This window comes from Coprococcus sp. AM14-16 (genome assembly GCF_003434675.1).
In the GTDB taxonomy this organism is placed as follows: Bacteria; Bacillota; Clostridia; order Lachnospirales; family Lachnospiraceae; genus Coprococcus; species Coprococcus aceti.
This window is the reverse complement of record NZ_QTLL01000002.1, coordinates 115,344-230,686: the sequence shown is the minus strand read 5'-3', so window position 1 is coordinate 230,686 and position 115,343 is coordinate 115,344. Positions and strand designations below refer to the sequence as shown.

Below are 115,343 nucleotides of genomic sequence, written 5' to 3'. Positions count from 1 at the left end.
GGTGTCACCATAGACGTGTGCGCCGGCCTTCTGAAGAAAGCCGGCGCACGCCATGTATATTATTCATCTGTATGTGTTGGCAATGGGTGTTAGTCCTCGTCTGTATCGTCAGCTATATGGAAGTCCTCGTCGCTCTTCTCTTCCTCCTCCGGCATGTACTCGTTGAAGATGTGTACAAATACCAGTGAGCACAGATAAGCATGAAGTCCTGCGACACATATGAGCATAAGACCGAGCACGGTGGAGCTGAAATAGCATCCCGCTGCGATCGCTGCCGTTATCGCAACCATGAGAAGTGTCCATGGAAGATTCTTGATGGACATGAGGAATGCGTTCTTGATGGTCGCTTTGACTGTGTTCTCAAACTGCGCCTGAAGAGGGAATACATACAGGACAGTGAACAGGTAGATAAGTGACATGATGGTGAATATGACCAGCATACTCTTGATGTTCCTGCTCACGGCGAACCACATGTCAAATGCACACAGGACACCGGCAAGCAGAGCCAGAACGCCTATCCCTGTAGCCTGTTTGAAATTCTCCCTGAAGCTCTTGAAGAACAGCTTGACCACGCCGCCCTGACCGTTTCTGATGCATTTCATGGTGGTGTAGTAGAGTGCTGTGGTCGATGCACCTATCGTGAGGATTGGCAAGGAAGTCAGCAGCCACAGAAAATGCAATATTACTATATCGCACACTATGGTTAGAAAATACATGATAGGATTATCTGTCGATAATGATCTGTTCAAAATAAAATACCTCTCTTTCTTTATCCAAAAAATATTACAAGCCTAAGCCATCAGATCTTCCTTTGTAAGGGTCTCAAGTGTGGCTACGTCAATGTTGTTCATGGAAACTATTCTGGTGGCCTGCCTGGATATGGCGGATTCCATAAAGTTACGGACTTCACGGGCGTTGGCAAATGTATCGTCGTGATGTGCGGCTTTGTCGTGCCAGTATTCTGAGGCGTATGCGCGGGCATCATCGTCCAGCTTGTATTCCTGCTTGGAACACATGCTCTCGAAGATGGACATAAGCTCGTCCCCGGTGTAATCCTCAAATGTGATGAATTTGTTGAATCTGGAACGAAGTCCCGGGTTGGAGCTCAGGAACCGTTCCATGAGATCCGGGTAGCCGGCAACTATGACTATGAGATCATCTCTGTGATCCTCCATAGCTTTGAGCAGCGTGTCCACTGCCTCCTGGCCGAAATCATTCTCACCTTTGCCTGCGGTGAGAGTATAAGCCTCATCTATAAATAAGATCCCGCCGAGGGCTGATTCTATGACCTCGGTTGTCTTGACGGCTGTCTGACCAATATATCCCACAACAAGTCCGCCTCTGTCGACCTCGACAAGCTGTCCTCTTGACAGTATGCCCAGACCCTTATATATATTTGCAAGAAGTCTTGCCACCGTGGTCTTTCCTGTTCCCGGATTGCCGGAGAATACAAGGTGGAGAGATACGGACGGTTGTTTCATGCCGTTTTCCTCGCGGAGCTTCTTGATCTTCAGAAGGTTTACGAGGTTGGTGATGTCCTTCTTCACGCTCTCGAGACCGGTCATGGAATTCAGTTCCTCGAGAAGAGTGTCCACATCCTTGACGGGTTCAGCCCTTTCGGAAGCTGTCGACTTAGCCGGAGTCTGTGAGACTGGGGAAGCACTCTTTGGGAGTGCGTTGTACTTGTCGAGCAGTGGGCTTGGATCTATGGCGTACAGGTTCATGGACTTGAGATATTTGTCGAGCATGAGGCAGTAGCCTGTGAGCCTTGCTATCTCGTTGTCGTCAGTCATGTTGTTGCAGGCGATGAATTCCTGACCCATGAGCTTGAACATTCTGACGTAATCTCTGGAACGGTATACTGATTTGGGATTTACCTTTGCCCGGGCCAGATCGCCCTGTACAAAATATGTAAGGGATCTAGGTGGTGTCACGGCAAAATCCCTGGTTGTTCTCTCATATTTGAATGTGCGGAATTTGTCTGTTGTAAAGTGCTGGTTCAGGTATTCGCGGACAAATTTTATCTCCAGGGTAAGTTCTGCCTGGTCGGAGCTGGACAGATATGCAAGAAACTGAAGCAGGTCAAACTGAAGCATCTCTCTTGTCTTGAGTCCTGTCTTCTGGCGCGCACCGTAGCCGTCGTTGTCCAGCGAATCGGCATAGGAATAGCAGTTGTCCAGTTCGGCTTTTAGTGAGTAATTCATAAGTTGTTCCCCATCCTTTCCATAAAGCACATAATTGTATCTATTGTAAAGCCTTTGGCCCATGTAATCAAATAAAGTTTTGCCTGGTTAATCCATTTATTGTGTCATATTTGTATTTTGTATGATAAAATAGCAGTTATATGAGCAAAATTTACACCAAAAGGTGACAAACGCGACAGGAGACAGACGATATGAAATTCAGACCATGCATAGACATACACAATGGACAGGTAAAGCAGATAGTTGGAGGCAGTCTCTGTGATGAGGGTGACAGAGCAGATGAAAACTTTGTATCACAGAAGGACGGAGACTTCTTTGCTGAACTGTACAAAAGCTATGGACTTAAGGGTGGTCATATCATACTTCTCAATCCTGCGTCCAGCGAATACTATGACGCCGATGTAAGACAGGCACAGCTCGCTCTGGCTGCATATCCGGGAGGACTGCAGATAGGCGGGGGAATAAATGCTGACAATGCACAGCGGTTCATAGATATGGGTGCGTCACATGTCATAGCCACATCATTTGTGTTCAGGGATGGAGAGATCAACTACGACAACCTGAAGGCACTTGAGAAGGCTGTGGGCAGAGAACATCTGGTGCTGGATCTGTCCTGCCGGAAGAGGGACGGAGAGTATTATATTGTCACTGACAGATGGCAGAAATTTACAAATGTAAAGGTGGAGGAGGCAACGCTTGACCGGCTCTCAGAATACTGCGACGAGTATCTCGTTCATGCGGTGGATGTGGAGGGCAAGGCGTCAGGCATAGAGACCCATGTTGCGGACATGCTTGGAAGATGGGGAAAGCTGCCGATGACATATGCCGGAGGTGTGGCATCATTTGACGATCTGGAACAGCTCAGAAGTCTCGGAAGGAACAGGATAGACGTGACCATAGGGAGTGCACTGGATATCTTTGGGGGACATATGGCGTTTCAGGAGATTATAAGGTTTATGGAGGGTTAACATGGCAAAGATGAAGAAGGTACTGGCCATTGCGATGGCTGCGGCTATGGGTATGTCCATGCTGGCTGGCTGCGGAGGTCAGGGCAAGGACGATGTGACAGAGGCGACAAGCCAGGCGGAGACCAGCGAGGCTGCGACCTCGGAGGAGAAGACAGAGGAGGCTGCTTCGGAGGAGGCTGAACAGGAGAAGACAGAGGTCAAGGCAGGGGATGTCCTGATAGACCTGAACTTTGATGACAATGACACGGACGAGTGCCATACATATTCAAATGGCGGACAGGCCGTACTCGGAGCAGAGAACGGAGAACTGTGTCTGGATATAACCGGAACAGGAAGCCTGGATTATGCGAACCAGATATACTATGACGGATTTGAGCTCAACCAGGATTGTGTGTATGAGCTGTCATTTGACGTGCACAGCACCATTGAGAGAGGAATTCAGTACAGACTTCAGATAAATGGCGGTGATTACCACGCTTATGTGATGGATGACATAACGATAGGCACTGAGACACAGCACATATCCAACCAGTTCACCATGAGCGAGGCATCGGATCCGGCACCTAGAATGTGTATGAATCTGGGACATTTCGAGGGCGTTGGTGATGACAGCGTGCCTCACAAGGTATACTTTGACAATATCAAGCTCACTGTAGTTGACGCCTCAAGCGCACAGAGCGTTGAGGGTATTCCTGATCCAAAGCTGGTTGGCATCAACCAGATGGGTTACGGCAAGGATGCGAAGAAGCTTGCCACAGTGACTGACAGAGACGCCAAGAGCTACGAGGTAAAGAGCGTCGCTGATGACAAGGTAGTCAGCAAGGGTGACGTATCTGGCTGGGATTACGATCCTGCTGTGGGCGACAAATGTGCGGTTATAGATTTCTCTGATGTCAAGGATCAGGGTACATACAAGATAGTTCTCGACACCGGAGCAGAATCATACGAGTTCCCTGTTGGGGATGGCGTGTATGACGATATATACAAGGCGTCAGTGCTCATGTTCTATGACCAGAGATGTGGAACAGAGCTTGATTCAGCCATAGCCGGTGATTTTGCACACGCTGCATGTCACACGGGAACTGCCATAGTGTACGGCTCAGATGTTGCAAAGGATGTGACCGGCGGATGGCATGATGCCGGAGACTACGGAAGATATGTTGTTCCGGGCGCAAAGGCGGTACAGGATCTGCTCCTTACATATGAGGATTCAGAGTATGCGGCAAAGGACGACGCTATCGGAATACCTGAGAGCGGCAACGGTGTTCCTGACGTTCTGGATGAGGTCAGATACGAGCTTGACTGGATGCTCAAGATGCAGGATGAGACCAGCGGCGGAGTTTATCACAAGGTTACCGGAGAGGTGTTCCCTGAGATGGTGGCTGCTGTTGAGGAGACTGCTCAGATGATACTCTCACCTATATCCAACACAGCAACAGGCGATTTTGCGGCTGTTATGGCAAAGGCTTCAGTTGTATACAGAAAGTACGATGCAGCATTTGCAGATTCATGTCTTGCTGCAGCTCAGAAGGCATGGAAGTATCTTGAGCAGCATCAGGGAGATGCAGGCTTTAAGAACGTTGGAAGCATAGTTACAGGTGAGTATCCTGACAGCAATGACAGCGATGAGTACCTGTGGGCAGCAGCGGAGCTGTATATCGCAACAGGTGATGAGAGCTACAATGATTATGTGAAGACAGCCATCGAGGGAAGCGTTAAGTACGGCCTTGGATGGGCGGATGTCGGATATTATGGAATATATGACTACTGTGTAAATGTAAAGGACTGCGCAGCAGAGAAGGAGATACTTAAGAAGGGTGCTGACAAGCTTGTAGATAACTATGCCGGCAGCGGCTTCGGTTCAACAACAGGCGGCTCTTATGTATGGGGAAGCAACATGGTCGTTGCGGATAACGGAATCCTTCTGCTCATGGCATCAAAGGTTCTGGGCGACGATTCATATGTGGACTATGCGGCAGACCAGCTCAACTATATACTTGGAAGAAATGCAGTCAGCTACTGTTATGTGACAGGATATGGTTCACAGACTCCTGAGAATCCACACCACAGACCTTCAGAGGCACTGGGCAAGGCAATGCCTGGAATGCTTGTGGGCGGTGCCGATGGAAACCTTGAGGATCCATATGCGAAGGCTGTTCTTGCAAAGATTCCAAAGGAGAGATGCTATGTCGACAACGCACAGAGTTATTCATGTAATGAGGTAACGATCTACTGGAATTCACCTCTTGTATATCTTCTTGCGAACTTCAAGTAGCAAATATTTAAGAATATGTAACTATAATTAGTACATCATATTTGATATAACTATTGAATATCATGTAAGGAATCGGTATGGAAATATGAATGAATATGTAGACAAAATAAAAAAGCTTATGGAGAAAGAGATGGTCAGATATGTTATAGCCGGAGGAATGACCACGGCTGTGAATCTTGTATCATTCTTTGTGTTGAGACTTGTGACGGATCTGTCGCGAAGTGCGGCGAATATCATAGCGATAATGCTTGCCATATTATTTGCTTACTTTGCAAATGGATTTTACGTGTTCAGGTCGGAGCAGAGGAAGAGCGTAGGCCGGATCATAAGGGAGTTCATATCATTTGTGGGCATGCGTCTGTTTGCCATGGTGGTGGAGGTCGTTGGAACCAACCTGCTGTGCGACTCCTTCAGATACAATGAGTTTATATCAAAGATAATAATTCAGGTAGTTGTACTTGTAATAAACTATATATTCAGCAAATGCTTCGTATTTAAGAAGGATAAAAAGCCTGTAAAGGATATATTTGCTGACAACTATATCATGATAATCGCTTTTATCATCCCGGCGATATTTATGTTCGTGCTGTGGGTGGTGGCGGAGATAGGACCATTTGGCGGACACAGCCTTACCATGGTGGACAGTCTTCACCAGTATCTGCCATTCTTCTCTGATTATCATGACAAACTGGTGAACGAGGGAAGCCTGTTCTATACGTGGGACATAGGCATGGGAAGCAATCTGCTTGACATAATCGCCTACTATATGGCTTGCCCTCTGAACTTTATAATCGTGCTGTTCAGCAGGGAGCATCTGTACATAGCGATGTGCCTGCTCATAAGTATCAAGATAGCTCTGTCCGGTATGACCATGGCGAGCTATCTTGGATACAAGTGCAGGAACAAGAACAACCTGCTCATCATTCCATTTGCTGTGGCATATGCACTCAGCAACTATGTCATAGGATATTCATGGAATCTCATGTGGATGGACTGTATACTGATACTTCCGCTTATCATGCAGGGCTTCGAGCAGATGATGGAGGACGGCAGCAACTACAGACTGTACACACTCAGTCTGTTCTATGGACTTCTGTGTAACTACTATATATGTTTCATGATATGTGTATTCCTGGTTCTCCAGTTTATACTCACCAATCACAAGAACATATACAAGGGCGCAGAGGACACTTTGAGATTTGCGGGAACATCTGTCATGGCTGCGGCTATGTCTGCGTTTCTGCTGATCCCGGCTTATATCGGGATTAACACCACGGCGTCTGCCACCAGACATTTCCCTAAATGGGAGTGGTACGGAAGCATATGGGATATGATAAAGCAGATGTTTGTCTTGACTGAGCCGATAAAGAGCCAGCAGTTTGACGGCGGTGTGAACCTGTACTGCGGTACATTTGCCATACTGCTGATAGGAATATATATTTTCAATACAAAGATCAAATGGTACGAGAAGCTTAAGAATGTGATACTGATCGTATTTCTCATGATGAGCTTCAACAATACGCTGCTCAACTATATATGGCACGGCTTCCATGATCAGTACGGAATCCCGAACAGATTTTCATTCCTGTTCATCTTCATTCTGCTGAGCATGGGATACGAGGCCATTGCAAATACAGACAAGAAGCAGATACCGGGAATAGCCCTGGGAATCATCGTGGCGTTCGGTTTACTGGTTTATGCAGACAAGAATATTGATATGGACAGGACGGTAATTATCCTCACATGGGTGCTGTTTGCTGTGTACTCGGCGGGAATCCTGGTGCTGGGACTTGTCCGCGGCAAAGGCAGATTCGCAGTGGCAGCTATACTTTCAGTGTTGTGTCTGACTGAGATCGTGTTCAGCGCGGCAAAGGGATACGAGAGCAACGGAACGGTGAACATACCGGATTACTATGGCGATGCTGCTAGTGTGCAGGCCGCTATAGATTCTGTTAAGACAGGCCATTTTCCGTATAGAACGGAGCTCAACAACACCAAGGTGGTGGATGAATCTACCTATTACAATATGCAGGGAGTCAGCCTGTTTGGTTCGACGGTTTCAAATGACCTTGTGAATGCCATGCACGGACTTGGTTTCTACACAGGTGCCAATGAGTTCCTGTTTGACGGAGCAAATCCGGTGTCAAGTTCGGTTCTGGGCATAAGATATTTGTTCAGGAGACAGGATGAGCATATGTCCTACGATATGGACTATGTGGATACAGTGGATGGCGTTGATGTATACCAGAACAGCCGGGCGCTCAAGCTGGGCTTCATGGTGAATAACGAGCTGAAAGACTGGACTTCTGACGCATCGAATATGTTTGACAGTATAAATAATTTCGTGGAAAAGTCGACTGGGGTGGCTGGTACGTTCAGCCAGATATATCCGGAGGTAACTGGCTCTTCAAATGACATCACGATAACACATGACAATCCGTACAGTGAATACTTTGGACTTTCCGATATCACACCGGGTATCGTGAGCTTTGGACTCAGCTTTGACATAACAGAGGAACAGAATGATCTGTACATCATAGCGAACTGCAATGGAATCACCAAGATAAGGATATATGTGAACGGTGAGGAGCAGAATTACGAGAGACTTCAGTACCAGACATACCATGTGGGACATCTGATAAAGGGAACCAACGTGGAGGTCGAGTATTATTTCTCTGCGGGTGTACCTGACAATACATCTGCAAGACTTACGATAGCCACTCTCAACGGTGCTGCATTTGACCAGGCGTATGAGGGATGGGCTGACAATCAGTTAAATATCAACAAATTTGAGGATGGATATGTGAAGGGACATATATCAGTCGATGAGGCTGGCCTGATGTTCACATCCATACCATATGATTCGGGCTGGACTGCCTATGTTGATGGCAGAAAGACCGATATACAGACTGTTGCGGGAGCATTTATCGCACTGGATCTTGAGAAGGGAGACCATGTGATAGAGTTCAAGTATTTCCCTAGAGGACTCAAGAGCGGCCTGATATTCACATTTGCCGGCTGGCTTGTGTTTGCACTGCTTATGAATGCGAAGACCATCAAGGAGAAGCGCGGTAGCAAAAAGGGGAAGCCAGAGGATGAGGATCGGACAGATGATGAAGCAGCGATAGAGTAATGCAGATCTGTTGATAGATAAAATATGCATAATAACGAGGTAGAATGGCTGGGAGACCATAAAAAGTAGTCCAATATGTACAAAATAACAGAGAAAATTTGTACATTATTCAGCATAAAAAACTATATGAGCGTTGACCTTAATAATTATTTATAATATAATGTATCCATGTGGATATGCATAGGAGTGTCTATGTGGCAAACGCAATATTTATAGAAACAGAGGTGCATTAATGGACAAAATTAAGGAAATTGGGATTAAGCCGCTTGCACTGGCCATGGCTGTTCTGGCTTTGCTGGCGGGAGTGCTGGGAGTCGCCGGTATAGGTGTGGGAGCTATTATATGTGGCGTCCTGGCAGCGGTCGTTGCTGTTCTGGTATTACTGGTATTCGGAGATGGCAACATGGGATCAGCAGGAAAGTCTGATAAGTATAAGAAGCTTTTCATGAACCTTCCTATAGGATTTGCACAGGCGAGGATCGTTAATGATCCTGTCAACGGAACAAACTACGAGATAGTAGACGCCAATGAGATATTTGGGGAGTATTTCAAGCTCGATGTGTCTGACTACAAGGACAAGATACTGAAGGAGAGCAAGATAGAGGTACTTCAGGATATCAATGCATGGTTCACAGCTTATAACAACTCCGGCACCAAAGAGGGAGATCTGATGGATGTTGAGATCACCATGGAGTCACTTCAGAAGGTGTTCAACACGGTTATGTATAAGTCTGAGGCTGATTACATCAACATGGTAGTCATAGATGTGACCAAGCAGAAGGAGACTGAGGAGAAGCTCAGCAAGGCCATCGTGGATGCGAATGCAGCATACAAGACACAGGCCGAGTTCCTTGCAAACATGAGCCACGAGATAAGAACGCCTATAAACGGTATTCTCGGTATGCTCCAGCTCACACTTATGGCTGAGGATCTTCAGGCTGATTACAGAGATAACCTTATCACAGCTAAGAACTGTGCAGACACACTGCTCAGACTTATCAATGATATTCTTGATATAAGCAAGCTTGAGGCTGGTAAGTACAAGATCAAGGAAGAGACATTTGACATCAGGACTGCCATTGAGGACACAGTTGCTGCACAGGTTCCGATCGCAACCAACAAGGGACTGCAGCTCGACTGTTCATTTGGAAGCAATATTCCAAAGCTTGTCCGCGGTGATGGACAGAGAATCCAGCAGGTTCTCAACTGCCTGCTTTCAAATGCTATCAAGTTTACATCCGAGGGAAGCGTAAGAGTCAAGATAGCATCCATGGATGATGGAGACAACAAGATTAAGATCAGAATGGCAGTTGCAGATACCGGTATAGGTATCTCAGAGGCTAACATGAGCAAGCTGTTCATAAGATTCAGCCAGGTAGATGCATCAGATACAAGAAAGTACGGTGGTTCAGGTCTGGGACTTGTCATCACCAAGCAGATCGTTGAGCTGATGGGTGGTAACATCACAGTTCAGAGTAAGGAAGATATAGGTTCAACATTTATTGTTGAGATACCTCTCAAGGTCATCAAGGCTGCGGATGCGGCAGATGAGTTTCTCAAGGAGAAGGAGGAGCCAGCGGTATTCTCCATCAATGCACACAGCAAGGCAAGGATACTTGTTGCAGAGGATGAGCCGGTCAACCAGCAGGTTATCGGTAAGCTTCTCGGTATGGCAGGATTCTCATACGATATAGCTGAGAATGGCCAGAAGGCTGTTGAACTGTTCAAGACCAAGATATATGATGCGGCACTGTTTGACGTACAGATGCCAGTTATGGACGGTATAGCAGCTACACAGGAGATCAGGGAGATAGAGCGCAAGGAGAAGAGAAAGAGACTTCCGATCATTGCGGTTACGGCGAGAGCCATGTTCGGTGACAAGGAGAGGATCCTTGAGAACCAGCTTGATGATTATATCGCAAAGCCTTATAATCTCAATGATGTGGTTGATACACTGAATAAGTACATAGACGACTGATGTGAAAGGCCATAAGTATACATGACATAGTGAGAAACAAAGTCAAATAAAAAATCGGGGATTATGGAATCAACACCCATATTCCCGGTTTTTTTAGTTTTACATGGATATATTAAGGCAGATAAAGAAAGATCTATATTACATGGAGGTATATGATATGTCAGATTTTTTCCAGGATGTGTTCAACAAGACCAAGAAGTTTGCAAATAATGCGGTGGATGAGACGAAGGACGCAGCGCAGAAGGCAAAGCTCAACAACAAGATATCAAATGAGGTGCAGATGATCGACAGGAACATGGTCGAGATCGGCAAGTATTTCTACGAGCAGAACAAGGAGAATCCACCTCAGGAGCTGCTCCAGTATTTCAACAATGTAAAGGTTCTTCAGGACAGTATAGCCATAAGCAGGAGCGAGATACAGAACATTGATAATGCCATGGCGGCAAGGAAGCAGGCTGATATGAATCCTAATCAGAGTCCTAACCAGAACTATAACCGGAACCCAAATAACAATCAGAACATGGGAAATGGACAATTTTAGTAAAAAAAATTATATATACATGCTGTAAAATCAGAAGCCCGTTCGTAACAGGACGGGCTTTTTGTATATTGAAATTGGGCAATATACAGCCTGTATATAGCCGCAATTTATAAAATTTTCTTTATGAAATCCCCCCTTTACAAAGGCTGAGAGAGGGTGTAAGGTGTGCTTACAACTCAGAGAGAAGGGAGGACAGAGATCATATATTATGTAATACCATTGATCGCAACTGTGAGCATGGCGGTGGTATCGGACTTCAGAGACTGGAGGATTCCGAACAGGCTTATCGCAGTTGGCATGATACAGGGATTCCTGATGTCGGCAGTTGTCAGAGGACCGTGTGATGGACTTCTGAGCAGTGTGGCAGGCTGTGTTATTCCTGTGGTGATCTTGTTTGTATTATTTCATAAAAAAGCCTTGGGGGCAGGTGATATCAAGCTGCTGGCGACGGCTGGCACATTTGTAGGAACCGATGTGATCCGGGTGATTGTTTACTCCTTTTTGGCCGGAGGAGTTATATCTTTATTTTTTCTTTTAAAAGAAGTTTTAATGTCAGTTACGAATCGTAAAGAAATTTCAACAAAACAATTTTATAGGAATCTGATGAAGTCTAGGGTACATTTCTCTGCTGCCATAATGGGCGGAGTCATGTATTACGTGTGCACTATAGAGTGGAGGTGACAAAATTCAGCAGTACAAGATTGGAATACTGGATGGTGACAGGGCTTACATGATAAGTCTTATGAACCATATCAATTCGGACAGGGACAATCCGCTGTTTGCGCTTGCATTTTCATCGGAGGGAGAACTGTATGGGTATCTTGAGACTAAGACTCTGGATGTTCTGCTGATGGATGAGAATATTCCTCTGGATGAGAGCAAAGTGCCGGTGGCCTGCCGGATGATATTTATGACGAGGGATAGAGTCGATGGATCAGAAGAGATCAGCCATAACAGGATATTCAAATATTCCAGGGTACGGAACATTTCTTCAGAGATCCTCAGATATATGAATATAGACGATACGGACCGCAGAAGAAAGCTGTTCAGGTCGTATGCAGTTATATCACCCATAGGGAGGTGTGGTAAGACAAACCTTGCGGTCAGCCTGTGCATGAATGATGAGGTGCGGGGCGGCCTGTATGTGGGCATGGAGGAGTACAGTGCATTTCACGACCATGAGGATGTTCTGGCGAATGTGATATATCTGGTGAAACAGAGGTCACCGGATCTGACCGGATATATGGAGCAAAATATCGTGGAGCTTGAGGAATACAGCGTGCTTGGATATCTGGGATCGTACATAGATGCACTGGAGCTGGACACGGAGGATATGGTGTGGCTCATCGATGAGTTCCGCAGATGGGGCAGATATACAACGGTTGTGTTTGATATGGGACAGGCGGTTCTCAAGGATCTGGCGATACTTGGGGCATTTGACGAGATAATGGTTCCGGAGCTTAAGGATGAATTGTCCCAGGACAAGCTTGGGATGTTCGAGAGGGTTCTGGAGAGAAGGGAGCTCGGCAAGATTGCTCGGAGGCTGCACAGGTTGAACGTGCCGCTGGCGGTTCCGGGAAGTGCGGAGATGCTGAGATTTATAGAAAGTGAAATAGGAAGCAGAAGATGAAACAGGATGACAGACAGTTGATACGAAGTAAGGTCATGCAGAGTATAGATATGTCGGGTGACATAGGAGATGAGCAGGTCAGCGATATGATCGACAGGTGTATTCTCGAATCTGAGTCCGGGAATGTGCTGAGTGTGAGGGATAAGCTTGCGCTGAAGAAGGAACTGTTCAACAGTCTGAGGAGGCTTGATATATTGTCAGAGCTTCTCGACGATGAAGAGGTGACTGAGATAATGATAAATGGCTACAGCAATATATTTGTCGAGCGGGCAGGAAGGATGTACAGGTATGACAAGGCATTTGAGAGCGAGGAACGGCTCAAGACCATAATCCAGGGCATCGTAGCGGAGTGCAACAGGATAGTAAATGAGGCATCGCCGATAGTGGATGCAAGGCTTAAGGATGGTTCGAGAGTGAATGTGGTGCTGCCGCCGGTGAGCCTGAGCGGCAGCGTGATGACCATAAGAAAGTTTCCGAAGGACAAGATGACCATGGACAAGCTGGTGGAGATCGGATCAGTCACCATGGAGGTTGCCGATTTCCTGAAGAATCTGGTCGTGGCGGGCTACAACATAATCATCTCGGGAGGAACCGGCGCGGGCAAGACGACATTTCTGAATGCCCTGTCAGGGTATATACCGGCGGATGAGAGAATTGTCACGATAGAGGATTCGGCGGAGCTTCAGCTTGCGGGCATCGACAATCTGGTGAGCCTTGAGGCGAGAAGTGCAAATGTCGAGGGCGAAAATGCGGTGAGCATAAGGGATCTTATCAAGACGAGCCTCAGAATGAGACCTTCACGGATAATAGTGGGTGAGGTCAGGGATGCGGCGGCGATAGATATGCTTACTGCCATGAACACAGGACACGATGGAAGCCTGTCAACAGGACATGCAAACTCTGCCCGGGACATGCTGACGAGGCTTGAGACCATGGTTCTGATGGGTGCGGATATGCCTGTTCTGGCGATAAGGCAGCAGATAGCGTCGGCGGTGGACATAGTTGTCCAGCTTGGAAGACTGAGGGACAGATCCCGAAGATGTATAGAGATAAGCGAGGTCACAGGACTGGAAGGAGGTGAATTTGTCATGAATAAATTGTATGAATTTCATGAGAGCAATATGGGAAAGGACAGGGGGCGAGTGGAAGGAATGCTTAGAAAGATAAATGATCTTCACAACACATCAAAGCTCGTGGCGGCTGGATTTATAAGCGTTAATGAGAGCAGTGATTCAAGGAGGGATGTGTGCTGAGACAGGGTATAGATTATGATTCTTATAAACTAAGTGTCAGGGAAATCGTAACCGGTATCGCTGTGTATTCAGTCATAGCGGTGATGGTGTCGGTGCTCTTCTTTGACAGTCTTATACCGTGCCTGGTGTTCACGCCGGGGATTCTGGTATTTCTCAGGAAAATTGCCGATGGTAAATGCCGGCAGAGAAAGAATAAACTTAATAATGAATTTAAGGAAATGCTGCTGTCCCTGTCCGCAAATATGGCGGCGGGATATTCATTGGAAAAAGCGTTTGTTCCAGCTTGTCACGAGCTGGACGGAATGTATCAGGGGAAATCTTATATCAGACAGGAAATGCTGCTCATAATAAACGGCCTTGAGATGAGCTCTGATGTTGAAAGTCTTTTGAGGGATATGGCGGACAGGTCAGGACTTCAGGATGTGAAGGAATTTGCTCATGTGGTCGCAGTTGCAAAGGGCTCCGGGGGAAATCTCATCAGGATGATGAAGAAGATGGTTGAAAATATTGACAGGCGTCTGGAAGTGGAGGAAGAGATAGACACGATGATAACGTCAAAACGGCTGGAGCAGAATATCATGTCTGCCATGCCATTTGTCATCATTCTGTATCTGAGGGTGTGTAATCCTGGATATATGGATGCGCTGTATGGCAATGCTCTGGGGATAGCTGCCATGAGTGCGTGTCTGGTGATCACGGCGGCGACGGTGATATGGGGCAGAAAGATCACAGATATACATATGTGAAAGGATGATGGATATGCTGAAAAGGGCTGCGGGAAAAATATACGGCTGGATAGAACCGCATATGGACAATGACAAGATGCTCACGAAGATAAAGAGGGTATACATATGTACGGATGCCGCGGCGAGGGATAAATGTGCGGAGATGTACACAGACATTATTGCGAAGATCCTGCTGACGCTTTTGGTGACATGTATTCTTGCGGTGATCCTTGTGGCAAAGGAAGCATTTGCGCCTCATCAGGTGGTGCTCACCAGAGATGGGTACGGAGGGGATGTGTCCACCGTCACTCTGGAGACTGACATAGATGGAGAAAAGACTGATTTTGATGTGGATGTCATGCCGCTGGAATATGATCCTGACGATATGGAAGCAGTGTTTGAGCAGGGATTTGGTGAGATTGAAGACCTGTATCTTGGGGAAAATGAATCCCCCGACGAAGTGATATATGATCTGGAGCTTGTGGATCACCTGGATGCGCTCGGACTCGATGTGCAGTGGATAAGCGAGGACAACGAGCTGGTGTCGTCCGATGGACGTATCGGCGATATAGCGGAGGGAGAAGACAGAATAGTGTCCATCACGGCTGTTCTTACATACAGGGAGCTGAGCGCGGAGAGAACATATCAGATACGCGTGTGCGGAAGGGAAGAGACAGGCAGGGAAAAGGCTCTGAAGGATATAAGGGAAGGCATCAGGGAGATACAGGCGGGAAGTGGAGATTCGAGCGAGGTGGCGCTGCCGGAGCAGATAAACGGATATGCGGTCAGGCCCACCTCGGGAGGCGGAAGCGGTCTTATGATACTGTTTCTCGGTGGTTTCGCAGCCATTTGTATATGGGGTGGAAACAGGTCGAAGATCCAGGGAATGGAAAAAAAGAGATCCGACGAGCTCATGTCGGAGTACCCGGAGCTTGTGGATAAGCTGACGCTCTATCTTGGAGCAGGAGTCACGGTCAGAGGTGCATTTGCAAGGATAGTGAAGAGTGGCAGGGAAGATTGTGCCGGTACGGATCAGGGCGGGAGTGTTCTGACCAGGGAACTGATTTATACGCTAAATGAGATCCAGGCAGGAGTATCCGAGAGTGAGGCTTACTACAACATGGGGCACAGGATAAATCTGCCGATGTATATAAAGCTCATGTCGCTTTTGTCACAGAATGTGAAGAAAGGCACGAGAGATATATTGATCATGATGGCGGGCGAGGAGCAGAACGCAATGCAGACCAGAAAGGAGATGGCGAAGAGAAAGGGGGAGGAAGCCGGGACAAAGCTGCTTCTTCCGATGGTGGTTCTGCTGGGAGTGGTCATGGTAATAGTCATGCTGCCCGCAATAATAAATTTTTAAGATAATAAGTTTTAAGGAGGAAAAATGTATGAAGAGATGGGAAGATTTTATGGAAGATGAGTCAGGTATGGGAGTGGTCGAAATAATCCTTATAATGGTGGTCTTGATCGCGATGTGCGTCATATTCAAGCAGCAGATAACTTCTCTGGTGAACAACATATGGAACTCGATCAACAAGAGTGCAAAGAAGATATATTAAGGGGGAGCTGTATGAGAAATCAGGGACATGTAACGGTTTTTCTGAGTATAATCCTGATCTCCATGCTGCTTCTGGGGCTCTCCGTGCTTGAGATGGCGCGGATAAGAATGGGCAGTGCCAAGGCCGCAATGGCGGCCGAGGGCGCAGCCTGTGATGTGAAGGCGGCGTACGACAAGGAGTTGTTTGAGGAGTATCATCTGCTGGCGGTCGACAGCACATTTGGCGGACACGGTGAGGGAAAGCTTGAGCAGATGGCGCAGGATTATCTGGAATATACTCTGGAAAATGGTCAGGGCGACAATATGAGCGTTGAAGATGTGGCGCTGGCAGAGTGCAGGGGACTTCTGGAGAATGACTGCGAGAATATGAAGCTGCAGATAACCGACCATATGAAGGTGTACATGGAGGAGAAGGGAATAGAAGACATTCTTGAGATGATAACATCCGGGGATAAGGCCATGGAGGATGCTTCTGGAGCTGTGGAAAATGGTAAGAATGAGTCGAATCAGGATGAGAGCAGTTGGAGCGGTACGGATCCTAGAAAAGCGCTGAAAAGCATCCTGACAGGTGGACTTCTGAATGTTGTCACGCCATCCGGGCGGGTGGTGTCAGATCAGGCATACGATCTGGATGGCTTTCCGTCAGACGGACAGGCGGAGGATACGAGACAGTGGGAGGACATAGAATTTGACGATCTGGATAAATTCCAGAGGCAGCTCATGTTGGATGGAGAGAGATCACAGACCGGAATAGTGGATGACATATATGGTGTCGGGTATGCACTGGCGAATTTCAATACATTTACTGACAGGAAACAGGACAGACCATTTGAGTGTGAGGTGGAATACATTATCGCCGGAAAGGATAATGACCATGACAATCTGCAGGGGGTCGTGAACAGGATAGTGCTTCACAGACTGCCGCTCAATCTGGCATATCTGCTCTCAGACAGCGCAAAGATGGCCGAAGTGTCATCCATAGCTGCGGTGCTGGCTCTTGTGCCGGGGGTCACCTATGGGGCGGCGAAATATCTGCTGCTCGGATGCTGGGCTTATGCTGAGACAATTGTTGATATAAGGCTGCTGCTTGACGGCAAAAGCGTTCAGTTTATGAAGACAGACGAATACTGGGTGACGGACATCAACAATCTTGACAAGCTGATGAATCTGGATTCCGTGGACTATGAAGGCGTGGATGCTGTGAGCTACAGGGATTATCTGGCGATACTTCTGATAGAGAATAAAGGAGGCATGTATTACAGGATGGCGGATCTTATACAGCTTAATTTCAGACAGACGGATGAGTCGTTTGAGATGAAGAATATGATGTATTCTCTGACATTTGATGTTGAGGTCAGTCAGGACAGGAAATTTGCATCGTTTATAGAAGATCACGAGGGCGTATCGAAGATAGATGACGGACTGTACAGGTACAGCTTCAGGCAGTGTGTGAGTTATTGAGATATGAAAATATCCTGAAGGGGGGTGTTATATGTTCTCTTGTTGTATGTTGAAAAGTAAATATATGAAAGATAAATCGCCTCTCCAAGCGCATATTACTATAGATTTTGTTCGGATCAGGTATGGCAGGAGAATATATAAGACAGCTCCTTTGGGATGTGACCATGGTAGTGCCAGTGTGGAGGCATCGCTGGTGCTGCCAGTGTTTATATTTGCCATGCTGACTGTGTTTGCCATGGCCGGATGTATACGGACACGGACTGTGATATATGAGGGCTTACATGAGACGGCTGCGTATCTTGCGGAATACAGCTATGCGTATGAGCTAGCCGAAAAGGGCGCGGACATGGGGCCGTATGCTGAAGGTATGGCAGATGGTGTGTCGCTCGTGCTGGCGAACAGGAAGATCAGGGAGTACATAGATGACAAAGGCACGGTGAACACATATGTCGACGGCGGAATGTCCGGGGTTAAGGTGATAAATGCAGAGCTGTCGGATGACGGATTTGTGTGCCTCAAGGTCAGATATATGCTGAAGATCAATCTGCCATTTGCCGGAGGATCCACCGTGGGGTGCGTGGACAGGATAAGACAGAGGGCGTACCTGGGATATGACAGGTCGCAGGATGATGACGATGATGATGAGTATGTGTATGTGGCTGAGAATGGTTCGGTGTACCACAACTCGCGGAGCTGTTACCATATCAGGATATCTGTGAGAAGCGTGAGTGGGGAGGTTCTGGATGACAGATATTCCGGGCTTTCGGCGTGCAGGATCTGTGGAAGATATAAAAGCAATGGTGTGATTTATGTCACTGAACAGGGAGACAAATATCACTATTCGCTGGGCTGCTCCGGCTTGAAGCGGACGATATACAGAAAGAAAAAGTCAGAGTGCGGGGGACTTCCTCAGTGCTCAGAGTGCGGGAAAAGATAGGAGAAGAGAAGAAAAGACAGGAGGAGTCAGATATATGGATGACAATGGATCTATAGTTCTGGAGATGTGCCTGATAACACCGATACTTGTGTGTGCCGTGTTTGTGGTGATGAACATGTTGTTTATAGCGTTTAACCATGCGGCGGCATCGGGGGAGGCATATCTGGTACTGTACAACCGAGAGGAATACAGGATCAATGAGAGTGGTGAGGGGGATACGGACAGTGCAGAGAAAGCGATGTCCACAAATGTATCCGAGACCGTGATATGTGCCGATGGTGTGAATGCGGAAATGGCCATGAATGGGAAGAATCTGGTTGCGGAGATAACTTACAGAGAGTCATTTCCGGGGATACAGATATTGATAGATGACGGCAGATGTGACAGAAAGACTGCGGCCAGACAGGAGATAAGGGATGTAGGAAATGAACTTAGGAGGTGGCAGGAATATGGTAAGTTATTGCCAGGTAGAGGGAATTAACACTTTTTTTGTGGTGGAGGTCAGTGCAGCAGCCATAAATTCCTATGAGACGGACATGCTGTACAATAATTTTGTCGAGGGAATAATACAGCCGGAATTCAGGGCCATCAACGGAGATATGTTCATATACTGCAAAATAAATGGCATGAAGAGCCTGGACGATATATCTGACAGGGGGATAATGTCCATGGAGCAGGCTGTTGCTCTCATAAGATCGTTGTGCAGTGTGGTCATGGAGACGGGAGAATACATGCTTGAGCCGGACAATCTTCTGATAGAATCCGACAAGATATTTTACTCGGATGCAGAGAAGAGTTTCAGATACGTGTATGTGCCGGGACAGGGAACGGATGTCAGAATGGGAATAAAGAATCTTGTGGAGAAGATCATAAAGAGGGTAGATCACAGGGACACTGAGCTTGTGGATTTTATGTATGAGATATATGACATGGTGGTGTCGGCAAATTATGACATGGAGCGGATGCAGAAATATGTGGATGAGGTCTCTGCCCGTGAGCAGGAAAAATGCTGCTCCGGCAATAGAAAAAGAAATGTGGAATCTTTGGCTGCGGCCCGTGAGCAGGAGCTTTTGATGGATGAGGTGTTCGGAACGGATCAAAGCAGTGCGGCGGCGTTGACGATACCGACAACGGAGAAAAACAAATATGATAGGATATTTTTCATACTCATAGGATTTACTGTGGCGGCATTTACGGGAATAGCGGCTGTTCAATTTTATATACAGGGGCATGCGGCGGATGTGAGATTTATAATGCTGGCACTCATCGTGCTGTCCGTGGAGTTATTTGTCTATGTGGAGATGAAGAGGAAGCTGTCTGCTGCTGAGGATGAACGGCGGGGGCAGGAGGGCGTGGAGTGCTCAGAGCTGCGATATGCGGAGGAAGATGAAAACAGAAGACCTAAAAAACAGAATGTTGATGCATTGGAACATGTAAGTCTGGCTGACGAAATACCTGGCGATACCACGGTGCTTGGCTCGGAGGATGACTGTACAACCCTGCTTACACAGCATAATCTCGATGGCAGAGAGTCCGCACAGGAGCAGAGACTGTCTGTGAGACTGATCGAAGACGGAGGCATTGTGGCTACTGAATTTCCGGTGACGCCGGAGGGAGTTGTATTGGGGCGGGACAGACGACAGGCGGATCAGGTTATAGAGGATATCAGCGTCAGTAGAAGGCACATAAGGATATACGAGGATGCAGAGAAGATCTATGTCGAAGATCTTGATTCCACAAATGGAACTGTCATAAATGGGATCAGGCTTCCGGCGGGCAGGAGCTGGCAGCTTGCGGACAGAGATGTTCTGTGTATAGGCACCAGGCAATACCATATTCAAATATTGCTTATCTGATTGATATAAAATGTAAATTCAGATATAATAGTCTGTGTGAGTTTTATGATACAAAGGTAGGTATTGGTGATGTCGTATGTAGCTTTATATAGAAAATGGAGACCTGATACTTTTGACGAGGTAAAGGGGCAGGATCATATAGTTACCACTCTTAGAAACCAGATTAAGAATGATAGACTTGGTCATGCCTTTTTATTTTGCGGTACGAGAGGAACAGGTAAGACTTCGATCGCCAAGATATTTGCCAAGGCATGTAACTGTGAGCATCCGGTGGACGGAAGCCCATGTAATGAATGTGCAAGCTGCAGAGCCATATCGGATGGATCATCGCTTAATGTCATTGAGATAGATGCGGCCTCCAACAATGGTGTTGACAATATAAGGCAGATAAGGGAGGAGGTAGCATATCCTCCTACTGAGGGCAAGTATAAGGTATACATCATAGATGAGGTTCATATGTTGTCTCCGGGAGCGTTCAACGCTCTGTTAAAGACTCTCGAGGAGCCGCCATCATATGTAATATTCATACTGGCTACCACGGAGTCCCACAAGATACCTATAACCATATCGTCAAGGTGTCAGAAGTACGACTTCAGACGTATCCCGGTGGATGTCATCTCGGATCGACTGGAGGAGCTTATGAACAGGGAGGGACTTGATGCGGATAAGAAGGCGATAGATTATATCGCAAAATCCGGCGATGGTTCCATGAGAGATGCCTTATCTATTCTGGATCAGTGCGTTGCATTCAATCTCGGACAGAAGCTTACATATGATAATGTGCTTGAGACCATAGGAGCTGTGGACATAGATACATTTGCAAGACTTCTGGAGTGCGTGCTGGAATCTGATGTTGAACATGCCATAGATGTGGTTGACGAAGTTGTGTGGCAGGGACGTGAGCTTGGCCGTTTCGTAAATGAATTTACATGGTTTCTCAGGAATATACTCGTTGTCAAGCTGTCCTCGGCGGAGGGCGACAGATTGGATATGACCAAGGAGAATCTGGAACGCATAAGAGAGATATCCGGTCATATGGAGGAGAGCACAATAGTAAGATATATAAACGTGTTCTCGGATACAGCCGCCAGCATCAAGTATTCCTCACAGAAGAGGATAGTGCTTGAGATGGCTGTCATAAAGCTGTGCAGACCACAGATGGAGGTTGATACCACAAGTCTGATCGAGAGGGTAAGGATGCTTGAGAAGAAGCTTGATGACCTTGAGGCAAATGGCATACAGGCTGCGCCGGTTCAAAGTGCTGCCCCCGTAAGCCCGGCTGACGATGTGATAGATCAGAAGGGCATGAAGGAATATCAGGACAAGCTGGCAAATGAGCTTCCAAAGGCAGAGTTCGAGGATCTGCAGAGAGCTGCGGAGAACTGGAATGATATACTGGAGAAGCTGTCGGTTCCTGCGAGAAGATATCTCAAGAGAAATGATGCTGATCCGGCCATAAGGACGAAGCTCATACTGTCTGATGATCACAGAAGACTTCTGCTCATGATCCCGCTGACGGATGACGATATGCCGAAGTTATACTTTGACAAGCCTGAGAATGTGGAGCATGTGAAGAGTGTGATCGAGGAATATCTTGGAAGAGAGATTGAATTTGAGATACTTTGTACAAGGAATTCCCACAGTGATAATGGAAGGCTTGAGACGGAGAATATACTGAACCTGAACAAGATCAACTTTCCAATAGATAAGAAATGATGATATCATATTATAAATTATTTAATCAGAATAAGGAGGACTATTGTAATGGCTAAGAGAGGCGGTTTCCCAGGAGGTATGATGCCTGGTAATATGAACAATCTTATGAAGCAGGCACAGAAGATGCAGAAGCAGATGGAGGAGACAACTAAGACACTTGAGGATAAGGTGTATGAGTCATCTGTAGGTGGAGGAGTTGTCACTGCAAAGGTGTCAGGTAAGAAGGAACTCATGGAGATCAAGCTTGATCCTGAGGTTGTTGATCCTGATGATATAGAGACACTTGAGGATCTTATCATATCGGCTGTGAACGAGGCACTGAGAGCACAGGAGGATGACTACAATAGCAGTATGGGCAAGATCTCAGGTGGAATGGGACTTGGAGGATTGCCGTTCTAATGGAAGTTTATGGAGGAGAAGTAAACAGACTTATAGAAGAGCTGGGAAGACTCCCGGGAATAGGCTCCAAGACGGCTCAGAGACTGGCGTTTCACATAATCAGTATGCCTGAGGAGAGGGCGCTGGCGTTATCCGATGCCATTGTGAATGCAAAGAAGAACATAAAATACTGCAGTTGTTGCTACACGATAACTGACAGGGAGGTATGTCCTATATGCAGTTCACCAAACAGGAATCACAAGGTGATAATGGTGGTGGAGACCCCGAGGGATCTGGCGGCATATGAGAGAACAGGACAGTTTGATGGTGTTTACCATGTGCTCCACGGAGTTATAAATCCTGCCCTGGGTATTGGCCCGGCGGATATCAGGATATCCGAGCTCATGAGAAGGCTTCAGAATGAAGATGTGGATGAGCTCATAATCGCTACAGGTTCAGGCCCGGAGGGTGAGGCGACTGCGATGTATATATCAAAGCTTGTGAAGCCGGCCGGTATCAAGGTCAGCCGTATAGCAAGCGGTGTGCCTGTAGGCGGAGATCTGGAGTGTATAGATGAGGTTACGCTTCTGAGGGCTCTTGAGGGAAGAGTATACTTATAATGTATACAGACAGTCTGTGTACATAAGAAAAATAAAAGAAAGAGGTGCAGAGTATGTTAAGAGTAGGTTTTTTGACTAGTGGTGGTGACTGTCAGGCATTAAATGCAACTATGCGCGGAATCGCAAAGGGTTTGTATGAATTGTTTGACGAGGTTGAGATCTATGGATTCCTTGAGGGTTACAAGGGACTCATAAGAGGCAACTATATCAAGATGAAGCCGGCTGATTTCTCAGGTATTATCAACAAGGGTGGAACGATCCTCGGCAGTTCAAGACAGCCATTCAAGCTCATGGGAGAGCCAACTGAGGATGGTCTGGACAAGGTAAAGTCCATGAAGGATACCTATAAGAAGCTGAAGCTGGACTGCCTGTGCGTTTTAGGTGGAAATGGTTCACAGAAGACCGCAAATCTCCTCAGTGAGGAGGGACTCAATGTCATCGGTCTGCCAAAGACCATAGACAATGATCTGTGGGGAACTGACATGACATTTGGTTTCCAGAGTGCTGTTGATATAGCGACCCAGACAATAGACTGTATCCACACAACCGCTGCATCGCATAACAGAATCTTTATCGTTGAGATTATGGGCCACAAGGTTGGCTGGATAACTCTCCACGCCGGAATCGCCGGTGGCGCAGATGTGATCCTGCTCCCGGAGATCCCATACGATATCGATAAGGTATATAAGGCTATAGACAAGAGAACAAAGGACAACAAGGGCTTCACGATAGTTGCAGTTGCCGAAGGTGCTATTCCGAAGGAGATCGCAGAGCTTCCAAAGAAGAAGAGAAAAGAAGCGATAGCCAACAATCCATATCCATCAGTTGCGTATGAGCTGGCTGATAAGCTCAAGGCGTACACAACACAGGATATAAGAATAGCAATACCTGGACATACCCAGAGAGGTGGAAGTCCGGATGCATATGACAGAGTCATATCATCAAGATTTGGAGCAAAGGCAGCAGAGCTCATAAAGGCAAAGGATTTTGGAAAGCTTGTTGTATTCCTTGACAACAAGGTTACAGCTATCCCACTCTCAGAGAGTGCAGGAAAGCTCAAATACGTATCTCCTGATGACGACATCATCAGCGAGGCAAGAACACTTGGAATCTCATTCGGAGACAGATAAAGTAAGCTCTGAAAAAAGTAACAGAGATATTCACACATTCTCCCCATCTGCATATCTATGTAATAGACACACAACAATGCAGATAGGGAGATTTGTATGAGTGAAGAATTTAAGTATATTCCTTACAGCCCGGACGATGAAAACCTCAGGGGGCTTATAAGGGATGGAAATGTCTATAATATCAAGACACCTGTGATACCCGGTATGGGTGAGACTGGTGGATACAGTATGAGTTCGACAGGAATCATGCTTCCTGACTGTGATGATGGGACAGATGAAATGATGAGGGATATTGAGTACATGAAGGAGATGTACCCGGAAGAACTCCGAAAGGTCAGCATGGCCGTGGAGGAGGAGTGTGACAAGCTCGAGTATGAGGGCAGTCCGATGCTTGTTCAATATCCTGACAGAGAAGAGATGCGCCGTGTTGCGCGAAGGGTGTACGATGATCTGAGCGAAAGTGGGCAGATATCGGAGGATTGTTATGCAGGAATGGCTTCGGCAGGTGAAGCTTCGTACGAGGAACCGCCATATGTTCCAGAGGGACCCGGATGCGCCAATTGTGTTATGAGAAATATAATCGAACTGCTTGTGTGCAATGAATTCTGTATGAGACGCGACAGGCATAGAAGACGTAGAAGAAGGTTTTATTAAGTGAAGAAGAAAATAAATGTACTTGTAAGAATACTTGTGATGACAGCAATATTTGTGGTCACAATATATTTGGTCAATATATTTCAGAATAGAAGTTACAAGAATCTGGCTGCGGAGATGAAGGATGCAGAGCTGCCATTAGCTTATGTGTGCTATGGCGATTCGCTTCTCAATTGTATGCATGGTTATACAGGGGAGGTCGACCTCACACTTCTCAGGGACTCTGTGACGCCGATAGATGAGAATAAGAATCTTGAGATAATGGTGGAGAATGATGCATTTAAGGATGCGTCGTATTCGTATGAGATCAGGTCGATATCCGGAGATTCCCTTATAGAGAAGGGTGATCTGGAGGCGGCCTCGGGAACTGATGGCTACGATGTGCTTGATATAAGTGCGAGAATGGATCTCAAGCAGGATATGGAGTATATGCTGGTTGTCAAGCTTAAGAGCGGTGATGGCAGGAGTGCTTCATACTATACCAGAGTGGTCGTAAATGACAATTATCATGAGTCCCAACTGCTGAATGCCGCAAAGGATTTCCACGATGCGACATTTGCATTTGACAAGCTGGAGTCGGAATCGGTCATAGGAACCTACAAGCAGGAATACACGGGCGGCGGAACGGGAGATTCCTACGGACTGGGACATGTGAATCTTGCAAATGCATACTCGGATCTCCTCTGGGATGGACTTAAGCCTACGGTTATAAGCGATGTAAACACATATATAAAGGAGATAGATGTCAACTATGCGGTGATCGAGATGGAATATAAAGCCATGTCCATCACATCGCAGGATGTCATGAGCTATTACACAGTTAAGGAGTTCTATAAGATCAGCTACAAGGATGTGCCTGTTGCCAGCCAGACTGATGAGGCGGACGGAGCCGGCACTGATGGAATATATTTTGACGAAACAGCTTCGTATGATGAGGCCTATTCGGATGAACAGGATGCAGATACTGTTACGGAGACTGAGCCGAAGATCACCATGCTCAGCTATGACAGATATGTGGACGAGTATTTTGACAAAGACGGCATAGATGCCATAAACAATGTGTATGAGATAGGTATCGTGTCATCGGATGATCTGGAATACCGCTATACAGAGGATAACAAGAAGATCGCATTTGTGAGAAATGGACAGCTCTGGATGTATGACTACGGCGATGGACAGATAACTCTGGTGTACGGATCAGGAATGGATGACCATGCAAATGACTCAAACACTTACGCCGACCATGACATGAACATCATAAGCTTTGACAAAGATGGAAATATGACATTTGCGGTGTATGGATATATGAACAGCGGAGATCATGAGGGAAAGCTCGGAGTTGCGCTGTATACATTTGATTATACGACTCTGGAGGTGGACGAGCTTCTGTTCGTCGAGTGCAATGTGCCTTATGAGGCTATGAAGAGCGAGACCTCCAGACTGACATATTACGACGGAGATAAGTTTTATTACATGCTCGGCGGAAAGGTGAACGCCGTGGACATGAAGACGAGACAGCAGTCTTATATTGCGGAGGGACTGTCAGCCAGCGATGTCAAGGTGTCGGTGAACATGGAAGTTATGGCGTATGGAGAGAGCGAGGACCAGAGCAGCAATACAAAGCTGACTCTGATGAATATGCATACCGGAAAGAGTTATGAGATAACCGCCGGAGCAGGGGAATGTCTGATATGTTATGGCTTTAAGGACTCAGATATGGTATACGGAGTGTCGAGCATATCTGATGCGCAGGTTGATGTGGATGCCGAGTCATTTGTTGGTACGAGGTACAGCGAGGAGTCCAGAGATAATATACCTGCATCCAGATTGTATATAGTAAACAGCGATGGCGAGCAGATAAAGGAATACGCAAAGAGCGGGTATTATCTGATGCAGGTTGATGTGGATACGAATCTGCTGTATCTGACAAGAGGAGAGAAATCCGACAGTGGATTCAAGTCTGTGGACGATGATTTCATAACCTTCAAGGAGGACGATACAAAGGAGACGATAGGAACTACCCATCTGTCATCCATAACCGGATATGACAGGCTGTATTTTACGGTTCCGTCAAATATGTATCTGAGCTATATACCGGCGCTGAACATAACAAAGGAAAAGATAGATCCTGATGCTGCAAGTATGATAATGACAGTAGTGCGTGATAAGGTGACCTATCATGTGTACGACAATCTTGGACTTTCAAAGATATATGACGTGGCGGGTGATGCGATAAATTATGCAGTGTCTGTATCAGGTATAGTGGTGTCAAGCGAAGGCGAGGTAATATACAGGCAGGCTGAGAGCCAGGAATACAACACCATTGCCTCTGGAATATTCCATCGCAGTACGGGAAGTGTGGATGCGTCACTCGGCGACTGCCTGTACATGGTTCTGACGTATCAGGGAGTACAGGTGACAGAGGATGATATAGCACAGTATACAGATCCTGTCGAGGCTCTTAACTCTCTTGGAAAGAGACAGGGCATAGATGTTACAGGTCTTTCGCTGGATATGCTCCTCGGTTATGTGAGTTCGGGAATACCGGTAATATCGAGGATAAGCGATGGCAGATATGTTCTCATAGTGAGCTATAATGAGGCAGACATAAGATATTATGATCCTGTCGAGGACAAGGAGATAGTTGTGTCAAGAGATGAGTATACGGATATGATGCTCCAGTGGCACAATGAATCCTACACTTATGTTGAGGAATAAAGATAAAAAGAAAACGGAGCGTGTTACCGCTCCGTTTTCTTTATAATAGTTGTAGTATAAGTTACTTAGCATGGATCCGAATGTTACGGATCATGTAGATTACTCCTCTGAGATTGTTCCTACTGGACAAGAACCAGCACAAGCACCACATGAGATACACTGTGAACCATCGATAACAAATACGCCGCCATTATCGCTGATAGCACCTACTGGACAAGAGCCAGCACATGAACCACAACCGATACATGAATCGCCAATAACGAATGCCATAATTGTTTCCTCCTTATAAAGTAAAAATAATCACACGCTTATTGTAAAACAAAACTCATTAATTAGCAAGTGATAATAATATTTATCAACAACGGGTTTTATCAATAAGTAACAATAAAAGGGATAGACATTTAAAATTGGGTATAATATAATGTGAATGCTGAGTAAGAGTGCAATCTAAGGAGGATATAAATAATGGTAAAGATAAGTAAAGACATGCTTATAAATGACATTCTTGCAGTTGATGCAGGAAATGCAGCAATACTGATGGCAGCAGGTATGCATTGCATAGGATGCCTTGCAGCAGCAGGAGAGAGTCTTGAGGAGGCAGCAGCCGTTCACGGACTTGATGCAGAGGAGCTTGAGCAGGAGATCAATGATTATCTTGCAAAAAAGGAGGCTGAGTAGTATACTTGCCAAAGTAACCAGGTGTACTATAAAGGATGGAGAGATATATGAAGACAGACGGAACAAATCCTCCCGGGCAGGGAATATTTGGACTGATAGATATTAATTGTCATATTTTACCGGGAACAGAGGATGGACCGGATAATTTCCGGGAAGCGGCAGAGATGCTCAGAATAGCGTATGATGAGGGAATAAGGACGATAGTTGCCACCCCGCCATACAACAAGAAGAATCCGATAATGGATGGAGACAAACTGGACAGACTTGTGGAACAGCTCAACGTTGAAGCTGGAAAGATAGATCCAGATTACAGAGTCTATCTTGGAAGAGAGATAGAGTATAACGATGAGAACCACCAGAAGATCATATCTGGTCAGTTGGATTCCATGGCAGACAGCAAGTATGTTATGATCAGATTCCCTTATGATGTGGATTTTGAGACGATATCTGAAGCTATAAGAGACATCAATATGGACGGATATATACCGATAGTTGCCAATGTAGAACAGTATGAATGTCTTGAGGAAGACGAGGACAAGGTCGAGGAGCTCATTCAGTTTGGTGCATATGTACAGATAAGTGCATCGGCTGTGGTTGGAGATCTTGGACATGACATCAAGAATTTTTCGAGAAAGCTTCTCAAGGGAGAGCTTGTTCACTTTGTGGCAAGTGATGCATTGGATTCAGAGGATAAAGCACCATACCTCAGGGAGTGTGCTGAGTACATAGAGCGAAAGTATGGAGAGGATTACATGACGGAGCTCTTCTACACCAATCCAAAAGCAGTTATCGAGAATGATGATATTGACATATAAAACAAAAAGACGTATCGCTTGTGCGGTACGTCTTTTTTGCTGCGCCGGAATCTCTGGCTATTACTTATAATGCTGACAGTGTCTGAAGTGCTTCCTCCGGCATAATAGCGGTGAAGTGCTCCTTGAAATGTGCCGGCATGGCATATGTGAGCTTCTGTGCTGTTCCGTATTCTGCAAGGATATTGCAGACTCTCACAAATTCCTGGCTCGTGTTATTGCTGTTCGTGAGAACCAGATAATATCTTCCGTTGGAAGGATTCTTGTACAGGCAGTTCTCGCTGAAATAGAAAGAAGCAACCTGTTTTGCTGCACTTATGATGGTTGCAAGTGAGTCAAAGATGTACAGTGAGCACATGCTCTCCCTTGCTGAACCTGATTCCTTTGTGCTGCCTGTTGTACTGGCGGCAGTGCCTGTGGTGCTGTCATCAGATGATGTATTGCTGCCATTTGCCGCAGCGGCAAAATCTCCTGCGGTTCCGGCAAGTCCGGATATGGTGTTGAAAATGCCCTCAAGTGCCTCTCTTACGCCCTGTGGAACGGAACCGGATCCACTGATCTCAAGTCTTGCGATGGTTCCGTTGTTATCCCTGGACTCATCGTTGTCGTCAAGATCGTCATCTATGTCATCATCATCCATGTATTCGTCATCGTCATCAATATCATATTCGCTGGTCTTTGAGAATCTGGAAAAGCGGGTATCCAGTTCTTCCGGATCTTCAACCTTTGTCACAATGAGTATGAGACAATCTGGTGATACCGGTATGGCTTCGATCATAAGTGGAGTGTCGTCAGCCTCAAAGCCTAATTCTACAGATGCCTGTTGCATCATATCCTTGAAGAGCTCTTTTGCCTTCGGTGTGCCATAGGCAAGCTCGGAGATCTTGAGCTGCTTTTCGGTGAGATCGGCTTTGTTGAGTGTGCATCTTATCTGATTTTCACTTAGACGTTCAATCTTCATAGAATCGACCCCCTTCAATAATTTAATGGTATTAAAATGTGTATTATAGTTTACCACATTTGTCAAGCAAGTAAATAGGATATATGGAGAAAATATTGGAATTTTCCGTGAAAAAATATCCCTAATTCTACGTTATGTATACTTTTATGAAAATTTCATAAAATATGCTCAAATGGGGTTGGAAAATGGCTTTTTATGCGTTATTGTGGAGTTGTGAGCGGGACGTGCTCAGGATATTTAGATGAGCTCATTTCTTTATTTTTCTACAAATTCTGTCTGATTCTTATCGTCTCAGATACAATTCCCAGAGATAGTGATATGACAGTGCTCACACATTTCCATAACTGACACATGGCACATAAAAGGAGAATAATACATCACAACACATCTGTCTTTACATTGCATGGCAGGGATGGAAAAATAAACTATTTGGGGGTGATGCCTATAGGGGGTTAAAAGGCAGCAGTAGCATATAGAACATAATTATATGCACAGAATTACACTTAACATCTATTTGGGGGGCTCTGCCGCTGTCACAGCAGAGCTCCTGGTTTTATTTGGCGTGCTGTTCATGCCATGTACAGACTGCATTGCAGATGGCGTTTGCTAGGGCGGTCTGGTATTCATCATTGCACAGATCGGAACATTCCTTTGTGTTGCTCAAAAAGCCGCACTCAACGATGACGGCGGTGCATGGACTTTCCCGCAAAACAAGGTATTCGGAATTGCCCTTTGCCGTCCGTGTGTTGGATGGATCGGCTTCGGAGATGAGATGCTCCTGGATGCACTCCGCCAAGGCTTTACCACCGGAGGAAGTGGAGTAATAAAATACCTGCGCTCCGTGGACATACTCGGCTGAATAGCTGTTCTGGTGGATGCTGATGTAGAGATCAGCGTTTACATTTGTGGCGAGGTTGGTGCGGGCTTTCAGATCTGAAGTCTTCTTGCTGGATGCATTTTCACTGTTCAGGGACTTGTCGGAGTCTCTGGTCAGATACACGGAAAATCCCTGATCCGTAAGTGCCGATGCCAGCTTTGAGGCGATGGCCAGATTTATATCCTTTTCCATGATCCCATCCGGGCTGACCTTACCCGGGTCAAATCCGCCGTGTCCCGGATCGATGAGGATCGTAAATGATTTTGCCGCATCTGTGGTGTCCAAACCTTCGGTGGATGTGCGCTCATTTCCTGTATTGGTGGAAGTATCCTGCCCGGCTGTATGGTCTGCGGGACGGACTATAAATATGTAGCAGAGGATAGGAGGAAGTATTACTGCAAATATTATGGCAAATACAAGTATGTATAATTTGGTGGAAGTACGCATCGGTGATACCCGGGAAGTGTAATTACTATTTTATATGACGGCGGCGGACGTTATATGATATATGTTACCCAAATATAGCCTAAACATTTGACACACATGCGGTGCTGGGCTAAAATATGGGCGTATATGCAATAATATAGAAGCGATAACAATTTATTATAGAAGAAGGTAAAGTGATGAACACTATAATTGCAAAAGCAGGAGTGGATGACGACCGCATGTATGAGCAGGCGGCGGAGATACTTAAGAGAGGTGGTCTTGTAGCATTCCCGACAGAGACAGTGTATGGCCTTGGAGGAGACGCGCTGAATCCGGATGCGTCACATCGGATATATGCGGCAAAGGGCCGGCCATCGGACAATCCGCTCATAGTCCATATAGCAGAGACATCAAGCGTGTATGAACTGGCGGAGACAGTGAGTGACGACACGAAGAAGCTCATGGAAGCATTCTGGCCGGGACCACTCACCATCATACTCAACAAGAAAGAGGTCGTTCCGCACACGACCACTGGCGGACTTGATACGGTTGCCATCAGGATGCCATCACATCCGGTTGCCATGAGGCTCATAAAGGATTCGGGAGTGTATATCGCAGCTCCAAGTGCCAATCTGTCCGGACGACCATCCCCGACCACTGCGCAGCATGTGCAGCAGGATATGGACGGCAGGATAGATATGATCATCGACGGCGGGGCAGTCGGAATCGGTATAGAGTCGACGATAGTGGACATGACCGGAGACAGACCGACTATATTGCGGCCTGGATATATCACTCCGGAGATGATAAGGGATATCGTTGGCGATGTGACTATAGATCCGGCGATAACAGGTATGAACAATGCTCTGAGACCTAAGGCTCCAGGGATGAAGTACACACACTATGCTCCAAAGGGAGAACTCAGCATAGTAGAGGGCGATAGACTGGCTGCGGCTGAGAAGATAAGAAGTCTTGTTGCGGAGAAAAAGGCGCAGGGATACAAGACTGCGATACTGTGTGACACTGACAATGTCAGTCTTTATGATGACGGAGTATGCGAGAACGTATACGATGCCGGAAGCAAGAAGAACGAGATAACTGTGTCTGCCGGACTGTACAGTCTGCTCAGAACCTGTGATGACATAGGTGCACAGTATATATACAGCGAGTCATTTGAGGAGGGGGACATGGGCTACGCCATCATGAACCGTCTCATCAAGGCTGCAGGACACAGGATAATAAGCTGTTAGTTATTTTCGAAAAAAATATTATATAAAAAGGAGAATCAGAACATGATAGCACTTGGATGTGACCACGGCGGATATGAGCTTATGCAGGAGGTTATAAAGCATCTTGAGGAGAGAGGCCTTGAGTACAAGAACTTTGGCTGTTACAGCACAGAGTCAGTTGACTACCCGGTATATGGACAGGCAGCAGCAAAGGCAGTAGCCTCAGGTGAGTGTGATAAGGGAATCATCATCTGCGGAACAGGAATAGGAATATCGATCTCAGCGAATAAGATAAAGGGAATCAGAGCTGCACTCTGCCACGACTGCTTCTCGGCACAGGCGACAAGAGAGCACAACGATGCAAATATGCTGGCTATGGGTGCCAGAGTCATAGGACCTGGACTTGCACTTAAGATAGTCGACATATTCCTCGACACACCATTCTCAAATGATGAGCGTCACGTAAGAAGAATCGGAATGATTGAGTAGTATCATAAGTTATGCCGTAAGGAGGACCCGCCTTTAAGGCGGGAGATTCCTTGCGAAGCACGCATGCTCCTAAAAAAAGAATCCCATGACAGTATGGTCAAGACTGTCATGGGATCTTTTTTATGCGGTTTTCGTCAAACTGCATCATTTGTTCGACATATAACCGCGTTAAAAGGAAGAAAAATGATTAATGGATAAACATAAGTATTATCAACATAGTCACATTGTACATTAACAATAAAAAAATATCAAGGGGGTTGTACAAACTTTACAAAATGTTTATTTACAATATAGCCAACTCATTATAAAATAATATTACTTGAGTTTTGACATAATAATCTAAAGTGATGCTTTGATAAAGTGTTTATGGAATTGAGTCTGCTCATAAATTTTTATAAGGGAGGAATGTTATGCTGCAGGAGACTATGAAGAAGATAACCGATGCAGAGTCTGAAGCTGACGAGATCATTCGCAAGGCCAAGGAAGAAGCCGACTATACAGTAGCTGCTGCAAAGAAGGAGGCTGCGGATATGATCGCGGCCGCAGGATCAGCTTCGAGAGAAAGCATGAAGAGTGCCGAGGGAGCCGGCAGATCTGAGGAGGAGAAGCTCACGGTGAAGGCGATGGATATTGCCACCGCTGAGATCGCACATCTCAGGGAACGTGCAGCGTCCATGGAAGGCGAGGTTACTTCCATGATCATCGCAGAGCTGGTGGGATGAAAAGTCCTGCAGGCATTTTAAGAAAGGGGGTAAATGTATGGCGGTACTTCCTATGAAGAAGATTGAGATCTGTGCCATGAAGAGGGACAGAAAAGCAATTCTTGAGAAGCTCCAGTCGCTGGGAATGGTTGAGATACAGACTGATAACGAAGAGACTGATGACTTCAGGAAGATGAGTACCACAAGCCAGAGAGCAAAGTACGAGAAGAGAGTACAGAATACAGATGAAGCCTTACAGATAATTGATAAATATGCTCCGGAGGAGAAATCCATATTTGCCAGCCTGGAAGGACGGCAGGAGGCGTCAGAGGCTGACATTCAGGAGATCATAGCTGGAAGATGGGATTATAACCGTGAGGTTAAAAAGATCCAGGAGATCAGCAAGGACATAGCCGGCTGCGAGGCGGAAATAGTCAAATGTCAGGTGGCTATAGACGGATTGGCGCCGTGGCTGAATATGGACATACCGATCAATACCACAGGGACCGAGAAGACGGATGTGATGATCGGAACTATGCCACCGGGGCTCACGGAGACTGATATTCAGGGGTATATAAGCTCTGCGGAACCGGAGATAGCGGGATACACAGTCACTGTTGTAGGATCTGATAAGGATCAGACTTGTATGGTGGCAATAGCCCTTAAACCTGTATCACAGAGGGTGGAGGAGATATTGAGATCTCATGGATTTACAAGAATTTCGTATTTCTCCAAAAGAACACCTGAACAGAAGACAGATAAGTACAGGGAGAATATAAGGGAGTTCGAACAGTGGATAGAGGACAAGAAGAATGAACTAGTATCCATGGCTGATGACAGAGACAAGCTGAGACTTCTGGCTGACTATTACCGCATAAGGGCGGATAAATATAAGGTCCTTGGAAATATTCTCCAATCAAAGAGCACATTTGTCATATCGGGATATGTGCTGGAGAGAGACGTAGACAGGGTAGTGGCTGTACTCAATGAGAAATTTAGCCTTATGGCTGATGTATATGATGTTCCTGAGGATGAAGCGGCACCTATACAGCTTCAGAATCCGAAGATGTTCGCATCGGCGGAGGGCGTACTGGAGTCATTTGGACTTCCGGGAAAAGGTGAGATGGATCCAACCACACCGATGGCGATATTCTATATATTCCTGTTCGGACTCATGTTGTCCGATGCGGCGTATGGACTCATCATATTCCTGGCATGTTTTATTTTGATCAGGAAATTCCCGAAGATGGAGAACGGACTTCAAAAGTCCCTGCGTCTGTTCATGTACTGTGGTATATCCACACTGATATGGGGAATATTATTTGGTGGTTTTTTCGGAGACCTGATAACGGTGGTATCGAGGACGTTTTTCCACCACGAGGTGACGTTCAAGCCGGTATGGTTTGCACCGCTGGATGACCCGATGAAGCTTTTGTTATTCTCTTTGCTGTTCGGACTTATACATTTGTTCGGCGGACTGGCACTCAAGGGATATATGTGCCTGAAGAAGGGAGATGCGAAATCATTCATATGCGACGTGCTGTCGTGGTTCATGCTCATCACAGGACTTGTGCTGATGCTCATGCCGACGGAGCTGTTCGCATCCATAGCACAGATGCAGTTCAATTTCCCTGGCTGGCTTAAGAATACAAGCTACGGACTGGCGATTGTGGGAGCTGCGATCATCGTGCTCATGTCGGGAAGAGACCACAAGAATCCGGTGCTCAGACTTGCACTTGGACTGTATGACATATACAACCTGACAGGCTGGCTGTCAGATCTGCTGTCGTACTCAAGGCTTCTTGCTCTGGGACTTGCGACGGGAGTTATAGCACAGGTAATAAACCAGATGGGAAGCATGGCTGGCGATGGAATATTCGGAGCCATAGTGTTCGTCATCGTATTTATAGTAGGACATCTGTTCAACCTTGCGATCAACATGCTGGGAGCATACGTGCACACATGCCGTCTCCAGTATGTAGAGTTCTTCGGCAAATTCTACGAGGGCGGCGGCAATCCATTCAGGCCGTTCAGGGAGAATACGAAGTACGTTGATATAGTAAGTGGTACAGAAACACAGAAATAAGAAACCAATTTTAGGAGGAGAAAATATTATGACAATGGGAACGGTTTTGGCATTAGTGGGAGCTGCGCTTGCAGTAATTCTTGCAGGCATGGGATCTGCATATGGAGTAGGAGTTGCTGGTCAGGCGGCAGCAGGTGTAGTAAGTGAGGATCCAAGCAAATTCGCAAAAGTTCTTATCATCCAGCTTCTTCCGGGTACACAGGGTATCTACGGACTTCTTGTTGGATTCATAGCATTGTCCAACATAGGAATCCTTTCAGGAACACCGAAGGAGCTCACAGTAGCACAGGGACTTATGATGCTTGCAGCATGTCTTCCAATAGCGGTAGTTGGTCTTGTATCAGCAATGCACCAGGGCAAGACAGCAGTTGCAGCAGTTGGAATAGTTGTAAAGAAGCCTGATCAGTTTGGTAAGGCGATGCTTTTCCCAGCCATGGTTGAGACATATGCGATCCTTGCACTTCTGGTATCAATTCTTGCAGTAAATGGAATCAAATTATAACTTTTTGTAAGGAGGATGTACTTTATGACGGGATTGGAAACAATCGTAGAACAGATCCTTCAGGAAGCGCAGAAGGAAGCTGAAGAGATCAAAGCTCAGGCTGCCAGAAACGCGGATTCCATCATTGCAAATGCCAAAAAGACTGTGGATAAGATGAATGAGGAGACCAGAGAGAAGGTTGCCCAGGCAGAAAAGTCCGGATCATTCAGGGCAAAGTCCTCATCAGAGCTTAAGAAGAGACAGGCGATACTTGCGGCAAAGCAGTCCATAATTGGGAATATGCTGGATAAGGCATATGACGCAATGGTGGCGCTCCCGGATGAGGAGTATTTCCAGGTGATCGTCAAATGTCTGGAGAAGTCGGTACAGCCGAAAAGCGGAGAGATATGTTTCTCCGGGAAAGACAGAAAACGACTTACACCACAGACTGAGAAGCAGATAGAGCAGATAGCTGCAGCTCATGGAGGAAGCCTTAAGGTGTCCAATGGGAACTGTGATATAGATGGAGGATTTATCCTGATCTACGGAGGAATCGAGGAAAACTGTTCATTCAGGGCAATGCTGGACGCGAACAGAGAACATTTGGCAGACAAGGTAAATGAATTATTATTTGTTGATAACAGATAGCTGGAGGTAGGCAGATGGCAGACAAATATATATATGCAGTTGCCAGGATCAGGGCACTTGAGATGACGCTTATGAGTCAGGCAGTCATAGAACAGCTCGTGGCCACGGATTCCTACAAGAAGGCGGTTCAGTTCATCATAGAGAAGGGCTGGGGCGATAGTGATAAAGCCAGTATGGATGAGAATGACATACTTAGGGCGGAGACTGACAAGACGTGGGCTACTGTGGCTGAGATGGTGGATGATATGTCCGTGTTCGATGTCATAAGACTTCCAGATCTGTATCACAACCTCAAGGCGGCGATCAAGACTGTGGTTGCTGGGGAGACTCCTGCCCATGTGTTCTTCGACAATGCCGAGATAGACGGTCAGAAGATGCTGTCCATCGTAAGTGACAAGGCGTGGGACAGACTTCCAGAACACATGAGAGACTGCGCGAGGGAGGCTTGGGACTGTATGGCACAGGCTGGAGATGGACAGATGTGCGATGCTGTGATAGATCGAGGAACACTGCTGGCGATCATGCAGGCTGCAAAGAAGGCAGATGACAGCCTGCTCAGGGATTATGCAGAGACGACGGTGGCTGTTGCAGATATCAAGATAGCGGTGAGATCCATGAAGACAGGCAAAAACAAGGATTTCATGAAGAGAGCCATGGCGGAGTGCAACACTCTGGATATTGACAGGCTGGCGACGGCTGCGGTGGCTGGCATGGAGGAGATAGAGAGATACCTTGCAGATACAGCATACGCTGGTGGGGCAGAGGCACTTTCTGAGTCGGCATCGGCATTTGAGAGATGGTGTGACAACCGTATCATAGAAACGATAAAGCCTCAGAAGTACAACCCATTTACGGTGGGACCGATAGTGGCGTACATTCTGGCGAGGCTCAACGAGATAAAGACAGTCAGGATCATATTGACATGCAAGCTGAACCAGCTTCCGGAGGAGGCTATCAGGGAAAGGGTAAGGGAGATGTATGTATAAGATAGCTGTTATGGGCGATTATGACAGTATATACGGATTTGCAACTCTGGGCCTGGATACATTCCCTGTAGAAAATCTGGATTATGGGGTCACGTTGCTGAAAAGGCTGGCAGAGGACAATTATGCAGTCATATATATGACCGAGGCACTGGCTTCGGATCTCAATAAAGAGATAGACAGATACAGAGAGGTTATGAAGCCTGCGATCATTCTCATACCGGGGATATCTGGCAATACAGGGGCCGGAATAGCGGGAGTAAAGAAATCCGTTGAGCAGGCTGTAGGCTCGGATATTTTATTTAATGAAGAGTAGTGGAGCATACAAATAGAAGGGAGCGTGAGCTGTTAAGTGGCTACAGGAAAGATTAAGAAGGTCGCCGGACCACTGGTCATCGCTGAGGGCATGCGTGATGCAAATATGTACGACGTGGTGCGTGTAAGTGAGAGCAGACTTATCGGCGAGATCATAGAGATGCACGGAGATCAGGCATCAGTTCAGGTATATGAGGAGACATCAGGACTTGCACCGGGAGCACCGGTCGAGTCAACGGGAATGCCTCTGTCAGTTGAGCTGGGACCGGGACTTATAAGCAGTATATACGATGGAATCCAGAGACCGCTGGATGATATCATGAAGATATGTGGTAACAACCTGAAGCGAGGAGTTGAAGTTCCATCGCTGAAGAGAGATATCAAGTGGACATTTGTGCCGATGGCAAAGGTGGGCGATAAGGTGTCGGCTGGCGATGTGATAGGAACAGTTCAGGAGACGGTGGTTGTCACACAGAAGATCATGGTGCCTTATGGTGTGACAGGAATCATCAAGGAGATAAAGGCAGGAGACTTCACGGTCGAGGAGACTGTGTGTGTGGTTGAGACAGACAAGGGTGACAGGGAGCTGACACTCATGCAGAAGTGGCCGGTTCGTAAGGGTCGTCCATATCAGGAGAAGATACCACCGATCATGCCACTTATCACAGGACAGAGAGTTGTAGATACATTCTTCCCTATAGCAAAGGGAGGAGTGGCTGCGGTTCCCGGACCTTTCGGAAGCGGTAAGACAGTCATCCAGCATCAGCTTGCAAAGTGGGCTGAGGCGGATATCGTTGTCTACATCGGATGCGGAGAGCGTGGAAATGAGATGACAGATGTTCTGAACGAGTTCCCAGAGCTGAAGGATCCGAAGACCGGACATTCACTCATGCAGAGAACAGTCCTCATAGCCAACACATCGGATATGCCGGTTGCGGCCAGAGAGGCATCTATATATACGGGTATAACTATAGCTGAGTATTTCCGTGATATGGGTTACTCGGTGGCACTCATGGCGGATTCCACATCGCGTTGGGCTGAGGCACTCAGAGAGATGTCAGGACGTCTGCAGGAGATGCCTGGTGAGGAGGGTTACCCTGCTTACCTCGGTTCAAGACTTGCACAGTTCTACGAGAGAGCCGGAATGGTCAAGACTCTCGGCAGCGAGGGCAGAACCGGTGCACTGTCGGTTATCGGTGCGGTTTCTCCTCCGGGTGGTGATATTTCCGAGCCGGTTTCACAGGCAACACTTCGAATCGTCAAGGTATTCTGGGGACTGGATTCATCGCTTGCGTACAAGAGACATTTCCCTGCCATCAACTGGCTGACCTCATACTCTCTGTATGTGGACAATATGGGCAAATGGTTCGAGGAAAATGTAAATGAAAAGTTCATGGTCGACAGACAGAAGATGATGACCCTGCTTCAGGAGGAGGCAGAGCTCGATGAGATCGTTAAGATGGTAGGTATGGATGCCCTTTCAGCGGGAGACCGGCTGAAGATGGAGGCGGCGAGATCCATCAGAGAGGATTTCCTCCACCAGAACTCATTCCATGATGTGGACACATACACACCGCTTCACAAGCAGTTTCTGATGATGGAGCTCATCATGGCGTTCTACGAGGAGTCAGCGCAGGCACTGGCCGGTGGAGCAAGCATAAGAAATATTCTGAACATGCCGATCAGAGAAAAGATCGGACGATTCAAATATGTGCTTCCTGAGAATGTGGATGAAGAGTACGAGAAGATATCCAGGGAGCTTGACAAAGAGCTTCAGGAAGCTATAGAGAAGGAGGACTAAGACTATGCCAAAGGAATACAGAACTATACAGGAAGTTGCGGGTCCTCTGATGCTGGTGCACGGAGTTGAGAATGTAGCTTATGATGAGCTGGGTGAGATCGAGCTGGCGGACGGCGAGATCAGACGATGCAAGGTCCTTGAGATAAATGGTGAGGATGCCCTGGTACAGCTCTTTGAGAACTCGACGGGTATAAATCTTTCAAACAGCAAAGTAAGATTCCTTGGAAGGAGTATGGAGCTCGGCGTATCAGAAGATATGCTTGGCCGTGTATTTGACGGACTTGGAAGACCTATAGATGGCGGCCCTGAGATACTTCCTGATGAGAGAAGAGATATCAATGGTCTGCCGATGAATCCGGCTGCCAGGAACTATCCGTCTGAGTTCATTCAGACAGGTATATCAGCCATAGACGGACTGAACACACTGGTAAGAGGACAGAAGCTGCCGATATTCTCGGCTTCAGGACTTCCGCACAGCCAGCTTGCAGCACAGATAGCAAGACAGGCGAAGGTGCGCGGAACAGATGAGCCATTTGCCGTTGTATTTGCGGCTATGGGTATCACATTTGAGGAGGCAAACTTCTTCACAGAGAGCTTCAAGGAGACTGGTGCCATAGACAGAACAGTCCTCTTCATCAACCTGGCAAATGATCCTGCGGTTGAGCGTATCGCCACACCTAGAATGGCACTTACCGCCGCTGAGTATCTTGCATTTGAGAAGAACATGCACGTTCTGGTAATCCTCACGGATATCACGAACTATGCGGATGCACTTCGTGAGGTATCAGCCGCAAGAAAAGAGGTTCCGGGACGCCGTGGTTATCCTGGATACATGTACACTGACCTGGCAACTCTGTACGAGAGAGCAGGAAGACAGAAGGGCAAGAATGGAAGTATCACCATGATACCGATCCTGACCATGCCTGAGGATGACAAGACTCATCCTATACCTGACCTTACGGGATATATCACGGAGGGGCAGATCATTCTTTCAAGAGAGCTGTACAGAAAGGGAATCACACCGCCTATCGATGTACTTCCATCGCTGTCCAGACTTAAGGATAAGGGAACCGGTGAGGGCAAGACCAGAGGAGATCACGCCAGCACCATGAACCAGTTATTTGCTGCTTATTCAAGAGGAAAGGATGCCAAGGAGCTCATGACTATCCTGGGTGAGTCGGCACTTTCTGATATAGATATCATATATGCAAAGTTTGCAGAGGCATTTGAGAAGGAGTATGTATCCCAGGGGTACGGCACTGACAGAAGTATCGAGGAGACACTTGCCATAGGCTGGAAGCTTCTCTCCATTCTTCCTAGAGGCGAGCTGAAACGTATCGACGACAAGTGGCTTGACATGTATTACGGAAAGTAGAGGGCGTGGGCAATTTCGAAAGATATGGGTTGTGTTCGCCCCCTCTTGCGGCATATATTGCCAACCGGGGGTCGCTTCCGCTTATTTCGGTCTGCAGCGGTACTAAGGTGCCGCCTTCACGGCGTCACCTAAGGACCGGCGACCTCAAATTCCCCCTATTGGCAATATATGCCGCAAAGGGGACACAATTCAGTGTATAACATTCGAAATTGCCATATGCACGTTGATTTTATAATACATGTCAGGCAACTGGAAAATATATTTGGAAGAAAGGAGAAGACGGATGGCTAATGTGGTTGTCAATCCTACACGTATGGAGCTGACAAGGCTAAAGAAGAAGCTGGTTACGGCGTCCAGAGGTCATAAGCTCCTGAAGGATAAGCGAGATGAACTGATGAGGCAGTTCCTTGACATGGCAAGAGAGAATATGGAACTGAGAAAGAAGGTTGAGGCTGGCATCAAAGCTGCCAACACCAACTTCGTAATAGCGAAGGCGGGGATGAATGAGCAGACATTGAGTACGGCGCTCATGGCTCCGAAGCAGGAGGTGCGGGTCGCTCTTGGCGACAGGAATGTAATGAGTGTTGACATTCCGGTGTACGACTATAAGACGAAAAGCGCAAATTCAAATGACATATATTCATATGGATTTGCATTTACATCCGGAGAGCTGGATGATGCAGTGAAGTCCCTCTCGGATATACTTCCTGATATGCTGAGGCTGGCGGAGGTTGAGAAGTCCTGCCAGATGCTTGCAGCGGAGATAGAGAAGACCAGAAGGCGCGTAAATGCTCTTGAGCATGTCATTATCCCGGAGACCCGGGAGGGCATAAAGTATATAAGCATGAAGCTTGATGAGAATGAGCGAAGCACTCAGGTCAGACTTATGAAGGTCAAGGACATGATGCTGGAGGAGGCTCATCACTACAAAGAGCATCAGTTTGAGCATGCGCAGTAAAAAGCAGAAGTTTTGCTAAAAACCGCCCACATCCCGGATAAATAAAGGGGTGTGGGCGGTTTGTGTTATTCAATGCAGTTATGTTATACTTATAGTGTAAACACTGTTGAAAAGTGTGGTAGTGCATCAGTGCGGGGGCCTAAAAACGACCACTATACATATCAGGACTAAAACATCAGTAAGTGTTGGGAAAACAAAGGAGAAATTGCATGAAAGAACATAATTATAAGATGAAAAATAACTTTGAGCAGGCAGAGGGTGCAGCTTGTGAAACGCGCAGAAAAATAACATGGAATGGTATAGGTCTGCTTTCCGGAGCACAGCTTAAGTATATAGCGTTCATTTCAATGCTCATAGATCATACGAATAAGACTTTGCTGTATCCGTATCTGGACGGTGGAATAATATCGGCTGTAAGTGATGTATTTGATGTCCTGGGGCGGATAGCTTTCCCGATATTCATATATATGCTGGTGGAAGGATATTTTCATACGAGAAACAAGTGGAAGTATCTTGGAATGCTGCTTATATTTGGCGTGATATCTGAGATCCCTTATGACATGTTCTCCAGTGGCGTATTCTTTGAATGGAATGCAAATAATATTATGTTTACATTGGCGATGGTGCTGGCAATGATATGGATCATTGATGTGCTGAGGAAAAAAATGGAGAAGCTTCCCAAGGCAGTATGGTTTATAGCAACGATACCGATAGTTGCCATAGTGTGTCTTATATCGATGAATCTTGCGGTTGATTATGACTACCACGCCATACTTATAGGATATTTCCTGTATATATTTCATGAAAAGTCCGCAATTGCAATACCGTTCTGCTACCTGGCGATGTTCAAGGAACCGTGGGCACTGTTGGGGTTTGGACTGACTTTGACATACAATGGCAAGCGCGGCAGGCAGAATAAGCTGGTGAATTACCTGTTCTATCCAGTGCATATGCTGATACTCGGTATTATAAGGATGTGTCTTGGGCTGTGATAGATGAGAAGGAGCACGGAGGCGTTATGGAAATTGACAAAGAGCTTATGACAAAGATATATGACCTCAGGCGCAGGCTTCACAGCATTCCTGAGGCTTCGATGCATGAGATGCGGACTAAGGCGGTGCTCATGTCGTTTCTCAGGGAGAATACTGACCTTGAGATCGTGGATAGAGGTGCTTGGTTTTATGCGGTGCTGAAATCTTCTGATGACAGAATAGGGGATGAAGAAAGAACACCGATCGCGTTCAGGGCAGACATGGATGCAGTGTGTGGGCAGGATGGAAAGCCGGGACATTACTGCGGGCATGATGGACATAGCAGTATATTATGTGGGGCTGCGGCCTGGCTGTCCCGTGCAATGGAAAAATGCGGAAATACACACAGGGACGTCTATTTCATTTTCCAGCCCGGTGAGGAGATTGGTGCCGGGGCAAGGCTGTGCAGAGATCTTATAATTGAGAAGAATATAGGTGAGATTTATGGACTTCATAACATACCGGGATATCCGAGAAATCATGTGCTGACGATAGATGGAACATTTGCATGCGCATCAACGGGGCTTGAGATACATATGATAGGAACAGCCAGCCATGCGGCATATCCTGAGGCGGGAAAGAATCCGGGGCCCGCGCTTGCCAGGCTGCTGCTGGAGATAGAGAAGCTTACGGAGGAGTACAACCGCAGCAGGGGATTTGTCAGGATGACGCTCATCGGAATGGATATTGGAAGTGCCAATTACGGTGTGGCTGCATCAGAAGGAACGCTGCGCATGACGGTGAGGGCTGAGAGAGAAAAGGTATTTGCCGGGTATGTGGATGAGATAAAGCAGATTGCACAAAATACTGCGGACGATGGGGGCTTCACCCTTGATATACAGGAGATAGAGCGGTTCCCGGCAACGGAAAATCATGCTGTGAATGTGGACAAACTTAGAAAATGTGCTGCTGACCAGAATATTGTGGTCACAGAACTTGCTGAGCCTATGAGGTGGTCGGAGGACTTCGGATACTATCTGCAGGAGACAAAGGGAGCATTCTTCGGCGTAGGCGATGGTGAGGATCATGCCCAGCTCCATACGGCGGGATTCGAGTTCCCGGATGAGATCATAGAGACAGCAGTTAAAATGTTTGTGGGGCTGGCATTGATGTAGTGCATGTAAGAGATAGTAAGTTATTTGATGTTCAAAAATGGGGTGAAGTCGTATGAAGATAAAATATGACAGACGCGTAATGCGTATAATTCTGATCACCGCGGTGGTGGTATCTGTTCCTACACTTGCAGGAATGATCTGTGGTGTGTTTTTTGATGATATTGTCAGTACATTTTGCGATGTTATGATGGTGACCAGCGTTATTACATTTTGCCCTATGGCTGGTTTGTGGCTTGCCTACCTGGACGCATGGCTGTACCTGAGAGAACTGATCAAGGCCGGATATGAGATCCCAGACGACAGAAGGAAATATAATTGTGTGCTGGAAAATCTGCCGAGAGAACGAGAAGATTATTGCATCGTTGATGGAAGGGACAGGGATAGCGTGATATCAGCATGTATCACGGCTGCATGTGCACTCTGTTTTGCGGTGGTGGTCATAAAGTATTATGTAGGGTGGTGGCGCTGGCTCCCCGGAGTGTCGATTCCTGGAATATGCCTGTGTATTGTTGTTGTATTCTGGGTGGCTGGGGCAGTTGTATATTATAGACAGTCTGACAATAGAAGATATAGAGGAAGGCTTGAACCAGTCGATGACAGAAAGATAAGAACCTATCTGTTTAAGAAGATAATGACTGTACTTTTGGCTGGCTTTGTATCCGTGATTTTTGATCTGGCTATGTTTTCTGCGGCTGGTTACATGGCTAAAGCGCAGGTGGAGGCGGATGTTGAGAAGGTGAGATACGAGGTCGCTGGTATCAGCGATGTATCTCGTGACGGTCAAGATGGAACATACCAGCCAGGAGAGATAGACACGGACAAGCTGGGCATAGATTTTCGGATGAAAGACGGACATCTTGAATGGCAGTCAGAGCACGGGCAGATGAAGCTTACGTATGTATATACATGGAAATATGGGAAAACGGAAAGAAGGATTATCAGATGATTTTTGCACGATCTTTGCGTAAACTTGTGCCTGCTCAGGCATAAAATCCCCTCTTGTAGAACATAATAATAACAAGTTGTAAAAGGGATGTGTGTGGAGGTTCGACATGACAAAAGCGGCAAAGATATATCTGGTGGTTCTCATATGGCTGTCAGCACTGGTGCAGCTGGCGGTACTTCTGATCTAGAATTTATTAGCTATTATCTGAATAGCGATTCGGATTTGATGGATTCAGTAAAATGTGACTGCCTCTTGAGTCATTCCGGCATTGTTCAGAATGAAATAACAGGTAACGACCTGTTTTGTTAAAGAATTAAATGAAAATATATATCATTACCAATGATTATATGTTAGAATAAATCGACTTTGTTTCAAATTGCAGGGATGCAGCCGCGAATATGCGGAATGTTTGGAGACAGGGTCGATTTTTCTGCATAAAATGCAGAATGATCTTCGTGGATTTTGGGAAAAATAGGAAGTCTGTTAGCTATTTTACCCTGGATACCGTGCCTTAAAATGTATCTCGACATGGAGAGGCAGGTGGATAGGGCTACTAACCGTGATCCATGCCATCACCCGGTATCATAAAGGGGTTTTTTCTTAACATGTTTTTGATTCCCCGACAGTATGAGGGCAAGATAAAGTTGTGCTCATGCGAGGAGAGCTATCAGATAGGCTTTTCGTTATTTGCTCCCCGGGCTGGTGAGATATACAGCAGTGATACATGGAGCGTGGATTTGTTGTCCGCTGACGGCGGGGCGGTCGCTCTTGTCGTCCATTTGGAATGGCAGATGACAAATGCGCTTTGTTGGGGCACTGTAAGTAAGTGACGGAGTATGTCACGATACTTAAGGAGGAAATAAATGGAAAAAAACAACAATAATTCCAACAATATCATTGAATTGAAAAACATTGTCAAGACCTATGACAATGGATTCACAGCAGTTGACGGCTTTAACCTCGAAGTGAAGAGAGGCGAGTTCGTCACGTTCTTAGGCCCTTCAGGCTGCGGAAAAACCACGACACTTAGAATGATAGCAGGATTCGAGATTCCTACTTCAGGAGAGATATTACTGGATGGACAGGATATCAGCAAGCTTCCACCAAATAAGAGACCTATCAACACGGTCTTTCAGAGGTATGCGCTGTTCCCACATCTGAATATCTTTGACAACATAGCATTTGGCCTCAAGCTCAAGAAGCTTCCTAAGGCAGAGATCGTGAAGAAGGTCAAGAAGGTCCTTGAGATGGTTGACCTTGAGGGCTTTGAGGACAGAAAAGTCGCCACGCTTTCTGGTGGACAGCAGCAGAGAATAGCTATAGCGAGAGCTCTTGTCAATGAGCCGGAGATACTTCTTCTGGATGAGCCTCTTGGCGCACTGGATCTCAAGATGAGAAAAGAGATGCAGATAGAGCTCAAGGGAATGCATGACAGGCTGGGAATCACTTTTATCTATGTAACACATGACCAGGAGGAAGCACTCACCATGTCAGACAAGATAGTTGTCATGAGCGAGGGTGAGATACAGCAGATAGGAACTCCTGAAGATATATATAATGAGCCAAAGAACGCATTTGTTGCGGATTTCATAGGCGAGAGTAACATCTTTAACGGAATCATGACGGGCAAGTTAAAGGTAAGATTCTGTGGTGCAGAATTTGTCTGTCTGGATGACGTGGAGATTGGAACAAAGGTGGACGCCGTAGTAAGACCGGAGGATGTGATGATTACTACACCTGAACAGGGCGCTGTAAAGGGAGTTGTGACATCTGTTGTGTTCAAAGGTGTACACTATGAGATCACCGTTGAGTCCGGAAGGAATGAGATAGTTATTCAGACCACAAAGTCCGCCAAGGTTGGAGACAAGGTTGGCCTCAATGTTGAACCTGATGGAATACACATCATGATATCGGAGACTGCAATCAACAAGATTGAGAGCTCAGTCAATAGAAATTATGCCCTCGGCGTATTTGACGGTAAGGTATCATGCGACCTCACGGAGATCGTTCCGGGTTCAGCCATGAAGGATGGCGTGCTGGTGGATGCAAATGGTGAGGCGATAGACCGTGAGAAGATCAAGGTAATAGTATCTATACTTCCAGAGGATATCGACATGAGTGATGACGAGGAAGCTGGTATACTCTGCGGACATATCATCAATCTTATATACAAGGGAGACCACTACAGCTATGTGGTGAGAACTGACAATGAGGAGGACTTTATCGTGGATGACGAGTACCTGTGGAACATGGAGGACAGAGTCAGCCTGATAATTCCAGAGGATAAGATGAAGTTTTCACTTAAGAAATAGATGGAGGGATGAAAATGAACGGCTTACGTTTTTCAAGAAAACAGCTGGGCATCCCATACGCATTATTTCTCATATGCTTTGTAGTTGCACCACTGTTTGTAATTATTTATTATGCCTTCACCAACGGCGAGGGCAGGTTTACATTTGACAATTTGACAGGATTCTTTACCAGCCCGAACACCATAGGTACTCTGGCATACAGCTTTCTGCTTGCCATAGTGACTACTCTGGTGTGTCTGCTGCTGGCATATCCGATCGCATATATACTTGCGAGAAGTGAGATGAAAAGGAAATCGGTAATTGTCATGATGTTCGTGCTCCCGATGTGGATCAACTTCACACTGAGGATCACAGCACTCAAGGAAGTACTCACGGTTATAGAGGGCAATCTGGCATTCCACCCGTTTCTCAATTCGGTTATAGGAATGACATATGATTTCCTGCCATTTATGATACTTCCTATATACACAACCATATTGAAGCTTGACGGCAGCCTTATGGAGGCCGCTGTGGATCTTGGGGCAAATAGCTTCCAGACATTTGTCAAGGTCACACTTCCGCTCACCGTTCCGGGAATCGTCAGCGGAATAGTTATGGTATTTTTGCCATCTATGACTAACTATGTTGTGCTTGATATGCTTTACAACAGCACATATATCATGGGTAGTCTGATAGGAAGCTACTTCTCAGCATACAACTGGAACGGCGGTTCCATGATAGCACTCGTCCTTCTTGTGATAATACTTGTATTCACACTTGTGACAAACAAGTACACGGATGACGACGGCGGAAGCAGAGGAGGTGCGTTGTTATAATGAAGAAATGGTCTAAGATTATATTTATATGCATTATGCTGCTTCTCATATATATGCCTATACTGATACTGGCTGTGTACAGCTTTACGACATCGGCAAATATCGGAAGCATTCACGGATGGTCGCTTCACAATTATGTGACTCTGTTCACCAAAGATGAGCTGAGGTCAATGATCGTTGGAACTGTGCTTCTGGCTGCCGGTTCAGCACTGATAGCAACCATACTAGGAACACTCGGTGCCATAGGTGCTTTTTATTCAAAAAAATGGGCTTCAGCATCAATAAATGCCATGAATGAGGTGCCTGTTGTAAATGCAGATGTTGTGACAGGTTTCTCTATATGTATACTGCTCATAGTTGCATTTGGCATGAGCAAGGACAGCTATGTTCCACTTGTCATCGGCCATGTGGTTTTGTCGGCACCTTTCGTATATCTGTCAGTGGTGCCAAAGCTCAAGCAGATGGACAGCAGTCTGTATGAGGCTGCGTTAGATCTGGGAGCTACACCTTTCCAGGGACTCACAAAGGTAGTGATACCTCAGATACTTCCGGGTATTATTTCGGGATTTGCGCTGGCTGTTACACTGTCACTGGATGATTACTTCATCGCGACATACACCAAGCCTGCGACATTTGACACCATAAGTACTTACGTTGTAAATGCGACAAAAGGTTCACAGACTGAGATCAAGACAGCCCTGTGGGCGCTCTCAACAGTCATTTTTGCATTGGTTGTCATAATCGTTGTGGCTATGAATGTGGCCGGAAGAAAGAAGGAGGTGGAGCGATGATAAGACATAGATGTTTTGGACGTTCGATTTCCAGAAAGCTGGCGGCAGCAGTCATGGCTGTTTCATTGCTTGCCGGACAGATGCTGCCGGTAATGGCAGCGGAGGATATAGGAGATGCTGCTTCTGTCAAGAGTGACGGCGCATCTGCTACTGAAAAAGAGGTCACTCTCAGGGTGTGCAGCTGGGAAGAGTACATTGACGAGGGTGGTTGGGATGAAGACGAAGCCCTGGAACTGGACAATGGAACAACTATATTTGGTGAGAATTCCATGGTGGAGGATTTCGAGAACTGGTATTACGAGAATTATGGTGTGAAGGTGAATGTTCAGTATTCGTGCTTCGGCACCAATGAGGATCTCTATAATATGCTGACTCTCGGCGATGTGTATGATCTTGTATGTCCTTCGGAGTACATGATCATGAAGCTTATGTCTGAGAACAAGCTTGAGCCTTTGTCCGATGACTTTTTCGATGAGAACAACGACAAGAATTATTATATAAATGGTGTGTCGCCATACATCAGAGATACATTTGAGACGCATGAGATAAATGGAGAGACCTGGAGCAAATATGCAGCTGGCTTCATGTTTGGAATTACGGGAATTCTGTACAATCCGGAGAAGATGACTGCTGATGAGGCGGGAACATGGACAGTCCTCAACAACCCTAAGTTTTCAAAACAGATCACCATAAAAGACAATGTCAGAGATTCCTACTTCGCCGCAGTCGGAGCACTGCAGAGGGACAAGCTGATGGACACTGAATTCAGGGCTCAGGATGATTACTCAGAGCAGCTCAAGGATATCATGAACGATGTCAGTCCTGAGACTATAGCAAAGTCACAGGATCTTCTTCAGGACATAAAGGATAATGTGTATTCATTTGAGACTGACAGCGGTAAGGCAGACATGATAACAGGAAAGGTTGTCGCGAATTACCAGTGGTCAGGAGATGCAGTTTATGCCATGGATCAGGCTGAGGAGGATGGTGTGAAGCTTGACTTTGCGGTCCCTGAGGAGTGCACAAATCTGTACTTTGACGGATGGGTCATGCTGAAAAATGGAATAGACGGTGACGCTGACAGAAAGCAGGCGGCCGAGGCGTTTATCAACTTCGTGTCAAGACCTGACAATGCAGTCCGCAACATGTATTACATTGGTTATACCTCAGTCATAGCAGGTGGGGATGACGATACGATATATTCTTATCTGGATTACACTTATGGTGCAGAGGATGACGAGGAGGATGTTGTTGATTATCCACTTGGATATTTCTTCACAGGGGACAACTCAGATCCTGACTACGTTCTCAGAGCTCCTGCGGAACAGGTCAACAGACAGCTTGGGGCTCAGTATCCGTCACAGGACGCCATAGAGAGAAGTGCGGTCATGGAGTATTTCGATGAGGATGCCACCAAGGATATCAACCAGATGTGGATCAATATCAGATGCTACAATATCAAAGATGTGCCGACATGGGCATGGTTTATTGTGGCAGCGGTGATCGGTGCACTGGCCGGAGTGATCGTATATCATAAAAGGTCAAAGAAATTTTATCTTGGGAAATAGAATAATATAAAATAAACGGCTGCCCTGATGGTATGTGGTTTTCGGTAAGAAAGGCCATATGCCATCGAGGCAGCCGTTTTAGTTTATGTGAGCGGCGAGGGAAAGGTTGTGTTGTTTCTGTGGTATTACAGCATCGAATAACCATAGCTGTTGACAATGGCTTCTATCTTCTTGCCGGCCTTACACATAGGGCACTCGTCAACGGAATAAGAAGCATAGTCGTCGATATCCTTCTTGCTGAACAGAGAGTGAACCTCGTGGCCTGCAACCTCGTCTGTAGCTGAGAAGATAGCTGATATTCCTGAGATGCTTCCACCGTAGTATTCAATACATTCGATGCTCTGCTTGATTGTCTTGCCGGTGGTTGCCGATGCAAGGAGAAGGAGAACGTTCTTGTTCTTGATCATTGGCTGAAGGTTATCACGGAATATGAGCTGGCCTGAAGAATGAACCTCAGGTGTCATGATGTATATGGTCTGGTGCTGGTTCATGGACACGATACCGTTCTCTGTGAGGGCATTTGCAAGGTAAGCACCGATAACCTCTGTTCCGTCCATGCAGACGATGGTGTCAACGATCGTTGTTGCAACATACTCTGTAGCCATGGATTTGGCAGCAGCGAGAGCCATCTTTCTTCTGCTTTTGATGGTTGTCATATCGATGTATCTGTTGATGTGGGAATGGTTAGTTGCAAAATGTCCGTCAACTACTTTGATGTCCAGTGCATTGTTATAAGACGATGTGATCTTGGTTGTCATGTTTTCCATAGTTTAAATTCTCCTTTTCTATTATTATGTTGTCTGTAAATAAAACAGTAATTTCCTAGACTATTTCCAGCACGGTGTTGACCAGCAGGTCATCCTGTTTTGGATTCATAAAACAGAATCTTATGTATTTGTTGTCAAGTCCGCCTATATCAGCACAGCTTCGTATATAAAGACCCTTTGGCATGCAGTAATCCACCACATCACCCGCGGAAATAGCATCCCTCAGGATACGGATCAGTATGAAGTTGGCGGCCGGTTTGTACAGCTTGATCGACTTGTGGGTGGACAGTGCCGAGTACACAAGGTTGCGCTCGGTTCTGATGAGCTCTCTTGATTCGGCAATGTATTTTTCGTCGGTGAACATGGCGACTCCGGCGGCCTCCACAAGCTTGCCTATCGCAAATGGCAGTCCGGTGATCTCAAGTGTTTTCTTGAGAACAGAATTCGATGTGATCATATATGCCAGCCTGAGTCCGGGAACTGCAAAAAATTTCGTTGTGTTTCGCAGCACGATAACATTCTCGTATTCCGATGTGAGAGGAATGGCAGAATTACTCTCCAGATCATCAACAAAATCCATGTATTCCTCGTCAACGACCATGGTTATGTTATTGCCATCGCATATCTTGGCTATAAATTCCAAAGACTCTGCATCGATTATCTGTGATGTTGTACCATTAGGATTCGATATAAATATAATATCGATGTCCTCTGACAACTTCGATATAAAATCTGCGATGTCGAGGGTGAAATCCTCCTCCTCAGGTGTGGAGTAGTAGATTATCTCACAGCTGTTCATAGAGAGCAGCTTTTCGTAATTCTGTGCTCCAGGTGTTATCAGGATAGCTTTCTTAGGCGAGGTAAATTCGCACAGTATCTTGACAAATTCATAGGAGCTGCCGCCGACGATTATGTCGTCTGTCTTTGCTCCGGAGTATGCGGATATGGCCTCCTTTAATTTCTTTGTGTTGTGATCAGGGTATACTGATAACTGACTCATGTTGTCCGCAATAGCTTTAGTAACAGATTCGGGAACTCCCAGTGGATTCATGTTAAGATCTGCACGAACAGTTTCGACCTGACTGAGGAGATTCTCTGTTTTTAGATTGATAACCCCATTTTTCATAAAAAAACCCCTTTTTCAGTTGTTTTAAGTTATTTTTCTGTATATATTGTTTAAAAAGAGACAATATTTTGTTATAATCTGAATATATGTCTTTTTGTCAATTATACCGATTGGAAGCTTCAAATACAACCACTATGAGTGATTTTTGACAAAAAGACAATAGAAATAGATACAGGAGACCAGACGATGAAGGGAATAGTTGAACAGTATGCTCGTGGTGAGTTTAAGGTTGACAGACCAGCGGTAGCCATATCAGTCAGCAAGATAGAATTGAATATCGAGGCGGGAACTGTGTATGATGGAGAGTTTACAGTGGATTCTTCAAACAGTTGTGCAGTGAAACTGATGGTATACGACAGCCGCTATATACTGGATTTCAAGAGTCACACATTTGTGGGCAGGAAGAACAGAGTCAGCTATTCATTTGACGCCCGAGGAATCGAGCAAGGCAAATCCTTCAAGGGTCATATAAATATAATCACTGATGGGGGAGAGTTTATCATCCCTTATCATATAGCTATAGTCGCTCCATATATTCAGGTCGAGGGTAAGAAGCTCGAGGATCTGTTCCAGTTTGCAGCATATGCAGAGGAGAACTGGGAGGATGCCATAAGGATATTCGGAAGCGAGGATTTTGTGCGCACTTTTATAGGCAGGGATGAAAAGCTTCAGAGGGTGTATGACACACTGGGAATGTCACTGTCCATAGGACAGGCCATGGAGGAATTCCTTGTGTATACACACAAGAAGAGGGCACTCACACTGTCCGTGGCTCAGAACGATCTGCTGGTTGAGATGCCATCCGAATTGGTCAGGGCATCGGTTACGATCACCAAGAACACCTGGGGCTACACGAATACCAAGATAGCATCGGACTGCGATTTCCTCATACCGGAGACCAGCGTGCTGAAGTGGAACAGCTTCGATGGCAACACATTTGACCTCAGTTTCCTCATAGATCCGCAGAAGATCCACGACGGGGAGTCATCGGGTTACATTTATATATGGAACACTTATCAGAATATGAGAATACAGGTGAGCATCAGAAAGCCTGAGGTCATCAAGATGACTCCAAAGAGCAGGCAGACGAGATTCACCATCAAGAGGGCGGAGGAGGCTCTGATCCGTGCATATATTGACTTCAGAACGGACAAGATCGATCTGAAGAAGTACATAGCGGAGACCAGGGATGCCCTGAACACCCTTATAAAATACAGACCGGAGTATGGCATGTACAGGCTGGGACTGCTCCATATGCAGATCCTGGAGGGACACACGGAATTTGTCGAGCAGGAATTTCTGAGAATAGATGCGGATGCCAATTTCACAAGCATGGAGGACATGGAGAAGTGTTATCTCAGTTACCTGAAGTCGCTTCTGCGCAGGGAGAAGTTCATTATAGACAGAACTGCTGCCATGGTAAGAGAAAGGTTTGAGGCAAATGACAAGAACAGGCTGTTCTATTTCTGGATACTGTTATTTGTGGATGTGAATTATACAGAGGACAAATGGGTTCTCTACGAGGATATACAGAAGCTGTTTAACTCAGGTGTAAACAGTCCGGTAATATACTTTGAGATATGCGACATGTTCAACAAGCAGCCTCTCATGATGAAGAAGATCGCACCGCTTGAGATCGCAGCCCTCAGATGGGGCATGAGAAATGAATTTGTCTCAGAGGATGTCATCGTGGAGTTTGTCAAGACTGCTTCGAGACAGAAGGATTTTGACGAGCAGGCATTTAAGATGCTTGAGCAGATATACGATATGAGGCATGACAGGACGACTCTGGATGCCATTTGTGGAATACTGATCAAGAATAAGATGTACGATCCGTGTTATCACAGATATTACAGTGACGCATCGGACAAGGATCTCAAGTATGTTGGTCTGAATGAATGCTTTATCAGGAGCATGGACAAAAACCACTACGATGAGATACCGGAGGCTATACTCAGATATTTCAGTTACAAGAACGTTTTGACGGACGAGGAGCTGGCGTATATATATGCAAATGTCATCATGAACAAGGAGAACCAGAAGTCGGTGTACAGGGATTTTGTCCCTGCCATTGAGCGTTTCATGGAGAAGATGATACTTCAGGGAAATGTGAGCGATGACCTGACAGTCATATACGATGAATTCCTTGATCCTGATACGGTGAAACCGGAATTTGCCACAAAGCTCATCAACATAATATTCAAGAGAAAGTTCGTGTGTGATAATGAGAATATAACACACATACTGGTATCCCACAGTGAGCTTGGCGGAGAGGTCAAGGTTCCGGTGGTTAATGGTGAGGCATATGTAGAGATAATATCGCCGTCTGCCATAGTCACACTTCTGGATGACAACGGCGGCAGATATGTGAGCACCGTACAGTACAGAATGGAGAGAATCGTAGACGAGAGGAGCTATCTGGACATTTGTCACGAGTACAGTCCAAGGGATTACAGATACCTGTTGTTCCTCTACAACGATATAGATATATTTACACACAGGGATGCAAAGGAGATAAATCTTGCCAGAGATATCGCACTCTGCCCTGAGGTGAGCTACAGGGTGAGACAGGAAGCGCTTACCCATATGGTTGAGTATTATCATGAGAATTTCGATGCGGACATTCTCGGAAAATATTTGTCCAAGATAGATCTGGATTACGTGGATCCTTCATATGCTTCCAGGATAAATACATATTATATAGCTCTGGATATGTATGAGAATGCATTTGAGGGAATGTATAGATTTGGCTATGTGGATGTGGATATAGATGAGCTGATCAAGATAGCCGAGTTTGGAATCGATGACAAGAGATACGATGAGAGCAGGCTGCTCATATCCATATGCGTGTATATATACAGGAGAGGGTACGCCGGACAGAAGATACTGTCATATCTCATCAACAATTACAACGGATCACTCGAGGAGATGGCAAATCTCTTCAAGTCGGTCAATTCAAATTACAGAAATATTGATATGCTGTCTGAGAACATACTCGCACAGATGATGTTCGCGGACGGATATATAGAGTCCATATACGATATATTTGAGGTGTACTATCGCGGCCGCAGCCGAGGCATGGTGGTGAAAGCTTTCCTCAGATATTGCGCGCACCAGTATTTTATAAAGGATCAGAAGATCCCTTCATATATAATGGAGGATCTGTACAAGGAGATCGCCAAGGGCAATATAAAGGACGAGATATCCAGAATGAGCCTGCTGTATTATTTTAGCAACCGAAGTGGACGATACACTGAGGAGCAGCAGGAATGGATCAAGGCAAATGTAAAACAGTTTATAGAATACAGCAAGATACTTCCGTTCTTCAGAAAATTTGAGTCGATCGTAAAGCTGCCAGGGGATATGAGATTCAAGACATATGTCATATTCAAGGGTGAAAGCGGAAAGCAGGTATGGGTCAGCTACAGCTTTGGACAGGAGAGCAGCAGTATGGCAAACTACAAATCCGAGAGGATGAATGAGATAATTCCGGGAGTGTATGTTAAGGAAGTTGTCGTATTCCACGGAGAGTCGCTTGTCTACTCCATCGATGGAGTGGTTGGAACTTCAGTCGTGGTTGAGAGCGACATACTCAAAAATGAGACATTCCATAAGGATGGAAGCAGCAGCTTTGAACTTATCAATAGCATGCTGGTTAGCCAGGAGACAAGAAATGACCATGAGCTCATACAGGCAATGGACACATATCTGTACAACAGCCATTTCTTCGACGCCAATTTGATGTTGCTTTAATTTTTTGATTTTTCACAAGGAGGGGCATAATTTATGTCTGACACACAGTTATATCTGGGTCTGGATCTTGGCCCGGAATATACACAGCTTAGTTATTATAATGTTGACACGCGGGAGCCGGAATCGGTGTACCACAAGGAGGCGAGGGATACATATATGCTCCCTAACATCATGTTCTACAGCGCGTACAACAAAAAGTCGGATGACGGACAGAGTGAAGCTTACAAGTTCATAGATCTGGCTGGCTGGTGTGCAGGGGCGAAGGCTTCAGCCTGCAGGTTCGAGGAAAATGGAACGGTTGTGGATCAGGTGTATGAGCGTACCCTGAGAAATGAGAATATAGAAGTTGCGGGGCGTAATTATAAGGCGGGAGATCTTCTTGTGAAGATGATGATACTGCATATAAGACAGTTTACCGAGCAGTTTGAGAGTTTTGTGATAAAGAAACTGACAGTCACAGTGGCTGACACAGATCCGCGCATCATAGCTGCAGTCAGAGGACTTAAGTCGGCACTCCGTCTGACCCATGACCAGTTTAATATAGTGAGCCATCTGGACAGTGGTCTGTGCTATATATTTGCACAGCCTGAGCCGCTCAGGAATAACAGCGTGGGACTGTTTGATTTCGGCAGGAGCGGGCTGGATTTTTACAGGATAGATATGACAAGGAAATATCCTTTGATAGTGACCGTTGAGCATGTGAACTTCCATGACAGGATGAACATGAAAAGATTTGGAAAATACCATGAGGATATGGATGAGGCATTTGCGGATATAGTTAAGGAATGTATGTCACAGGTGTTTATATCCTCTGTATTCCTCACGGGAATAGGATTTGCTGACAACTGGATGAAGCAGTCGGCTGCGGTTCTGTGTCAGGGCAGAAGGGTATTTGTTGGACAGAATATATATACAAAGGGTGCATGTTACAGATCGCTTGGCGGTGTGTACACGGAGGCGCTCAGCAGATATTTTATAGATACGGAGCAGACGGTCAAGACAAATATCGGAATAAATCTCATGGATGAGAAGAAGACGTTCTGGCCGATAGCATACGGCGGGCTTGAGTGGTTCAACACCCGCGGAAGCATAGAGTTATTCCTCGACAACACAAGAAGGATACAGATCGTATACCAGGATATACTGACTGAGGAAGAATGGCGGGAGACTGTGGAGATATACGGACTTCCGGCGAGACCAAAGAAGACGACAAAGCTGTCGATATCCGTGGAGTATTATGGTGCGGATAAGGGCGCGGTAGTCATCCGTGATCTTGGATTTGGAAGTTTGTATCCTACCACAAATAAGATATACAGAAAAGAATTTGACATAGGAGCCATCAGGAGAAAGCATGCGGAGAAGCTTGAGGCAGCGCGAAGGGAAGAGGAGCTCAGGATACGCATGGGTGACACCGAGGAACTGAGAGGCGAAGATCCGGCGGTGGAGCATGGTAATGCAAAGACGGTGGAAGCCGAGCAGGAGGTACATGAAGAGCCTGTGGTATATTACGGAACAGCGTCACCTGTGGAGCCGGAGACTGTGGAAGAGCCGGACGATTTCGGAACGGAAGCAGAGGATGTTGTGGAAGAGATTGATGACGATGCGGCGGATATGACGGAGGCTGAAGAGTTAGAAGATGATGCGGTCTCTGATCCTGAGAACATTTCAGATGAAATTGATGATGACGAAACGGAATCAGTGGATGCTGCATATGAGGTAGATGATGACGAAACGGAATCAGTGGATGTTGCATATGAGGTAGATGATGACGAATCAGAATCAGATGACATTACAGACGATGCAGATGACAGCGAGACTGAGATCGACGAGTCAGAGCCGGACGATGAAGAAACCATAGATGAAGAGGATCTGGATGACGAAGATTCCGATGAGTATGAGCAGAGTGCGTTCAGCATCCCGTCATACCTCAGAGGACAGCATTTTGATCCGGGAGAGTGATACACATATGAGTGGAATTATTATTTGTAAGACAAAGACAGCGGACAATCCGTACACATTCCTCAATACGAAGATAACCATATATTCATATGAGGAGCTGTGCTACTACATATTCAACAATATGGTGCTCATAGGTAAAGACGACCTTGCGGACAGACTCAGCAACTGGCTGAGAACGGCCATAGACATGGAGGATCTTGCGGACAAGATAGACGCGCTCAATGCCAAGAATGCGTATATCCAGGATATCATGGTGGAGATACTTACATTTGGTGAGTTCTACAGCAAGGATGAAGTGAAGGAATTCATGGACGAGTGCAAGAGGATCAGGACTCTCAAGCCGTATGAGCTGGACAAGAAGAGAGCTGACAGCTACATGATGTACAAGCATTACATCAAGGCTGACGCCATATACGATGACATCATAGAGTACAAGGAGTCACATGGTGAGTACGATGAGTTCCTTGGAAATATATATCACAACAAAGGCGTTGCGCTGGCGGGCAATCTTCAGCTTGAGGAGGCAAAGGATGCTTTCATCAGAGCATTTGCGCTGAATAAGAACAATGAGTCATTGATAGAATACTTCTGTGTAATGGCGGTGACGGTGGACACGGCGACACTCCAGAGGGAGATAAGAAAGCGCGGTATGCCGGCCGGATTCCTGGACGATCTGATGAACGAGATCGCTGATTCAAAGGAGGATGTACATGAGATGTCCATATACAACAAAGTCCAGAAGGCTGTGTACAACAGAATGCACGGCGACATAGAGGACTATGACAGGCGTATGAATTCCATCCTGAGTGCACTCAAGGATCAGTTCAGAAACCAGATAGGATGACTTTGTGCTTGACGTACAGCCAGCCTATGTTGTACTATCACAATGAATAAAGAAGATATATGCAAATGCTGTGACGAAGAGGAGTAGCATGTGGAGTCAGACAGAGAGAATGGTTCGTGGGCTGTGAGACCGTTCCTGACAGAGACTTGTGAAGGTAGCTTCTGAGCTGCATGGCTGAAAGATAATTAACAAGGATAAGCCATGCCGGGGCGTTCCCGTTATAGGATAAGATGAGATACAAAACAAGGTGGTAACGCGAATATTTACTCGCCCTTCTGACAGAATGTCCGGAGAGCGGGTTTTTTTGTGAAAAATTTTGTAAAAGTATATATCAACATGTAAGAGATCAGGAAGAATAGAAAGGAAGAATGAGATGAAAGAGTTAGAGAAGACATATGATCCTTCCCAGATAGAGGACAGACTCTACAGAAAGTGGGAGGAGAAGAAGTATTTCCACGCAGAGGTTGACAGGAGCAAGAAGCCATTTACGATCGTAATGCCACCTCCAAATGTAACAGGACAGCTCCACATGGGACATGCCCTGGACAATACCATGCAGGATATACTTATCAGATTCAAGAGAATGCAGGGCTACTCAGCACTGTGGCAGCCTGGTACAGACCACGCAGCCATCGCAACCGAGGTCAAGGTTACAGAGAAGCTGAAGGAGCAGGGAATAGATAAGAAAGAGATCGGCCGTGAGGAGTTCTTAAAGCATGCATGGGCATGGAAGGAAGAGTACGGCAACCGTATCGTGAGCCAGCTCAAGAAGATGGGTTCATCCGCGGACTGGGACAGAGAGCGATTTACCATGGACGAGGGATGTTCCAAGGCAGTCAAGGAAGTATTTGTAAGACTGTACGAGAAGGGCTACATCTACAAGGGCTCAAGGATCATCAACTGGTGTCCTGTATGTAAGACTTCCATATCAGATGCTGAGGTTATACATGAGGAGCAGGACGGATTCTTCTGGCATATCAACTATCCTGTAGTTGGAGAGCCTGGAAGATTTGTGGAGATAGCAACCACAAGACCGGAGACACTTCTCGGAGATACAGCCGTTGCAGTAAATCCTGACGATGAGAGATACACAGATATAGTAGGAAAGATGTTGGAGCTGCCACTTACAGACAGACAGATCCCAGTTATCGCAGATCCATATGTTGACAAGGAGTTTGGAACAGGATGTGTAAAGATCACACCTGCACATGACCCTAACGACTTCGAGGTTGGAAAGCGTCACAATCTTGAGGAGATAAATATACTGAACGATGATGCAACCATAAATGAGCTCGGAGGCAAGTATGCAGGCATGGATCGCTACGAGGCAAGAAAGCAGATGGTGGCAGACCTTGACGCACTGGGACTTCTCGTAAAGGTAGTTCCGCACAGCCACAACGTAGGAACACATGACAGATGTAAGACAACAGTAGAGCCAATGATCAAGCCTCAGTGGTTTGTCCGCATGAAGGAGATGGGCCAGGCAGCTCTTGACATCATCAAGACAGATGAGCTCTCATTTGTGCCTGAGCAGTTCGACAAGACATACATCCACTGGCTTGAGAATATCCGTGACTGGTGTATATCAAGACAGCTCTGGTGGGGACACAGAATCCCTGCATGGTACTGTGACGAGTGCGGTGAGACCATCGTCAGCCGTGAGACTCCTACAGTATGTCCAAAGTGCGGATGCACACACCTTACACAGGATGAGGATACACTTGATACATGGTTCTCATCAGCACTGTGGCCATTTTCAACACTTGGCTGGCCGGACAAGACTCCGGAGTACGAGTATTTCTATCCTACAAGCGTGCTTGTAACAGGATACGACATCATATTCTTCTGGGTAATCCGTATGGTATTCTCAGCACTTGAGCAGACAGGCAAGAGCCCATTCAAGCATGTGCTGATCCACGGACTTGTAAGAGACGACCAGGGACGTAAGATGAGTAAGTCACTTGGAAATGGTATTGACCCGCTTGAGGTTATAGATAAGTACGGTGCAGATGCCCTTCGTCTGACACTTATAACAGGAAATGCTCCTGGAAACGACATGCGTTTCTACTGGGAGAGAGTTGAGAATTCCAGAAACTTTGCAAATAAGATCTGGAACGCAACACGTTTCATCATGATGAACATGGAGAAGGCAGATTTCACAAATGTGAAGCTGTCAGACCTGACAATAGCTGACCGCTGGATTCTGTCCAAGGTCAACACACTTGCAAAAGAGATGACAGACAACATGGAGAAGTTCGAGCTTGGTATCGCTGTATCCAAGGTATACGACTTCATCTGGGAGGAGTTCTGTGACTGGTATATCGAGATGGTTAAGCCTCGTCTCTACAACGATGAGGATGAGACAAAGGCAGCAGCACTCTGGACACTTAAGACAGTTCTGATCCAGGCACTTAAGCTTCTTCATCCATACATGCCATTCATCACAGAGGAGATCTTCTGCAACATTCAGGACGAGGAGGAGTCGATCATGATCTCCAAGTGGCCTGAGTACACAGACGAGTGGAACTTTGAGGCTGACGAGGCCGCTGTTGACACTATCAAGGCAGCAGTCCGTGCCATCAGAAACCTTCGTACAGGAATGAACGTACCACCTAGCAGAAAGGCAAAGGTATATGTCGTATCTGCAAAGAAGGACGTGAGACATATATTTGAGTCATCAAAGAGCTTCTTTGCCACACTGGGTTATGCCAGCGAGGTACACGTTCAGGAGGACAAGACAGGAATCGATGAGAATGCAGTATCAGCACTGATCCACGATGCCGCTGTATACATTCCTCTTGAGGAGCTTGTGGATATCGACAAGGAGATCGAGCGACTTGAGAAGGAGGCTGCTAAGCTTGCCGGAGAGATCAAGCGTGCATCAGGAATGCTTGCAAATCCAAAGTTCGTTGACAAGGCCCCAGCCGCAAAGGTTGAGGAGGAGAAGGCAAAGCTTGCCAAGTACACTGAGATGTCTGAGCAGGTTGCCGAGCGTCTTGCACAGCTTAAGAAGTAATTATAAGGTCCCGACAGACGGAATTGGCTTTTCGCCTGCCGGGATCTTCGTTTTTATTGTGTCGATGAGACATTTCCTTCATATCATATAACAGAAGAGGTTTTTCTGTCGGTATGAAGGAGGTGGAGAAATGGGATTCACAAGTATTCCCATACGCAACATCATACGTGAAGCTGTTGCAAGGGGCGGCATAATAGTGGATGTCAGGGACCGCGATGAATTTCTGGAGGGACACATCCCCATGGCGGTAAATATTCCATTTGAGTTGATAGAAGCGAGGGAGTATACTCTTCCCAAAAGCAAATATATGCTGGTATACTGTGCTCATGGGGTGAGCAGCATGAAGGCTGCGCTCATCATGAGCGAGGATGGATACAGAGTTATCAACACGGTGGGAGGCTTGGCGCAGTACAGAGGCCCGCTCACAAGACAGAGATAGAACAAATATACAACCCACAGAAAGGGCAGGAAATGAGTAGAGTAGAACTTATAGCTCCATGTCATTTTGGACTGGAGTCGGTACTGAAAAAAGAAATACTTGATCTTGGATACGAGATAGTCCAGGTGGAGGACGGAAGGATCACATTTGCCGGAGACGAGAGTGCGATTGCAAGGGCAAATATTTTTATAAGGACAGCCGAGCGTATCATGCTTAAATGTGGCAGCTTCAAGGCCGCCACATTTGACGAGCTGTTCGAGGGAACAAAGGCCATCGCCTGGGAGAAGTATCTGACAAGGGATGCAAAATTCTGGGTGTCCAAGGCGACATCAAACAAGAGTGCACTCTTCAGTCCATCGGATATACAGTCCATAGTCAAGAAGGCTATGGTTGAGAGATTGAAGCAGACATACAGAGTGTCATGGTTCACGGAGGATGGCGCAAGCTATCCGGTGAGAGTATTTATATTCAAGGATATAGTGACCATAGCACTTGACACGTCAGGTGTGTCACTTCACAAGAGGGGATACAGAAAGCTGGTTGGAAAGGCTCCTATATCGGAGACGCTGGCGTCCGCGCTGATCATGCTCACGCCGTGGCACAGCGACAGAGTCCTTGTAGATCCGTTCTGCGGAAGTGGAACATTTCCGATAGAGGCGGCCATGATAGGCGCACACATCGCACCGGGAATGGACAGGGAGTTCACGGCCCAGGAGTGGTCCAAGATCTGTGACAAGAAGATATGGTACAATGCGGTGGATGAGGCTCATGATCTCATAGACCGCGATGTGAAGATGAACATACAGGGATATGATCTGGATGGCGATATGGTGAAGTGTGCCATGGAGAATGCCAGGGCAGCAGGAGTGGAGCAGCACATCCATTTTCAGCAGAGGGATGTGAAGGATCTGAGAAATCCGAAGAAGTATGGATTTATAATCACAAATCCACCTTACGGAGAGAGACTTGAGGAGAAGGAGGCTCTGCCTGGGCTGTACAGGACCATCGGCGAGAGCTATAGGAGTCTTGATGACTGGTCAATGTTCCTCATCACATCGTATACGGATGCGGAGAAGTATATCGGCAGAAAGGCCGACAGAAACCGCAAGATATACAACGGAATGATAAAATCATATTTCTATCAGTTTATGGGACCGAAGCCGCCTAAACGAAGGAGAGAAGAAGCTTGAAGAAATTTGTATATATAATTCTGATCCTTGCCATAGGTGCTCTGGCGTATTACGGAACAAAGGAGCCGTCGGGACGTCTGGAGAAGAACGAGGAGGATCAGCACGCAGTTTCCGGCATGTCTGAGAAGCTTGCGGGCGATTACAATGAAGCGGGACTCACACTGTATGTAAATGGCAGTGAGGTGGAAGAGGACGAGTACAAGCCGTATGTAAGCAATAATCTTCACCTTATGATGCCGCTGAAGATGCTCAAGGATAAGATGAAGTGCACATACATAGAGTATGTGAATGGCAGTATCGTGATCAAGAGGAATGAAGGAGTCGCCAGACTGGTGCTTGATTCCCAGGATGCAGAGCTGGACGGCAAGGACGTGAAGATCGCGGATGCGCCGATAAAGAAGGATGACGAGACATTTGTCCCTATAGAGTATATAGCGGACACGCTTGACTATACATGTGAGTACAATTATGACACAGGCCGTGTATCCCTGCAGAAGGTCGGTGAGGACAGTAAGCTGCCGGCCGCCTACGACATGAGAAAAGAGGGCAGGGTCACAGAGGTCAGAGACCAGGGAGACTCGGGAACATGCTGGGCATTTGCGTCGCTGGCTGCGCTTGAGACAACTCTTATGCCGGATGAAAAGCTGCAGTTCTCTGTGGATAACATGACCATGAACAACGGATTTGGCGTTGAACAGTTTGAGGGTGGCCAGTACAGGATGAGTATTGCATATCTTGCATCCTGGAAGGGACCGGTTCTCGAGAAGGATGATCCGTACGGGGATGACAAGACGAACTCCAAGCTTAAGGCCGTGAAGCATTTGCAGGAGGCGGAGATAATTGACGACAAGAATCTGAAGGCTGTGAAAGAGGCAGTGTACACCAAGGGCGGTGTGGAGACTGCGATATACAGCGATATGATAGATGCCGACAGTAGCTCGGAGTATTACAACGAGGAGACTCATGCGTACTATTATGATGGTTCAGAGGGAATCAACCACGATGTGGTAATAGTAGGATGGGATGACAATTACAGCAAGAACAACTTTAACAAGGCGCCGAAGAAAGATGGTGCTTTTATCTGTAAGAACAGTTGGGGAACCGAATTTGGCGAGGACGGATATTTCTATATATCCTACTATGATGCACATATTTGCGAGACCAGCGTTGTGTACACCAGACTTGAGGGCGCAGACAACTACGATAAGATATACCAGTCGGACAAGCTGGGCTGGGTAGGAGTTCTTGGATTTGACCAGGAGAATGCCTATTTTGCAAATGTTTACACGGCAGGCAAGAGCGAGGAACTCGAGGCTGTGTCATTCTATGCTACTGATGCAAAGACGACATATGAAGTATATGTGGCTACAAATTTTGAGGACACTGACGATCTGGCAAATAAGAAGCTTGTCGCGTCAGGCGAGATGGAGTACGCAGGATACTACACGGTCAACCTGGATGATGTGGTCAAGCTCCCGGATGAAAAGAAATTTGCGGTCATAGTACATATAACCACGCCGGGCAGCAAATACCCGATAGCCATAGAGTATGATGCGGATTCCATGACCGACAGCTTTGACATCTCCGATGGAGAAGGCTATATAAGTCTGTATGGAAATCAGTGGTACAGTGCGGAAAAAGAGAGAAAATGTAACGTCTGCCTCAAGGCATTTACGGATAAGACAGAATAAACAGGAAGTGTATGTAAGCTGTGGGAAAGGAGAACTATTATGGACAAGCTGATATTTGCAACGGGAAATGAAGGAAAGATGAAGGAGGTCCGCATGATACTTGCTGACCTCGGATTTGAGATACAGTCCATGAAGGAGGCTGGGATCGATATAGACATAGTGGAGGACGGACAGACATTTGAGGAGAATGCTCTGATCAAGGCGAGAGCCATCAGCAAGGCAAGCGGATGCCTGGTGCTTGCGGATGACTCAGGACTTGAGGTCGATTACATGGACAAGGCGCCTGGAATATACAGCGCGAGATTCCTTGGTGAGGACACATCGTACAGGATAAAGAACCAGTACATAATAGACAAGCTGGCCGGGGTTCCAGATCCTGAGAGGACAGCAAGATTCGTGTGCGCTATAGCAGCAGTGTTCCCGGATGGAAGCGAGTACACAGAGCGGGGAACCATAGAGGGAATCATAGGCTACGAGGAGCGCGGCGAGAACGGTTTCGGGTATGACCCTATATTTTACCTTCCAGAGCTGGGCAAGACCACTGCGGAGCTTGATCCTGAGGAGAAGAACAAGATCAGTCACAGGGGAAATGCACTGAGACTGATGAAGAACGTCATCAGAGCGCACAGGGAGAGTAAGTGAGAATCAGGAATAAATCAGTTAATGATCAGTGGGATCGATGGATTCTCGTTAGGAGGAATAGATGAAAGTACTGATAATAAGTGACACTCATGGCAAGAGTAGCTGCTTAAAACAGATACACGATATAGTTGGCGACGTGGAAATGCTGATACATCTCGGAGATGTTGAGGGAGATGAAAAGCTGATACATGATCTGTTTGACTGTGAGATCCACATGGTGAGGGGCAACTGCGATTACAACCCGGAGCTCCCGATATATGACGAATTCAACATCGGAGATAAGAGGGCATTTATAACGCATGGACACAGGTATGGTGTGAACAGCGGTATTTCATATCTGGAGGAGCTTATCGACACGGAAGGATATGACTTCGTAATGTATGGACACACCCACCGCCGTGACCTGACGAGCTACAAGGGTTCATATATAGTGAATCCGGGAAGTCTGGCTCTGCCGAGGGACAACCGGATTGGAACGTATATGCTGCTTGATTTTGACCAGCACGGAACGCCGTTTTTTGCGCAGAATGAGCTGCCGAGGGTAGAGTCGAATGTGTCAAGTTTTCGAAGAAAATTTGACATGTAGCATCAGCCCTGCCGAAGGTAGCTTTAAATGGCTGATGTTCCATACCGGAGGAGAAGAAGAGGAAGAAGTTTTTTGAGGATCTGTGGGGATAGGGCAGATATAAAGGTAGTATAATTGGTGCCGGGCACTTCATTGTGATGTAGGTGTCCGGCATTTTTGAGTATGGGAAGGGGGATACTTGTGGAGTTTGGCTTTTGCAGTTTGTATGGGAAAGGTGATAGGGGAATAAGCAATTTTTTTAAGGAGGCAAATAACAAGGATGTTCTGGGGCTCAGACCGATGAATAACAGGATCTCGGAGATACTGTTTCCAGAGTGTACGACACTTATGCCTAACCTTGTATATATATATTATCTCAATGCCATATATCATGTACTTAAAGAAAAAGGATCAGAGGATGATGTTGATTATTATGAAAGAATGATCAGTCATCATATAGTTGAAAAACATCGTGAGGAGTGCAAAGGAAAGGGATTCTTTGATGATGCAAAGGATCGCGCTTACAAGAAATATAAGAATAAGATGAAGATGCTGCATTATCTGGACGAAAAGTATTCGATAAATGGTGTATGCTTATTGGACATACTGAAAGAAACAGACCGATATAAATTTGTGAAAAATGTGATAGATAATGTTGAAGTTGGCTCAGATGTAGAGGATCTTACAGATTATGAAAAGGACTATATCTATAGCCCGGGGAAACTGGATGAAATAGAGAAACTGGATTATATAAGGCGGGTGTTGATGCCGGATGATGATAGAATATGCAGATATTCATATACATCAAATATTATCGCCAGTTTCCTAGCACCTGTATCAAATAAAAAAGATGTACTAAGGGAAGATTCTGTATCAAAATTATATAAAGAAGGTAAAGAGGGTAAATTCAAATATGAAAAACTTGAAGATTTACTTGAAGAGTTAAAAATAAAACCAAAGAGTAAGTATCTTTATGAATTTGAAAAAATTGACAAGTATGACAAGTATGGCGAGAGTATAGTAGGGAAAGATAATGGATTTTATATGTATGAATATCTTCGCCAGTCCCAGATATATTCTATTATCCAGTATATTGCCAAGCTCAGTTATAAATGGCTGCTGTTCAGCAGAGATGACGATAAACGTAAATCATATGAAGAAAAAATCAGATCTGAGATTGCAGTATATTTCGAGATTAGCACTGAAATAAAAGAAGAAAAAATAGAAAATTACTGGAAAAAGAAATATGAAGATTGTAAAAGTTTTATCAGTCAGGGGGAAGACGGGGATTTAGGTGAATGCTGGGATTTTATTAATAAATTAACCATAGAATTGGAGAAAGACATAAATACAAGTGATATAGAGAAAATTGCCAGTATCGTGGAGGAAAGAGAGAAACACGTGCAGGGGGCTGCGTCAAAATTAGGCACTAATCTAAGAAATATAGAAGACACAGAGGATTATATAGACACATTCAGGTGGGAGTATCGTCCTACAGAAAGTCAAAACAGATATCCGGGAACCATAACCATGTGTGTAAGCTATTATATATCAGAATTGTTTTATAATTATATAAAATGGGAGTAAATATGGAAAATATAGAGGATATATACTTATTGGACAAGCTTCGTCCACCAAAGGGATATGAAACCACGGGCGCATTGCTGTGCACATATAGTATTGATGCAAAAGCATTGTTGTCGGCACTGTTATATATGAGGGATATACCGGCAAAGGGTATGGACAGTGGTACAAGTCTGTCGATCACAGAGCGGTTGAAGATGCTGTTCGATAAAGGTATCGAGGACATGAAATGGATGGAGAAACACATAGGATTTGTATGTAATAATGGCTATGACAAAAGCTCGGCCTCCACGATGTATCAGTATACAAGACGATTTACGGCGTATTACACGATTTCGCTTGGAGAGCGCGATCACAGTTTCCATCCCAAAATGTATCTGGTGAAGTTTGAGAAAAAAGATAAGACGGCCGAGGGGGCAGATACATTGTTCCGATTGATTATAGGCAGTATGAATCTGGTGAATTCACACAACAAGGAATTTGCTGCATGTATGGAGCTTGAAGCGTACAGAGAACAGGACGTGCCTGAAACAGACAGGGACAAATATGTAAAACTGAAAGGCACAAAAGCTGATATATCAGGTGCGATAGATAGATTGCTTGGATATGAAAGAGAAAACGGCAGATCGGATAGTCCATATATCGACAACCGTAATATAGGCGAGGTAATAGAGAATCTTGCTGTGGACTCATATTACTTTAAAAAGGATGAGCTCCCGGAGATCACAGCATTTGGGGAAGCTTTCCCAGGTACAGAATTCAAAGATATGCTAAAAGGGGCAGATCACATTTTTTCACCGTTTTTATCAGAAAGTTTTCTGAGAGAATGCCCAAAGAAAACTAACATATATACTATGGAAAATGAACTGACAAAGCTGGGGTATGAACGTTGTGCTGAAAAGCAGATAGTGGAGGATGATGACAAAACTGACAGCCGCCAGTTCTTTGTGTATGAGATAGAGGAGAATCAGGTAAACAGAAAACCATCAAGTTCACATTTTAAGGCATATCTGTCAGATAAAGATCAATGGGTTTATGTGGGATCACTGAATTTTTCCAACAGAGCATTTGGAAATAACAGAGAACTGGTGGTGAAGCTTCAAGATATAACGGAACAGCGGTATGACTATATAAAGACAGTTTTTCAAGAAGATTATAGACTGTATACATATAGAAAAAGACCCCAAGGCACTGAGTCTGAAGAGTATGAACTCGATATAGATAGTGAGTTTAGAAAATTGGCACTACAGATAAGCCAGATGTATGCTGTGAAATTCAGCCAAAGTGATAATTATACGCTGACCGTTTGCAGGACCGGGATTGCGACGGCGCAAGAGAAGGATAATGTCGGTGAGCTGATCACTTCGATCAATGAGGGCCTGACTACTTTTGAAAAATCTATAGCAAAGCGAAATATCCCAGAAGAAAATAAATTCGTGAGGGATGAAAGTGCTGAATACGATCATATATCCGTAAAGATATGTCCTGTCGATTATCCGGAAAGAAGTGAGAATCTGCTAAAAATCACATTTGCTGATGAGATATCGGAAGATCCCAATTCTGATGTTCTGGAGACTGATATATCCTGGTCAGGACTTAACAGGAGAAAAGCAGGGCAGCAGTTTATCCTGACACTTGAATATAAGAACAAAGAATACGCTCGGGCAAACATACATATATGCTGGTGTGCTCAGACCAATGATAATGATGGAGACGAGACAGACGCGGCAGATAATCTGTTAGATGTGCAGAGAATATTGATATATGAGAAAATAGCAGGTTTGTTAAGCAGCAGAAATTATAAAGACAGCAGTATAGATAAGCCGGAGAATGACTCTGATGATTCTGGGAAACGGCTGGGCGTTAAGGAGTATGAGTGCTATATAAGAAATTGTATTCCTACGTTAGAAGAGCTGATTCAAAGATGTATAAACGAGAAGAGAAGCCTGGATTCAGTTCTAACAGGGTATAAGAATCGTGTGAAGTCCATATACGAAGTGCATGCGCTTCGAAATAAAGGTATGTCACAGGAGGAACAGGCAGAAATTGCATGTATGGATAAAAAGCTGGTCGAAAATATGATGGCGCAATTCGAATGCTTAAAAGGGGAAATTGGATATTATGGGCAAAGAAAAGACAGAAATTGAATATACAGATTATCAGAAACGTGCTATAAGAAGGATCGTTGACAGTTATATGGGAGAGTGTACCAGCGGAAGATTTCTTCTTGCAGATGAGGTGGGCCTTGGAAAGACTATTATTGCGAGGGGCGTCATCAGGTGCCTTATGTGTAAACTCCTTGAGCAGGAAATTGCCGGCAAGTCTGGAGAACAGATAAAAAACGAAGCGGATTATTATTATTTTAATGTTATTTATATATGTTCCAACACGAATATCGCCAAGCAGAATGAGGAAAAACTCGGACTTGGTAAAAATGAAGACGAGGGGTGGACGAATCGTGCCAGTTGTCTTTCGGGGAAAGAGTTCAATTCATCTAAATATGAAGTGGAATTTCAAGCGGTACTTCAAGATTATTATAAGGTATATGGAAATGATCACACATATGAATCTTTGGGCAGAGTCAATGCATTGAAGACCAGACTTAGAATATTGCCAATGACACAAAGGACATCTATCGATATAAAGGGACGGGGCAAGGTAGAAGAGAGAGAATATCTGTATAGACTGATACGGGCTTTTTCTGATGATGAAATTATTTCAGCAGAAGCAAGTCGGGGAAATGAAGATTTTGAAAAGATGATGGGTCTGTACATGACCAAGTGTAAGTGTGATGAAGAGTTTAATAAAGCATGTAATATTATCAGGGATAGCCGTAATGGTGATGAATATGAAATAGAAAACTTTTATAATACCTGGCAGATCGTAAGGAAAGGCTTTGCGGAGATCACGATGGACTGGCTGGACTGCGGGCTGGTTATTATGGATGAATTCCAAAATTTCAAGGAGATCATAGGTCAGGCTTCAGATGATGAGGAAAGTATCATAAGAAAGGTTCTGGAACAGGAGTCTGATGGGGAAGACAGAAATCCATATGTTCTGATGTTGTCTGCAACTCCATTTAGGATGTATATGAGTAAAAATGCAGATCAGGATGAGACGGATACCGATACAGCAGGCACGGAAAATGCAAGTATATATGATGTGTGCCGCTTCCTTGAAAAAGGAGGGGGAACAAATGGTATGTCTGTAATTTCAAGTTCCCTTGAGGCTTATAAGACTGCACTTGAAAAATATTCACGATCGGACAGAGAAAGCAAGGAAAATGTTCTGGAAAAGAAAAACGCCTTTGAGAGGCAGATGGGATCAGTGTTTACCAGAATGGAGAGAATCAATGTGCTACGTGAATTGAGAGAAGACTGCACAGACGCTGAAGATACTGATAAACAGGAAATCGGATGTGGTGGGATTAAAGCCCTTCTTGATTATACGAATGAGCTTGTTGAATATGATACAGGCAATGGCAGGTATCATATAGGTACAGGTACAGCGACAGCATATGCTGAGAGAATCCCATATGTTCTCTCGTTCATGAATCGAGGGAACAAACAGGCCGGCGGCGATGATGGCTATAAAATTAAACGCAATTTTGATGAAGATGTTGGCGCTGGAAAAATAAGATATAAAAATAATTCAAAATGTTATATTCTTGAAGATGATTTTAAAGATATGTCCAAAACACTAGGGGAATGGCATGGAGTTTATGAGAAGGTGTTGGAGTATATTCTGGACATAGAATCTCTGGATATCGATTCTATGCTGAAATCTGGTAAGTATAATGGCATGACAAGGGAGGATGTACTTCTGAATCATCCAGGAGCAGCCAGACTTCTGTGGGTTCCTTCTGTGGTCGGTTGGAAAGAGCTTAAAGGTGCATTTGCAGAGCACAAAAACTTTGGCAAGACCGTTATGTTCTCAGACAGAGTTGTTGTACCGAGAGCTATGGCATGGCTTATCAGCCGAGAAGTGACACGGAGACTTATCTGGTGGATATTGAAACAGGAACAGGATAAGAGTATTACGGAGAAAGAACTTCAGGATTTTCAGGAAAGTGCAAAGGACATACTAGAACAAATATTAGAACAAATACTGGGCCTGGTGGCTGGTTTCGAAGAAAATCCGGAGCGGGGTAATAGTGGTGATGAAGGTATAAAAACGGTTGAAAAGATATTTACGACATCAGAGTCAGGTATGTTTGCCGTGTGGTCTGAGATGGGACTGCCGATAAAAAGGAATAAAGAAGGTTTTGCCCTTAGGGACAGTGGAGGCACTTTACAGATGGATGTGGATAGTCTCAGACAGTCTATAAAGGATTACTGTGAAGAAGGAAAGCTTCAGTATGTATTGCAAGAGCTGGAGTATATAGGGAACGCAGCATACTTGTCAGATGGACATAATGTACATGAGGCAACAGAAATTTATATTACATTGTATGAACATACAAAAGATGGCAGACTTCAGATATCCAGGACAGGCGATAATCAGAAAAGTGCGGAAAGGCCCGTAGAGACATACTATGCGCGATGTATAGGAAGCGGTAATGACGACGATAAAGTGAATAGTATATCCAAGCTTCAGGCTGCGTTTAACTCGCCATTTGCACCATTTGTATTTGCTACGACCTCTATAGGTCAGGAGGGACTGGATTTCCATAATTATGCGGATCGAATGGTACATTTGTCTATTCCTGCCAATCCTACTGATTTTGAACAGAGGGAGGGAAGAATAAACAGGTATAATTGTCTTGCGGTGAGAAAGGCAGTTATGGAATGGTATGGCAATAAAGAGGAGACCAGGATGTGCTCTGATGATATACCAAAGCTTCTGGATAATGCATTTGAAGCGGCAAAGGCTTCGTTGTGCGAAGAAAGCAATCAGAAATTAAACTGTGGCATTATACCACACTGGCTTGTTGCCAGAAAAAAAGATGATAATAAGCTTGAGGTGGCTGGAATAAAAAGGCTGGTGCCGTATTTTTATAACTCATCCATGATGGAGAAGTATCATAATATGCTCAAGCTGCTTCAGTTGTACAGATCTGTTATTGGACAGGCGGATGCAGACGAACTGCTGGAGAGACTTATGGTCAACAAAAAAGAGGCAGATGTGCAGGAGTTATATGTAGATTTCTCTCCGTACAATGAGCGGTTGCAGAATTAAGATGACGATAGAGACTGATAGAAAAGGACAGGTAAAATGATATGAAGAAACACGATATAGTTGAAGGTGTGATAGACACATATGAGTTCCCGAACAAGGGCAGCTTTCATATGGATGACAGAAAAGTAACAGTTAAGGGTGCGATAAAAGGTCAGAAAGTGAGCAGCCGTATAACCAAGCTGAAGAAGGGCAAGGCGGACGGAAGGCTCCTTGAGGTTCTTGAGAAATCTGAGCTTGAGGATGCTTCGCCAGTGTGTTCGCATTTTGGTATGTGCGGTGGCTGCAGTTACCAGACGCTCAGCTACGAGAACCAGCTCAAGGTGAAGGAGGAGCTTGTCAAAGGCCTCCTTGACGGAGTGATAGACAGCGAGGTTCACCCTTATGAGTGGCAGGGGATACTTGCATCTCCTGTGACAAAGGGATACAGGAACAAGATGGAGTTCTCATTTGGCGATGAGTATAAGGATGGTCCGCTGGCACTGGGACTTCACAAGAAGAACAGCACGTACGACATCGTACAGATGGATGACTGCTATATAGTAAATGATGATCTGAACAAGATAGTGAAATATACTGTCCAGTTCTGCAAGGAGGCGGGACTCCCATATTACAAAAAGATGCAGCACGAGGGGCTTCTGCGCCATCTGGTTATCAGACGTTCGGCGACAAATGGCGATCTGCTGGTGAATCTGGTGACAACCACCCAGAATCTGGCGGCTCTCGACCTTGATGCATACGTGAAGGGGCTGCTGGAGCTGCCGCTTGAGGGAAAGATCGCAGGAATCCTTCATACGGAAAATAACTCCATGGCGGATGCGGTCATCAGTGACAGGACAAATCTGCTATACGGAACAGAGTATATATATGAGACTGTCCTTGGACTTCAGTTCAAGATATCGCCGTTCTCATTCTTCCAGACAAATACCAAGAGCGCTGAGAGACTCTACGACAAGGCTCGTTCGTATGTGGGTGATACAAAGGATGCTGTCATATTCGACCTCTATAGTGGAACCGGAACGATAGCCCAGCTTCTTGCGCCTGTTGCAAAGAAGGTCATCGGCGTAGAGATCGTTGAGGAAGCTGTGGAGGCTGCCCGTGTGAATGCGGAGCTCAACGGCCTTGACAACTGTGAGTTCATCGCGGGGGATGTTCTTAAGGTCATAGATGACATAGAGGAGAAGCCGGATTTCATAGTTCTTGATCCACCACGTGACGGAATCAACCCAAAGGCTCTGACAAAGATCATTAACTATGGAGTGAAGGAGCTTGTGTACATAAGCTGCAAGCCTACATCACTTGCCAGGGATCTGGTGACTCTGCAGGAGAACGGATATTTCGTGACTAAGGCATGCGCTGTCGATCAATTTCCGGGTACTGTTCATGTGGAGACGGTAGTACTGATGTCAAGGAAAGATAAATAAAAGCCAGAAAGTGGCGTATTTCCGGGCTTTTTCGGAAGTTGGGATTAGAAGCCTAACTCTTGAAAAGGCTCGGTTGTTTTATATGGAAACATATCTACTGCAAAAATGTGTGTTAGGTTGTAACCTCGGATTAGATAACGCAAATTGAGTGTGTAGATTAGATGTCAGGTATTTTTGAGTAAGAGCTGAAAACTGGCAACTCGATAATAAGGGCATTTTCGGACAGTGAAATAGATGTTATGGAAGGAGAGGTAATTGTGGAATGTTGCTTTGCTTCATACGATGAATTTATAACAGAATATCAGACCTATAGGTTTGATGAGTGCTCCAACTGTAATGGATGTTGTGAGCTTATTGAAACAGATTTAACTTGTACTATCGAAGGTAGGATTTTGCATTTTTCTCCTATTCTTGTATTGCGTTGTAAAAAATGTGGAAATGAGTTCTTGCCTGAACATACGAAACAGATGATTGATGGCGCATATAGAACTGCTGTTAAGGAAAACCAGACTATAGGTGAATTTCATCCTACTGGCTATAAGAAAAAATTTGAATATTGTACTGAGCAAAATTACGATTATGACCATAGGGATTATTACAATATTCCCGGTTTGTGTTACGATGAAGAGCATTCTGTCAAAGGTTTCCTGACCCCAGTATATTTTGAAAAGGAAGCTCTAGTGTTTTTCTTGGCCATGCCAGAATATGAAGTGGAAATATTCTCAGAAAGCTACGGATATATTGCAAAGAAAGATTTTTCAGGACTGTATCAGTATGACTGGAATGTTCCATTTGGATTTAATACTAATGGGAAATTGATAATGTGGCTTGGCGATATCGATGATATGGATGATAAAACAAAAGGGATATTGAAATCATTTAATGTTCCATCAGACCATTTATTGATTGATTCTGAATTCTATCAAGCCCAGATGAAATGCGTATTTAGTGAGCCGATAATCGAAAAAAGAATCTTGATAAACAAAGAAGCATTTATTTCAAACATAAAGAAAAAGCATTCCGTCGATTTATCGCATTTAACCGATGAGTGTCAGGAACATGAGAAAAAGGTTAAGAGACCGGTTGTTTTTACCGAGACTGCAGTTGCAGAAGTTATAAATGCCTACGATAAGATTCTTGTTGAAGGGTTTAACGTTAGCGAGATGAGAAAATTGTATGAACTACTATATGATTCTTCTGAAAGAAATGCTAAATACACATCGTGGCAATCAATTAAGCTGATAGAAGCGATTTTGGTTAAACTTTCATTATCGGTAGATAACATAGATATAGCATCAGTAATGTCTCCATTATATATTCTTCATGATTATAGAATATTATTAGACCACTTGCTTTCAGCGGAAAAGATTTCTGATACAAAGCAGCATATAGTTTCTACACTTGGAGTACAAAGCTTTAATGACCAAGAAGCGATATATAACGAAGAAATTAAAAGACTGAATACGTTATTTAACTACTTAGGGGTTCTATCGAAATAAGAAAATTGTATAAGGAGTGTGACAAAGATGATTTCCGAAGAATTAAAATTGATTGTGGATAAATTCAACGAACAGGGGAAAATGAGTTTTCTTGAAGAAACAACAAAAGAAAAGATATCAGAATTTGAGAAGGAGCGTAGTGTAAAGCTTCCTACAAAATTCAAGGAATGGCTGTTGTTCTCTGATGGTGGAGAATTTTTCTTACCAGCAGGTATTCAGTTATATGGTATTGAGCATAAACCTGTAATTGATGTAGATAACAATAACAGACCTAGTGAAGATTATATCGTCATCGGTGCACTTGCATCAGGAGACCCTATTCTCTGTGAAAAAGCTGGTGAAAAAATCGCTATTTATAATCAGGAAGCCGGAAGAATTGAAGATGATGAAATCTATGATGATTTCACAGCTTTTTTGAATGACCTGTATGATTTGCTTGGCATAGGAGGTTGATTCCATGTCGAGACGAACAGCAGAATCCAATAAAGCGATACTTGCTGCTTGGAATAAGGAACAAGAATTTGTTCAGGAAGGTAAAGGAACAAGAGAGTGGACTCCAAAACAACAGCAAGATATTCTTGAAAAAGGCAAAGCTTATGATGACGATGGCGTTGCATTTCAAGGTCAGCATATGAAGAGCGCTGAAATGTATCCGGAATATCAAGGAGACCCCGGAAACATTCAGTTCCTTACAAGAGCTGAGCATTTAGAGGCTCATAACGGAAACTGGAGAAATCCAACAAACTGGTATTATAATCCAGTAACTAAAGAAAAATTTGACTTTGGTGATGGCCCATTTATTCCGTGTGAAGTAATCCACTTGCCTGAGCCGATAATGAAGCCAAGCATAACTGTAGAGAAAAAAGAAGAAACATTAACAGAACCGATAGAAAAGGTTGAAACGGAAGAAACGCCTAAAATTAAACCAGAAGCGGAAACAAGAACTATAAAACCGGTAAGTAATCCAAAACTCGATATCAAGCAATCTGGAGGTTTTGGAAATACGGTCAAAAAGGCCTTTAAAGCAGTAGTTGATTTTTCTAATCGTCATCCCGTTCTAACGGGAATAGTTAAGGCGGTGGGTGTAGCTGGATTGGCAGCCGCTGCAGATGCAGTAGCAAACGGTGGACGCTCTAGTTCTGGAGATAGCAGTTCAGGTGATTATAGTTATACACCATCACGGACTGGAAGCGACACTTTTGATGGTAGCTATGATGAAATTTTAACTGGTGACGTAGATACAGATACTTCGGCGGAACGTTCATCACCAAAAGAACATACCGTTCGACCTCATGGGCAGCATTATATCAAAAATGGTGAGCGTGTGTGGATAGAGAAAGAGGCATATCCTCGCGGCGGAAAGAAAGATGAATAACTAAAAATAACCCTCTCAACCATCATGGCTGAGAGGGTTTCGTGCGTCTAAGGACATTATCCTTCAATATCAATTTTTAGTCCGGATTTTAGCTCCACTGTGAAATAGTTGCCCCGGACGGTTATCTGCCCCAGCCAGCGTTTTACCAAGGTTTCGTCGAAGGATTCAAGGTTGGTACGCTGCTTCTTAATGTAATCCTGCAGGTCGTTAATTCTTGCAATCTGCGCGTCTCTGGCAGCGGTGTCAACAGTGCATTTTTCACGCTGCTCTCGAAGTTTGAAAATTTGGTCGGCAATCTCATCGTATGCTTCTTTGTTGTTAGCTTTTTTGATAAGCTCTCTTTGAAGCTCCATCAGCTGCTCGTCAATGCCATCAGCGGTGTTCTTTTGAGCTTCTCTGATGACTTTAGCAATATTCTGCTGTAACTGTGCCTGATAGATTGACTTATCTCCAAGGAGCGTGTTTATTGCCTGAACAACCACATTTTCTAATACCGTTTCATTGACGGTTCTTGCATGGCATTCTTCACCGGTAGGTTCCAGCCTGCTAAGGCAGCGCCAGACGATGGATTTGCAGCCACGGTTGTTCCAGTGGATTCTGCGGAACATTTCACCACACTCACCGCAAATAACAATCTGAGCGAAGCAGTGGTTGCAGCTGTAACTGCGCTTTTTGCCATTGGCGCTGGTCTTTACTACTCGCCTGCGTACCAGTTCTTCCTGCACTCGTAAGAAGATATCTTTTGGAATAATGGCTTCATGGTTTCCTTCAACATAATACTGAGGAACGATACCGTTGTTCTTTACTCTGGTCTTGTTCAGAAAGTCAGTGGTGTAAGTCTTTTGAAGAAGCGCATCACCGATGTATTTTTCATTACGAAGGATTTTGTTAATGGTGCTCGTCCACCATTTTGTTTTACCGGCGCCGGTGAGAATACCATCAGCTTCAAGTCCTTTTGCAATTTTATCCATCGAGTAGCCTTCAAGATATTCTCTGTAAATGCGCTTTACAACTTCAGCTTGTTCCGGGTCGATGATAAGGTTTCCTTCTTCATCCTTGGTGTAGCCAAGAAAATGATTGTGGTTTACTTGCACCTGACCATTCTGGTAGCGGAACTGTAATCCCAGCTTTACGTTCTGGCTAAGGGATTGTGATTCCTGCTGGGCCAGTGAAGCCATTATTGTAATCAGGACTTCACCTTTGGCGTCCATCGTGTTGATGGCTTCTTTTTCAAAGAATACCGGGATATTCTTATCTTTGAGCTGTCTGATGTATTTCAAGCAGTCCAGCGTATTTCTGGCAAATCGGCTGATGGACTTGGTAATAATCATGTCGATGGTTCCGGCTTCGCAATCTTCAATCATGCGATTAAACTCGTCACGGTTTTTAGTGTTGGTACCGGAAATACCATCATCAGCATATATGCCTGCAAATTCCCATTCAGGGTTCTTTTGAATAAATTCTGTGTAGTGTTCAACCTGAGCTTCATAACTTGTAGCCTGCTCATCGCTGTCGGTACTAACTCTACAGTACGCCGCGACTCGGAGCTTAGGCTTTGCATCCTGCTGTCTGGCTGTATTTCCAACTTGCCTTCTTGCAGGGATGACCATAACATTTCCCATCAAATAACCTCGCTTTCTATCAGACTGTATAAGTACTCGGCCTGCCTGATTGGATTGTCATAATTTTCTGTAATGTCACCAAGTCGAAAGGCTGTAGGTGGCCTTTTTGCTTTTGGTGCATTGTAGCGGTCATTGCGTCCAAGTTTTGTGGAACGCTTGCTAAGTTCAGCTTCAACTGCATCAAAGGATTCCTTGTCAATGATTGCCGGATAGAAGTCATCACCAAGATAGTGACTATTTCGCATCATTCTTTTTGCACCGGAATGAAGCAAGCCAAGCCCGGCTTCCTTTGCAGCATTGGTGAGTGACAGACCGCATAAATAATTCTTGTAAAGCTCACGAACCTGTGTGGCAGCAGCTTCATCAATAACTGCTTTGCCGTTTTCGATTCGGTAGCCATAAGGTGTATGTCCCATCAAATTCTCTCCTTAAAAGTAAGACCACAGTGAAGTACAAATCCGATTGACTGTCGACTGTAAACTTCGATGTGGTCAACGAATAGTTCAAATAAATCTTCGCTGTATTCCAGCAGCATTTCGCCGCGTTCGCAGAAGTGTATCAGGCGCTCTGTTTCATATACCTTTGAGGTATCACCTGTCACGGAGCGGTTCAGAGCCTCAATATCGCTTCTGAAGTCATTTGCCTGAGTAAGCAATGCGTTGTTCTCCTGCGTAAAAAGAATCTGGTCAATGTATCCTTGAGCCATCAACTTATGCAAGGTTTCACGCTGCTCGGCATTCTGCTCCAGTAAGGTTTCTAACTGCTGGATGCGAAGCAATGCTTTATCACTTGTATTCGCCTGCAGCGATTCAAGATAAGGTTTCAAGACCAGCTTGTGACAGTAGATTAGTTTGTTAATCATTGTTGCAAAAGCCAGCTTGATATCATCATCCTTTAAGTAAAGCATTGTGCATTTGCTGGTGTCAGTTAAGTGCGTGTTGCAGACCCAAGCAGGATATTTTACATAAGTGCTGGTATGAATTCGTCTGCGGAAGGTGTCGCCACATTCACTACAGATGATTTTGCCGGAAAAAGCATAACGCTGTTGGTATTTATTGCTTCCGCGTTTGATACCTTTCTCGTTTGCACGTTGTTCTATCAGTGCAGCAGCGGCATCAAAATCTTCATGGCTGATAATTGCTTCGTGGTGGTCTGCTACATAATACTGGTCGAGCAGACCATCATTCTTATGCCTATTGAAATTGCTGTCCGTGTAGGTCTTCTGAAAAATGCAATCGCCGGTGTACTTCTCATTTGCAAGAATGCCTCGAATGCTGGAAGAAGTCCAGCGACCACCTTTCTTGGTAGGTACATTTTCTGTATTCAGGTTTTTGGCGATAGCATCTGTTCCTTTGCCTGCAAGAAGCTCAGAAAAGATACGCTTTACGATTACCGCCTGCTCTGGGTCAACAATGATTTCTCCATTTTCCCAGCGATAGCCATAAGGTACATACCCTAATTTGTAGGTTCCGTTTTCAAAGCGCTTTTTTATTCCCCACTTGTTATTTTCAGAAATAGAAGTGGATTCTCCTTCGGCCACCCCGCTTAGGATGGAAAGGAATAGTTCACTTTCCATTGAGCCGGTGTTGATGTTTTCTTTTTCGAAGTAAACAGGAATATTCAGGTTCAAAAGGGTTCTGACAATGTCCAAGCAGTCTGTTGTATTTCTGGAAAAGCGGCTGATAGATTTTGTGATTACAAAGTCGACTTTCTTTGCCTTGCAGTCTTCAATGAGGCGCATAAGCTTTGGACGTTTGTCTGCTCTGGTTCCGGTGATACCTTCATCAAAATAAAGACCTGCAAACTCCCAATCATCACGAGAATTGATGTAATTCTCATAATGTGTTTTCTGAGTTTCCAGACTTTCAAGCTGGGCATCAGAATCCGTAGAAACTCGGCAATAAGCTGCAACACGGAGCTTTTTCTTTGCTACTTTGGAAGGCTGTATTTTATCTATTTTTGTCACCTTCTTCACGGTAATTCACCTCCTTCGTCAGTGTATATACATCACTCTAAACGCTACATTTATCAAGTGATTTTGGGCATAATCTCACGGAGCATCGGAGAGAATGTGTCGCGGTTTATCTGAGTCAATTTGTTGAATTCCACCAAGGAAATAAGTCCAGCGGATAGGAGCATATTTGCAGTTTCCTGTGCCATAAAGTAGTCGTAATCCTGCTGGATTTCTATGTCAGTCAAAGGCTTTGCAGGAGCCTTCAAGTGTGCTGCTATGTCAGTTGTTTGTAATACAGTTTTGGTTTCTGCCTGCATGATAGTACCTCCAAATCTTAGTTCTTCACTTTCCACTGGAGATTTGCAGATGATTTGAGCGGTAAAATATTTAGAAATGACAAGGTCTATCAATATGTATATATAAACTTTGTATAGGGATAAAAAATATAGCCTATATAAAAGTTAGGAAAATACCCTTGATACACCTTGCAGATAACAGAAAAAGGCCCGTAGATACTCAACTGTAGAGTACCCACGGGTCAAAGATATTGATGGCTATAGAATTGTGCAGAAGTCCAGCGAAATCCAGCCTGCACCGGATTTTAACTTGCCCCAGCCCTTAGTTGAGCCTGCGCCGGCTTTCACTTCTGTAATTGTGAAAACACCAACGCCGGTATAAAACCCGGCTTTGCTATAATTGGTTCCGGCGCCTTTGCGGATGTTAAGGTCTGGAATTGAAACTTTTACTAAGAAAGGACACTTGTAAGTGGATGTGTTTTTGGCAGGATAGATTTTCTTTCCAGATGAGTCAAATACATAATATCCCGGATTCTTGTCAGCACAGGCTTTGGCATTGTCCAGTATCTTGTAGGCTCCCAGCTGACTCTTACTATCAGACCAAGACTTACGAACTCTGTACCATACGATTTTTTCAGATGATTCTGTTGCATCGTATTGCGTAAGATTGAAACGCTCGATAATGGAGCAGAGCTTTGATACATAGGTTGAACTTGTAGCATAGCCACCATCCTTAATAAGCTGTGCAGCCTTTTTGTAATCAGTGCAGCCAGCAAGTCCATCGTATCGTTTCTTGCTTCCATTCATCGCACCAAGCAAATAAGCAGAATGGTCAGCAATTGATGCTTCAACAGAAGGATATTTCCTGAATTCAGCTGTGATAGTAGTGAGCGTTCCGGCGGTATATTCTTCTTTGGTTTCCTTGGTGTATTTGCTTGTACCGTCCCATGTTGAGCCAGACCAAGTGTTACCGGAAAGTGAGCACTTCATACCAAAGCAGTTATTGGCATTCTGGGCAAGTTCAGATTTTCCATAGCCGGATTCAAGAATAAACTGTGCCGCAGAGATTGAGGCAAGGATACCAGTCTTTTTCATATCAGCCTTGCAGAGTTCACCAATTTTTGCAGCAGCCTGTTCCTCGGTGAGAGTCTTAAAGGCAGTAGTCTGAAGTCCTGTGTTAGGTGTTTCAACTGTCTCAAGAGCAGCAGTTACCTTTGATGCAACATCACCAAGTCTTGCGTACAGCCAATTTCCCGGACAGGATTTATTTGCAAACCATCTGTGTACCGTGATAATCATTTCATCAGTAGCAGGGCTGTAATTCAGGGACTTGTCCTTATCTGCAAACCATAAGAGTTTCTTTTTGCCATAACGCTTGCAGATGTCTGTGCAAAGCTCGATAAGTCTTTCGTAGACCTTGTCATTCATGGCATAAGGTTCTGTTTTATCAGAGGCACATTCGATTGTGATAGCGCGCTGGTCATTAGCATTGCTGGAAGTGCACCAAGGGCGGTTCTTTTCCTCGACATACATACCGATTCGGCCATTCTTGTCTATACCATAATTTGATGATGCCTGAGTAGATGATTTGTAAAACCAATCACCCAGTCCCTCAGCAGTACACTGGCCCACAACGCAGTGAGGTGAAATACGGTCGATAGCGTGTGTTCTCTGCCCTGAGTGATTTGGACTGAGTTTAGTATAAGCGATTAGTGAGCTATTTGTATAAACCATAGCGTTAGTCCTCCTTTTCTGATTTGTCGTGAAGCTGTTCTAAGACTGCTTTCATCTTGGCAGGTACCGGAAGTCCAAGATGAGCAGCATTTTCTAAAAGGGATACTCCTTCATTGGAAATGTAGAAGAAGATAACAGCAGTACGAAGAATACTGCCAGTTCCGATAACTTGTACGTCCAGAATATTTGCAATTCCTACAAGCAAGAAAATAAGTACCTTGCGGCAGATACCTTTGAAGCCAACTTCACTGGATAGAGTTTTATCTGCAATTGCGCACATGACACCGGTGATGTAATCAATAACCACGAATGCCAATAGTGCAAAAAGCAGACCGTCACAGCCGCCTAAGAAGTAGCCAAGCCATCCTCCAATTCCGGCAAATAAAAGTTGAATTGTGTTCCAGAATTCCTTCATGATAAATTCCTCCGTTTCTAAAGATTTGTATGAAAAAAGCACCTCCGAAGAGATGCTTGATTCCAAGATTACTGTTCCTGAATGATATATGTGATTTTCATGGTCTTATCTGCGGTCTTTGTTACCGGCTCGGATAAGTTATTGATAGTAGCCAGATAGTTTGCAGGAGTAAAGAAAGCACTGGTTGTGTAATTTCCGATACTGCAGAAATATAACATAGGTTCATTCAAAACAGGAGTATATGAACAGTTATAGTAGTTACTGTAGATTTCAAAATTTTCTGTTTTCAGGCATTCATTTGTCTGGTCGTTAATGATATAGATATGCCTGCTGGAGCTGTTACTTGAACAACATACCCAATAAATGCGCCCTTCATAAGCCATAAACGGTGAACAGTCAATGCTGCTCATCCCTTTCATAGTTATCTTTACAACATTTGCGGAGTTGCCTATTTCAAATTTATAAACAGAACAAGGACTGTTATAGCTTCTAAGATAAACATATTCGTGATGTGCAAAAGCAAATTTCATACCATTAGCTGTGAGGGTCACATTTGTTGTATTGACCATAGTGTACTGCGTGATATGCCAGTTGGCTGTATTGATTTTAGTAACTACAAAGGTGCTGTTTGCATTCATTTGGTAGGAGGATGAAGCAAAGATATAAAGGCATCTGTCGGAATGGTCGTAGTTATAAGCAAAATAGGCTGTTGGAAGTGTTGTCCCAAGAGCATCAAGGTCTATTTCTTCAATCAGAGCTTTCCTGCTATATGGGTTTTCAAGTACAGATATCGACTGCAGATAGGCTCTTCGCTTAACAATGGATATGCTGGTAGCATTTTTTATCTTAAAGTAGTAAGCAATGTCATTCTGACGGTCAATCAGGAAAAGGACCTCTGTAGTACCAACTGTAAGGCCAGAATAATGGTCGCCTGTGTTGGCACCTGTATAGTTCGTATGAACATATTGGAGTGGACTGTCATAGAAGCCCACTCCAAGAGGATAGTTTGTGTTAAGCACAGCATCATCGCTTCCGTAACTGGTATAACCGCCATTAACATGCGTCAGGCATACACAAGAAATGGTACCATTAGCCTGAGAGGTAGCAAAATCATATACAAACTTCATATATCGATTTGTCATGTTGAGCTCGCTTTCTGTTTGGTTATAACCTCCACGTTTAGTTCCTTTTGTATTGTTCTGAGCATTGTAGGCAGCGCAGCCGATAAGGTTTGTACTTGCAGGAGCATAAAGCATATTAGGGTTTTCCTCGATGGCATTATCGAAAAGAAGCAACCCACCGAGTAACTTCTGATAATATGGCACGATGCTGTTATACATAGTAGATGGATTGTTCAAATGTCCCAGCGGCTTGAAGATATTAGTCAGTGCATTGGTAATCATATTGTGCTCAACCACGGTTTCTTTCTTGCCGGTATGAACATCAGTAAGTTCGATTTTTATTGTACCTTTAAGCATTTATCAAGACCTCCTTTAATTGATGTAGGTTATTTTGAAACGAGATAGGGTTGCATTATCGTGGAGCACGAAATGCAGAATGAGTATCCTTGTTTCATTTAAGCTGTTGTAAAGTTCGTCAGTGTCTGTGTTCAGCCAATCCGAAAGCGGAACTTCCTCGGAGAATGTTTCACCATTATCAAGGGACTGGCATATACCGACTTCGCCGGAAAACTGAGCAGTGAGCAGCTTAATTCCAAGAATAGAAATATGGCTTATATCAATCACAGAGGTGATTATCTGCGGATATGGATAAGCCTTAAGCGTTGCTTTCAGCAGCTGTGTTTCTCCACCAGCTTTCCAAAGATAGATAGTAGGATTTTCAAGTGGCGTGAGTAATTCTTCTGAAGGTTTCTCCTGAGAACCGTATTTATAAAACATAGCAGCAGTGGGGTTATCAATTTCCAGAGGAACAAGCTCGCCATCGGTGATTGTGTAGAAAACATCTTCAAGCTTCAGCAAATAACCATGGGAATCACTGCCGGTTCCTTCGTACATGTCATAGACAATATTCCAGTTCTTTCCAAACTCATCGGTGTGGTAGAAGCTGACCATTGTTCCACCGCCTGCACCAGAGCTGTCAACAAGTGAAAGTGCTGTCGTTGCGCCATTGCAGATGATTTCAGATGTGCCTGTATTTCCAGAAGTAGGAGTCTGGATTATATTCAGGAACATATCATTACTGCCAAGCAGGAACAACTCAAATATCAGCCTGTTAGCTTCTACGCGGTTGTTGTATACGGTGTAGCCTTCAAATCTTATTTTTAGAAACTCCAGACCGTTGGAACAGACGCCTTGCTGACGGTATAAAGCAGTGGAGCATCCATCTCTGCGCATTATCTTTAGTTGCTCTGAATTTGAGCCAAATCCGAACCAGTGATTGCTGGAAACATATACAGTTGATGCAGCAACATCATCAAACAGAAACGCATCAAGACCGGCAGTTGAAAAGGTGCTGTCATCGTTATAGCCATTGTTGATATAACTCATGCCTTCAGTGGTATTCAGATATGGAAGTAGTACAGTTTTTTCATCACCGCTTTCAGCAATCAGTACTATTGCTGGTATTTCTTCATCGGCGACAAATTCTATATAGAGACTGGTGCAGGCAATTGTTGTTTCCGGCTCGAAAGGAAGAGAACCTTCATAGAGCAGATTCTCTTTTGTATTATCTTCATAAATAGAAAGCTCTGCGGCACCTTCAATACGATAGATGCGCAGAGCCTTTTCAAATTCTATGTTGCTGGGATTTTCCTCAGCTAATATTTCAATAGGGTCGGTTCTCGACCAGTTATATTTGGTTTCGTCAATCAGCATTCTGTTACCTCCATTTTCTCAACACGTTCAAATGGTGTTGTGTTGATTTCCAGCTTTTGAAGAAATCCGGCATTGATATCAGATTCTTCAGATACCATTGCGTAGTCACTGATGAGACAGAAGGCATCGGACTCATTGATTTCAATTACTGTCAAATCATATTCTCCCGGAGCAGTAACATCCATTGTAAAGGTCTGTACTACTTCTACAACGCTGATGCGCTCATTCAGTCTGTCATAGCCAAAGTCCATACCGGTGAAAGCAATAGATTCAAATACCTGACGCATAGAGAAGTCGTTTCGTGGAGGAAACTGTACCATTGTACTATCAGCAAGAGAAGCGTAGGAGAAGTCCATACCGGTGAATTTGATGCTGTCGAAAGATTCAGTGATATTGATACGCCCATTCCAGTCGCCGATACCAGCAACAAGTCCCTGACCACTTATGGTTGCTCTTATTTGCAATTCGCCGATTGTAAGCGTTCCGCCTGTAATCGAAAGATAAACTTCAAAGGTGTTCTCTGAGTTTTCAATTACGGAAGACAGCGGATAAAAGAGTGTTAGTATGTGCCTTCCATCAACGCAGGTCTTTTCAGGGTAGAAAGTTTCAACGGTATCTCCGTTTACTTTGTAGGTGACTAAAAGTTCCGGTATTTTCTTGCCCGTGAAGGAATACTGCACAGGCTTTGAGACAGTAATCGTTTCTTCTTCGCTTTCTTCTTCATAGGTTGCAATTCCATCAAGAGTGCGTTCTTCCTCATCAGCAATAACATTTAATAGGAACTCACCAAGGAACATAGCAGTCGTAGATTCCTTTGAAGTAAAATCAATGGAAAGCACTTGCGTTGGTGATGACTTGATGGTGTAAGGGGAAACATTCATAAAACTGTAGACAACTGTTTTATTGGTTTCCACCTGATTTATCAGGCCTACAATATTCTTATCATTCTTACTTTTGGCGGCTGCCAGCTTTGGATTTTTTCCTACGCATTTCAGAGTATGTTTGCCATTGATGTTGTAGGTGATGCTGGTGATACATGAAACCTTTGTGTCATCTGCATGGCCGCCGGAAAAGCGCAATACATCCATTGGGTCAAAGGCCGGATTTCCGATGGTAGTGCTGTCAAAAGGGACATATTCCACAACAGTAATCTGGTTCAGGATATTGTTTAGAATCCTTGCTCGTGTTGATTGCAAACCAAATTGCAGAAGCGGATTTACTCCAAGGTTCATTGTTAGACCATCATCCGGCTCAATACAGTAGTATTCAGAGATTTCCTTTAGCTGGTTGGTGGATGAGATGGCCGTATATCGTGTAACAAAATCAGAATAAGTGCTGTTGAAACGTTCCTTTGCCGGAATGGTATCAATAGGCGTGTTGCTGTATGGAATAAGCTCAAGCTTTCCTTCTCGGTTTATCAGGCAGACACAGCCAAGAACCTGTGCAACATAAAAAAGCAGGTCACGGAAAGTCTCCATATCATTTTCTGCATAAATACCGAGAGTTTCTTTGCCATTAGGAAGAGCCTCGATTTGCTCACGAGTTTGAGCCATTTCAACTTTGCAGGATGTACAAGCAACATTTAGAAAGTTATACGCTGTTCCTCCGGCAGCTTCCAACTTTAATGTCTTGTCAAAGCGGAGCATATAATCATAAGCTTTAAGTTCAAGGCAGCGTATATTTCTGTTGGCTTCGGTAACTTCAAAAATACCCATCGGAACGGTTTCAACTGAGCCATTTGGAAGATTGAGATGAAAGAAGATTTTTACCTGCGCTCCATTTAAAGTGTATCGGTCTATGTCATTTAGTAAAGTTATGCCAAGCTCAGAGGCATAAACGGTACCCAGCTCTATTTCGGAACTTCCACAACACTGCCTTGTGATGTAGCCGGAGCCTTTGACGATGTCATTATTATCAAATTCATAAGTGACATGGTTCTTGGTTACAATAGAACCAGTCCAATAATAACTTCTGGTATTGCTATCAATTGCCTGTAAAAATTCATCAGATACCGGATACACGCTTTCACCTCCAATCTTATAGTTCTTTTAGCGTGAAGGATACAGACCATAATCCTTTATAGCTGGTATCCTTTTCGAGCTTTGCTTTATATCCATCGATGTACATTTCAGCTTCCTTTAGTACCAGGTCCTCAATATCGAAGTATTGAACTGCAATCTTGCTTTGTTTTGAGAAGGCAGATAGTTTTTTCAGCCATACAGGAGTAATAGAAAATGAGACCGGAATTTCCACAACACCTGCACGAATGACATCGCGCTGTGTAGTCCCGGCCTCAGTCTCTCCGCTGGAGTCTGCTTCAATGGAAGAGAGCTGTACATCATAGGATTTTGGCAGAGGAAGCTTCACGCCATCAAAAATCAAATACTGAAAATATGCCATGTTATCTGCCTCCGCTTCTTAGATTTGTTCGCTGCTGTGCATTGACGATTATCTCATCAAGCATCGTGTTGCCAAGATACACTGGAATGACAATGTCGCCAGCCTGTGCATTAATGTCACCAAAGGTATCCTTTAGTGCACTGACAATTCCAGAAACGATATCTGCATTGCCAGCTGAGCTTCTGCTTATTGCAATACCAGATGCATCAGCAGTTGTCACATTTGGATTGATTACCATATCAGAGGCAACTCCTGATACAGCTTTTTCAATAAGACCTCGGCTGTCATTGATTCCCTTAGCAAGTCCCTGCATGAAGTCGGGCATCCAGCTTTCGTATTCCGTAAGAGGGCCTTCATCCGGCACAGAGAAATGCAAGAATGATGTAATTTTATCCGCTACGCTTTTTACTGCATCACCTACAGCAGAAATACAGCTTTTTATTCCATTGACGATACCCATTATGATATCTTTGCCCCATTGTAGAGCCTTTGAAGGGAGGCTGGTAATATAGCTTATAGCAGTCTGAAAACCAGATTTTATGCTGGATGAAATATTGCCCACCGTAGTTTTGATACCTGACAGAATGTTATTGAACACATTGGATACGGTAGTTTTAATGCCATTTACGATTGAAGTTATGGTATTTTTGATTCCGTTCCATACCGTAGAGATAGTAGTCTTGATTGCGTTGACGACTGTTGAAACGGTAGCCTTTATCGCATTCCATACCGTGGTTATGACCGTCTTGATGGCATTGATAATTGTTGTAACCGTAGTTTGTATTGCTGTCCACGCTGTTGTCAGGAAGGTGGATATCGCATTAACGATTGTGGTTATTGTCGTCTGAATGGCCGTCCAAACTGTAGTGATGACGGTTTTTATTGCATTGACCACAGTCGTGATTGCTGTTTTTATTGCATTCCAAGCAGTAGTGAAGGCTGTCTGAATAGCGGTTAACACTGTATCAATGGCAGTTTTTATCGTGTTCCAGATAGTTGAAATAACCGTTTTGATAGTTTCCATTGCAGTGGAAATGATATTCTTCACATTTTCAAGGAAACCATCTATGAAGTTTCTGAATCCTTCGCAGTTGTCATAGAGCAGCTTAAAGGCACCGGCAAACGGATTTACTAAAAGAAGGAGTAAGCCTTGCCAGTTGTTTTTTACAAAGTCGATGACACCTGTAAAAAAGTTCCTTATTGCTTCCACGACAGTAGATACAACAGACTTTATTCCTTCCCAGAGATTTATCCAGAATTGTCTGAAGCCATCACATTTATTCCAGAGAACAACGAAGATTGCTATCAATGCAACAATGGCAGCGATGATAAGCACATAAGGGTTTGCAGCGCATACTGCATTGAATGCAGCCATAGTACCCTGAACCGCTTTTAATGCGCCACCGAGCTTTGGAATGATTGTCATAATAGTGCCAACAGCAGATATTACTTTACCAATGATAATTAGCACCGGACCAATGGCTGCAACTACAAGAGCAATCGTTACAATGACCTTTTTGGTTCCTTCATCCATGCTGTTCAGCCAGTCTACGAAACCTTGAATGGCGCCGATAATGCTTTTTATTGATGGCATCAGAAGCTCTCCAAAGGAGATGGCAAGTCCCTCTAATGCAGATTTTAAAATAGTAATCTGACCTTGAAGATTATCAAGCTGAGTGTCAGCCATCTGCTGTGCAGCTCCGGTACTGTTGGTGATGGAGCTTTGTAAGCTATCCCATGTTTCACCGGTATTGGCAAGAAGAGCATTTACGGATGAAAGGTCAGTCTTGTTAAAAATCGTGCTAATGATATTTGCTTTTTCTTCAGAGGTCATGCCTTCCATACTGGTATTCAGGTCGCCCAAGATATCGTTCATTGAACGCATATTTCCTTCCGAATCGTATACGGAAACACCGAGTGCCTGCATCTGAGCAGCGGCTTTATCAGTCGGGTTTTGCAATGAAAGAATGATGTTTCTTAAATGCGTACCACCTTCAGCACCCTTGATACCGTTATTGGCTAAGATACCAAGTGCGGTATTCAATTCTGCTGTGCCGCCTTTGATAGATTTGGCTGTAGCACCAATGGTAAGAATACCTTCACCGAGTTGTGCAACTGAGGTGTTGGTGCTGGAAGCGGTCTTTGCCATCTGGTCAACCATTGTGTCGGCTTCAGAGGTTTCCATGCCAAGAGCAGACATGGCGTCGGTAACCATATCCGATGCAGATGCAAGGTCGATACCACCAGCTGCAGCAAGGTTAAGAACTGTAGGAAGAGTGTCGCACATTTCCTGAGTATCATAACCGGCCAAAGCAAGGTAGTTTAATGCTTGTGCACATTCAGATGCAGAGAAGGCTGTTTCAGAGCCCATCTTCTTTGCAAGCTCTGAAAGGGTGTCCATTGTATTGACAGACTGGCCATCAACTGTAGACATGGAGTCAGCTGTGATACCCATTGTGGCTTGCACTTGACTCATGGAACTTTCAAAGTTTGCAGCAGTTGTAACAGCGGCAGTTCCAAGACCAGTAACAGCAGCAGTGACCGGAAGCATTTTTTCACCAGCAGAGGAAATGTTGTCTCCGACAGTTTTTAGCTTTTCACCAGTAGCAGATATTTTCTGTAACGCAGTAGCTGATTGATTTGCTTGTTCTTCCAGCCTTTTCAGGTCGTTTTCTGTTTCAATAATTTCACGTTGCAGAGCGTCATATTGTTCCTGTGATATATCACCATTGGCAAGGGCAGTATTTGCTTGTTCGGCAGCAGTTTTTAAGGTTTCCAGCTTTTCCTTGGTTTCCTTTACTGCATCAGCGAGTAGTTTTTGTTTCTGCGCTAATAGCTCTGTATTGCCGGGGTCGAGTTTTAGCAGCTTTTCAACATCCTTTAGCTGTGATTGAGTATCTTTGATGGAAGAGTTGACGCCCTTTAAGGCGGTCTGTAGTTTGGTAGTATCACCACCGATTTCTACCGTAATTCCTTTGATTCTACTTGCAGCCATGTGGGGTACCTCCTTCCATTAGAATTTGTCGAAATCTTCCTGCGTAGCAAGAGTGGCATATTTGTAATCATCATTCCTGCTTTCTGCGAACATGTCATTGACCATGCCGATAGTTAGCAGGTCAAGGTCTCGGATGGATAATCCGAGCTGCACGCAGCGAAGCAGGAAGAGGGGTGTTGTCATTTCGCGGTCAGTTGCGCGAAGTTTTTTTTAGACTCAATATCAGTCTGAGTGTTAAGTCCCCAGAGCTGAATGAGCTGAGGAAGAACCTGATAGATGGAGAATGTATTAAACTCATCCAGCCAGTCTTCCGGATTATCAGGGATAGAAGCATCTGCGTGCTTGGCCATGATATAGGCGATGTTTTCAAACATTTCTAACGAAAACATATCAAGAGATGAATTTTCAGGATTGCCATCACCGATACTCTTTTCAAGCTCGTGCAGGTCTTTGTAAATATCCCTGTGGAATTTCATACGATAGATACGAGGAATGGCAGCAGAGGCCCTAAAAGGAACCTCTTTACCGTCAATCTCGATTTTCTGTGTCATACTCATTAGCCGATACCTCCTTCAGCAGTTGCGGCAGCAGGCATATAAACAGCCTTATACCAATCTGCATAAACAGTTGAATCCGTTGTGTTTCCGGTCTTGGCTTTTACCATGCCATTGGCAAGAGGTGTAGCTTTGATGGAAAGGGTCTCAGTCTGTACTTCCTTGCTGTCCTCGTTGGTATTGCCTTCAATCCCCGGACGGGAAGCGGAACAGTTGTACATGACATGACGGATGTGTTTCTGGTCGCCATCAAACTCAAAAAGCAAAGCAAAAGAAGCAAGTTCAACTTCTGAGTTTTCAATAAGGACGCCATTGGCATCGAGTTCCTCTTTGAGTACGTCTGTACGGAAGGACTCAGGAATAAGAGCAAGCTCTAAATCACCGTCATAGCCCATATTGTTGTTGATGACGTAATATGCTACGCCATCGGCATAGAAGTTTTCAGGCTCACCATTTGCATCCAGTGAGATAGATACGGAACCGGGCATCGCAACAGGAGTGCCATAGGATACGGTTCCATCTTCTGCAATGGAAAGCAAAGCATAATGAGCGTTTTTTAGGTTGTATTTGACCTTGTTATTCTTATCAGCCATTGTTAATTACCTCCATTTCAAATGTGTACAGGACTTCATAGAGCTTTTCGCTCTCAATCCAAGTTTCTGATTTGTTATAAAAAATGCCGTGACTATCCATCACGGCTTCGATACTGTTTTCGAGTGCAGGGTCTTTGCAGTCGGTATACAGCTCAATATGAACCTCGTTTATCTTGAAATACACCACGCCATCTGCAGCAAAGTTATTACTGCCGGGTATGAGATAACAGATAAAAGGTGGTTCAGGAGATTCGCCTTCAGCGAAATGGTCATAAGCAAAAGGCAGCTTCATCTCCTGAAGCATTTTGACTATTGATTTCATTATTTCAGGCTCCTCTCAATTTCTTTTTCAAGTTCCTCAATACCTGCCTGCTCTGCAGGAGCAATATGCGCTCTGCCTGCAACACGTCCTCCGCCGCGCTTGGCATGGCCAAACTCAAGTAAGTGGGCCAGCTGATAGCGATTTTTGGAATAGACGGTTACTTCTAGAGAATTTGAGGTTTCCTTGGTGTTTTTTACTGACCAGCTTTTAGCATATTTACCGGTATCAGAAGGAGCAGTAGCCTGAATCTGCTTTCTTACGGTGGTTCCGGCTTTCTTTACTGCAGCTTTTAAGTCATCCGTGGCAAGGTCAGCATAATCCTGCAAGCCTTCCATGATAACAGAAGCCATCTGGTCAATTGTTACTCTGTTAGAAGACATATTTACCGCCTCACTTTCTCGCAGGATAATTTAATGCATTTGCGCTTGTAATTCATGTGGTCAACAGCCTTGATATCGTAAATCTCGCCATTAAACTCCACTCGGTAATGAGTAGAGTCAATGGCAGCAGCTTTCTTGCACCAGCGGATGGTGAAATCAATCTTCGAATTGTCGATTACAAGTCCGGCATCTGTGTTTTCTTTTCCTGCTTCAGAACTTACTGTTGCATAGCAGGCATAGTAAGAAAACCATGCGTTTTTATGGTTGCCAAGAGCATCCACGGTCACTTCATTTTTGGTGATAGAGATTCGGACATTTAGAAGCTCAATGTTCATCAGAATACCTCCCTTCGAGCACCGAAAAGAAGTGAGCGGAGTGTTATCGTAAGTGCATGATGGTCGGCTTCTTCTCTGTGCTCATACATATAAGCTACGGTATACATGACAGCAGCTTTTGCATTATCACAGGCATAGAAAACCTCGATATCCTCTGTACGGATGATATCCATACAAATACGCTGAGCAGATGTAATGAGGGCAACGATGAGTGCATCGTCATCTTCAAAATCCACTCGCAGATAATTTTTCATTTCTTCCAGTGTTACGAGCATTACTCATCGCCTCCAATCATAAAAGCGATGCCACCAGAGTTGATGGCACTGCCAGTGTTACATTTAGGCCTTAGTAGTTGTTGTGCCACTGACCTTCAAAATCTGAACTGCTTCAGGAAGGATGAGCTTACCATCAACACGTTCCTTGGCAACGAATCCAATCATACCGTTTCCAGCAAAAAGCTCAGTAAGCTGCTTGAAGGAACGAGTACCACGGTCGCCGATGTTGTAGTAGCTGTAATCACCGAAAGCAATCGCATCTGTAGGAGCGAAAGGAGAGGTATGGACAGGATAACCGAGTAACTTGTCAGGCTCACCGGCCTGATAAGAAGGCTGCCACATATAGGCTCCATTGTTGTCCTTGAAGGTTCGGATAGTAGCAATAGTCTGGTCATTCATAATGAATGCAGAGTTCTTTCTGTAAGGGCGCTTAAGTGCGTAGACAAGGTTCATGATGTCATCTGCAGTAAGCTTGGTTACAGTTTTGTAGACAGTTCCGCCGCCGGTCTCGGCAAAAAGTCCAAGAGGCTGGCCTACGCCGGTACCATTAAGGAATGCGTCCTCTTCAGCATTAGAAAGAGCCTTACCAAACTCGTCTATGATGTAGTTTTCAAGGTTGAAGGCGCTGTCGTAAAGAAGCTCTTCAGTAACCTTGATTGCTACATGAAGCTTGTGGGCATCAAGCAAAATCTGTGCGAACTGTGCATCAGAGAACTGAAGGGCACCGCCTTCTTCAATCCATGCTGCAGCAGGCTCGGTAGACGCGATGTTGATTTTGTGGTCGCCGGAAGTAGTAATCTTGTGGCCGAGCTTACGCATAATATTCTCGCCATTAAGTACCTTAATCAAGCGGCTGTCGTACTCTTCAGGAACAAGATAACCGCCATCGGCATCGACACCTTCCTGAAGTACATTGGACACCTGACGGAAGTTGGTACGAAGTGCAGTCAGCATACCTTCCTTGTATGCATCAGATGCACGACCTTTCTTCTTAGGAGCCATGCTGCCAGAAGGCTTAGAAGTAAGAGGAGTGTTAATAGGCTTACTCATTTCAGCTTCGCGCTGCTCCTGACGTTCAAGGCGATGGATTTCATTGGTAAGAGCATCAATGTCTGCTTCCATCTTAGTATAGGTTGCATCGTCTGAGGCAGTGAGAACACCGCTTTCGGTACGATGAGATTCAAGAAATGCTTTAGCTGCATCCAGAGCTTTGTTGCGCTTTTCGCGAAGTTCCATAATAGTCATGGTTAATTACCTCCATTAAATATACTTTTTGATTGTGTTAAGGTGCTCCATCAACGAATCAACAGAGCGACCTGTAGGTTCAGGTTCGACGGGTTTAACGTCGATTTTGCATTTGGCTGCAAGCTTCTCCATAAGAGAATTGGTTACTGCCGCACGGGAGTAAGAAGCGGCTATTGCCTGCTGAGGCATTTCTTCTTCCTCGTAGGGGCGTTGCATAATCTCGTCTGCAAATCCGAGCTCAACAGCCATGTTTGCGTTCATCCAAGTTTCTGCATCCATAAGGTGAGAGAGTTTGGCGCGGCTCATACCAGTTTTGATTTCATAGGCATTGATGATGGAGTCTTTGACTTCATCCAGCATTGCGATGGCCTTTTCCATTTCGCTTGCGTTACCAAAGGCAGCGGTCATCGGATTGTGAATCATCATCATGGAAACCGGAGATACAATGACCTTGGTTCCTGCCATAGCGATAACGGATGCAGCAGAAGCAGCAATACCGTCAATTTTGATAGTGACATTGCCCTTGTAATCCATCAGCATATTGTAAATCTGAGCTGCGGCCACGCAGTCACCACCGGGAGAATTAATCCACACGGTAATGTCACCGCTGCCGGAAAGCAGCTCATCCTTAAAGAGCTGAGGCGTTACATCATCATCAAACCAGCTTTCCTCGGCGATTGTTCCGTTTAGGAACAGCGTCCTTTCCGTTACCGTCTCCTGAGTCTCCTGATTTGTCACCATCTTGTTTTTCCACTTCCAAAACTTCTTCATTGGAACCTTCCTCCTTTCCAGCAGCAGTGGTCGCTGCAAAAATACCTGCATCCTCCAGCTTGGTCATGTTTCCATTGATGAGATATAAGTCACCACCAAGTTCCGGCGGAATTCGGTCTAAGTTTTCAAGTTCACGGATATCGTTGGCAGACATCCAGCCATTCTGTCTGGCTGTGGCATAACCGTTCATTCGGCTTTGATAATCACCACGAAGCAAGCCATCGACGTTGAACTTGACAAAATAAGCAGCCTTCTCGGAATCAGATAGCAAAGCACGGTTTAGGGCCTGTTCCCAGCGAACTATCCAAGGCTCCAAGGTGTACTTCACAAATTCCAGCGATTGCTGCTCAATATTAGAAAAGCTCGATTTTTCCAAATCACCGACCATGTGAGGCGGCACGCGAAAGATTCGAGCTATTTCATCAATCTGAAATTTTCTTGTTTCCAGAAACTGCGCTTGTTCCGGAGAGATGGAGATAGGCGTATATTTCATGCCTTCCTCCAAAATAGCTATCTTATGCGAGTTGCTTCCAGAGAAGCCTTTATTCCAACTTTCTCGGATTGCATCAGGATTCTTTACCGTACCCGGAAACTCTAAAAGTCCGCCGGGTGTAGCACCGTTTGCAAAGAACTTAGCTCCATACTCTTCACAGGCAATAGCCATGCCGATAGCATTCTTGGCCATTGCGATTGGAGAATAACCAACTAAGCCGTCAAAGCCGAGACCCGGAACGTGAAGAACATCGGAAGGCTTCAGATTAACTGTTCCATTCTTCATAGTTGGAGCATCGGAATCCTGCATCTGATATTGGTAGTAAAGATGCCCGTGCTTGTCTCTGTCGACGCTCATGCGATTTGGCATTAAGGGATATAGGCCAACAACCTGTCCTTTTCCGTTACGGATAATCTGCGCATAGGCATTTCCCCACAAAAGAAGGTGCGTCATTAATGTTTCTCTGAATACAAATGATGTCATTTCAGGATTTGGCTCATCATGGAGTATCTTGTAAAGCGGATGCTCCAGCGCTTTTTCCTTACTGCCGCCATCTTTGTATTGGTAAAGATGCACCGGAAGTCCAGCAATGGATTCTGACAAAATACGCACACAGGCATAAACTGCAGTCATCTGCATAGCAGAACGTTCATTGACGGATTTTCCAGAGGTGCTTCCACCAAAGAGAAAACGATAGCCATTTCCATTAATGCTATTTGTGGGCTTATCCCTTGACCTGAATAAACCGGAAATCAAACTCATATTTCATGCGCCTCCTTTCAGATAAACAAAATGCCTCTGTTGTCATAAACAGAAGCACCAGAATCATTACCACAGCGAATGGCACGGTCAAGTCCCATGATGGTAGCAATAGCACCATCAATTTTCTCTGTAGATTTTTCTTTATCAGCTTTAATATTGCCAGCCGGGTCAGTACGGATATAGATGTTATCTATCATCCAGCGAAGTACAGGATGACCACCGTGGGCCAGTTTTTCTTCAAGTGTTAGCTTCATTAGTTCCTTGGTAGGCGGAGACATATCTTTGAAGCCCTGACCAAATGGAACTACAGTGAAGCCCATGTTCTCTAAGTTCTGAACCATCTGGACAGCGCCCCAGCGGTCAAAGGCAATTTCTCTGATATTGAAGCGCTCACCAAGACGCTCAATGAATTTTTCGATGTAACCGTAGTGAACAACATTTCCTTCGGTGGTTTGCAGGAATCCTTGTCGCTCCCAAACATCATACGGGACATGGTCACGCCTTACTCGAAGGTCAAGCGTATCTTCAGGTACCCAGAAGTATGGGAGAATCGCATATTTGTCGTCATCATCCTGCGGAGGGAAAACCAGAACAAATGCTGTGATATCCGTAGTGGAAGATAAGTCCAGACCGCCATAGCAAACGCGTCCTTCAAGGTCATTTTCATTGACACGGAAGGAGCAGTTATCCCATTTTTCCATCGGCATCCATCTGACAGCCTGCTTTACCCATTGATTCAAACGGAGCTGTCTGAAGGAATTTTCTTCACCGGGATTTTGTTTTGCAGATTCGCAAGCTGCTTTTACTTTATCGATTCCAACAGTGATTCCAAGTGATGGATTAGCTTTCTTCCAGACCTTCGGGTCAGTCCAGTCGTCAGTTTCATCAGCGCCATAGATAACCGGATAGAAGGTAGGGTCGATTTTTCTTCCCTCAAGGATATCCTTGGCTTTCTGATGGGTTTCATAGCAAATGCTGTTTGTGTCCGTTCCTGCGGTTGTAATCAGGAAGTAGAGTGGCTGCATACGAGCGTCGCCGGAGCCTTTGGTCATTACATCAAATAGCTTTCTGTTGGGTTGGGTGTGAAGTTCATCAAACACAACGCCATGAATATTGAAGCCATGTTTTGAATAGGCTTCTGCGGAAAGTACCTGATAGAAGCTGTTTGTAGGTTGATATACAATACGCTTCTGGGAAGCAAGTATCTTTACTCTTTTGTTTAGCGCCGGGCACATACGCACCATATCTGCAGCAACATCAAATACGATGGTTGCTTGCTGGCGGTCAGCGGCGCATCCATAAACCTCTGCACGTTCTTCGCCATCACCGCATGTAAGTAGAAGTGCAACAGCAGCTGCAAGTTCTGATTTTCCCATCTTCTTAGGAATTTCAACGTAAGCTGTATTGAACTGGCGGTAACCATTAGGCTTTAAAGTACCGAAGATATCTCGGATAATCTGTTCCTGCCAGTCGATGAGTTCAAATGGCTTACCAGCCCATGTTCCTTTGGTGTGGCATAAGCATTCGATGAAGTTTACTGCATAATCGGCAGCAGCTTCATCATATTTGGAGTCTGAGGCTTTGAACTTGGTCGGTTTATATTTCTTCAACTTTTTCAAGTTTTTCACCTCCTTGTGGCATAAAAATAAGCCGCATCACTGCGACCGTCTGTAACGAGATACAGGGCCTTTCGGCTCTGCATCTGGGAATAGTAATTTCTGTTTGTTTTCTTATTTTGCAATGCTCATCTTGAAAGCAGGAATGCGTTCTTTCTCACCTGTTCTCCAGTCGTCGTAGCGGCTGTTGATTTCGATAAGTCCATCAAGTGTGCATCCGCGTTTCTGAAGTTCAGCAATTGTTGTGATAAGGCTTGAGAAGGTTGAGCTAATGGTGAACTCGGTAATTCCAAGGCGCTTGCAGTTTTCAAGGATTGGGTCGATGTCGTAATCCCAGATAACTTCGGCGAAGTTGATGAGTTCATTGCCTGCGTCGATGCTGTAGAAGTAAGCTGCACCAAAGGTTGGGTTGATGTCGATGTCCTTGAAGAGTGCTCCTGTTTCTGCAGTCTTGTCTAAAATCTCGATTCTTTTCATGGTAGGTTCCTCCTAAAAATGTGTATTTCCCTTTCGGTAGTACTATATATCACTCTAAAAGCACATAATAGCAAGCTAATTCGAGTCATATATGTACCAAAGATTACAGGTGTTTCAGAGAGGAAAATGTGTAGTTTATTCCTTGCCATAAAGAATGAAATCACCGTATTCTTCCGGGTGTTCATCAATGTATGCGACCAGTTCCAGAAGTCCAAGGTCAATAGCTACCTGCTTAACGCCCTGAAAGTCCAGCATGTTGATAAGAGCAGTGTCTCTTACCTGAAGAATCTGCTTTTTAATTTTCACTGTCATGTGGTGCCTCCTTTACAATTCTGCAGCGGTCTTCACCATAGACAACATTCAGGCCGGAACCATTGTCCCAATGAACCATAATGCTTCCGGTGTCGTCTACACCATAAACTGTACCGCGAGTTCCAATTGGTGGTGCTTGCACATCATCCATCTGTACAAGCTCAACGCGTGTGCCAACCGGATAGGTCTGGCGAAGTCTATTTACAATCACTTCATTCGGAAATCTCATCGTTTGCCACCTCCTTTGCAGTGCCGCTTTTGAAAGCTGAGCTTCCGGAAAGGTTTCTCAAGAGAATCTTTCTGCTTTGCTTATATTCGTCACCGATAAATCCAAGGCGAAGTAAGAAGCAGCGGAAAGTGTACTTTTCATTGTCAGTTGCTTTTTCAGTGCTGCTGATGCGCTTCTGGTTGATGCTCATCTGGCAAAGAGCTGCAATAAATTGAGTGTAGGCTGTAGCTTCATCAGGCTCCGTGATTTTGCTAAACCAAGGGAAGGTTATTTTGTCCTTTTCAATGATGAAGCCAAGGTCTGTAATTCCTAATGCCTTTTTAATCAGGCTTGCTTTTGCATCCAGCAGGTTTGCAAGGTTTCCTGTTGCAACCTTATCAAGTGGAATGGAAATGGTGAAGGATGGGTCTTCGGTTATAAGTTCTGTGGGCTCCTCGGTGGTTGGCTGTGCAAAAAGCTCATCCGGGATGCTTTCGGCTTTGAGGCCTATTTTGTCAGCTGCTTCCAACACCTCGCGAATGATATCGTAATCTGTTCGTTCATCAAAGCAGCAGGTGCCATCCTTGGTTATTGTGATGTTGTTTACCACATAGGCCGCTGAAGGCATACCCTTGTAAACTGCTTTCCATCCGGTTACTTCTGAAATGATGCCGACCAGCTGTTTTCTGTCTGCACCGGTTACATTGAATTTAATCTCCATAGTGGAATCCTCCTTATGTTTTGGTAGTACATTAATCACTCTAAAGGCACATAATAGCAAGCGATTCCGGAAGAATATATGTACCAAAGATGCGCCTTTAGAAGGTGTGATTTTTGTCTATCAGGCTTCGTTGGATTCCTCATTGATAGCAACTTCATCATACGAATAAGTAAGCCCGTCACGGATAACAGAAACGCCATCGTGGGAGCCTACCTGTTCAATGTAGCGCTTTACGATGACGTCTGCATACTTTTCATCTAATTCAATTGTGTGGCATATACGACCGGTCTGTTCACAGGCAATGAGTGTGCTGCCGGAACCACCAAACGGGTCAAGTACAATGCAGTTGCTCATGCTGGAATTCATAATCGGATATGCAATCAGTGCAATCGGCTTCATAGTAGGATGGTCTGCATTTTTCTTAGGCTTCTCGAATTCCCAGATGGTTGTTTCTTTTCTGCCGGAGTACCATTGATGTTTGCCGGATTTCTTCCAGCCAAACAAGCAAGGCTCATGCTGCCACTGGTACGGAGAGCGTCCAAGAACCAGCGAAGGTTTCTTCCAGATGCAGCAGCCGGAAAGATAGAAACCTGCATCAGAGAATGCTTTTCTAAAGTTCAACCCTTCGGTATCAGCATGAAATACATAGATAGAAGCGTCGTCAGCCATGTTTCCAGCCATATTTGTGAAAGCATCAAGCAGGAAATGATAAAAGGAATCGTTGTCCATATTATCATTCTGTATTTTACCGGCAGTTCCTTCGTAGTTCACATTGTACGGAGGGTCGGTTATTACAAGATTTGCTTGCTTACCGGCCATCAGAAGTTCATAGCTTTCAGGTTTTGTACTATCACCGCAGTAAAGACGATGCTGTCCAAGGCACCAGAGGTCACCAGTTTTAGAGAAGGTAGGCTTTTGAAGTTCTGCTTCAACGTCAAAATCATCGTCCCTGATTTTATCTTTGGTGGAGTCCTTGAATAAATCATCAAGTTCAACAGGCTCAAAACCAGTAAGTGATACATCAAAGTCAGCACCCTGCAAGTCTGCAATCAAAAGAGCCAGCTTATCATTATCCCATTCTCCACTGATTTTGTTGAGAGCAACGTTCAATGCCTTTTCATGTTCAATATCAAGCTCTACAACAACACAGTCAACTTCTGTCATTCCCATGTCCTGCAAAACCTTAAGTCGCTGATGACCACCAACGACGCATCCGGTAGTAGAGTTCCAGATAACAGGCTCCACATAACCGAACTGTTCAATGGAGCGTTTTAATTTTTCATATTCAGCGTCACCGGGCTTCAAATCCTTACGGGGATTGTAATCCGCAGGAAACAGCTCCGTGACTTTTTTCTTTTCAATAACCATAAGTGCCTCCTTAGAATAATCCCCATTCAGCAAACTTCTCGAAGCCGCCGACAGATTTGATATAATCTGCTGCAATATCGACGAGTTCCTGATAAGGATGTCCATCAATATTATCATCGCCAATAGCACAGCTAAGCGCCACAGGCTTTCCTGTTTCCTGAGCTTTTAAGAAAGCGTAAATATTGAGGGTAACATCGGCTTTGGATAAATCTTTACCGTGAAGACCACCACCTGTAACAGAGTCGGACATATCGCTTCCGAGCTTTCTGTTGGTTGCACCGGTATCTACATCAGTGCCACCAGTCCAGTCTCCGAGAGGATTTACTTCGGCAGGTGGGTACATATTGGAGAGTTCAGCAGTAGAAGCATTGCTTTGACAAATGATTAGTCTTGCCTCATCCATGATGTACTTTCCATCAAATGGATAGTGTGCATAAATATCACGGGCAATTACCGAAAGAGCCTTCTGTTCATCAGTGAGAGGTATCCCTTTGAAGATTCCGTTGTCGCCGCAGCGTATTCCGGAAGACTGATTGTCGGATAAATGCTTATCCTGTGGAACAATAACGATATCTGGCTCCACATTACCAGCTAAACGAGAGATAGCGGCTTCAATATCATTAGTAGAAAGAGAAGCAGTTGTCTCAATAATAACGTGGCATTTGCTATGTCCGATTAAAACCTCGACTGCAATCTTCGGAGCAGTTTCTGCTTTGTATGCTAAGTCAACGATAGCTCCGGCAATTCTGTCTGCAATTTTATCCGGATGACTTGGATTTACTTTTTCAATCATGTTAGTTTCCTTTCCTTGCACGAAGCAGGCGTTCCATAGCATCATCCATAGGAGTATCGCCGGAATACTCTGTCGCACAATTTTCTTTTACGATTTGATAGATTTCCATCCAGAGCCTGTTTGTCTGGCTCATAAAATTCTGACTCATGGCTACATACGGAGACTGGATGGCATTTCCCGTAGTAGGGTGTTTGGCAAGAAATCCAAAGTCGGAAATTGCTTCCTCACACTGAATCCATCTGGCTACGCTCATTGCATAACGTTCAAGAAGTTGAGGAGAAACAAGTGTCGCGCATCTGCGCTCTGCCAGCCACTCCCATGTTGATTTATAAACTTCTTCTGCCACCAGCGACTTACCGTCTTTTTGAGTAGCGGATAAGAGCTTGGATGGCTTGGGCATCTGCTGACCTTCTAAATCGGTAGCTTTGTCTTCAAACTCGATGACAGTCAGCTTTCGTTTACCCGGATTACCCTCAGCAATCTTGTCAGCTAAGGGCTTCTTTTTGGCTCCAGCGCCGATACGCGCGCCGCCACGGTTGGTACCGTCCTTAGCCATTAGATACACCTCCTTGTCGTCAGGGCCTATATACCCCGTTTGAAAACGCGACTTTGCGCGTGTGACCCCACGCCCGTTCCACGGAAGGTTTGCTGTAGAGATTTTGACTCCCCCTACAGTTACTCCTTGTTGTGCCAACGGTCACCGTGTTCTGCATGAATTCGTGCATGACACGCTTTGCAAAGAGCCTTCAGGTTATCTCTGTCATGAGTTCCTCCCTGAGATAAAGGCTTCATGTGATGTATCTCCTCGGTTGGTGTGTACACACCTTTCTCAAGGCAGAGCTCACACATGGGATGAGAAGCGGCATAACTGTCGCGGATACGTTTCCAAGCTCTGCCATAACGTCTCTTAGTGGCAGGGTCTCGGTCGTAACGTTCGTAGCGTTTGGCTTCCAGCTTGGCGTGTTCCTCACAGAAACGACCGTCAGTAAGATTTGGACAGCCGGGATAGGAACAGGGCCTTTTTGGTCGTCTTGGCAAATGAAACACCTCCTTGTGGGCATAATAAAAGCCCTGCAGGATTTGTGTCCAACAAGGCTTCTGTGATTTTCTTTTTTTGCTATTATAATATTATCATACGACAATACTCTCAATCTATCACATTAACTCTCATCCTGTTTTGGAACTACGATTTCTTTTAATGCGCTGCTGTGCATTCGGTGTATGTGCTGCATGGAATAGTTCATATCGACCGCTATCTGTTCCCAAGTGATGAAGCAGAGATAGCGCTTTTCAAGAAGAGTCTGATATTCCACATTTGGTACTGCCTTTATGACACCCATGATTTCACGCTTCAAATCAACCAGCTTTTCGATGTCCTTTTTCAGGCGGTCTTCCAAATCAATGATTTTTATAATGCAGTCTTCCAATCTGGAACCGCCATGATTTGGATTTCGAGGCATATCTGAAAATGTGCTGGTACATCTTGTTGCTAAGTCGTTTAAAGAAGCAATTTGCTGGGTTTTTGAAGTAATACGCTCATCGAGATAGCGAGCCTGTAATAAATACTCTTTTGCGTTCATGCTTAACCTCCGGATTATTGATATTTCCCTCGGATTGGCATTGTTTGTCATAGATTTGCTTTCACCGCATCAATAAGTGCGTTCTGTGTAACTTCTTTTAGTGATAGGGCCTTTAAGATGCGCTCATCGATAGTGCCTTTTGTGATAATATGCTCGATTATCACAGTACCGGATGTTTGACCTTGTCTCCATAAACGGGCGTTGGTCTGTTGATACAATTCCAAAGACCATGTCAACCCAAACCATACAAGAGTGGAACCACCTGCTTGAAGATTGAGACCGTGGCCGGCAGAAGCAGGATGTATTATTGCAACCGGGATATTACCATTATTCCAGTCAATGATATCCTTGCTGGTCTTGATTTCTCTTACATCAAAGCGTTTTTTGATTCTTTGCAGGTCATGCTTGAACCAGTAGGCCACCAGAAGAGGTTTGCCATTTGCTGATTCGATAATGTCCTCTAAGGCATCAAGCTTTCGGTCATGGAATTCTACGATATTGCCTTCATCATCGTAAATGGCACCATTGGCAAGCTGTGAAAGTTTTCCGGTAAGAGAAGCGGCATTGGCAGCAGTAACTTCACCTTCAGGAAGCTCTAATATGAAATCTGCTTTGAGCTCTTCGTATCGTGTTTCTTCATCCTCGGATAATTGAACCTCATATTGAGATGTAATCAGTTCTGGCATTTGCAGATGGTCAGTAGATTTCATTGAAATCGTGATATCTGATATTTTTCTGTAGATTGCATCTTCGGCATAAGGCATTGGCTTATAAGAGTAGATGATTTCACCATTACGCTTATCCGGAATGAAGTAATTGTTGCGGTAGTGGGTAATGAAGCGACCGAGACGTTCACCAAAATCCAGTAGCTTGAATTCTGCCCATAAATCCATAAGTCCGTTTGAAGAAGGCGTACCTGTAAGTCCGATGATTCTTTTCACCTTTGGTCTTACTTTCATAAGAGACTGGAAGCGTTTTGATGTGTGGTTCTTGAAGGAAGAGAGCTCGTCAATAATTACCATATCGTAATTAAAATCGAAACCGCTGCTATCAATAAGCCACCCTAAGTTCTCTCTGTTGATTATTGTGATGTCAGCATTCGCCGCTAATGCAGCTTTTCGTTCCTTTACCGTGCCCACAGCAACAGCATACGTGAGATGCTTCAGATGTTCCCATTTACTAATTTCAGCAGGCCAAGTATCACGGGCTACTCGAAGTGGAGCTACCACCAAAACACGATGTGCTTCAAAACTGTCAAACAGAAGGTCCGCGATGGCAGTCAATGAAATAACCGTTTTTCCAAGACCCATATCGAGGAGAACTGCAGCCACAGGATGTTTTTCAATATAATCAATGGCATAGGCTTGATAATTATGCGGTGAGAAGTTCATGAAGCATTCCTCCAATCTGTTCTACGCTGTCAATCACATAAACTTTAAAACCAAGTGAACGTAGCATTTTGTGCCTTGATACCTGAAGTGGGCGTGGCGCCTTTCCCGGAGCCTTAAGCTCCACAAAAGCAAACACCCCATCAGGTAGTAATACTAAGCGGTCGGGCATTCCGGCGAAACTTGGGGACACGAATTTAAGTGCAATCCCACCAGCCTTTTTAACCAACTTTGTTAACTTGTTTTCTATCTGTTTTTCTAACATTGTCATCCTCCATCAAAGTTTAATTTTCTTGATGTGCAAGGTGTATCAATGGTATTTACCTAACTTTTATATATTCTATTTTTTATAGCCTATAGAAAAGTTTATAAATACACCTTGATACACCTTGTCATTAGTTCTAATTAGTCCAAGAATTCTTCTTCAAAATCGTCTTCGGTACGGATACGCAGACCCTTGAAATAGCGCTTTCTGTTCTGAGTGATACGCTCATAGCCGGCATTCTCCAATGCAAAATAAAAGTCAGCGGTACTGCGCACGTATTCGTTGGTATCGATGCAGTAGTTGCGATATGCCTGATAAAGAGAAGAGGAACTTTCCTTATAATCGTCACCCACAACGCACTTGTCTTCAATGAAGTGAGAGAACCAGTCGTTCTGGCTGCGGTATTCGTTGATGGCTTCCTGAACGCAAGCTGGAACCGGAATCTGATATTCCAGCTCAATGACTTTCTTGCTTCCTTCAATAATCCAAGCAAGGATAGCACTGCCTGCATTATCGTAGAGATACTCACTGTAATTCTTGATGTCGCTGCTGCCTGTAATCTTTGCGTTAAACGGAATTACAATAAGACGTCTCCAGATACCATCATCAGATGCAGATACACGAGGAAGATGGTTTGTGTAAAGCACAAGCGTGTGGCAAGGCTTGAATGAGAAGGGGTCTTTATACTTCTTTTCAGCAAAAACATCATCAGTAGAACAGAGTTGTTTTACGGTAGAGTCATTTAGTCTTGCGCCTTCCTGCATTTCTGCTGCAATGAGCAGACGCTTTCCTTTAACTTCTGCCATTTCAGGTTTGATGTTTCTGCGACATCCAACAGTTAAGGTATCCGCTGAAATGTTGCCGGAATACAAACCAAGCACACGTGAGATGGCATTCCAGAAGGTGGACTTACCATTACGACCATCACCATATGCAATAATGAGTGCTTCCACATAAACCTTGCCGATAGCAGCAAGACCACAAATCATCTGAACATAATCGATAAGCTCCTGATTGTACTGGAAAATAAGATTCAAACTGTCAAGCCAAATCTGCATGCCTTTCTGACTCGGTGATACACTGGTGATTTTGGTGATGAAGTCTTCCGGCGAATGCTCACGGGCACCGGCTATGCCTTTACGAAGGTCATAGGTTGCTTCAGGAGTACAAAGCGCAAAGCAGTCTGCGTCCAAGTCTCTCGGAGAAATCTCAAGCATTGGGTGTGATTCTTTTAATGTGGATGTCACATTTTTGGAATCGCGGCGCTTAATTGCAAATGCCTGATATGCTTTTGCAGCTAAGAATTCCTGATATACTTTCAGCTGTTCCTCGTTCATAAGCTGTTCTGCCTTTGCCTTTGATGTACTGTCGAGAATATTCTGAGCACCGCAGTTTTTCATTTTGTCGAGTGCTTCCAACAGGTCATTGTTAGCTTCCTTAAGCTGACGTCTTGTAAGCTCATGTGCCACAGCCTGAGCGCCGGGTTCACTTTCCTGCCAGTAGTGGTCGGAATAACGTATAAAGTGAGTAGCCGGAGAGTAACGCAATTCCTTAGAAAAATACTTTGCTAACACCTCAGCTTGTCCGACATCGGAATAATCCTCTGGTTTATAACAGGAAGGGTCATTATATACTTCAGGAGCAACATATCCATCCTGCTGTGAAACACGGGCGTAGAAACGCTGAGCACTGTGCCAGATAGTAGCAAGTTCGGATGCTTCCAGTGGTGGATTACACTTTGTAGCTTCATCCAGAAATGCTTGATATGCTTTATCACTGTCACCATATTTTTTGATGACCTTTCCGGCAAATCTTGACATGGTAGCATTACGACTGCCTTCAGGGATAGAGGAACTATAATATTGCCCCGTTGACATATCTTCATCGAAAATGTCCTCATCGAGATATTCTGTTAAGTTCATGCGTCCCGGATATAGAGCAACCTCAGCGGCAGCAGTCCCAAAGAAGAAACGAGCGGCATCCAGAGCCTGCGTATCAAAGTAAGGAAAGATGGAATTGACCAGCTTTTTCATATCAGCGTAAAGCGTAGCATCGGTTACATACTCGATTGGAAAAAGAATATGAAACTTCGGTCTTGCAGGCTTACCATTCTTGACCTTGTTGTGAAAACGACTGTAATGAACTGCGAAGGTTACGCCGGGAAAAGCCTGCATAACATCTTCAGGAGTAATCCAGTCTTCAGGATTTTCTGAATGGTCATTATCGCAGTCTACCGGCAGACAGTCACTGCCGATAAAATTCTCGCCATTGCGGTAGCTGTTTTTATATTCAGCACATACGTAATCATGGCTGATTGCCGTTTTCAGGCTATCCTCGTCGAGAATAACCAGCTTATGAGGGTAGGAGCAGTTACCGGGATTGCCAGTAACATCAGAACTGTAAATGGTAAACATTAGTCGTACACCTCCTCGGATTCATCCTCCAGCACCTTAGTAATAAACTTGAGTGCACGAATCATTGTTTCTAGCTCGCAGTCACCACCAAGCATTACTTCAAATCCTTCTGTATCTCCGAAGCGGTCACGTATAACGCGAATATCCATATCGGTGCAGCACTCATCGCGGATAGCAAAATAGGTGCGACCGCCATGTCCTGTATCGCCTCCCATAAAACCTGTTGTTCCTGCTTCAACTTCGAGAATGTTGCAGCTGACAACATCACGGGTGTAAGTGGTAATCTCCGTACCATCTTTTAATCTGCGTCTGTTTTGTTTAATTTCATACATAGTATTAAGCCTCCTGACATTCTTCTGTGAAATAGCGCAAGCGGTAGTTTTTCCACTTGGCACGATTGATTTCTGCTTCCATTCCGGATGAGATACGATTGCCAAACACCCATACTTCAGAACACTTGCTCATCAGTGCGTTACCAAAGAATAAGCCGAGTTCACGTTCTGCAGGTTCTGCATCATTAAGAAACTGCGGAAACAGTAAGTGTGGTGCAATGGGTATATATCCTTCATCCACTGCAAAGCGACTGTATCTTCTTGCAGCAGCAACATTCGCTTCAATATCACCTGCATAGGGTGAACAGATATACACGATAGGCCTGAAAGCACGAAGGGCACGCTGTTCCTGTTCGATTGTCGCCAATGAGTCATGGGCAGTTGGGTCAGGATAACCTTCGTTGTTGAATTTGCTGATGCTCATATCAGAGTCCTCCTTCCCGGGCAGACTAAAAGAGCGTCCACCTCTAATTTCCACTGGAGATGAACGCTCGGTTTGAGCGGATGAATTTAATCTTTTTTGTAAAATGGTGTTGTATAACCATCTGCACGAAGAATCAAACCTTTAGCCCAAGGCGGAGTTCTTCCCATTTGCTCACATACAGCATCCAATGACATACGAGGGTCAGCCTCGATAACAAGTTCATCATGAATATGCATAACGATAGAACAGTGCTGCAGAGTTTTCATAGCGTAGCAAAGGATATCACGAGCTGTTGCCTGCACAATGTTTTCCACGAACTTAGGACCATAAGAATCGAGACGTTCCCATTTCTTAGTGCTGCCGACACCTTCATAGGTAATGCAGGAACCACCGAACTTATTGGTTCCTATCTTTGGCTTAACATATGCAAGGTTCCTGCCGGAAGGCAAAGTGATAAAGAGCATGCCGCTTCTGCAAGAGAAGGTGAGTCCATATTCGGTGGTAGTGTGTTTATACTTGACTGCTTCCATAACAGCACGGTCTACTGCCCACCAGAATTCAACGATATGTGGATTTGACTGGCGCCAAGCATCTACAAGTGCAGGAAGCTCATCTTCTGTAAGTCCCATTTCGATAGCCCCCATAGCTTTCAAAGCACCTACGGAGCCGCCATATCCAAGCGCAAGTTCTGCGATTTTACCTTTCTGGCGCAGGTGCCCATTAATACCATGCTTTTCAACAGGAACCTTAAACATCTGTGAAGCAGAAGCACAGTAAATGTCACCGCCTTTGGCAAAGACCTTCTGGCGCCATTCTTCACCGGCGAACCATGCAATCACACGAGCTTCGATGGCAGAAAAGTCTGCAACAAGAAACTGAGTGCCATTGCGAGGAATAAATGCTGTTCTTATTAGCTGGGATAAGGTGTCTGGTACATCTTCATACAAAAGCTTTACACCTTCAAAATCACCGGAACGTACCAGACTGCGTGCCTCTGCTAAATCAGGAAGATGATTTTGAGGCAGGTTCTGCAGCTGGATATTACGTCCTGAAAATCTGCCGGTGCGGTTTGCCCCATAAAACTGAAACATTCCACGGGCGCGACCATCATCGCATACTGTCTTTTTCATAGCCTGATATTTACGCACAGATGATTTCGCCAGTTGCTGCCTGAGAGTAAGTATGTCAGCAAGCTTCTCCGGAGCGTTTTTCAAAAGCTCTGCCACAGTCTTTTTATCAAGGCTGTCGGTTTCTACACCGTTATCTGATAACCATTGTTTCATCTGTTGGACAGAGTTCGGATTTTCAAGTGCAGTAATATCCTTCATGGTAGCAGTCAGTTCTTCACGAGAGCGAGAGTCCATTTCAATAGCCTGATGCACAAGTTCCATATCCAGTCTTACACCACGGTCGTTGATTTCTTGGTCGATGTGGTATTCTTCCCAAACACTATCGGGTACAGGGAATTTATGAAGTTTCTGCTGGATACCCATTTCTGTTTCAACATCACGGATGTTATATCGCTTGAAGGCTTCCCATTTATCAGGAGCATGAAAAGGTCTGTTTCTGGTTCTGCCGCCGTTAGATTTAGTAGCAGCGCAAGGCTGACAGAAATATTTGATGAGGTCTTTTCCTTCAGTAAGTTTCTGTTTTTCAAGTCCAAGAACTGTGCCGACACCTTCCAAGGATAATGGTAGTCCCATTGTGGCCGCCCATATCATAGAACAGCACCAGCTTTCAGGATTTAAGTATTCGCCGGTTTGATAACCTAAGAAGCGAGAGAGACATATACGTTCAAAAGAAGCATTGAATGCCCACTTAATGACAGTATCATCTTCAAGCGCAGCAATGATAGCTTCGGGTATCTTTTCACCGCAGGCAAGGTCGACAACCTGAACAGGTCCAGCATCTACGCTGTAGGCAAATAGCAATATTTCAAAATCAGGAGACTCACAGTATCGATATACGCCTGTTTTCGGAAGCTGTACATCGCTGAAAGTTTCAATATCAATACTAAGTGTTTTCATTAGCTTGTCCTTTCTAAACCTCAAAGGTGGCAGGATTGCTCCTACCACCTCCACGGTTAATAATATGAGATTGGTTTATTTGCTGAGTTCTTTCATACGAGCTTCATGGTATTCAAGGTCACGCTTGTCCTTTTCAACTTCGCGCTGTTCACGCTTGCGGTCATTGATGAGATTCTGAACCGCAGTGATAAGGAACACGATACTGAATACAAACCAGATAGCAAGAAGGATGATTACGAGAATAGACTGTAACATTTCCATAGTCGCCACCTCCATTAATCAAGGAAATCGTCATCTTCATTAGATGCGAAATCAGACTCAGCAGATGCCTTGCCGCCAAGAGGCTCACCATCACGAATCTTCTGCAGATTGTTAAGGCCGCAGGCGATTCCCTTATTGCCAGAGCTATTGAAAGCATAGAAGCTGATGCTGGCACGACCGTACACACCGGAGTAAACCTCAGAGCGAGTAAGGATAGGATTGCGGTCTGCGTCCACAATACCCGGTGCAGATGTAGCATTGGCATTTACAAAGTAGCTGCCGGCATAAGCAGGGTCATCAGGTCTTTCCATATCGCCATCGCGAAGCGGAGTCTTGATGACAGAAAGAGCAGGGACAGACTTGCCATTCCCCTTGAGCTTAGCTTCACCTTCTTTGTAGGCAGCTTCGATTGCAGCTTCAATTTTGGCGATGGTCTTGGTGTCAGACTTAGGAATGATAAGAGATATGCTGTACTTAGGTGTACCTCCGTTAATTGACTTTGGCTCCCATACGTTAGCGTAAGACCAACGAGTGTCAGGGCCAGTGATTACCTTCATAGGATTTGATACTTTTACATTCTTGTTCATTTAATTTTCCTCCATAAAATCAGTTTTTGCATTGTTCATTGCCGGACGTTTATCGCTCTCCGGCACAAGAGTAGGTTTGCCTTGCGGCTTTTCGATATAAGCTGTTAGTAGCTCATCAAATCTGGATTTACCCAGTAACTTCTGCATTGCAGTGATACCGAGAAGTTTCTTCTCATAAGGGTCAAAGCCTGCATCGGTAACAGCCTGAATGACAGCATCTTCGTTGGAATATTTGCGGTTGGCGCGTCCTTCGACTAACTTCCAGCCATTCCATTCCTTACCGCTGATTGCCTGCTGCAGAGCATATTCTTTAATATCTGATACCCAAGCTACCAGTTCATCAGCACGGGAGAGGATGTATTCAATTTCAGAATCCTCAAGCAGCGGTGGAAGTTTGAAGTCATACTGTGCAAGCATGAGATTTGCTTCCGCTCTGGCACGGCATTCATGTTTTGCTTTACAGAAACCACACCATTCACCGCAGAGGAAGTTTCCGTCACCGGCGAATGCAAGGTCAGCTGTAGGCTTTAATACTTCATCGGCCCAAGCATACAGGTCGTCCTTTGAAATCTCGAAAGTAGAGATGTTCTGACGCCTTGGCTGGTAGATTGTCATGCTGACGGTATCGATGTCGTAAATATCATCGAAGAGCTCTAAGGCACCGAGCGCATAACATTTCATCTGCGGATTATCATCAGCGGATATCAGAACACCGAGACCATGCTTGTAATCGCATATTCTCAAGGTTCCATCTGCGATAATGATGCAGTCAGCAGTTCCGAATCCCTGTTCAACCCAGCGTGAGAAATCAACACGCTGTTCAATCAGTACCTTCGGGTCAGAGCATGTTTCCTTTGCTGCTTCTACCAGTTCGAGGATGTAAGCGGCGTAACCATTTGCACAGTCATCCATTTCCTCGTTGTACCATGTCAAATTTTCAGTAGGGTCGCTGGCTTCCATGCCCAGAGCCTTCTTCAATTTGTACTCACAAAGCTCGTGTGCGTCGGTTCCTTCGGCAGCATAATCACTGCCTTTGTCATCGTAGCTTTCGCAGAGTCTTGCAGAAGGTGGACAGTTTAACCAGCGATGTGATGCTGATGCGGATAATACCGCGTGTCCTTTAGGTGGCATTGTCAAGCACCTCCACATCCTTTAACAAGGCTTCATAGTGCTTAGGGTCAACACCGGATAACTTGGAAGCCCCGTATTTCTGAAGAATTGTACGGATAGCAGCTGTATGTCCTGCACGGGACTTTTCTGCTAAAACAGCACGTACATCCTCAAGTTTGAGTTCCGGTTTCTTTTCTCTCTTGGCAGCAGGTTCCTTTGTGGGGGCTTCTTCAGCTGTACCGCTGAACTGTTCTGCTAACCAGTTTGCTGCTTCATTAATAGCAGCGGCTGCACTTCGCAGCTCTTCGATGGTCATTGCCATATCGCTCATTTTGCTCATAGCGACTTTCTCCTTTCTCTGATTGTCTTGTGTTTGCGAGGATTGTCATGTTTCTCGCCATTCTCGCGGATACCTGTGAGATTGCCGTTAGTACTGCAATCAATTCACGGTCGTTACCGCTTGAATCGAAGTAGGACTGTTTCACTTGCTTCACCTCCGTTTCTGTGGTTGTTAAGGCTTGTTGTGACCTGCCTTACACTTTCCACTGGAGATGGATGAGAAGTTTGAGCGGAGAAATTTTGAAAAAAATAAAAATTCCTCTGACATCTGTTTGATGGATGCCAGAGGAGTGGGATTGCTACCTATCTTATGTAAGATTAATAGCCGCGCATATTACGAAACTCGGTTCTATACTTCTTCATCTGGTCAGCAAAAGTTCTCTGCTTGCGACCAAGCTGTTCTGCAATCTTACGGTCGGAGAGGTCATTGCCAAGCATCTCGATGATGCGGTCAGCATCGGGGTCGAGCTCTCGGAACTTAGCAATAAGCTGTTCAAGAAGAATTGCATCTGAAATAACATCTTCCATAGTAGGAGCGGTATCGGGAATAGTGTCATACATATTCGCATTACCGTCTTCCGTAGGTACATCTAATGAAAGAATGTCACCTGCAGCGTGGTATTCACATAAATCACAGTTTCCATCGCATTTCCAAAGATACTTCTTTGTACACATACAGCGATGATGGTACTGTTCACGTTTCTGGGTTGCCCAGATTTCAGGATACAGAGCTCTGTACTGAGCTTCGGTGATTTCCACGAGTGAGACCTTGTAAGGATTCTCATCATCGCGAAGTGGATAGTAACGTTTTTTACTCTGGTTTTCGTTGTTTGCCATGATTTTTTCCTCCTGTGATTGGCTTTTTGAGCTTTCACAGGGCTTTCACATGGCTATCACTGAAGTTTCATCATCTACTTGGTTTGTTTATAGCGCTGAGATTGAAAAAAGTGCAG

General features: G+C 45.0%; 107 protein-coding genes and 1 other annotated feature (1 of these 108 only partly in view). Of the genes, 59 read left to right on the top strand and 48 right to left on the bottom strand.

Annotated elements, in window-relative coordinates:
* On the top strand, positions 1-93 hold the end of the coding sequence (locus DW159_RS07225; protein ID WP_117549744.1) for a ComF family protein. Its footprint begins 639 nt before the window's first position; only the last 93 of its 732 coding nucleotides appear in the window; its start codon lies beyond the left edge, outside the window; it ends in the stop codon at positions 91-93.
* Here the strand turns inward: DW159_RS07225 and DW159_RS07220 are convergent.
* Positions 90-749: a YesL family protein gene (locus DW159_RS07220; protein WP_117549742.1), complete on the bottom strand. Its 660-nt coding sequence runs from the start codon at positions 747-749 to the stop codon at positions 90-92. The two genes, DW159_RS07225 and DW159_RS07220, sit on opposite strands and share 4 nt — an antisense overlap.
* 42 nt (positions 750-791) lie before the next feature.
* Positions 792-2,204: an AAA family ATPase gene (locus DW159_RS07215; protein ID WP_117549740.1), complete on the bottom strand. Its 1,413-nt coding sequence runs from the start codon at positions 2,202-2,204 to the stop codon at positions 792-794.
* Positions 2,205-2,395: 191 nt separating this feature from the next.
* Here DW159_RS07215 and hisA point away from each other — a divergent pair, with 191 nt between their 5' ends.
* From hisA to DW159_RS07110, 21 genes are all read left to right on the top strand, one after another.
* A complete protein-coding gene (gene hisA, locus DW159_RS07210; protein WP_117549738.1) occupies positions 2,396-3,172 on the top strand; it encodes a phosphoribosylformimino-5-aminoimidazole carboxamide ribotide isomerase in 777 nt (258 codons plus the stop codon).
* 1 nt (position 3,173) lies between these two features.
* The gene (locus DW159_RS07205) at positions 3,174-5,447 is read left to right on the top strand and encodes a glycoside hydrolase family 9 protein (RefSeq protein ID WP_015534298.1); all 2,274 of its coding nucleotides are present in this window, start codon (positions 3,174-3,176) and stop codon (positions 5,445-5,447) included.
* Positions 5,448-5,577: 130 nt separating this feature from the next.
* Positions 5,578-8,580: a GtrA family protein gene (locus DW159_RS07200; protein ID WP_242992636.1), complete on the top strand. Its 3,003-nt coding sequence runs from the start codon at positions 5,578-5,580 to the stop codon at positions 8,578-8,580.
* A gap of 232 nt (positions 8,581-8,812) precedes the next feature.
* On the top strand, positions 8,813-10,558 hold the full coding sequence (locus tag DW159_RS07195; protein WP_015534296.1) for an ATP-binding protein: 1,746 nt from the start codon (positions 8,813-8,815) through the stop codon (positions 10,556-10,558).
* Between the two features lie 157 nt (positions 10,559-10,715).
* Complete coding sequence (locus DW159_RS07190; protein ID WP_055271950.1) at positions 10,716-11,099, top strand: hypothetical protein; 384 nt, start codon at positions 10,716-10,718, stop codon at positions 11,097-11,099.
* 165 nt (positions 11,100-11,264) lie between these two features.
* Positions 11,265-11,780 carry an A24 family peptidase gene (locus DW159_RS07185; protein ID WP_055222450.1) on the top strand — a complete coding sequence of 172 codons (516 nt, stop codon included), beginning with the start codon at positions 11,265-11,267 and terminating at the stop codon, positions 11,778-11,780.
* 4 nt (positions 11,781-11,784) lie between these two features.
* On the top strand, positions 11,785-12,729 hold the full coding sequence (locus DW159_RS07180; protein WP_330410625.1) for a hypothetical protein: 945 nt from the start codon (positions 11,785-11,787) through the stop codon (positions 12,727-12,729).
* Complete coding sequence (locus DW159_RS07175) at positions 12,726-13,982, top strand: CpaF family protein (protein ID WP_117549734.1); 1,257 nt, start codon at positions 12,726-12,728, stop codon at positions 13,980-13,982. The genes DW159_RS07180 and DW159_RS07175 overlap by 4 nt, the downstream gene beginning before the upstream one ends.
* Complete coding sequence (locus tag DW159_RS07170; protein ID WP_055271948.1) at positions 13,976-14,728, top strand: type II secretion system F family protein; 753 nt, start codon at positions 13,976-13,978, stop codon at positions 14,726-14,728. The genes DW159_RS07175 and DW159_RS07170 overlap by 7 nt, the downstream gene beginning before the upstream one ends.
* A gap of 13 nt (positions 14,729-14,741) precedes the next feature.
* Positions 14,742-16,073: an immunoglobulin-like domain-containing protein gene (locus tag DW159_RS07165; protein WP_015534292.1), complete on the top strand. Its 1,332-nt coding sequence runs from the start codon at positions 14,742-14,744 to the stop codon at positions 16,071-16,073.
* Positions 16,074-16,101: 28 nt separating this feature from the next.
* Positions 16,102-16,272 carry a Flp1 family type IVb pilin gene (locus DW159_RS07160; protein ID WP_015534291.1) on the top strand — a complete coding sequence of 57 codons (171 nt, stop codon included), beginning with the start codon at positions 16,102-16,104 and terminating at the stop codon, positions 16,270-16,272.
* An 11-nt stretch (positions 16,273-16,283) separates the two neighbouring features.
* Positions 16,284-17,732, top strand: a complete 1,449-nt coding sequence (locus tag DW159_RS07155; protein ID WP_015534290.1) for a DUF5702 domain-containing protein — start codon at positions 16,284-16,286, stop codon at positions 17,730-17,732.
* Between the two features lie 64 nt (positions 17,733-17,796).
* Positions 17,797-18,669: a TadE/TadG family type IV pilus assembly protein gene (locus DW159_RS07150; protein WP_147323108.1), complete on the top strand. Its 873-nt coding sequence runs from the start codon at positions 17,797-17,799 to the stop codon at positions 18,667-18,669.
* Positions 18,670-18,703: 34 nt separating this feature from the next.
* Positions 18,704-19,150, top strand: a complete 447-nt coding sequence (locus DW159_RS07145; protein ID WP_015534289.1) for a hypothetical protein — start codon at positions 18,704-18,706, stop codon at positions 19,148-19,150.
* Positions 19,119-20,525: a DUF6382 domain-containing protein gene (locus DW159_RS07140; RefSeq protein WP_022217522.1), complete on the top strand. Its 1,407-nt coding sequence runs from the start codon at positions 19,119-19,121 to the stop codon at positions 20,523-20,525. Before DW159_RS07145 ends, DW159_RS07140 begins: the two co-directional genes overlap by 32 nt.
* Positions 20,526-20,594: 69 nt before the next feature.
* Positions 20,595-22,241, top strand: a complete 1,647-nt coding sequence (dnaX, locus tag DW159_RS07135) for a DNA polymerase III subunit gamma/tau (protein WP_055280322.1) — start codon at positions 20,595-20,597, stop codon at positions 22,239-22,241.
* Between the two features lie 48 nt (positions 22,242-22,289).
* On the top strand, positions 22,290-22,640 hold the full coding sequence (locus DW159_RS07130; protein ID WP_015534286.1) for a YbaB/EbfC family nucleoid-associated protein: 351 nt from the start codon (positions 22,290-22,292) through the stop codon (positions 22,638-22,640).
* Entirely contained in the window at positions 22,640-23,239 is a 600-nt protein-coding gene (recR, locus tag DW159_RS07125; RefSeq protein ID WP_022217523.1) for a recombination mediator RecR, read from the top strand. Before DW159_RS07130 ends, recR begins: the two co-directional genes overlap by 1 nt.
* A gap of 53 nt (positions 23,240-23,292) precedes the next feature.
* Positions 23,293-24,369 (top strand): 6-phosphofructokinase, encoded by a 1,077-nt coding sequence (locus DW159_RS07120; protein ID WP_015534284.1) that lies wholly within the window; start codon positions 23,293-23,295, stop codon positions 24,367-24,369.
* Between the two features lie 96 nt (positions 24,370-24,465).
* Positions 24,466-25,023, top strand: a complete 558-nt coding sequence (locus tag DW159_RS07115; RefSeq protein ID WP_015534283.1) for a hypothetical protein — start codon at positions 24,466-24,468, stop codon at positions 25,021-25,023.
* Positions 25,024-27,741: a hypothetical protein gene (locus DW159_RS07110; protein WP_117549732.1), complete on the top strand. Its 2,718-nt coding sequence runs from the start codon at positions 25,024-25,026 to the stop codon at positions 27,739-27,741.
* 99 nt (positions 27,742-27,840) lie between these two features.
* Here DW159_RS07110 and DW159_RS07105 read toward each other — a convergent pair whose 3' ends face one another.
* Positions 27,841-28,011, bottom strand: a complete 171-nt coding sequence (locus DW159_RS07105) for a DUF362 domain-containing protein (protein ID WP_004852414.1) — start codon at positions 28,009-28,011, stop codon at positions 27,841-27,843.
* Between the two features lie 195 nt (positions 28,012-28,206).
* Here DW159_RS07105 and DW159_RS07100 point away from each other — a divergent pair, with 195 nt between their 5' ends.
* On the top strand, positions 28,207-28,419 hold the full coding sequence (locus tag DW159_RS07100) for a DUF1858 domain-containing protein (RefSeq protein WP_015534281.1): 213 nt from the start codon (positions 28,207-28,209) through the stop codon (positions 28,417-28,419).
* Positions 28,420-28,454: 35 nt separating this feature from the next.
* On the top strand, positions 28,455-29,234 hold the full coding sequence (locus DW159_RS07095; RefSeq protein WP_015534280.1) for a CpsB/CapC family capsule biosynthesis tyrosine phosphatase: 780 nt from the start codon (positions 28,455-28,457) through the stop codon (positions 29,232-29,234).
* A gap of 64 nt (positions 29,235-29,298) precedes the next feature.
* Here DW159_RS07095 and DW159_RS07090 read toward each other — a convergent pair whose 3' ends face one another.
* The gene (locus tag DW159_RS07090) at positions 29,299-30,192 is read right to left on the bottom strand and encodes an adaptor protein MecA (protein ID WP_015534279.1); all 894 of its coding nucleotides are present in this window, start codon (positions 30,190-30,192) and stop codon (positions 29,299-29,301) included.
* Between the two features lie 553 nt (positions 30,193-30,745).
* Positions 30,746-31,516 carry an N-acetylmuramoyl-L-alanine amidase gene (locus tag DW159_RS07085; RefSeq protein ID WP_117549731.1) on the bottom strand — a complete coding sequence of 257 codons (771 nt, stop codon included), beginning with the start codon at positions 31,514-31,516 and terminating at the stop codon, positions 30,746-30,748.
* A 176-nt stretch (positions 31,517-31,692) separates the two neighbouring features.
* Here DW159_RS07085 and DW159_RS07080 point away from each other — a divergent pair, with 176 nt between their 5' ends.
* From DW159_RS07080 to DW159_RS06990, 19 genes are all read left to right on the top strand, one after another.
* Positions 31,693-32,745: an L-threonylcarbamoyladenylate synthase gene (locus DW159_RS07080; RefSeq protein ID WP_015534277.1), complete on the top strand. Its 1,053-nt coding sequence runs from the start codon at positions 31,693-31,695 to the stop codon at positions 32,743-32,745.
* A 42-nt stretch (positions 32,746-32,787) separates the two neighbouring features.
* On the top strand, positions 32,788-33,213 hold the full coding sequence (rpiB, locus tag DW159_RS07075) for a ribose 5-phosphate isomerase B (RefSeq protein ID WP_015534276.1): 426 nt from the start codon (positions 32,788-32,790) through the stop codon (positions 33,211-33,213).
* Between the two features lie 410 nt (positions 33,214-33,623).
* Positions 33,624-33,935 (top strand): vacuolar (H+)-ATPase G subunit, encoded by a 312-nt coding sequence (locus DW159_RS07070; RefSeq protein ID WP_015534275.1) that lies wholly within the window; start codon positions 33,624-33,626, stop codon positions 33,933-33,935.
* Positions 33,936-33,972: 37 nt separating this feature from the next.
* Positions 33,973-36,000: a V-type ATP synthase subunit I gene (locus tag DW159_RS07065; RefSeq protein ID WP_117549729.1), complete on the top strand. Its 2,028-nt coding sequence runs from the start codon at positions 33,973-33,975 to the stop codon at positions 35,998-36,000.
* 28 nt (positions 36,001-36,028) lie between these two features.
* Positions 36,029-36,502 (top strand): V-type ATP synthase subunit K, encoded by a 474-nt coding sequence (locus DW159_RS07060; RefSeq protein ID WP_004850778.1) that lies wholly within the window; start codon positions 36,029-36,031, stop codon positions 36,500-36,502.
* A gap of 24 nt (positions 36,503-36,526) precedes the next feature.
* Positions 36,527-37,129, top strand: coding sequence for a V-type ATP synthase subunit E (locus DW159_RS07055; protein ID WP_022217530.1), 603 nt, complete (start codon positions 36,527-36,529; stop codon positions 37,127-37,129).
* Positions 37,130-37,143: 14 nt separating this feature from the next.
* On the top strand, positions 37,144-38,115 hold the full coding sequence (locus tag DW159_RS07050) for a V0D/AC39 family V-type ATPase subunit (protein ID WP_117549727.1): 972 nt from the start codon (positions 37,144-37,146) through the stop codon (positions 38,113-38,115).
* Entirely contained in the window at positions 38,108-38,428 is a 321-nt protein-coding gene (locus DW159_RS07045; protein ID WP_117549725.1) for a V-type ATP synthase subunit F, read from the top strand. The genes DW159_RS07050 and DW159_RS07045 overlap by 8 nt, the downstream gene beginning before the upstream one ends.
* 36 nt (positions 38,429-38,464) lie before the next feature.
* Entirely contained in the window at positions 38,465-40,228 is a 1,764-nt protein-coding gene (locus DW159_RS07040; protein WP_117549723.1) for a V-type ATP synthase subunit A, read from the top strand.
* A 4-nt stretch (positions 40,229-40,232) separates the two neighbouring features.
* Complete coding sequence (locus DW159_RS07035) at positions 40,233-41,603, top strand: V-type ATP synthase subunit B (RefSeq protein ID WP_117549721.1); 1,371 nt, start codon at positions 40,233-40,235, stop codon at positions 41,601-41,603.
* A 283-nt stretch (positions 41,604-41,886) separates the two neighbouring features.
* Positions 41,887-42,561: a V-type ATP synthase subunit D gene (locus tag DW159_RS07030; protein ID WP_117549719.1), complete on the top strand. Its 675-nt coding sequence runs from the start codon at positions 41,887-41,889 to the stop codon at positions 42,559-42,561.
* Between the two features lie 209 nt (positions 42,562-42,770).
* Entirely contained in the window at positions 42,771-43,553 is a 783-nt protein-coding gene (locus DW159_RS07025) for a TraX family protein (protein ID WP_117549717.1), read from the top strand.
* On the top strand, positions 43,550-44,707 hold the full coding sequence (locus DW159_RS07020) for a M20 metallopeptidase family protein (protein ID WP_117549715.1): 1,158 nt from the start codon (positions 43,550-43,552) through the stop codon (positions 44,705-44,707). The genes DW159_RS07025 and DW159_RS07020 overlap by 4 nt, the downstream gene beginning before the upstream one ends.
* Positions 44,708-44,759: 52 nt before the next feature.
* Complete coding sequence (locus tag DW159_RS07015; RefSeq protein WP_117549713.1) at positions 44,760-45,653, top strand: hypothetical protein; 894 nt, start codon at positions 44,760-44,762, stop codon at positions 45,651-45,653.
* A 605-nt stretch (positions 45,654-46,258) separates the two neighbouring features.
* Positions 46,259-46,483 (top strand): hypothetical protein, encoded by a 225-nt coding sequence (locus DW159_RS07010; protein ID WP_015534264.1) that lies wholly within the window; start codon positions 46,259-46,261, stop codon positions 46,481-46,483.
* Between the two features lie 33 nt (positions 46,484-46,516).
* Positions 46,517-47,965, top strand: coding sequence for a polyamine ABC transporter ATP-binding protein (gene potA, locus DW159_RS07005; RefSeq protein WP_117549711.1), 1,449 nt, complete (start codon positions 46,517-46,519; stop codon positions 47,963-47,965).
* A 14-nt stretch (positions 47,966-47,979) separates the two neighbouring features.
* Positions 47,980-48,780, top strand: a complete 801-nt coding sequence (locus DW159_RS07000) for an ABC transporter permease (RefSeq protein ID WP_015534262.1) — start codon at positions 47,980-47,982, stop codon at positions 48,778-48,780.
* Complete coding sequence (locus DW159_RS06995; protein ID WP_117549709.1) at positions 48,780-49,571, top strand: ABC transporter permease; 792 nt, start codon at positions 48,780-48,782, stop codon at positions 49,569-49,571. Before DW159_RS07000 ends, DW159_RS06995 begins: the two co-directional genes overlap by 1 nt.
* On the top strand, positions 49,568-51,139 hold the full coding sequence (locus tag DW159_RS06990) for an extracellular solute-binding protein (protein ID WP_117549707.1): 1,572 nt from the start codon (positions 49,568-49,570) through the stop codon (positions 51,137-51,139). The genes DW159_RS06995 and DW159_RS06990 overlap by 4 nt, the downstream gene beginning before the upstream one ends.
* 125 nt (positions 51,140-51,264) lie before the next feature.
* Here DW159_RS06990 and DW159_RS06985 read toward each other — a convergent pair whose 3' ends face one another.
* Positions 51,265-51,906 carry a phosphoribosyltransferase gene (locus DW159_RS06985; RefSeq protein ID WP_022217543.1) on the bottom strand — a complete coding sequence of 214 codons (642 nt, stop codon included), beginning with the start codon at positions 51,904-51,906 and terminating at the stop codon, positions 51,265-51,267.
* Positions 51,907-51,961: 55 nt separating this feature from the next.
* Complete coding sequence (locus DW159_RS06980; protein ID WP_117549705.1) at positions 51,962-53,032, bottom strand: pyridoxal phosphate-dependent aminotransferase; 1,071 nt, start codon at positions 53,030-53,032, stop codon at positions 51,962-51,964.
* A gap of 186 nt (positions 53,033-53,218) precedes the next feature.
* Here DW159_RS06980 and DW159_RS06975 point away from each other — a divergent pair, with 186 nt between their 5' ends.
* From DW159_RS06975 to DW159_RS06900, 16 genes are all read left to right on the top strand, one after another.
* The gene (locus DW159_RS06975) at positions 53,219-56,785 is read left to right on the top strand and encodes a DUF5717 family protein (protein WP_022217545.1); all 3,567 of its coding nucleotides are present in this window, start codon (positions 53,219-53,221) and stop codon (positions 56,783-56,785) included.
* Positions 56,786-56,818: 33 nt separating this feature from the next.
* Positions 56,819-58,744, top strand: a complete 1,926-nt coding sequence (locus tag DW159_RS06970; protein ID WP_117549703.1) for a DUF5716 family protein — start codon at positions 56,819-56,821, stop codon at positions 58,742-58,744.
* 7 nt (positions 58,745-58,751) lie between these two features.
* On the top strand, positions 58,752-59,588 hold the full coding sequence (locus DW159_RS06965; RefSeq protein WP_117549702.1) for a hypothetical protein: 837 nt from the start codon (positions 58,752-58,754) through the stop codon (positions 59,586-59,588).
* Positions 59,589-59,649: 61 nt separating this feature from the next.
* Positions 59,650-59,866, top strand: a binding site (T-box leader).
* Positions 59,867-59,961: 95 nt separating this feature from the next.
* Entirely contained in the window at positions 59,962-62,604 is a 2,643-nt protein-coding gene (locus DW159_RS06960) for a valine--tRNA ligase (RefSeq protein ID WP_117549699.1), read from the top strand.
* A 130-nt stretch (positions 62,605-62,734) separates the two neighbouring features.
* On the top strand, positions 62,735-63,043 hold the full coding sequence (locus DW159_RS06955; protein ID WP_117549697.1) for a rhodanese-like domain-containing protein: 309 nt from the start codon (positions 62,735-62,737) through the stop codon (positions 63,041-63,043).
* Positions 63,044-63,075: 32 nt separating this feature from the next.
* Positions 63,076-64,233, top strand: coding sequence for a THUMP domain-containing class I SAM-dependent RNA methyltransferase (locus tag DW159_RS06950; RefSeq protein WP_117549696.1), 1,158 nt, complete (start codon positions 63,076-63,078; stop codon positions 64,231-64,233).
* Positions 64,230-65,924, top strand: a complete 1,695-nt coding sequence (locus tag DW159_RS06945) for a lectin like domain-containing protein (RefSeq protein ID WP_117549693.1) — start codon at positions 64,230-64,232, stop codon at positions 65,922-65,924. Before DW159_RS06950 ends, DW159_RS06945 begins: the two co-directional genes overlap by 4 nt.
* A 39-nt stretch (positions 65,925-65,963) precedes the next feature.
* Positions 65,964-66,566, top strand: coding sequence for an XTP/dITP diphosphatase (locus DW159_RS06940; RefSeq protein WP_117549691.1), 603 nt, complete (start codon positions 65,964-65,966; stop codon positions 66,564-66,566).
* Positions 66,567-66,627: 61 nt separating this feature from the next.
* Positions 66,628-67,152, top strand: a complete 525-nt coding sequence (locus tag DW159_RS06935; RefSeq protein ID WP_117549689.1) for a metallophosphoesterase family protein — start codon at positions 66,628-66,630, stop codon at positions 67,150-67,152.
* 180 nt (positions 67,153-67,332) lie between these two features.
* Complete coding sequence (locus DW159_RS06930; protein ID WP_117549687.1) at positions 67,333-68,718, top strand: hypothetical protein; 1,386 nt, start codon at positions 67,333-67,335, stop codon at positions 68,716-68,718.
* A gap of 2 nt (positions 68,719-68,720) precedes the next feature.
* Positions 68,721-70,862: a phospholipase D-like domain-containing protein gene (locus DW159_RS06925; protein ID WP_158547591.1), complete on the top strand. Its 2,142-nt coding sequence runs from the start codon at positions 68,721-68,723 to the stop codon at positions 70,860-70,862.
* Complete coding sequence (locus DW159_RS06920) at positions 70,837-73,893, top strand: helicase-related protein (protein WP_117549683.1); 3,057 nt, start codon at positions 70,837-70,839, stop codon at positions 73,891-73,893. The genes DW159_RS06925 and DW159_RS06920 overlap by 26 nt, the downstream gene beginning before the upstream one ends.
* 41 nt (positions 73,894-73,934) lie before the next feature.
* A complete protein-coding gene (gene rlmD, locus DW159_RS06915) occupies positions 73,935-75,314 on the top strand; it encodes a 23S rRNA (uracil(1939)-C(5))-methyltransferase RlmD (RefSeq protein WP_117549681.1) in 1,380 nt (459 codons plus the stop codon).
* Positions 75,315-75,553: 239 nt separating this feature from the next.
* The gene (locus DW159_RS06910) at positions 75,554-76,813 is read left to right on the top strand and encodes a hypothetical protein (RefSeq protein ID WP_147323107.1); all 1,260 of its coding nucleotides are present in this window, start codon (positions 75,554-75,556) and stop codon (positions 76,811-76,813) included.
* Between the two features lie 27 nt (positions 76,814-76,840).
* Positions 76,841-77,266 carry an SMI1/KNR4 family protein gene (locus DW159_RS06905; protein ID WP_117549675.1) on the top strand — a complete coding sequence of 142 codons (426 nt, stop codon included), beginning with the start codon at positions 76,841-76,843 and terminating at the stop codon, positions 77,264-77,266.
* A 4-nt stretch (positions 77,267-77,270) separates the two neighbouring features.
* Complete coding sequence (locus DW159_RS06900) at positions 77,271-78,188, top strand: teneurin-3 (protein ID WP_117549673.1); 918 nt, start codon at positions 77,271-77,273, stop codon at positions 78,186-78,188.
* A 56-nt stretch (positions 78,189-78,244) separates the two neighbouring features.
* Here DW159_RS06900 and DW159_RS06895 read toward each other — a convergent pair whose 3' ends face one another.
* The 41 genes from DW159_RS06895 to DW159_RS06695 all read right to left on the bottom strand — a co-directional run bounded on the left by DW159_RS06895 (position 78,245) and on the right by DW159_RS06695 (position 115,227).
* Positions 78,245-79,810: a recombinase family protein gene (locus tag DW159_RS06895; protein ID WP_117549671.1), complete on the bottom strand. Its 1,566-nt coding sequence runs from the start codon at positions 79,808-79,810 to the stop codon at positions 78,245-78,247.
* Positions 79,810-80,226, bottom strand: a complete 417-nt coding sequence (locus DW159_RS06890; RefSeq protein ID WP_117549669.1) for an integrase — start codon at positions 80,224-80,226, stop codon at positions 79,810-79,812. The genes DW159_RS06895 and DW159_RS06890 overlap by 1 nt, the downstream gene beginning before the upstream one ends.
* Positions 80,226-81,785 (bottom strand): recombinase family protein, encoded by a 1,560-nt coding sequence (locus DW159_RS06885; protein ID WP_117549666.1) that lies wholly within the window; start codon positions 81,783-81,785, stop codon positions 80,226-80,228. Before DW159_RS06885 ends, DW159_RS06890 begins: the two co-directional genes overlap by 1 nt.
* Before the next feature lie 53 nt (positions 81,786-81,838).
* Entirely contained in the window at positions 81,839-82,081 is a 243-nt protein-coding gene (locus DW159_RS06880; RefSeq protein ID WP_242992635.1) for an SHOCT domain-containing protein, read from the bottom strand.
* Positions 82,082-82,318: 237 nt separating this feature from the next.
* Positions 82,319-83,794 carry a glucosaminidase domain-containing protein gene (locus tag DW159_RS06875; RefSeq protein ID WP_117549664.1) on the bottom strand — a complete coding sequence of 492 codons (1,476 nt, stop codon included), beginning with the start codon at positions 83,792-83,794 and terminating at the stop codon, positions 82,319-82,321.
* 4 nt (positions 83,795-83,798) lie between these two features.
* Complete coding sequence (locus DW159_RS06870; RefSeq protein WP_117549662.1) at positions 83,799-84,209, bottom strand: phage holin family protein; 411 nt, start codon at positions 84,207-84,209, stop codon at positions 83,799-83,801.
* 68 nt (positions 84,210-84,277) lie between these two features.
* A complete protein-coding gene (locus DW159_RS06865) occupies positions 84,278-85,687 on the bottom strand; it encodes a hypothetical protein (RefSeq protein ID WP_117549660.1) in 1,410 nt (469 codons plus the stop codon).
* A gap of 15 nt (positions 85,688-85,702) precedes the next feature.
* Positions 85,703-87,043, bottom strand: a complete 1,341-nt coding sequence (locus DW159_RS06860; protein WP_117549658.1) for a hypothetical protein — start codon at positions 87,041-87,043, stop codon at positions 85,703-85,705.
* On the bottom strand, positions 87,037-89,064 hold the full coding sequence (locus DW159_RS06855) for a hypothetical protein (protein WP_117549656.1): 2,028 nt from the start codon (positions 89,062-89,064) through the stop codon (positions 87,037-87,039). Before DW159_RS06855 ends, DW159_RS06860 begins: the two co-directional genes overlap by 7 nt.
* A gap of 16 nt (positions 89,065-89,080) precedes the next feature.
* Entirely contained in the window at positions 89,081-89,443 is a 363-nt protein-coding gene (locus DW159_RS06850) for a hypothetical protein (RefSeq protein ID WP_117549654.1), read from the bottom strand.
* A 1-nt stretch (position 89,444) separates the two neighbouring features.
* Positions 89,445-92,438, bottom strand: coding sequence for a phage tail tape measure protein (locus DW159_RS06845; protein ID WP_117549653.1), 2,994 nt, complete (start codon positions 92,436-92,438; stop codon positions 89,445-89,447).
* Positions 92,439-92,617: 179 nt separating this feature from the next.
* Positions 92,618-92,995, bottom strand: coding sequence for a hypothetical protein (locus DW159_RS06840; protein WP_117549651.1), 378 nt, complete (start codon positions 92,993-92,995; stop codon positions 92,618-92,620).
* Positions 92,995-93,585, bottom strand: a complete 591-nt coding sequence (locus tag DW159_RS06835) for a major tail protein (RefSeq protein WP_117549649.1) — start codon at positions 93,583-93,585, stop codon at positions 92,995-92,997. The genes DW159_RS06840 and DW159_RS06835 overlap by 1 nt, the downstream gene beginning before the upstream one ends.
* Entirely contained in the window at positions 93,578-93,907 is a 330-nt protein-coding gene (locus tag DW159_RS06830; protein ID WP_117549647.1) for a hypothetical protein, read from the bottom strand. The genes DW159_RS06835 and DW159_RS06830 overlap by 8 nt, the downstream gene beginning before the upstream one ends.
* On the bottom strand, positions 93,907-94,287 hold the full coding sequence (locus tag DW159_RS06825; RefSeq protein ID WP_117549646.1) for an HK97 gp10 family phage protein: 381 nt from the start codon (positions 94,285-94,287) through the stop codon (positions 93,907-93,909). The genes DW159_RS06830 and DW159_RS06825 overlap by 1 nt, the downstream gene beginning before the upstream one ends.
* A gap of 2 nt (positions 94,288-94,289) precedes the next feature.
* Complete coding sequence (locus tag DW159_RS06820; protein ID WP_117549644.1) at positions 94,290-94,622, bottom strand: phage head closure protein; 333 nt, start codon at positions 94,620-94,622, stop codon at positions 94,290-94,292.
* On the bottom strand, positions 94,622-94,897 hold the full coding sequence (locus DW159_RS06815) for a head-tail connector protein (protein ID WP_117549642.1): 276 nt from the start codon (positions 94,895-94,897) through the stop codon (positions 94,622-94,624). The genes DW159_RS06820 and DW159_RS06815 overlap by 1 nt, the downstream gene beginning before the upstream one ends.
* Before the next feature lie 63 nt (positions 94,898-94,960).
* Complete coding sequence (locus DW159_RS06810) at positions 94,961-96,142, bottom strand: phage major capsid protein (RefSeq protein WP_117549640.1); 1,182 nt, start codon at positions 96,140-96,142, stop codon at positions 94,961-94,963.
* Positions 96,143-96,157: 15 nt separating this feature from the next.
* A complete protein-coding gene (locus tag DW159_RS06805) occupies positions 96,158-96,883 on the bottom strand; it encodes a head maturation protease, ClpP-related (protein ID WP_242992668.1) in 726 nt (241 codons plus the stop codon).
* The gene (locus DW159_RS06800; RefSeq protein WP_117549636.1) at positions 96,798-98,168 is read right to left on the bottom strand and encodes a phage portal protein; all 1,371 of its coding nucleotides are present in this window, start codon (positions 98,166-98,168) and stop codon (positions 96,798-96,800) included. Before DW159_RS06800 ends, DW159_RS06805 begins: the two co-directional genes overlap by 86 nt.
* A 17-nt stretch (positions 98,169-98,185) precedes the next feature.
* Entirely contained in the window at positions 98,186-99,787 is a 1,602-nt protein-coding gene (locus DW159_RS06795) for a terminase large subunit (protein ID WP_187115856.1), read from the bottom strand.
* A gap of 111 nt (positions 99,788-99,898) precedes the next feature.
* A complete protein-coding gene (locus DW159_RS06790) occupies positions 99,899-100,261 on the bottom strand; it encodes a DUF7698 family protein (RefSeq protein ID WP_117549634.1) in 363 nt (120 codons plus the stop codon).
* 135 nt (positions 100,262-100,396) lie between these two features.
* The gene (locus DW159_RS06785) at positions 100,397-100,573 is read right to left on the bottom strand and encodes a DUF5049 domain-containing protein (RefSeq protein ID WP_117549633.1); all 177 of its coding nucleotides are present in this window, start codon (positions 100,571-100,573) and stop codon (positions 100,397-100,399) included.
* Entirely contained in the window at positions 100,557-100,802 is a 246-nt protein-coding gene (locus DW159_RS06780) for a DUF4314 domain-containing protein (protein WP_117549632.1), read from the bottom strand. The genes DW159_RS06785 and DW159_RS06780 overlap by 17 nt, the downstream gene beginning before the upstream one ends.
* On the bottom strand, positions 100,786-101,502 hold the full coding sequence (locus DW159_RS06775; RefSeq protein WP_117549630.1) for a virulence protein: 717 nt from the start codon (positions 101,500-101,502) through the stop codon (positions 100,786-100,788). The genes DW159_RS06780 and DW159_RS06775 overlap by 17 nt, the downstream gene beginning before the upstream one ends.
* 120 nt (positions 101,503-101,622) lie before the next feature.
* Positions 101,623-102,870, bottom strand: a complete 1,248-nt coding sequence (locus DW159_RS06770) for a site-specific DNA-methyltransferase (RefSeq protein WP_117549627.1) — start codon at positions 102,868-102,870, stop codon at positions 101,623-101,625.
* Between the two features lie 10 nt (positions 102,871-102,880).
* Positions 102,881-103,663: an S-adenosylmethionine synthetase N-terminal domain-containing protein gene (locus DW159_RS06765; RefSeq protein ID WP_117549624.1), complete on the bottom strand. Its 783-nt coding sequence runs from the start codon at positions 103,661-103,663 to the stop codon at positions 102,881-102,883.
* A gap of 1 nt (position 103,664) precedes the next feature.
* The gene (locus DW159_RS06760; RefSeq protein WP_117549623.1) at positions 103,665-104,219 is read right to left on the bottom strand and encodes a P27 family phage terminase small subunit; all 555 of its coding nucleotides are present in this window, start codon (positions 104,217-104,219) and stop codon (positions 103,665-103,667) included.
* A 119-nt stretch (positions 104,220-104,338) separates the two neighbouring features.
* Complete coding sequence (locus DW159_RS14200) at positions 104,339-104,701, bottom strand: HNH endonuclease (protein WP_117549621.1); 363 nt, start codon at positions 104,699-104,701, stop codon at positions 104,339-104,341.
* 122 nt (positions 104,702-104,823) lie between these two features.
* Positions 104,824-105,243, bottom strand: coding sequence for a DUF1492 domain-containing protein (locus DW159_RS06750; RefSeq protein ID WP_117549619.1), 420 nt, complete (start codon positions 105,241-105,243; stop codon positions 104,824-104,826).
* 47 nt (positions 105,244-105,290) lie between these two features.
* Positions 105,291-106,634, bottom strand: a complete 1,344-nt coding sequence (locus tag DW159_RS06745) for a DEAD/DEAH box helicase (protein WP_117549617.1) — start codon at positions 106,632-106,634, stop codon at positions 105,291-105,293.
* Positions 106,615-106,896, bottom strand: a complete 282-nt coding sequence (locus tag DW159_RS06740; protein ID WP_117549615.1) for a VRR-NUC domain-containing protein — start codon at positions 106,894-106,896, stop codon at positions 106,615-106,617. The genes DW159_RS06745 and DW159_RS06740 overlap by 20 nt, the downstream gene beginning before the upstream one ends.
* Positions 106,897-107,036: 140 nt before the next feature.
* Positions 107,037-109,310 (bottom strand): phage/plasmid primase, P4 family, encoded by a 2,274-nt coding sequence (locus DW159_RS06735; protein WP_117549613.1) that lies wholly within the window; start codon positions 109,308-109,310, stop codon positions 107,037-107,039.
* Entirely contained in the window at positions 109,310-109,642 is a 333-nt protein-coding gene (locus tag DW159_RS06730; RefSeq protein ID WP_117549611.1) for a hypothetical protein, read from the bottom strand. The genes DW159_RS06735 and DW159_RS06730 overlap by 1 nt, the downstream gene beginning before the upstream one ends.
* Before the next feature lie 4 nt (positions 109,643-109,646).
* On the bottom strand, positions 109,647-110,066 hold the full coding sequence (locus tag DW159_RS06725) for a DUF7768 domain-containing protein (protein WP_117549609.1): 420 nt from the start codon (positions 110,064-110,066) through the stop codon (positions 109,647-109,649).
* 86 nt (positions 110,067-110,152) lie between these two features.
* Complete coding sequence (locus DW159_RS06720; protein ID WP_117550540.1) at positions 110,153-112,093, bottom strand: DNA polymerase; 1,941 nt, start codon at positions 112,091-112,093, stop codon at positions 110,153-110,155.
* A gap of 75 nt (positions 112,094-112,168) precedes the next feature.
* Positions 112,169-112,354: a hypothetical protein gene (locus tag DW159_RS06715; protein WP_117549607.1), complete on the bottom strand. Its 186-nt coding sequence runs from the start codon at positions 112,352-112,354 to the stop codon at positions 112,169-112,171.
* Positions 112,355-112,368: 14 nt separating this feature from the next.
* Entirely contained in the window at positions 112,369-112,941 is a 573-nt protein-coding gene (locus tag DW159_RS06710; protein ID WP_117549605.1) for a DUF2815 family protein, read from the bottom strand.
* Positions 112,942-114,072: a DUF2800 domain-containing protein gene (locus tag DW159_RS06705; RefSeq protein ID WP_117549603.1), complete on the bottom strand. Its 1,131-nt coding sequence runs from the start codon at positions 114,070-114,072 to the stop codon at positions 112,942-112,944.
* Positions 114,062-114,391 carry a DNA ligase gene (locus DW159_RS06700; RefSeq protein ID WP_117549601.1) on the bottom strand — a complete coding sequence of 110 codons (330 nt, stop codon included), beginning with the start codon at positions 114,389-114,391 and terminating at the stop codon, positions 114,062-114,064. Before DW159_RS06700 ends, DW159_RS06705 begins: the two co-directional genes overlap by 11 nt.
* A 317-nt stretch (positions 114,392-114,708) precedes the next feature.
* The gene (locus DW159_RS06695; RefSeq protein WP_117549600.1) at positions 114,709-115,227 is read right to left on the bottom strand and encodes a sigma-70 family RNA polymerase sigma factor; all 519 of its coding nucleotides are present in this window, start codon (positions 115,225-115,227) and stop codon (positions 114,709-114,711) included.
* Between the last annotated feature and the right edge of the window lie 116 nt (positions 115,228-115,343).

Excerpts from the sequence above, each read along its gene's own strand:
- DW159_RS07215 (WP_117549740.1), bottom strand. The coding sequence starts at position 2,204 with ATGAATTACTCACTAAAAGCCGAACTGGACAACTGCTATTCCTATGCC.
- hisA (WP_117549738.1), top strand. The coding sequence starts at position 2,396 with ATGAAATTCAGACCATGCATAGACATACACAATGGACAGGTAAAGCAG.
- DW159_RS07205 (WP_015534298.1), top strand. The coding sequence starts at position 3,174 with ATGGCAAAGATGAAGAAGGTACTGGCCATTGCGATGGCTGCGGCTATG.
- DW159_RS07200 (WP_242992636.1), top strand. The coding sequence starts at position 5,578 with ATGGTCAGATATGTTATAGCCGGAGGAATGACCACGGCTGTGAATCTT.
- DW159_RS07195 (WP_015534296.1), top strand. The coding sequence starts at position 8,813 with ATGGACAAAATTAAGGAAATTGGGATTAAGCCGCTTGCACTGGCCATG.
- DW159_RS07190 (WP_055271950.1), top strand. The coding sequence starts at position 10,716 with ATGTCAGATTTTTTCCAGGATGTGTTCAACAAGACCAAGAAGTTTGCA.
- DW159_RS07175 (WP_117549734.1), top strand. The coding sequence starts at position 12,726 with ATGAAACAGGATGACAGACAGTTGATACGAAGTAAGGTCATGCAGAGT.
- DW159_RS07165 (WP_015534292.1), top strand. The coding sequence starts at position 14,742 with ATGCTGAAAAGGGCTGCGGGAAAAATATACGGCTGGATAGAACCGCAT.
- DW159_RS07160 (WP_015534291.1), top strand. The coding sequence starts at position 16,102 with ATGAAGAGATGGGAAGATTTTATGGAAGATGAGTCAGGTATGGGAGTG.
- DW159_RS07155 (WP_015534290.1), top strand. The coding sequence starts at position 16,284 with ATGAGAAATCAGGGACATGTAACGGTTTTTCTGAGTATAATCCTGATC.
- DW159_RS07150 (WP_147323108.1), top strand. The coding sequence starts at position 17,797 with ATGAAAGATAAATCGCCTCTCCAAGCGCATATTACTATAGATTTTGTT.
- DW159_RS07145 (WP_015534289.1), top strand. The coding sequence starts at position 18,704 with ATGGATGACAATGGATCTATAGTTCTGGAGATGTGCCTGATAACACCG.
- DW159_RS07140 (WP_022217522.1), top strand. The coding sequence starts at position 19,119 with ATGGTAAGTTATTGCCAGGTAGAGGGAATTAACACTTTTTTTGTGGTG.
- dnaX (WP_055280322.1), top strand. The coding sequence starts at position 20,595 with ATGTCGTATGTAGCTTTATATAGAAAATGGAGACCTGATACTTTTGAC.
- DW159_RS07130 (WP_015534286.1), top strand. The coding sequence starts at position 22,290 with ATGGCTAAGAGAGGCGGTTTCCCAGGAGGTATGATGCCTGGTAATATG.
- recR (WP_022217523.1), top strand. The coding sequence starts at position 22,640 with ATGGAAGTTTATGGAGGAGAAGTAAACAGACTTATAGAAGAGCTGGGA.
- DW159_RS07120 (WP_015534284.1), top strand. The coding sequence starts at position 23,293 with ATGTTAAGAGTAGGTTTTTTGACTAGTGGTGGTGACTGTCAGGCATTA.
- DW159_RS07115 (WP_015534283.1), top strand. The coding sequence starts at position 24,466 with ATGAGTGAAGAATTTAAGTATATTCCTTACAGCCCGGACGATGAAAAC.
- DW159_RS07105 (WP_004852414.1), bottom strand. The coding sequence starts at position 28,011 with ATGGCATTCGTTATTGGCGATTCATGTATCGGTTGTGGTTCATGTGCT.
- DW159_RS07100 (WP_015534281.1), top strand. The coding sequence starts at position 28,207 with ATGGTAAAGATAAGTAAAGACATGCTTATAAATGACATTCTTGCAGTT.
- DW159_RS07095 (WP_015534280.1), top strand. The coding sequence starts at position 28,455 with ATGGAGAGATATATGAAGACAGACGGAACAAATCCTCCCGGGCAGGGA.
- DW159_RS07090 (WP_015534279.1), bottom strand. The coding sequence starts at position 30,192 with ATGAAGATTGAACGTCTAAGTGAAAATCAGATAAGATGCACACTCAAC.
- DW159_RS07085 (WP_117549731.1), bottom strand. The coding sequence starts at position 31,516 with ATGCGTACTTCCACCAAATTATACATACTTGTATTTGCCATAATATTT.
- DW159_RS07080 (WP_015534277.1), top strand. The coding sequence starts at position 31,693 with ATGAACACTATAATTGCAAAAGCAGGAGTGGATGACGACCGCATGTAT.
- rpiB (WP_015534276.1), top strand. The coding sequence starts at position 32,788 with ATGATAGCACTTGGATGTGACCACGGCGGATATGAGCTTATGCAGGAG.
- DW159_RS07070 (WP_015534275.1), top strand. The coding sequence starts at position 33,624 with ATGCTGCAGGAGACTATGAAGAAGATAACCGATGCAGAGTCTGAAGCT.
- DW159_RS07065 (WP_117549729.1), top strand. The coding sequence starts at position 33,973 with ATGGCGGTACTTCCTATGAAGAAGATTGAGATCTGTGCCATGAAGAGG.
- DW159_RS07060 (WP_004850778.1), top strand. The coding sequence starts at position 36,029 with ATGACAATGGGAACGGTTTTGGCATTAGTGGGAGCTGCGCTTGCAGTA.
- DW159_RS07055 (WP_022217530.1), top strand. The coding sequence starts at position 36,527 with ATGACGGGATTGGAAACAATCGTAGAACAGATCCTTCAGGAAGCGCAG.
- DW159_RS07050 (WP_117549727.1), top strand. The coding sequence starts at position 37,144 with ATGGCAGACAAATATATATATGCAGTTGCCAGGATCAGGGCACTTGAG.
- DW159_RS07045 (WP_117549725.1), top strand. The coding sequence starts at position 38,108 with ATGTATAAGATAGCTGTTATGGGCGATTATGACAGTATATACGGATTT.
- DW159_RS07035 (WP_117549721.1), top strand. The coding sequence starts at position 40,233 with ATGCCAAAGGAATACAGAACTATACAGGAAGTTGCGGGTCCTCTGATG.
- DW159_RS07030 (WP_117549719.1), top strand. The coding sequence starts at position 41,887 with ATGGCTAATGTGGTTGTCAATCCTACACGTATGGAGCTGACAAGGCTA.
- DW159_RS07025 (WP_117549717.1), top strand. The coding sequence starts at position 42,771 with ATGAAAGAACATAATTATAAGATGAAAAATAACTTTGAGCAGGCAGAG.
- DW159_RS07015 (WP_117549713.1), top strand. The coding sequence starts at position 44,760 with ATGAAGATAAAATATGACAGACGCGTAATGCGTATAATTCTGATCACC.
- DW159_RS07010 (WP_015534264.1), top strand. The coding sequence starts at position 46,259 with ATGTTTTTGATTCCCCGACAGTATGAGGGCAAGATAAAGTTGTGCTCA.
- potA (WP_117549711.1), top strand. The coding sequence starts at position 46,517 with ATGGAAAAAAACAACAATAATTCCAACAATATCATTGAATTGAAAAAC.
- DW159_RS07000 (WP_015534262.1), top strand. The coding sequence starts at position 47,980 with ATGAACGGCTTACGTTTTTCAAGAAAACAGCTGGGCATCCCATACGCA.
- DW159_RS06995 (WP_117549709.1), top strand. The coding sequence starts at position 48,780 with ATGAAGAAATGGTCTAAGATTATATTTATATGCATTATGCTGCTTCTC.
- DW159_RS06990 (WP_117549707.1), top strand. The coding sequence starts at position 49,568 with ATGATAAGACATAGATGTTTTGGACGTTCGATTTCCAGAAAGCTGGCG.
- DW159_RS06985 (WP_022217543.1), bottom strand. The coding sequence starts at position 51,906 with ATGGAAAACATGACAACCAAGATCACATCGTCTTATAACAATGCACTG.
- DW159_RS06980 (WP_117549705.1), bottom strand. The coding sequence starts at position 53,032 with ATGAAAAATGGGGTTATCAATCTAAAAACAGAGAATCTCCTCAGTCAG.
- DW159_RS06975 (WP_022217545.1), top strand. The coding sequence starts at position 53,219 with ATGAAGGGAATAGTTGAACAGTATGCTCGTGGTGAGTTTAAGGTTGAC.
- DW159_RS06970 (WP_117549703.1), top strand. The coding sequence starts at position 56,819 with ATGTCTGACACACAGTTATATCTGGGTCTGGATCTTGGCCCGGAATAT.
- DW159_RS06965 (WP_117549702.1), top strand. The coding sequence starts at position 58,752 with ATGAGTGGAATTATTATTTGTAAGACAAAGACAGCGGACAATCCGTAC.
- DW159_RS06960 (WP_117549699.1), top strand. The coding sequence starts at position 59,962 with ATGAAAGAGTTAGAGAAGACATATGATCCTTCCCAGATAGAGGACAGA.
- DW159_RS06955 (WP_117549697.1), top strand. The coding sequence starts at position 62,735 with ATGGGATTCACAAGTATTCCCATACGCAACATCATACGTGAAGCTGTT.
- DW159_RS06950 (WP_117549696.1), top strand. The coding sequence starts at position 63,076 with ATGAGTAGAGTAGAACTTATAGCTCCATGTCATTTTGGACTGGAGTCG.
- DW159_RS06940 (WP_117549691.1), top strand. The coding sequence starts at position 65,964 with ATGGACAAGCTGATATTTGCAACGGGAAATGAAGGAAAGATGAAGGAG.
- DW159_RS06935 (WP_117549689.1), top strand. The coding sequence starts at position 66,628 with ATGAAAGTACTGATAATAAGTGACACTCATGGCAAGAGTAGCTGCTTA.
- DW159_RS06925 (WP_158547591.1), top strand. The coding sequence starts at position 68,721 with ATGGAAAATATAGAGGATATATACTTATTGGACAAGCTTCGTCCACCA.
- DW159_RS06920 (WP_117549683.1), top strand. The coding sequence starts at position 70,837 with ATGGGCAAAGAAAAGACAGAAATTGAATATACAGATTATCAGAAACGT.
- rlmD (WP_117549681.1), top strand. The coding sequence starts at position 73,935 with ATGAAGAAACACGATATAGTTGAAGGTGTGATAGACACATATGAGTTC.
- DW159_RS06910 (WP_147323107.1), top strand. The coding sequence starts at position 75,554 with ATGGAAGGAGAGGTAATTGTGGAATGTTGCTTTGCTTCATACGATGAA.
- DW159_RS06905 (WP_117549675.1), top strand. The coding sequence starts at position 76,841 with ATGATTTCCGAAGAATTAAAATTGATTGTGGATAAATTCAACGAACAG.
- DW159_RS06900 (WP_117549673.1), top strand. The coding sequence starts at position 77,271 with ATGTCGAGACGAACAGCAGAATCCAATAAAGCGATACTTGCTGCTTGG.
- DW159_RS06895 (WP_117549671.1), bottom strand. The coding sequence starts at position 79,810 with ATGGGAAATGTTATGGTCATCCCTGCAAGAAGGCAAGTTGGAAATACA.
- DW159_RS06890 (WP_117549669.1), bottom strand. The coding sequence starts at position 80,226 with ATGGGACATACACCTTATGGCTACCGAATCGAAAACGGCAAAGCAGTT.
- DW159_RS06880 (WP_242992635.1), bottom strand. The coding sequence starts at position 82,081 with ATGCAGGCAGAAACCAAAACTGTATTACAAACAACTGACATAGCAGCA.
- DW159_RS06875 (WP_117549664.1), bottom strand. The coding sequence starts at position 83,794 with ATGGTTTATACAAATAGCTCACTAATCGCTTATACTAAACTCAGTCCA.
- DW159_RS06870 (WP_117549662.1), bottom strand. The coding sequence starts at position 84,209 with ATGAAGGAATTCTGGAACACAATTCAACTTTTATTTGCCGGAATTGGA.
- DW159_RS06865 (WP_117549660.1), bottom strand. The coding sequence starts at position 85,687 with ATGCTTAAAGGTACAATAAAAATCGAACTTACTGATGTTCATACCGGC.
- DW159_RS06860 (WP_117549658.1), bottom strand. The coding sequence starts at position 87,043 with ATGCTGATTGACGAAACCAAATATAACTGGTCGAGAACCGACCCTATT.
- DW159_RS06850 (WP_117549654.1), bottom strand. The coding sequence starts at position 89,443 with ATGGCATATTTTCAGTATTTGATTTTTGATGGCGTGAAGCTTCCTCTG.
- DW159_RS06845 (WP_117549653.1), bottom strand. The coding sequence starts at position 92,438 with ATGGCTGCAAGTAGAATCAAAGGAATTACGGTAGAAATCGGTGGTGAT.
- DW159_RS06840 (WP_117549651.1), bottom strand. The coding sequence starts at position 92,995 with ATGAGTATGACACAGAAAATCGAGATTGACGGTAAAGAGGTTCCTTTT.
- DW159_RS06835 (WP_117549649.1), bottom strand. The coding sequence starts at position 93,585 with ATGGCTGATAAGAATAACAAGGTCAAATACAACCTAAAAAACGCTCAT.
- DW159_RS06830 (WP_117549647.1), bottom strand. The coding sequence starts at position 93,907 with ATGAAATCAATAGTCAAAATGCTTCAGGAGATGAAGCTGCCTTTTGCT.
- DW159_RS06825 (WP_117549646.1), bottom strand. The coding sequence starts at position 94,287 with ATGTCTTCTAACAGAGTAACAATTGACCAGATGGCTTCTGTTATCATG.
- DW159_RS06820 (WP_117549644.1), bottom strand. The coding sequence starts at position 94,622 with ATGAACATTGAGCTTCTAAATGTCCGAATCTCTATCACCAAAAATGAA.
- DW159_RS06815 (WP_117549642.1), bottom strand. The coding sequence starts at position 94,897 with ATGCTCGTAACACTGGAAGAAATGAAAAATTATCTGCGAGTGGATTTT.
- DW159_RS06810 (WP_117549640.1), bottom strand. The coding sequence starts at position 96,142 with ATGACTATTATGGAACTTCGCGAAAAGCGCAACAAAGCTCTGGATGCA.
- DW159_RS06805 (WP_242992668.1), bottom strand. The coding sequence starts at position 96,883 with ATGGTGACAAATCAGGAGACTCAGGAGACGGTAACGGAAAGGACGCTG.
- DW159_RS06800 (WP_117549636.1), bottom strand. The coding sequence starts at position 98,168 with ATGAGTTTGATTTCCGGTTTATTCAGGTCAAGGGATAAGCCCACAAAT.
- DW159_RS06790 (WP_117549634.1), bottom strand. The coding sequence starts at position 100,261 with ATGAAAAGAATCGAGATTTTAGACAAGACTGCAGAAACAGGAGCACTC.
- DW159_RS06785 (WP_117549633.1), bottom strand. The coding sequence starts at position 100,573 with ATGACAGTGAAAATTAAAAAGCAGATTCTTCAGGTAAGAGACACTGCT.
- DW159_RS06780 (WP_117549632.1), bottom strand. The coding sequence starts at position 100,802 with ATGAGATTTCCGAATGAAGTGATTGTAAATAGACTTCGCCAGACCTAT.
- DW159_RS06775 (WP_117549630.1), bottom strand. The coding sequence starts at position 101,502 with ATGGAGATTAAATTCAATGTAACCGGTGCAGACAGAAAACAGCTGGTC.
- DW159_RS06770 (WP_117549627.1), bottom strand. The coding sequence starts at position 102,870 with ATGGTTATTGAAAAGAAAAAAGTCACGGAGCTGTTTCCTGCGGATTAC.
- DW159_RS06765 (WP_117549624.1), bottom strand. The coding sequence starts at position 103,663 with ATGATTGAAAAAGTAAATCCAAGTCATCCGGATAAAATTGCAGACAGA.
- DW159_RS06760 (WP_117549623.1), bottom strand. The coding sequence starts at position 104,219 with ATGGCTAAGGACGGTACCAACCGTGGCGGCGCGCGTATCGGCGCTGGA.
- DW159_RS06750 (WP_117549619.1), bottom strand. The coding sequence starts at position 105,243 with ATGAACGCAAAAGAGTATTTATTACAGGCTCGCTATCTCGATGAGCGT.
- DW159_RS06745 (WP_117549617.1), bottom strand. The coding sequence starts at position 106,634 with ATGAACTTCTCACCGCATAATTATCAAGCCTATGCCATTGATTATATT.
- DW159_RS06740 (WP_117549615.1), bottom strand. The coding sequence starts at position 106,896 with ATGTTAGAAAAACAGATAGAAAACAAGTTAACAAAGTTGGTTAAAAAG.
- DW159_RS06735 (WP_117549613.1), bottom strand. The coding sequence starts at position 109,310 with ATGTTTACCATTTACAGTTCTGATGTTACTGGCAATCCCGGTAACTGC.
- DW159_RS06730 (WP_117549611.1), bottom strand. The coding sequence starts at position 109,642 with ATGTATGAAATTAAACAAAACAGACGCAGATTAAAAGATGGTACGGAG.
- DW159_RS06725 (WP_117549609.1), bottom strand. The coding sequence starts at position 110,066 with ATGAGCATCAGCAAATTCAACAACGAAGGTTATCCTGACCCAACTGCC.
- DW159_RS06720 (WP_117550540.1), bottom strand. The coding sequence starts at position 112,093 with ATGAAAACACTTAGTATTGATATTGAAACTTTCAGCGATGTACAGCTT.
- DW159_RS06715 (WP_117549607.1), bottom strand. The coding sequence starts at position 112,354 with ATGGAAATGTTACAGTCTATTCTCGTAATCATCCTTCTTGCTATCTGG.
- DW159_RS06710 (WP_117549605.1), bottom strand. The coding sequence starts at position 112,941 with ATGAACAAGAATGTAAAAGTATCAAATCCTATGAAGGTAATCACTGGC.
- DW159_RS06705 (WP_117549603.1), bottom strand. The coding sequence starts at position 114,072 with ATGCCACCTAAAGGACACGCGGTATTATCCGCATCAGCATCACATCGC.
- DW159_RS06700 (WP_117549601.1), bottom strand. The coding sequence starts at position 114,391 with ATGAGCAAAATGAGCGATATGGCAATGACCATCGAAGAGCTGCGAAGT.
- DW159_RS06695 (WP_117549600.1), bottom strand. The coding sequence starts at position 115,227 with ATGGCAAACAACGAAAACCAGAGTAAAAAACGTTACTATCCACTTCGC.